This is a genomic window from Maribacter sp. 1_MG-2023, from assembly GCF_030547005.1.
In the GTDB taxonomy this organism is placed as follows: domain Bacteria; phylum Bacteroidota; class Bacteroidia; order Flavobacteriales; family Flavobacteriaceae; genus Maribacter.
This window is the reverse complement of the sequence record NZ_JAUOPN010000011.1, coordinates 57,672-146,746: the sequence shown is the minus strand read 5'-3', so window position 1 is coordinate 146,746 and position 89,075 is coordinate 57,672. Positions and strand designations below refer to the sequence as shown.

Annotated in this window: 74 protein-coding genes, 2 tRNA genes, 1 other RNA gene and 1 pseudogene (1 of these 78 only partly in view); 39 read left to right on the top strand and 39 right to left on the bottom strand. The window is 34.9% G+C overall.

Going from position 1 to position 89,075, the window contains the following annotated elements:
• Positions 1-558: YqhA family protein (locus Q4500_RS13400; protein ID WP_303600152.1), on the top strand; the 558-nt coding region annotated here is incomplete at its 5' end.
• Positions 559-642: 84 nt separating this feature from the next.
• Here the strand turns inward: Q4500_RS13400 and Q4500_RS13395 are convergent.
• Positions 643-1,416, bottom strand: coding sequence for a hypothetical protein (locus Q4500_RS13395; protein WP_303600151.1), 774 nt, complete (start codon positions 1,414-1,416; stop codon positions 643-645).
• 140 nt (positions 1,417-1,556) lie between these two features.
• Positions 1,557-2,636 (bottom strand): metallophosphoesterase, encoded by a 1,080-nt coding sequence (locus Q4500_RS13390; RefSeq protein WP_303600150.1) that lies wholly within the window; start codon positions 2,634-2,636, stop codon positions 1,557-1,559.
• Between the two features lie 821 nt (positions 2,637-3,457).
• Between Q4500_RS13390 and Q4500_RS13385 the strand changes: the two genes are divergently transcribed.
• From Q4500_RS13385 to Q4500_RS13300, 18 genes and pseudogenes are all read left to right on the top strand, one after another.
• On the top strand, positions 3,458-4,351 hold the full coding sequence (locus Q4500_RS13385) for a bestrophin family protein (RefSeq protein WP_303600149.1): 894 nt from the start codon (positions 3,458-3,460) through the stop codon (positions 4,349-4,351).
• A gap of 1,529 nt (positions 4,352-5,880) precedes the next feature.
• Positions 5,881-6,096, top strand: a complete 216-nt coding sequence (locus Q4500_RS13380; RefSeq protein ID WP_303600148.1) for a hypothetical protein — start codon at positions 5,881-5,883, stop codon at positions 6,094-6,096.
• Positions 6,087-6,812, top strand: a complete 726-nt coding sequence (locus tag Q4500_RS13375) for a Dyp-type peroxidase (protein ID WP_303600147.1) — start codon at positions 6,087-6,089, stop codon at positions 6,810-6,812. The genes Q4500_RS13380 and Q4500_RS13375 overlap by 10 nt, the downstream gene beginning before the upstream one ends.
• Before the next feature lie 468 nt (positions 6,813-7,280).
• Entirely contained in the window at positions 7,281-8,192 is a 912-nt protein-coding gene (locus Q4500_RS13370) for a bile acid:sodium symporter family protein (protein ID WP_303600146.1), read from the top strand.
• Positions 8,193-8,324: 132 nt separating this feature from the next.
• The gene (locus Q4500_RS13365; RefSeq protein ID WP_303600145.1) at positions 8,325-11,087 is read left to right on the top strand and encodes a LuxR C-terminal-related transcriptional regulator; all 2,763 of its coding nucleotides are present in this window, start codon (positions 8,325-8,327) and stop codon (positions 11,085-11,087) included.
• Between the two features lie 186 nt (positions 11,088-11,273).
• Complete coding sequence (locus Q4500_RS13360; protein WP_303600144.1) at positions 11,274-12,062, top strand: 2-keto-4-pentenoate hydratase; 789 nt, start codon at positions 11,274-11,276, stop codon at positions 12,060-12,062.
• A gap of 69 nt (positions 12,063-12,131) precedes the next feature.
• Positions 12,132-13,838, top strand: coding sequence for an amidohydrolase family protein (locus Q4500_RS13355; protein ID WP_303600143.1), 1,707 nt, complete (start codon positions 12,132-12,134; stop codon positions 13,836-13,838).
• 46 nt (positions 13,839-13,884) lie between these two features.
• The gene (locus Q4500_RS13350; RefSeq protein ID WP_303600142.1) at positions 13,885-15,462 is read left to right on the top strand and encodes an amidohydrolase family protein; all 1,578 of its coding nucleotides are present in this window, start codon (positions 13,885-13,887) and stop codon (positions 15,460-15,462) included.
• A gap of 23 nt (positions 15,463-15,485) precedes the next feature.
• Positions 15,486-16,400, top strand: coding sequence for a hypothetical protein (locus Q4500_RS13345; protein WP_303600141.1), 915 nt, complete (start codon positions 15,486-15,488; stop codon positions 16,398-16,400).
• A gap of 38 nt (positions 16,401-16,438) precedes the next feature.
• Entirely contained in the window at positions 16,439-17,791 is a 1,353-nt protein-coding gene (locus Q4500_RS13340; RefSeq protein ID WP_303600140.1) for a serine hydrolase, read from the top strand.
• A gap of 40 nt (positions 17,792-17,831) precedes the next feature.
• Positions 17,832-19,100, top strand: coding sequence for a serine hydrolase (locus tag Q4500_RS13335; protein ID WP_303600139.1), 1,269 nt, complete (start codon positions 17,832-17,834; stop codon positions 19,098-19,100).
• Positions 19,101-19,150: 50 nt separating this feature from the next.
• Complete coding sequence (locus tag Q4500_RS13330; RefSeq protein WP_303600138.1) at positions 19,151-20,413, top strand: threonine/serine exporter ThrE family protein; 1,263 nt, start codon at positions 19,151-19,153, stop codon at positions 20,411-20,413.
• Between the two features lie 10 nt (positions 20,414-20,423).
• The gene (locus tag Q4500_RS13325; RefSeq protein WP_303600137.1) at positions 20,424-21,746 is read left to right on the top strand and encodes a DcaP family trimeric outer membrane transporter; all 1,323 of its coding nucleotides are present in this window, start codon (positions 20,424-20,426) and stop codon (positions 21,744-21,746) included.
• An 18-nt stretch (positions 21,747-21,764) separates the two neighbouring features.
• Entirely contained in the window at positions 21,765-23,711 is a 1,947-nt protein-coding gene (locus tag Q4500_RS13320) for a hypothetical protein (RefSeq protein ID WP_303600136.1), read from the top strand.
• A gap of 52 nt (positions 23,712-23,763) precedes the next feature.
• Positions 23,764-24,744, top strand: a complete 981-nt coding sequence (locus Q4500_RS13315) for a hypothetical protein (protein ID WP_303600135.1) — start codon at positions 23,764-23,766, stop codon at positions 24,742-24,744.
• 253 nt (positions 24,745-24,997) lie between these two features.
• Positions 24,998-25,996 (top strand): BamA/TamA family outer membrane protein, encoded by a 999-nt coding sequence (locus tag Q4500_RS13310; protein ID WP_303600134.1) that lies wholly within the window; start codon positions 24,998-25,000, stop codon positions 25,994-25,996.
• Positions 25,997-26,123: 127 nt separating this feature from the next.
• Entirely contained in the window at positions 26,124-27,275 is a 1,152-nt protein-coding gene (locus Q4500_RS13305) for a BamA/TamA family outer membrane protein (protein ID WP_303600133.1), read from the top strand.
• A 100-nt stretch (positions 27,276-27,375) separates the two neighbouring features.
• Positions 27,376-27,585 (top strand): annotated as a pseudogene (locus tag Q4500_RS13300) (patatin-like phospholipase family protein); the annotation flags it as partial.
• Positions 27,586-27,600: 15 nt separating this feature from the next.
• On the opposite strand, the gene Q4500_RS13295 reads toward Q4500_RS13300, so the two are convergent.
• The 4 genes from Q4500_RS13295 to Q4500_RS13280 form a co-directional block, all read right to left on the bottom strand.
• Positions 27,601-28,101 (bottom strand): phage integrase SAM-like domain-containing protein, encoded by a 501-nt coding sequence (locus Q4500_RS13295; protein WP_303600131.1) that lies wholly within the window; start codon positions 28,099-28,101, stop codon positions 27,601-27,603.
• Positions 28,102-28,317: 216 nt separating this feature from the next.
• Positions 28,318-28,392: transfer RNA gene (locus Q4500_RS13290), tRNA-Pro, on the bottom strand.
• 39 nt (positions 28,393-28,431) lie between these two features.
• A tRNA-Ser gene (locus Q4500_RS13285) sits at positions 28,432-28,520 on the bottom strand.
• Between the two features lie 111 nt (positions 28,521-28,631).
• Complete coding sequence (locus Q4500_RS13280) at positions 28,632-30,668, bottom strand: HD family phosphohydrolase (RefSeq protein WP_303600130.1); 2,037 nt, start codon at positions 30,666-30,668, stop codon at positions 28,632-28,634.
• Positions 30,669-30,789: 121 nt separating this feature from the next.
• On the opposite strand from Q4500_RS13280, the gene Q4500_RS13275 reads away from it, so the two are divergent.
• Together Q4500_RS13275 and Q4500_RS13270 are read left to right on the top strand one after the other, a co-directional pair.
• Positions 30,790-31,965 (top strand): acetyl-CoA C-acyltransferase, encoded by a 1,176-nt coding sequence (locus Q4500_RS13275; RefSeq protein WP_303600129.1) that lies wholly within the window; start codon positions 30,790-30,792, stop codon positions 31,963-31,965.
• A gap of 17 nt (positions 31,966-31,982) precedes the next feature.
• Positions 31,983-32,735, top strand: a complete 753-nt coding sequence (locus Q4500_RS13270) for an NlpC/P60 family protein (protein ID WP_303600128.1) — start codon at positions 31,983-31,985, stop codon at positions 32,733-32,735.
• A 47-nt stretch (positions 32,736-32,782) separates the two neighbouring features.
• On the opposite strand, the gene Q4500_RS13265 is transcribed toward Q4500_RS13270, so the two are convergent.
• Positions 32,783-34,045 carry a tetratricopeptide repeat protein gene (locus Q4500_RS13265; protein WP_303600127.1) on the bottom strand — a complete coding sequence of 421 codons (1,263 nt, stop codon included), beginning with the start codon at positions 34,043-34,045 and terminating at the stop codon, positions 32,783-32,785.
• 40 nt (positions 34,046-34,085) lie between these two features.
• Complete coding sequence (gene gyrA / locus Q4500_RS13260) at positions 34,086-36,644, bottom strand: DNA gyrase subunit A (protein ID WP_303600126.1); 2,559 nt, start codon at positions 36,642-36,644, stop codon at positions 34,086-34,088.
• A gap of 259 nt (positions 36,645-36,903) precedes the next feature.
• Here gyrA and Q4500_RS13255 point away from each other — a divergent pair, with 259 nt between their 5' ends.
• Positions 36,904-39,456, top strand: coding sequence for an ATP-dependent Clp protease ATP-binding subunit (locus Q4500_RS13255; protein ID WP_303600125.1), 2,553 nt, complete (start codon positions 36,904-36,906; stop codon positions 39,454-39,456).
• 207 nt (positions 39,457-39,663) lie between these two features.
• Positions 39,664-40,062, top strand: a complete 399-nt coding sequence (locus Q4500_RS13250; RefSeq protein WP_073245582.1) for an STAS/SEC14 domain-containing protein — start codon at positions 39,664-39,666, stop codon at positions 40,060-40,062.
• 7 nt (positions 40,063-40,069) lie between these two features.
• Here Q4500_RS13250 and Q4500_RS13245 read toward each other — a convergent pair whose 3' ends face one another.
• Positions 40,070-41,617: an NAD(P)H-hydrate dehydratase gene (locus Q4500_RS13245; RefSeq protein WP_303600124.1), complete on the bottom strand. Its 1,548-nt coding sequence runs from the start codon at positions 41,615-41,617 to the stop codon at positions 40,070-40,072.
• Between the two features lie 268 nt (positions 41,618-41,885).
• Here Q4500_RS13245 and thrA point away from each other — a divergent pair, with 268 nt between their 5' ends.
• From thrA to Q4500_RS13205, 8 genes are all read left to right on the top strand, one after another.
• Positions 41,886-44,327: a bifunctional aspartate kinase/homoserine dehydrogenase I gene (thrA, locus tag Q4500_RS13240; RefSeq protein ID WP_303600123.1), complete on the top strand. Its 2,442-nt coding sequence runs from the start codon at positions 41,886-41,888 to the stop codon at positions 44,325-44,327.
• Positions 44,328-44,350: 23 nt separating this feature from the next.
• Entirely contained in the window at positions 44,351-45,277 is a 927-nt protein-coding gene (locus Q4500_RS13235; protein ID WP_303600122.1) for a homoserine kinase, read from the top strand.
• Between the two features lie 40 nt (positions 45,278-45,317).
• A complete protein-coding gene (gene thrC, locus Q4500_RS13230; RefSeq protein ID WP_303600121.1) occupies positions 45,318-46,613 on the top strand; it encodes a threonine synthase in 1,296 nt (431 codons plus the stop codon).
• Positions 46,614-46,712: 99 nt separating this feature from the next.
• Positions 46,713-47,798: a glycine cleavage system aminomethyltransferase GcvT gene (gene gcvT / locus Q4500_RS13225; RefSeq protein WP_303600120.1), complete on the top strand. Its 1,086-nt coding sequence runs from the start codon at positions 46,713-46,715 to the stop codon at positions 47,796-47,798.
• Positions 47,799-48,713: a glutaminase gene (locus tag Q4500_RS13220; protein ID WP_299800959.1), complete on the top strand. Its 915-nt coding sequence runs from the start codon at positions 47,799-47,801 to the stop codon at positions 48,711-48,713.
• On the top strand, positions 48,710-49,537 hold the full coding sequence (locus Q4500_RS13215) for a sugar nucleotide-binding protein (RefSeq protein WP_303600119.1): 828 nt from the start codon (positions 48,710-48,712) through the stop codon (positions 49,535-49,537). The genes Q4500_RS13220 and Q4500_RS13215 overlap by 4 nt, the downstream gene beginning before the upstream one ends.
• 17 nt (positions 49,538-49,554) lie before the next feature.
• Positions 49,555-49,845, top strand: a complete 291-nt coding sequence (locus Q4500_RS13210; RefSeq protein ID WP_299801004.1) for a 4a-hydroxytetrahydrobiopterin dehydratase — start codon at positions 49,555-49,557, stop codon at positions 49,843-49,845.
• Between the two features lie 100 nt (positions 49,846-49,945).
• Positions 49,946-50,656, top strand: a complete 711-nt coding sequence (locus Q4500_RS13205) for a YebC/PmpR family DNA-binding transcriptional regulator (RefSeq protein ID WP_303600118.1) — start codon at positions 49,946-49,948, stop codon at positions 50,654-50,656.
• 104 nt (positions 50,657-50,760) lie between these two features.
• On the opposite strand, the gene Q4500_RS13200 is transcribed toward Q4500_RS13205, so the two are convergent.
• The 6 genes from Q4500_RS13200 to Q4500_RS13175 form a co-directional block, all read right to left on the bottom strand.
• Positions 50,761-51,288, bottom strand: coding sequence for a 1-acyl-sn-glycerol-3-phosphate acyltransferase (locus Q4500_RS13200; protein WP_303600117.1), 528 nt, complete (start codon positions 51,286-51,288; stop codon positions 50,761-50,763).
• Positions 51,289-51,346: 58 nt separating this feature from the next.
• A complete protein-coding gene (locus Q4500_RS13195; protein WP_303600116.1) occupies positions 51,347-52,456 on the bottom strand; it encodes an iron-containing alcohol dehydrogenase family protein in 1,110 nt (369 codons plus the stop codon).
• A gap of 23 nt (positions 52,457-52,479) precedes the next feature.
• Positions 52,480-53,178, bottom strand: coding sequence for an HAD family hydrolase (locus Q4500_RS13190; protein WP_303600115.1), 699 nt, complete (start codon positions 53,176-53,178; stop codon positions 52,480-52,482).
• Positions 53,169-53,882 carry a 3-deoxy-manno-octulosonate cytidylyltransferase gene (gene kdsB, locus Q4500_RS13185; protein ID WP_303600154.1) on the bottom strand — a complete coding sequence of 238 codons (714 nt, stop codon included), beginning with the start codon at positions 53,880-53,882 and terminating at the stop codon, positions 53,169-53,171. The genes Q4500_RS13190 and kdsB overlap by 10 nt, the downstream gene beginning before the upstream one ends.
• Before the next feature lie 26 nt (positions 53,883-53,908).
• Positions 53,909-54,478: a DUF4126 domain-containing protein gene (locus tag Q4500_RS13180; RefSeq protein WP_303600114.1), complete on the bottom strand. Its 570-nt coding sequence runs from the start codon at positions 54,476-54,478 to the stop codon at positions 53,909-53,911.
• A 61-nt stretch (positions 54,479-54,539) separates the two neighbouring features.
• Entirely contained in the window at positions 54,540-55,973 is a 1,434-nt protein-coding gene (locus tag Q4500_RS13175) for an ATP-dependent RecD-like DNA helicase (protein WP_303600113.1), read from the bottom strand.
• 100 nt (positions 55,974-56,073) lie between these two features.
• On the opposite strand from Q4500_RS13175, the gene Q4500_RS13170 reads away from it, so the two are divergent.
• From Q4500_RS13170 to Q4500_RS13160, 3 genes are read left to right on the top strand one after another with little or no spacing between them, the layout of a single operon-like run.
• Positions 56,074-56,724 (top strand): hypothetical protein, encoded by a 651-nt coding sequence (locus tag Q4500_RS13170; RefSeq protein WP_303600112.1) that lies wholly within the window; start codon positions 56,074-56,076, stop codon positions 56,722-56,724.
• Positions 56,702-57,538 carry a DUF3822 family protein gene (locus tag Q4500_RS13165; RefSeq protein ID WP_303600111.1) on the top strand — a complete coding sequence of 279 codons (837 nt, stop codon included), beginning with the start codon at positions 56,702-56,704 and terminating at the stop codon, positions 57,536-57,538. The genes Q4500_RS13170 and Q4500_RS13165 overlap by 23 nt, the downstream gene beginning before the upstream one ends.
• Positions 57,538-58,074, top strand: coding sequence for an RsmD family RNA methyltransferase (locus Q4500_RS13160; protein WP_303600110.1), 537 nt, complete (start codon positions 57,538-57,540; stop codon positions 58,072-58,074). The genes Q4500_RS13165 and Q4500_RS13160 overlap by 1 nt, the downstream gene beginning before the upstream one ends.
• 84 nt (positions 58,075-58,158) lie before the next feature.
• Here Q4500_RS13160 and rnpB read toward each other — a convergent pair.
• Positions 58,159-58,468: RNase P RNA component class A (rnpB, locus tag Q4500_RS13155), an RNA gene on the bottom strand.
• Positions 58,469-58,577: 109 nt separating this feature from the next.
• Here rnpB and Q4500_RS13150 point away from each other — a divergent pair.
• The gene (locus tag Q4500_RS13150) at positions 58,578-60,443 is read left to right on the top strand and encodes a DNA polymerase III subunit gamma/tau (RefSeq protein WP_303600109.1); all 1,866 of its coding nucleotides are present in this window, start codon (positions 58,578-58,580) and stop codon (positions 60,441-60,443) included.
• Here the strand turns inward: Q4500_RS13150 and Q4500_RS13145 are convergent.
• Genes Q4500_RS13145 through Q4500_RS13115 form a run of 7 tightly spaced genes read right to left on the bottom strand, consistent with a single transcriptional unit; the run spans position 60,438 to position 67,196 of the window.
• On the bottom strand, positions 60,438-60,785 hold the full coding sequence (locus Q4500_RS13145) for a transmembrane 220 family protein (protein ID WP_303600108.1): 348 nt from the start codon (positions 60,783-60,785) through the stop codon (positions 60,438-60,440). The genes Q4500_RS13150 and Q4500_RS13145 overlap by 6 nt on opposite strands.
• A 6-nt stretch (positions 60,786-60,791) precedes the next feature.
• On the bottom strand, positions 60,792-62,165 hold the full coding sequence (locus tag Q4500_RS13140; protein ID WP_303600107.1) for an alkaline phosphatase family protein: 1,374 nt from the start codon (positions 62,163-62,165) through the stop codon (positions 60,792-60,794).
• Position 62,166: 1 nt separating this feature from the next.
• Positions 62,167-63,360, bottom strand: coding sequence for a metabolite traffic protein EboE (gene eboE / locus Q4500_RS13135; RefSeq protein ID WP_303600106.1), 1,194 nt, complete (start codon positions 63,358-63,360; stop codon positions 62,167-62,169).
• Between the two features lie 5 nt (positions 63,361-63,365).
• A complete protein-coding gene (locus Q4500_RS13130; RefSeq protein WP_303600105.1) occupies positions 63,366-64,526 on the bottom strand; it encodes a 3-dehydroquinate synthase in 1,161 nt (386 codons plus the stop codon).
• Between the two features lie 7 nt (positions 64,527-64,533).
• Positions 64,534-65,433, bottom strand: a complete 900-nt coding sequence (gene eboC, locus Q4500_RS13125) for a UbiA-like protein EboC (RefSeq protein WP_303600104.1) — start codon at positions 65,431-65,433, stop codon at positions 64,534-64,536.
• 1 nt (position 65,434) lies between these two features.
• Positions 65,435-66,343 (bottom strand): TatD family hydrolase, encoded by a 909-nt coding sequence (locus tag Q4500_RS13120; protein WP_303600103.1) that lies wholly within the window; start codon positions 66,341-66,343, stop codon positions 65,435-65,437.
• Between the two features lies 1 nt (position 66,344).
• Positions 66,345-67,196 carry an EboA domain-containing protein gene (locus Q4500_RS13115; RefSeq protein WP_303600102.1) on the bottom strand — a complete coding sequence of 284 codons (852 nt, stop codon included), beginning with the start codon at positions 67,194-67,196 and terminating at the stop codon, positions 66,345-66,347.
• A 119-nt stretch (positions 67,197-67,315) separates the two neighbouring features.
• Between Q4500_RS13115 and Q4500_RS13110 the strand changes: the two genes are divergently transcribed.
• Positions 67,316-67,897: a tRNA-(ms[2]io[6]A)-hydroxylase gene (locus Q4500_RS13110; protein ID WP_303600101.1), complete on the top strand. Its 582-nt coding sequence runs from the start codon at positions 67,316-67,318 to the stop codon at positions 67,895-67,897.
• Positions 67,898-67,905: 8 nt separating this feature from the next.
• On the opposite strand, the gene Q4500_RS13105 is transcribed toward Q4500_RS13110, so the two are convergent.
• From Q4500_RS13105 to Q4500_RS13050, 12 genes are all read right to left on the bottom strand, one after another.
• The gene (locus Q4500_RS13105) at positions 67,906-68,796 is read right to left on the bottom strand and encodes a Ppx/GppA phosphatase family protein (RefSeq protein ID WP_303600100.1); all 891 of its coding nucleotides are present in this window, start codon (positions 68,794-68,796) and stop codon (positions 67,906-67,908) included.
• Between the two features lie 12 nt (positions 68,797-68,808).
• Complete coding sequence (gene ppk1 / locus Q4500_RS13100; RefSeq protein WP_303600099.1) at positions 68,809-70,875, bottom strand: polyphosphate kinase 1; 2,067 nt, start codon at positions 70,873-70,875, stop codon at positions 68,809-68,811.
• Complete coding sequence (locus tag Q4500_RS13095) at positions 70,872-71,360, bottom strand: histidine phosphatase family protein (RefSeq protein ID WP_303600098.1); 489 nt, start codon at positions 71,358-71,360, stop codon at positions 70,872-70,874. The genes ppk1 and Q4500_RS13095 overlap by 4 nt, the downstream gene beginning before the upstream one ends.
• A gap of 15 nt (positions 71,361-71,375) precedes the next feature.
• Positions 71,376-72,023, bottom strand: a complete 648-nt coding sequence (pdxH, locus tag Q4500_RS13090) for a pyridoxamine 5'-phosphate oxidase (protein WP_303600153.1) — start codon at positions 72,021-72,023, stop codon at positions 71,376-71,378.
• A gap of 78 nt (positions 72,024-72,101) precedes the next feature.
• A complete protein-coding gene (locus Q4500_RS13085) occupies positions 72,102-73,007 on the bottom strand; it encodes a ribonuclease Z (protein ID WP_303600097.1) in 906 nt (301 codons plus the stop codon).
• A gap of 35 nt (positions 73,008-73,042) precedes the next feature.
• On the bottom strand, positions 73,043-73,375 hold the full coding sequence (locus Q4500_RS13080) for a ribonuclease Z (RefSeq protein ID WP_303600096.1): 333 nt from the start codon (positions 73,373-73,375) through the stop codon (positions 73,043-73,045).
• Between the two features lies 1 nt (position 73,376).
• Positions 73,377-74,303 (bottom strand): aspartate carbamoyltransferase catalytic subunit, encoded by a 927-nt coding sequence (locus tag Q4500_RS13075; protein ID WP_299324349.1) that lies wholly within the window; start codon positions 74,301-74,303, stop codon positions 73,377-73,379.
• A 3-nt stretch (positions 74,304-74,306) separates the two neighbouring features.
• A complete protein-coding gene (pyrR, locus tag Q4500_RS13070; RefSeq protein WP_303600095.1) occupies positions 74,307-74,846 on the bottom strand; it encodes a bifunctional pyr operon transcriptional regulator/uracil phosphoribosyltransferase PyrR in 540 nt (179 codons plus the stop codon).
• 114 nt (positions 74,847-74,960) lie between these two features.
• On the bottom strand, positions 74,961-75,689 hold the full coding sequence (locus tag Q4500_RS13065; protein ID WP_303600094.1) for a LytTR family DNA-binding domain-containing protein: 729 nt from the start codon (positions 75,687-75,689) through the stop codon (positions 74,961-74,963).
• A 5-nt stretch (positions 75,690-75,694) separates the two neighbouring features.
• Complete coding sequence (locus Q4500_RS13060; protein ID WP_303600093.1) at positions 75,695-76,720, bottom strand: sensor histidine kinase; 1,026 nt, start codon at positions 76,718-76,720, stop codon at positions 75,695-75,697.
• A 7-nt stretch (positions 76,721-76,727) separates the two neighbouring features.
• Positions 76,728-77,069 (bottom strand): DUF4907 domain-containing protein, encoded by a 342-nt coding sequence (locus Q4500_RS13055; protein WP_303600092.1) that lies wholly within the window; start codon positions 77,067-77,069, stop codon positions 76,728-76,730.
• Positions 77,070-77,143: 74 nt separating this feature from the next.
• Complete coding sequence (locus Q4500_RS13050; protein WP_303600091.1) at positions 77,144-78,136, bottom strand: kelch repeat-containing protein; 993 nt, start codon at positions 78,134-78,136, stop codon at positions 77,144-77,146.
• A 239-nt stretch (positions 78,137-78,375) separates the two neighbouring features.
• Between Q4500_RS13050 and Q4500_RS13045 the strand changes: the two genes are divergently transcribed.
• Both Q4500_RS13045 and Q4500_RS13040 read left to right on the top strand, forming a co-directional pair.
• The gene (locus Q4500_RS13045; protein WP_303600090.1) at positions 78,376-79,716 is read left to right on the top strand and encodes a DUF4270 family protein; all 1,341 of its coding nucleotides are present in this window, start codon (positions 78,376-78,378) and stop codon (positions 79,714-79,716) included.
• Complete coding sequence (locus tag Q4500_RS13040) at positions 79,706-80,956, top strand: OmpP1/FadL family transporter (RefSeq protein WP_303600089.1); 1,251 nt, start codon at positions 79,706-79,708, stop codon at positions 80,954-80,956. The genes Q4500_RS13045 and Q4500_RS13040 overlap by 11 nt, the downstream gene beginning before the upstream one ends.
• 563 nt (positions 80,957-81,519) lie before the next feature.
• Here Q4500_RS13040 and rpsA read toward each other — a convergent pair.
• On the bottom strand, positions 81,520-83,355 hold the full coding sequence (gene rpsA / locus Q4500_RS13035; RefSeq protein WP_303600088.1) for a 30S ribosomal protein S1: 1,836 nt from the start codon (positions 83,353-83,355) through the stop codon (positions 81,520-81,522).
• Positions 83,356-83,621: 266 nt separating this feature from the next.
• On the opposite strand from rpsA, the gene Q4500_RS13030 reads away from it, so the two are divergent.
• Positions 83,622-84,002 (top strand): LysM peptidoglycan-binding domain-containing protein, encoded by a 381-nt coding sequence (locus Q4500_RS13030; protein WP_303600087.1) that lies wholly within the window; start codon positions 83,622-83,624, stop codon positions 84,000-84,002.
• A gap of 49 nt (positions 84,003-84,051) precedes the next feature.
• Here the strand turns inward: Q4500_RS13030 and cmk are convergent, their stop codons facing one another.
• The 3 genes from cmk to Q4500_RS13015 all read right to left on the bottom strand — a co-directional run.
• A complete protein-coding gene (gene cmk / locus Q4500_RS13025; RefSeq protein WP_303600086.1) occupies positions 84,052-84,750 on the bottom strand; it encodes a (d)CMP kinase in 699 nt (232 codons plus the stop codon).
• Positions 84,751-84,778: 28 nt separating this feature from the next.
• A complete protein-coding gene (gene lon / locus Q4500_RS13020; RefSeq protein WP_303600085.1) occupies positions 84,779-87,229 on the bottom strand; it encodes an endopeptidase La in 2,451 nt (816 codons plus the stop codon).
• A 213-nt stretch (positions 87,230-87,442) separates the two neighbouring features.
• On the bottom strand, positions 87,443-89,075 hold the final stretch of the coding sequence (locus tag Q4500_RS13015; RefSeq protein WP_303600084.1) for a PQQ-dependent sugar dehydrogenase. It continues 2,678 nt past the right edge of the window; only the last 1,633 of its 4,311 coding nucleotides appear in the window; the start codon falls outside the window, past its right edge; its stop codon occupies positions 87,443-87,445.

The window sequence follows — 89,075 nt, the reverse complement described above, 5'->3', positions numbered from 1 at the left end:
AATATTGAGCCTAAAACAGATGGGGCTAGCCCCATCTGTTTTAAATATTCGTGTTGCACTTATGACTTGAACTTAGACAACATTATGAAAACATTTATAAAAATAATAATTCTAGCACCTATTATAAGTTCATTTCTAATCGCAATAATTTTTATTGGTGTAGGTACTTATGAAATGGTACAAGGAATAGAAGGTATTATAAGAGGGCAAATTCATACACAATCAGCACCTGCCATAAAACTACTTGAAGCCATAGATATATTTCTAATTGCCTTTCTTTTCTTGATTTCTTCTATTGGTTTTGCACAACTTTTTTTACCTAAACCTTCGCGCATTGCTGATGCTTTAGAAAAAATTACACCAGAATGGCTCGTTGTAGAGAATTTTATAGAACTTAAATTAATTCTTTGGGATACTGTACTTACGACATTGGTAGTTATGTTTGTTAATCAAGTATATCACTTAAGCGGCGATTTCAGTTGGAACCTTGTAATATTACCACTTGCAATACTAATTATAGCAAGTAGTAAGTTCGTAATGAAATTTGGTCAAAAATAATTAATAGGTTCATATTTAAAAATATAAATTACCCTTAAATAGTAAAACAAAACTCATAATTGACTATACTTTGGTCAAAATATTCTAAAAAGATTGGATGACCCTTAAAACGGCAGAAGCATTTGTTTTACCATCAGAGAACTTAGGACCAAAACCAAATTGTAATGAAAAGCCGCTATTAAATTCATAATGTGCTTGGGGTAAAATGAGCAATTCCATTTCGTTATTATCTATTTTTTGAAACGTAGGGTCTGAATTATTGATTTCTAACCCAACAACAGTATTTTTATTAAGGTCTGCAAAAACAGAAGCATTCAAAAGTACTGTGCTATTATTATCAGGACTGTCAGAACCAGATTCGACCATTATTCCAAATAAGCCAATTGCACTCCAAATTTCATTAAATCTATATGCTGGTACATAAAGAAGATTAAGTTCAAAAATATCATCATGCACGTACTTTTCACCTATAACCTGAATACCATGAATAAATTTATTGTTATTAGAAGAGCCCATTGTCCATTGAATTGCCATTTTATAAGCTTCCAATTCAAAATTATTTAAAGGCAGTTCAAATTCAATAGCAAAGTTATTGAAGAGCGCATACTCTATTTCAGGCGCCCACTCTACCCCTCTTTCAGAACTATTATTCAAAGGAAAATCTGCTAAGGTATTAATTTCCAACTCCCCTTTTTTAGCTCCTAAACCTCTCACTAAATCGAACATAAGTGGTTCTGGAACTACAACAGTTTCTTTATTTGACTGAACTTGACCAATAACAATAGAAGACGAAAGTAATAGTGTGGCTAAAACTCCGAATAATTGAATATTCTGTATTGAATATTTAAAACTAGTCATGTATATGGCTCTCAATTTAATAGAAAATATTTGTCTCTTATTGTTCATACTTATCGTGAAAAATGTGATTTGATTTTTAAAATATACTCTTTCAGGTATTTTCAATACCGTTAAAAATACAAGGCAAAACTAAAACCCTACTAATTAAACTGTTTTCGATTTCCATTAAGGGTTCCTTTTGAAAAAACCCCATTTTCAATGAAAAGCAACTGCCCTTTTTTACCATTTTTTATACTCGAATCAACTACAAAAATCTTATTACTGAACAATGATTTTACACTATTTTGAGATGTATGACCGACTACTATTTTATTTACGTTCAAACCTAAAAGCAATTCATCAATATCACCCTCGGTTAAACTATCCTTAAAGTATCCCCGGTACCAAACTGGACTATTATCTAAAAAATATTTTTCATATTTATTTTGAAATTTTTTAGAATCAATATCTATATCAATTGATTTTCTCATTTTTGAATTTAAACTGCCCAAGTTTTGAGCCTCATTTACAAATTCAGGGGAAATTCCACCATGAACATATAAAACATCATTAATTTTTACAATGGTTGATTTTGAACGGAGCCACCTTCCTAAAACAGTATTCTTACCAAATAAATCAGTGTAAGTTGTGTTAAGAAGTTTAGAAGTCTTTTTATATTTCTTATTGATATGGCGCAGGTCTTTTTGAAAAATCATATATTCATGATTTCCCAATAGATAATGCACCTTACCATTTTGTTGAAAAGCTTGCTTTTCTAGCTTAAATAAAAACCAAAGTATATCGGTAACTTTATCGCCCCTATCAAAAATATCACCCACGATTACCAAATGTCCGTCACCAAAATTCCAATCGCCTTTTTTGTCGATTATTTTATTTTTCTCCAAAAGCTTTAAACTCAAATCATATTGTCCATGAAGGTCACTAAAAGCAGCAATTTTTGAAACACCTTTATATATTGATGCTTCTGGCTTAAACTTAATATTAATAGCAGTTTTTGGTATTTCTTTTGTAATAACTTCTCCGTCTTTAATTACCGCTACATTTAGATTCTTTTTTAAAATTTCTATATAAGGTCCATCATCAATCTGACCTTCGTACAACACCTTTACATCTGAAGCTAATTTATCATATTGACTGTAAAGAGAATTACTGGTTAAAATGAAAATAAAAATAATAGCTCGAACAAACCAATGCAAAGTTGGATATAGAAAGTTTTTCATCTTGTTAGTTTAATTAGAATTAATTTTGAGCATCAAGATTTGGAATAATACAAGTATTCAACCAAATGACGATTTTACTAAACAGAAGTAAAACATAGCCGTATAATATAGCCTTAAAGCGAAATAGCGCCAGACTATTATAAAAATAGAGATTTAATTGAACCTATAAGTATCTAATGACGAAATACTATTGGATTGGCCCATAATTAAAACCGTAATTATACAAAAAGTTATTTTTAAGTATGTTTTGACAACTTACATAAAAAAAAAGCTAGTGCCCAAATGATCTATTATTGAATTTTTTTTTACTAAAATCTTTACAAAAATAATGAATCGATATTTTTTATAGTTTTTTGCCATATTTAGATTGTTTTCAAAAAACTTTTTAAATAGAGGCAGGTAATATAGTTTTCACTAATATGTCCCTTAATGATAATATAACTAATACAAGCTTAAGTTAGTTTTAAAAATGAACTAGATAAATACTTTGATACCAAATAAATTAAAACTTACTACCTAGAATTAAAAAGGTCTTGGTTGTTCGAAATAAAAAAAAATAAACCACCATAGCGTTAATAAGTTTTGCTATCACCTAATTTTAGAATTGTTCTTTTTAAATTTAAAAATTGGAAAAGTTAATAAGATTACTTAGAAGTAGTATTTTAATTTATACAAACATTATTTAATAGCTAGGTTGCTTAAAAGAGAAATTACCACCTACATTTTGACTAATAATTTATAACTAATCAGCAAATAACAATTGAATAAGATACCATAGAGATTCTTATTTATGTTCAAAGATTATTCGATAGAAAAATAGTATGATAATAGAAACAAGAATTCCAATAAAATACATATTGGGTATCGCAAAAGGAGATTTACTAAGAATTATACCCTTGTCTTTAATTTTAACAACTTATACAGAAGTATATCACTTTACTTTTGATATTCCTTTTAGCATACCAGCAGTATTAGGTACCGCAATATCATTAGTTCTGTCGTTCAAATTGAGCCAGTCATATGATCGCTGGTGGGAAGCCAGAAAAATATGGGGAGCTATCGTAAACGATTCAAGAAATTTAGTGGTGCAGCTTAAAAATTTTTGCAGTCAAGAAGACCACAAATTAATTGCCTTGATTTCCATGAGGCAGATTAGTTGGTGTTATGCACTAGAACAGCACCTCCGCCATACATATAATATTAAAGTACTAGAAGCTTTTTTAAGCCAAGATGACAAAAGAACAGTAAACAAAGGAAAACACAGACCTTTGGTCTTAATCGACCTGATTGGCAAAGACATTAAATCGCTTTACCACAAAGGTCTAATCAATTCTTATCAGCAAATTACATTATTCAACACCTTGGAAAAATTGGTGGATTCAATGGGGCAAGCCGAACGGATAAAGAATACCATTTTTCCAATACTATATAGATTGTTTCTTAAACTATTCATCTATTCTTACATAATTATTTTAGCCATAGCCTTGAGCGAACTTGATTATTATTATGAGTTTCCTTTGCTAATTGTTCTAACTATGCCTTTTGTAATGTTAGAAAAAACAGCATTCTTACTGCAGGATCCTTTTGAAAACCGACCGAACGACACTGCAATGACTACAATTTGCAGAGCAATTGAATCAAACATCAAAGAATTAATAAATGAACCCGAAGATCAGACTGATACAGCAATAAAAGAAGATTTCTATATATTATAACCCCCTCATTTAAAACAGTTACCTTACTATTTACTACTTCTATTAAAACAATTTATGGCTTGACTTTTAGCGGTTAACCTCAAATTTGAAGATTACGCTTAAATAGACCGATGACAAAAACTAAAATTTATTGAAAATATTTTAATTAGCATTCAACAAGTAATTATCTAAATTTCTGATTCTAAAAAATCATATTTACCATTATTATTTGCAGCCAAAATTAATTTAACCTTTTCATTATTTACGATTTTCATGTTTCGAACGTCTCCAGAAAAATAAAAAAAACAGATTCAAAATAAAAAAGGTATTCAAAGTAACCTTTCCCATTTTCTTCGAGCATAGTTACGACACCTGCATCGGTACTAGTCGTTTCTACTTCAGATTGACGGTGATTTCCTGTCAATATAAAATCTTTTGAACCATCACCTTCAAAACAATATATGAGTATACTATTGATTTAAAATTGAAAAACCATATTATCAAAAGGTATGAACGAAAAGTCTGTATTTCCATTATTCATAAAAATGCCTAAACTGAACTCAGTAGCTTAATATTACAATTCAGGTTCAAACCATTTTCCAACAATCTATTCTATGTCTTTGCTAGTAAAATCATGCTAAATAGGTATTTTCTACGCAAGAGGAAGTATTTTTTTGGGTCACACAAAATTTACTACAAACGGGCACTTATTCAACTTTATACTCTTTAGTCAGTTATTAGATTTATTGACCGAATTACATGAAAGAAATATGCTTATTATAATATTTAAAACATACAGTAAAATTAAAAACCCTGCAAATCAAAAGATTTGCAGGGTTTTGTCGGGGTGGCAGAACGAAATAACATTCTATAACACCTTGTATTTCAAGTTTTTAAAACACTTTTAAACGTATGTATTCACCTAATTGTACACTAAAGTCAAAAAGAATTATTTAAAAACAAATTATATTTGTCTATATGGTGGGCAAATATACAATTTCTACTAAAAAGGTATAAATAAAATTTCATTTTTTTTACCATACTGGACTAAGTTAAAAAATATACACTAAACTCAAAAAATTACTTTACCACTTAGCCTGGTCTATTGTCAAAATATTAATATAAAACAATATCAATTTATATAGTCATTTCAAACGAATATGATACAAATAAGGTATAAATTTTATTGAAATTAACTAAGTCACTGTTTTTTTTACTTGCTTATGTCTCTTTAAGATGCAAATATAACAGTTTGAATTTGTACTCCTAAATTAATAATGATATAATTATTTCCAATCGGAAATTTAATATTTTAATTACTGGTTAGTCTAAAACTATTAAATGAAGTGGTCCCACTTGTTCTAGCTTATAGTACAGTAATGTGCAGTGCTGTGGGGTAATACGGGGTTTTTAATCACTTTATTTATTTTGAAAATAGCTATATGGAGTGTTATAGATGTATAAAGGTTTGAGCATCAATGTTCACAGATAAAAGATATATAGTTAATATTAACTATATATCTTTGTTGTAAGTAATTTAAATAAAGACAATGAATTTAGTAAACAAAACTCAAGAAGGATTACTTTCAGATCCAACTCCATTTGTCGAATACTTGACCTTAGAATTAAAAAAGGATAAATTTGAAGCAGAAACAGTTGCCGCCATAATAGATGAATTTTCGAAAATATCGAAATCTATTGGTCAAAAAGACACCACTTCTATAATGACGATAACCATTGGGTTTTCATACAAAGGATGGACTTAGCTTTATTTCCTAATGAGCCAATGCCAAATGAATTACACCCATTTATTGAACTTAGGTCAGCAGATAGGCACTTTCCTTCCACTCCAGGAGATATATTTGTAATGGTAAAATCTATGAGAATGGATTTAAACTACCAAGCATCGAAATATATTCTTTCTATGTTTAAACCAATAGCTAATGGTATTCAAGACATTCAAGGTTATAAATATTTGGACGACAGAGATTTAATTGACTTTGTAGATGGAACAGAAAATCCAAAAAATATTGAGCGAGCTAAGGCCGTAATTATAGACTCCGAGCCTTATATTGGGGGGAGTTACCTTATTGTCCAACAATATATTGACAAACAAGAAAAATGGGATTCATTAACAACCGAATATCAGGAAGGGGTGATAGAAAGAACAAAAATGGATGACATCGAAATTGCAGACGACAAAAAGAAACCTTATGCTCACAACGTAAAATCCAAAGTAGAGATTGATGGTGGAGAAATTAAAATGTTGAGGCAAAATAGACCTTTTGGCAATGCAATGGAGCATGGAACTATGTTTATTGGTTTTGCGAAGACTGCAAACGTAATGGAAACATCACTAAAACAAATGATAGAGCCAGGAGAAAAAGGGCATCACGATAAATTATTGGATTTTGTAACTGCAAAAACAGGAACTCTGTATTTTGTTCCACCACAAAGTTTCTTGGATGAAATGAGTAGTTAATTTGTTTAGGAATGTAAAGCTAAGTTCATGTTTTGTCTGGAAAGAAAACTAAACACCGATTCCAGAACTTTAACACCTGATGAATTGTGCATTCTCGGAGCCAACATCTTGCTCAGAGAATTGAAATAAAAACTGCTTCCTTTATCGGGAGTCAATGCTCCTGGTATTCCAAATGGTTCTTGGCAACTATATAGATAGAGAGGACTCGTTCGTGTAAGGGATCGCTAATCTAAAACACGTTAGAGTTCTCTTCTTTTTCTACATAAAGATATTTATTGTAAACTAAAGGAATACGTTGTGCATCATTTAGGAACTGTAAACTCTATTCAAGAACTAAAATTAACCGACTAGCAAAGTGAAATATTGATAAAAAAAATAAGCACTTATCCTATCCAATAATATGCACGCTTTCAACTAAATTTGTGAACTGTATTTTATCGTTAGAGATACCAACAAATACATCCACTTATGACAGTTACCGAACTTATTAGCAAAGTATTTTTACCAATATCTCTCGCGATAATAATGCTCGGAATGGGGATGGGATTAATGCCTAGTGATTTTACTAGAATAGTGAAATACCCTAAAGCCATTTTGATTGGCCTTACAAATCAATTTATTTTGTTACCCATTATTGGTTTTTCACTAGCTATGAGCTTCGATTTAAACCCAACTACGGCAGTTGGATTAATAATCTTAGCGTCTTGTCCTGGTGGGGTGGTTAGTAATCTAATAACCCAGGTATGTAAAGGAAATATTGCCTTATCAGTTACATTAACAGCTATTGCTAGTGTTTTAAGCATAATCACAATACCTTTTATTTTGTCTTTTGCATTAGAATATTTTGGTAAGGGAACTGACCTTATAATTAACTTGCCCATATTAGATACGATTGTTCAAATCATGATAATTGTTGTTATTCCTATTTCAACAGGAATGCTTATTCTTAGATTAAAACCCCATTTTGCAAAGCGAATGAAAAAACCAATGCATTTCGCTTCAACATTTATTTTTGTTTTAGTCTTCATAGCGGTAATCATCTCCAATTTAAGTTTGATTGGTAACGCTTTAATGGAAGTTGGCTTTGTTACACTGATATTAAATATTATTACAATGGGCGTAAGTTATTTAGTTAGTAAACTTCTTAAATTAAATATTGAGAATACCATTTCAATAACTATCGAGAGTGGTATTCAAAACGGAGCTTTGGCGTTTGTAATTGCTACTTCAATATTAAATAATATAGAAATGGCAATTCCAACGGTAGCTTATACGATATGGATGTTTTTAACTGGAGGTCTTCTAATGTGGCAACTTGGGAAATGCCCAAATACATCACTTAAACAAGTAAATGAAGCAAACCCAAATCATGTTGACTAAAACGTAGAATGTCGATTAGATTTAATGTAATAATGAGTCAAATCACCAAAGTGACTCACGAAAATTTATTTTAAAATATTCAAATCTAATTTCTAAATTATCCATTCCATAATTTTCATAAATTTTGATGTTATGATACATAATCAGATTCTTACAACAAAACTAAATCCTCCGACCTGTTTTCAGGAGTACTTTAAAAGGAATCGCCTAGAAGGACTTTTAGAAAAAAACAGCAATAGAATTGCAACAATCATTTGTGCAGGTGCAGGTTATGGAAAAAGTACTCTGGTAAGCCATTGGGTCGAAAACAAAAAGGCGATTTGGATTAGCTGTGATACTGAAATGAATGATCTGAAGGTATTAATTAGTTATATTACATACGGATTTATTAAAAATGAAATAAATCCCTTCCAGCTCACTTCAAAATTACTGGCTTCGCAATCACCCATAAAGGAAGCATTACTTTTCAATACCTTTTTGTCTGAAATCAATCTTATAAAAGAAAAAATTTATGTTGTTCTAGATGATTTTCATACATTAAAAAACCAACAAACACTTAAGCTATTTGAGATATATTTTAGATTTCCGCCTGTGAATATTCATCTTTTTATACTTACCAGGCAGAATCCAACCATTAATATTGAAAAATATAGCATAAACCAGTTAATCAATGAAGTTGGTGTAAGTGATTTAAACATAACGCCTTCTGAACTTAAAACTTATGCTAAATCATCGTTTAGTTTATCTTTAAACGCAAATCAAATAGACGCTATAAATCGTAGTACAGAAGGATGGTTCTTAGGCGTTAATCAACTTTTAATTTCTTATAAAGACTTAAAAACTCCTTTAGCAAAAAAGCTTCAGATTTTAAACCAACAACAATTCAACACTTATTTTATCGAAGAAGTTATCGACCGTCAATCTAAGGATAATCAAAAAGTATTGTTTGTATGCTCCTTATTTAGCCAGTTCTGTAAAAATCTTATTTCTACTGTTTTGGATGATCTCGAATCAGGATTGTCATCAACTGTAATTTCGCAAACGCTTAAAAACAAGAATAATTTTATTATTAGTTTGGATACTGTTAATAAATGGTTTCGATTTCATCATCAATTTCAGGAGGCTCTTGAAGTGTATTTTAGCAACCATTTATTTGAAGATTTACGTTCTGATTGTCTCATATCAGGTGGAAAATGGTTAATCGCCAATAAGCTCTATGAGGAAGGTATGAGCAAAATGATTGCCTCAGGTAACAAAGAAATGGCTATATATCACCTTCAGAGCTTTCGGTATCAGTTATTAAATACAGACCAACATAACAGATTAGCTGAAATTTACAACCTATTTCCTGTAGCTGATCGTAAAAGTAATATAGAGCTACTCTTAATAAATGCGCATATTAGAGAAAATCAAGGAAAAATAAAACTTTTGCCAGAGATTAAAAAACAATGTGATGAGGCAATAAAAAAGGAGAAATTAAACAATCAGCAGTTGGGTGAATGCAAGTTGTGGAATGCCGTTATATTATACCATTCAGGTAAATACGTGGAGAGTTTAGGGTCTGTAAATCAAGCACTAGCCTTATTGTCGGATAATGCCAAATCAGTTAAAACGTTTTCTTATGCATACAAAGCCTTTGCCTTGAATGCTTTAAATAAAAAAGATGAAGCATTAAATTTTTTAAATAGTAGATTAGACTTTTTGCATAAGTCAGAAACTCATAGCATTGTCCGTATTCTTTTTTGCAAAGTTGCAATATATAGGCTATATAGTGAATTAAAAAATTGCATACCCTTTGTTTCTCAGATTATAGATATAAGTGAAAGGTACGGTCATTATGAAACTTTGGGAATGGGACTTTATTTCCAGTTAGAGTATAATTATAGGACAGCGAATTGTTTAAAGTGTGAAGAATATTTTAAGAAAGCTCATGAATATAGGTATGCAATGCGTCCCTACTGGTATGCCAATATCCTAGGCATCAAAATTTATTGTAGCCTACATCAAAACTATAAAGGTCTTAAAGAGGCCATTCAACAACTAGATGAATTTAGTAAAGATTTAAATGCTGATAACATCTCTCAATTTAGAAATGTTATGCTAACAGAAGTAGCTTTGCGCGAGGGTAACTATGAGCAAGCACTTCAACTTTATAAGAAAAGCAGTTTTCACCTGTATGCACCTTTTCTGTATTACAATTTAACACAAATTACCGAATTAAAGGTATTGTTATATACCAATAAAACTAATGATTTAGAAACGTTTTATAAGGCTTCTAAAAGTTTATGGAAATTTGGTAGAGCCCAGCAACATTCAAATCTTTTATTACAGTTGAATATACTAAACGCTATTGCTTCTCATATGCAAGGTAAGACTAACGATGCTACAAACTATATGAGTGAAGCCCTAAGTATTTCAGAAGAAACAGGAGATCTCTTGGTATATAAAGAATTTTCTTATCATGTACATGAAGTTTTAGTAAATATGGCTCAAAAGGCTGTTTCATCGTCATATTTGCGACGCGTTTTGTCCTTATTTGAAATTTCAGAACAAAATAAAACCGCTAGTAAGGACTCAAGCGTTTATCCACAAAATTTTCATAGTACTGAAAGTACTCAAGATATTATAGTAGAATCTATAGTACATAAAATAGAAATCCTTATCTCTAAACGCGAATTACAAATTTTAGAGCTCGTCGCAAAAGGATTTAAAAATAACGACATCGCTATTACACTTTTTATTTCTGTAGAAACCGTTAAAAAACACCTCTCAAGTGTTTACAAAAAGCTCAAGGTTAAAAACAGAATTGGGGCGGTGATTAAAGCTAATAAGTTCAACTTATTAAAGTCCCAAGCCCCAGGCCCAAAGCCCCAAGCCCAGAGTCCTAAGCCCTAAGTTCTAAAGTGCTAGAATTGAAAGTTATTACATTCTGGTTTTTCTTAAAATTTTATTAAAAATACAACTTTAGTGGTATTGCTTTAGTAGTGGTTTTTCATGAAATTTGAGAAGCTATGAATATTATATTCCAGGCCATGAATTTCCCTCACACTTTAATAGGCGTCATGTCAGAAAATATAATCAATGAAAACTCAAGACAGCATAAAAAAAGCAGCCGATTTATTGATAAAGGCGCGCTTTGAAAATAAGTTGATAACCCTACCCGTTGAACTACGTCCAATAAGTATTGAAGAAGGATACCAAATACAGGATACAATCATTGCGGAAATTGGCCTTCAACAGTGCGGTTGGAAAGTTGCTATTACCAATGATGAATTGATGCTAAAAGCAGGTGTCAACGAACCGATTTCAGGCCCTTTATTCGAAAAATGGATTAGCTCTAGTCCTAAAATAATACAGGATGGTTTGCCTTCGTTATTCGGATTTGAATTTGAGTTTGCCTTTACCATGGGAAAAGACTTATACGACAAAGGGGAGGATTACACCCCAGAGGAGGTTAAAAATGCCGTTGCTACATTACACCCCGCCATCGAAATTATAGGTGCACGTTATAACGATTTTCCTAAAGGGCAAGGAGTACAAGATATCATAGCCGACCATTGCAACAATTACAGTTTTGTCTATGGTAAAGCGGTGCCAGAATGGGAAAAACTCAACTTAGCTGACTGTGAAGTCGTAGCACTATTTGACAACCGAGAAATTAATCGAAAGACAGGAGCAAATGTTTTGGGGACACCACTCAACTCGCTTACCTGGTTAGTCAATCACTTGATCAATCGTGGTCATCACGTCAAAGCTGGAGACTGGATAACCACAGGTGCTGCAATAGGACCATTGCCCAAAAGCCCAAGCGTCAAAGTAACTGCTGATTTTGGCGATTTGGGTAAGGTGTCTGTGGAATATGAAAATTAAAGATAAATAATGAACACAGGCAAGACAAAAAACATATCACGAATCAATAATGATTAAACTTCAAAAAACATGAAAAAATTACTTACGCTACTACTTTTCACATCTAGTCTCATCAGTGTATGTGCCCAGGAAAAGATTGACAAATCGACGAATTATAATCAGGAATTTGACATTGTTATTTTAAACGGCCGTGTCATGGATCCTGAAACCATGTTTGACGACATCGCCAATGTCGGAATCAAAAATGATAAAATAGCCATTATAACTAAGCAAAAAATAAAAGGTAAGGAAACAATCGACGCCTCTGGGCATGTTGTATCTCCTGGCTTTATAGACACGCACTACCACGCTGTAGACATTTTTGCAACCAAAATGGCACTCCGTGATGGAGTTACCACTGGAATGGATCTTGAACTCGGTGCCTTTAATGTAAAAGCATGGTATGATAAAAAAGCAGAAACAGGCTGGCAAGTGAACTATGGCACAACAACAGGCTTAAATATAGTACGTATGAAGGTCCACGATCCTGAACTTAATTTATCAGATCCACTAGATTTTTCTGTTGCTGGCCCAGTTATCGCTAAAGCTGCAGAAGACGGTGTTCCTGGCTGGTCGGTAACAAAGTCTTCAATAGATCAAATGAACCAGATTATGGAAATCATGGATGAGGATATGCGGCAAGGCGCCATTGGTGTTGGTGCCGGAGTTGCATATATGGCCAACGGTAATACGAGTTACGAATTGTTTTCAGCGCAAAAAGTAGCCGCAAACTACAACCGTCTCACATCAGTGCACACAAGGTATCACCTCAACCAAGATACACCTACTGAAGCCCCCATTGCTTTTGACGAGATATTTACAAACGCTATGTTGCTAGGTGCGCCACTTTTGATGGCACATAACAATGATTATGGTTGGTGGGAGATTGAGGAAAAATTACAGCTTGCCCGAGAGAGAGGGCTTAACATGTGGTCTGAATACTATCCCTATGCGGCAGGATCAACACCTGTAAGCGCAGCTTTTCTGCGTCCGGAAGTATGGAAAGACAAATATGGTTACAAATATGAAGAAACGCTTTATGATCCGGTAGATGATGCTTACTTAACCGATAAAACGTATGCTGATTTGGTAAAAAACAATGCCGGTCGTGCCGTAGTTGTATTTTTTCCTTACCGAGATAAATGGATGCCCAACTGGTTAACAATGCCTCACATGACTTTAGCCAGTGATGCCATGGCTGGCATAGGTGATGATGGTCAGTTGTTGTCTTGGGATGCCGACTGGAACGAATACCGTGGCCACCCCAGGACATCGGGAACGCGTGGAAAGACTTTCCGTTTGGCAAGAGAACAAGGGGTGCCTTTAATGTTTACGATTTCCCAAGCGAGTTATTGGGTGGCAAAACACTTGGGTGACACAGGACTAGAAGCTATGCAAGAACGTGGAAGACTTCAAATAGGAAAGATTGCTGATATTACCATTTTTGACCCTAAAACTATAACCGATAATTCTGGCTTTAAAGTTGGAGAACATGGTATACCTACTACGGGAATACCTTATGTTTTGGTCAATGGAGTCATTGTTGTCAAAGAAAGTAAGGTGCTTCCTGTGAAGCCAGGTAAGGAGGTGCGTTTTCCTATTGAGCCTAAAGGGAGGTTCGAACCCATTGTTACAGAAAAATGGTTGAATAAGCACACCATTGGAATTAATCCAGAGCTTTTAGAAATTCATTTAGATGATGATTCTGGAGCAGGAAAAATATTAAAAAATGATTAAATAATATCAATTCAATTAAAAACAAATAATTAATCGCTTTAAACAAATGAAAAATATAATTCTAACATTATGTATTGCCGCACTTTCTTTAAGTAGCTGCCAGCAAACTACAGAAAAAAAAGGAGCTGATCCTAGTCAAGAATTTGATATGGTTATTCTCAATGGACGTGTCATAGATCCGGAAACCAATTTTGACGCCGTACAAAATGTGGGCATTAAAGATGGTGAAATAGCCATTATTACTGCAGATGACATTAGCGGTAAAGAAACCATTGATGCCACTAATCAAGTAGTGTCTCCTGGATTTATAGACATTCATGCACATGGTCAAAACATCGGTGATTACCGTATGCAGGCCATGCAAGGTGTGACTACCATGCTGGAGTTAGAGTCAGGAGTTTTGCCAGTTGGCCCATGGTACGAAGGTCAAGCAGCTAAAAAGTTACCTCTAAACTATGGTACTTCATCTGGTTGGACCTATGCAAGAATAGCCACGTTTTCCGATACTGAACCTGAAGCCACGGTCGCTTATTTTCAAAATGCGCAAAAAGATTTGGACTGGAAGATGAATATCGCTACGCCCGCACAAGAAGAGAAAATCTTAGGGTATGTAGAAGAAGGATTAAATGAAGGCGCTTTAGGAATAGGTATTAATGCGGGTTATGCACCTGGTTACGGACAAAAAGAATACTATAAGTTAGCTAAAATGGCAGCCAAATATGATGTAGCCTCTTATACACATGTGCGTTATGCAAGTAACATGGAACCTAAAAGTTCTTATGAAGCGGTTAAGGAACTTATTTCAAACGCAGCCTTAACAGGTGCTCATATGCATTTATGTCATATAAATAGTACGTCTTTAAAGGATATTGAATCTATTATTCCCTTGGTAGATGATGCTTTAGCACAAGATATCAATATCACAGTAGGGGCATATCCCTGGGGAGCTGCAAGTACGGTAGTTGGTGCTGCTATGTTTTCTGGAGAAGGCTGGCGTGAGCGTATGGGGAGTACAGCAAATAATTTTCAGTTGGGCACAGAACGGATGACTGAAGATCAACTGAACGATTACCAAAAAAATAAGCCGGGAACTTTTATTGTTTGGCACTTTTTAGATGAAAGTAATCCTGAAGATCTAGCACTGCTCGATAAGTCGGTGATGCATCCCAATATATTGATTGAATCCGATGAGATGTTCTGGATGTATTTTGATGATCAGGGCCATATTGAAAATTACGATGGCGATGCTTGGCCCTTACCAGAAGGTACTTTCAGCCACCCAAGATCCAATGGAACATTTGCTAAAATACTACGGTCGTATGTACGTGAACGGAAAGTAATGACACTAAACGAAGCCATTCGTAAAATGGCTTTAATGCCTGCCGAAACCATTGAAGATTTTGTGCCTCAAATGAAAAAGAAAGGCAGATTGCAGGTAGGTATGGACGCCGATATTACTGTGTTTGATCCCGAAACTGTAGCCGATGTTGGGACGTATGAAAAACCTAACCAACCCGCCGTTGGCGTGAATCATGTGTTGGTAAACGGCGTAGCCGTAGTCAAAAAAGGTGAATTGGTTACAGAGGCTGCTCCGGGTCAGCCTATACGAAGAACTATAGAATAAGAATAACACTAAAAATTAAACAAATGAAAATATTCAGAACAATTAAGTACACGTTGCTAACCGGAGTATTAGTCTTTAGCGTAAACGTTTTATCAGCACAGGATGAAGGCGAAAAAGAAACCTCTGCAGCAGATATTGCGAAAGAACTGGCAAATCCCAACACCACTTTAGGTAGTATGAACTTCAATTTCGATTATATAAATTATCAGGGAGATTTGCCTGATGCGGGAAGCCAAAATAGCTTTGCCCTAAGTTTTCAACCTGTCCTTCCGGTACCATTAAATAAGACAACGAATCTTTTTGTAAGGCCCAATATCCCCCTTACTTTTACGCAACCAACATTTGGGGCAAATGGGTTTGAGAATCAGGGATTCGGTCTAGGGAATATCAGCGCCGATGTAGCTATCGGAAAAACATTTCCATCAAAAACAATTGGAGTAATTGGTGTATTTGGTAGTTTTCGTACGGCAAGTAATGAGGCCTTACGATCGCCTTATACCTTACTAGGTCCTGAAATTGCCGTTGCACAAATCACTAAATGGGGTGTACTTGGACTATTGGTAACTCACGGATGGAGTGTGAATAATATTGACGCCGCTACTGCTGGTACTGTTTCTATATTGGGTAACGATGTATTTCTTGCTTCAGAAGGAGGCGAATCTGCAAGTATTACTTCCGGGCAATATTTTTATACTGTTAATTTAACAAACGGCTGGCAAATCACAGGCCAACCAACATATTCATATAACCACAAAGCGGCAAAAGGAAATAAATTAACACTACCTATTGGTGGTGGTTTTAATAAGGTGACGAAATTTGGTAAGTTACCTGTAAAAATAGGTTTGCAGTATTGGTATTATGTAGCCTCACCAGAAAATTTTGGTCCACAACATCAAATACGTTTTACAATATCCCCAGTTGTTCCATTACCTTGGTAGAATTGTATCAAATTGAATTATAAATTAAAATTTAAAAAATGAAAAAATTAGTTTTATCGATGCTCGCTTTTATGACTTTAGTATCTGTCTCAGCACAAGAAAATCCGTTAGCCAAATATTTAGAAGTTCCTGGCGCAACAACAACCCTACCGGTTAGCGTAGCTAAAAAGCCGTTCTCTTTGGAATTTGCACAAGATGCACAAGCCAAGTTTGGGAATTTTCACTACCAATTAGGCGGTGACCATGCCTTGTACTATAATCTTCACCTCAGTGAAGTATTGCACACGGCAACATCTAAACCCAATGAAAATTATGTGCCGTTAGAGAAAGCCATTAACAAAAAACTTGGAGATGAAGTAAAATTTACCCCAAAGGAAGGGGAAATGTCTATGAATGAATATTCGGTCCATCCCAATCATCGCATACAAGGCATTATGATGATTCACAAAGGCAAAATCGTTTATGAAACTTACCCTGGCATGAATCCTACCGATGTACATGCCTGGATGTCACCAGGTAAAGCAACTGTTGGTTTGGTTATTGCTCAATTGGAAGCCGAAGGTAAGATTGACATGGAAAAAGAAGTTGTGCATTACCTTCCAGAATTTAAAGGCTCAAATTGGGATGGCATTAAAATGATTGATGCCGCGAACATGGCTACCGCGTTGCAATTGGAAGAAACAATGGATGCCATTATTGACCCAGAGTCCATTATTGTGAAATTTTTCAGTGCTGAATTTGGCTCTCCAAATCCTGCAACCGGTCAAGTTGATGACTGGCTGGCTATTTTAAAAGAAGCTGAGAAAGTGGATGACGAAAAACCGGGGGAACGTTTCCGGTATTCTTCTGCCGTTACGCAAATATTTGTGGTAATCGCAGAGCGAATTGAGAATAAAACCTGGGCAAAACTTTTTGAAGATCGAGTTTGGGGAAAAATGACTGCCCGTTTACCCATGCAACATCACCTTACACCTGATGGCACCTCGGTAGCTCATGGTCTGTTATCCACCACCTTGGAAGATTTTGCGCGATTTGGAATGCTGTTTACCCCAAGTTGGGACAAAGCGGCAGTAGCGCCTGTGGTTAGCGCAGAAGTATTAAAAAGATTGCAAACGGCTGGTAAACGAGATGCCTTTGTTGCTGGAGCTAAATACAAAGGAGAGATTGAGGATTTTGGAGAAGAACCATGGATGAACTCCTACCAATTTGATGCTGTGTTTAAGGATGGCGCTTTATGGAAACACGGGAATATAGGCCAGGGGATATACATAGATCCAGCCCGTGATTTTGTTGGTGTTTACTTTTCAACGAATGGATATATTCCACCTTACGGTGAAGACAAAATGCCGGGCTACTTAAGACGTGCGGCCAAATATTTAGCTGGAGAATAAAATTTATAGAAAATATTTTTAATATTAAAGTCACAATAAAATGACTAAAGAAGAAAGAATTAACGATATGCTCAACTTGGAGTCGCGCATGTCAAAATGGAAACAACCACAGCCGCTCGATTTTGTAAATAAAGCTACACAGAATTACAACTTTCCCAACTGGCAAACAGGGAATGATGAGTCGGTGTATTACAACTTAAATATTGCATCGTTTTTCAAAACGCGCATAGTGATGCCCCCAGCTGTAACTAGTATTCTCGAAAGGGATCTGCAACCAGAGTTATTAGACATAAGTTTTAATAACGTTGATGGCAGTGCCAACCCAACGCTTGAGGAGTACCTAAAAGGACCAAAGCAAGTGCAGGCCATGATGATGGCGCACAAAGGTAAAGTGGTTTTCGAAACCTATCCAGGCATGAATCCTTCTGACTTGCACGTTTGGATGTCGGCTTCCAAAACAACCGCCAGTTTAATGCTCACCTTTCTCTGGGAAGAAGGAAAACTTGATTTTGATAAAATGGTATCTGCGTATGTACCCGATTTAAAAGGGAGCGCATGGGATCATATCACTGTAAAGAATGCGATGAACATGGCGGCCGGTCTCGACATGGAAGAAACATTTGAAAACTTGGTGAATCCAGAAACTGTGATTTCGCACTTTTTTAGTGCGATATTTGATGCAAAAGGGGATTGGCAACAATTACTTAAAGAAGCTAAACCACTGGAAGGTGAAAAGCCCGGTGATCGTTTTAGGTATTCATCAGCCATTACTATGGCACTTGTGCTGATTGCGCAAAACATCACACAAAAGCCATGGGAAGCATTATGGAAAGAACGCGTTTGGTCAAAAGTGGGTGCGCGTAACCCATTTGTTCTAGGTTTAGCGCCAGATGGAACACCCATTCCAGCAGGGATGATTAACACCACACCAGAAGATATGTTGCGTTACGCTTTGCTTTATACCCCAAGCTGGAATAAAGTGGCGAAGGAAAAAGTAATTTCAGATAAAGTAATAAAACGTACCCAAACCCTTGGTGATCCTGAGGCCTATCATAAATCTACCGAAGAAGCTTACGGCACACGTTGGTTTGGTGAGGTACCTTATATGAATACCGCTCAATGGGATCATTCATTCGAGGATGGTGCCATGTTCAAACACGGTAATATGGGGCAAGGTATTTATGTAGATCCTGCTCGTGATTTCTGTGGGTGTTATTTCGGATTGGCAACCAATGATGAATCGGTATCTGGTACAGATCATTCTCCTGGTTATTTGCGTACAGCAGCAAAATTGCTGGCTGGCAAATAATTGATTAGAACTAATCGAAATTCAATAATAAGGAAGTTGTTATAAGTGAGATGAAGAATCTAGTAAAAGATTTTAATGTGTGTGCTACCTCGTTAAAGGTCCCCTTTGACGAGGCGTGGCACCTTATTTTAAAGGTTGGTGTAGCAGCACATAAATATGGTTCAACGTCTAACCGACTCGAGTCTTTCTTAACCAGTCTTGCAAATAGAATGAGTTATGAAGGCGTATTTAAAGCAACTCCAGTGACTATTACCTTTGCCTTGCGTGAAACCCCTGATGCGCAGCAGCGCTTAGAGATTATTACAACAGCACCTTCAAATATTGATTTGGACAAGTTGGCAAGGCTTGGTGATTTGCTAAAGGAGATAGAAACAGGGAAACTGTCTATGACTGATGCTTATACCCGTATTGATGCCATCGATAAGGCTCCGCCACCATGGGGAAAGTTTGCGAGTATGCTTGGTTACGCCTTAACTGGGCTAGGCCTGGCACCGCTTTTAGGGGCCGGTTGGACCGATACTCTGGTTGCTACTTTATTTAGTATTCTGGTTTATGGTTTGGTACTATTATCGGCACGTATAGGTCGTACCGCTATGATGTGGATGCCATTGACCACTGCATTGATTATTGGTTTTTTAGCTACCCTCCTTAAATATTGGGTACCCGACCTTAACCTTGTTTTGGTGATACTATCTGCTGTTGCGATTATCCTTCCAGGGTATTCTATTAGTCTTGGTGCAGGGGAATTAGTTGCACAGCACGTCTTATCGGGCATGTCAAATTTGATAAATGGCTTGATAACACTTTTTAAGCAAATTGCAGGCGCTGCCATAGGGGTTGGAATTGCAAGTCTATTAGTTTCTATTGTAAATACAGAACCTGCCACACCTGTCAACCCATTGTGGTTGCTTTTACTTTTTCCGTTACTTCTTATCGGCTTAAGTTTGGCATTTCAAACATCTCGTCGAGATTTACCGTGGGCTGTACTTGTTTCCGGCTTGGCGTATTTAGGAGTCCTTGCAGGAAGTACACTTTTGGATACTAATCTTGGTAATTTATTGGGAACCATTATTGCTGTGATAGTTGCTAACATCTGGGCCCGAAAAACAGGTCGACCAACCTCAATTGTGCTTATTCCTGCTATTGTGATGTTGGTAAGTGGTACGATAGGCTTTCGCGGAATAGCTGCTATGGCGCAAGGCGACATAAATGTAGGTATGCAGCAGTTTTTTCAGATGTTCGTAGTGGCTATGACTATTCTTGCAGGAATATTAATAGGCTACACTTTCGTTCGTCCAACACAAAGTTTATAAATATATTAGAATGAAACATATCAACATAGAAGATTATTATTTTACCATTAAAATATTCGACTCTCAAAAAAATAGAAAAGGCATGAAATACATTTTAGGTATATTTTTAATTATTTCACAATTGGTCATTGCTCAAGACACCAAGGTTAAAGATAGTATAGCTGAAGACAGAATAGATGACTTTAGAGATAATATGATGAACTATATGGGCCAAGATTTGATAGATGCTGATTTCCCTCAATCTATGCCACTGTTTGGTTCAAAGTCGCGCATTGCTTTTGGTGGGTATGTGAAGTTAGATTACCTACAAGACTTTGATGGTGGCTACGACCGGTTTCAATATGAGATTCAAAATGTGCCTGTTGAAGGTGATGGCAGACCAGATCAAAGTGGTTATATGAACATGCATGCCCGGGAATCGCGATTTAATGTTGATTTTAGAAGTCTTACAGAATCCGGTATGCCTTTACGTCTATTTGTTGAGGTTGATTTTTATAATTTAGACAGAGGCGCTTTTAATCAAAGTCCGCGGTTACGACATTTTTATGGTGTCTTAGGACGTCTATTAATAGGGAGGACATGGGGCACACAATCCGATTTATTTGCGATACCTATGACAATAGATTTTGCAGCTGGTGATGCACTTACCGGCACGCGCCGAGCACAAGTTAGATTTGAAGATAAGTTAGGAGAAAAATTTAAATATGGTTTGGCTCTAGAAATGTTAGAATTCCCAGGTGTTGATGGCCGTGATTTTGAGGGGCAAGCGAGTCAGGCTCTACCACTTTTAGCAGGTAAAATAACGAAATCAACGAAATCAGGTGGTCGCTTATTTCTTGGGGCATCTTTGTTTCAACTGCGCTGGGATGGCGAGGGAGATATCTCAAATTCCACAGCTGTTGGTTGGGGATTTAGCTTTAGTGGGCGTGAATATTTTGGGTCCAAGAAACATTGGTTTAGATGGATGGCGTCTTATGGCCAAGGGTGGGGTAGTCAGATTGTGTCTACTATAGGTACCCAATCCTCAGCCGTACTTAATAACGAGGGTAAACTTGAAACCATGCCAGCATGGAATCTAGGGACAGGGATTGCACTAAATATCTCACCAAAACTCGTTAGTAATTTCAATATAAATTATTATTCCCTAGACTCCTCTCAATTTAGAGATGAGACTAAAATAGAAAGTGGTTCCTCCGGGCATATCAATTTGATTTGGTCACCTTATAAAAAGGTAAATGTCGGCATTGAGTATATGAGGCTAGAACGTGTCAATGGAGATGCAAGCTCTGGTATTGGAAACCGATTACAGTTTATGATTAAATATTTGTTTTAATAATGTATTAAAAGAAGAATGAAAAATACAAATATATGTTTAGGACTCATAGCGCTAGGGATATTGTTTTCTTGCGAAAAACCCGAAGATAGCGTTATAAAAGCGGTCGATGACACCAACGAGATATTGACGACAAACACATGGAATCTTGAACAACTTAAAATCGAGGTAAAGAATGAAGATATTCCTCCACCCCTATTTTTCAATGCAACGAATACCATGTTGGGTGCAGGTATTTACGATCTAGATGATATGGTCTTAGATGCTTCGGACATGCGGGAATACGAAGTAGAATTTAAGGACGATAGAACTATTATAACTAGAAATGGCCAAATTGATCTTTTATTAGAGGAACAAATAGGCACTTACTTTGTGTTTAATGAAAGAACAATTAGGATCTCCTCAGAACAGAGTTTGAATTATAATTATATTTATGATAATAATACTAAAGAGTTGTCTTTAATTGCAACTGCGGAAACGGCTGAAAGTGTTATTAGAAAAATAAATGAGAAACTTCTTGATCAAGTTGCTAACCAAAAACCTAATAAAATTGGGGATCTAATTGCAGGTCTACTATTCAACAATGAAGCGCTACAAAATTTGATTAACGATGTTGTTGTGGATGCCATATCGGGGCAATTAGAGTTTATAAATGACATTGATCCTGATCAACTAGCTGCTTTGTTGGCTGCCGATATTAGAGAAGCACTAGAGCAAGTTGATTGGCAACAAGAATTAACTATTTTAATTCTGAATCAACTCGAAGGGATCACCAATATAGATATTCAGGCAGTATCTGAAGCTATTGCAACAGCCGTTGTAGATAGTATAAATGAACAACTTTCTGAAGAGCAGATCAACAATCTAATATTACCGTACATTGAGCAAATTGCAACAAATTCTGACCAAGTTTCCGAAGCAATAGCCACCTTGGTGGTAGATTTGTTTTTTGACGTATTTAATGAGGATAATATACAACCCATATTAGTAAATGCGTGGACACAATTTACAGAATTAGATGAGGCACAAATAGCTGAGATAGCAGGTGTCCTGACCACAGTGATAGAAGACTTATTTGTCAATGAAGAGAGTATTTCCAACTTAATTTTGCCATTTACAGAGCTCATAGATGACACGTCTATTTTGCAAATGGGAGCACTGGCAACCCAGACGACAGATGCTATAGAAAACTTGGTAAATACTCTTAATGCAGAATTTCCAGATCTCAATATAGAACCAGACTATGTTAGTATGCAAAATACCATTAGGTTGGCCTATATTGCAATTAAACCTGTTATAGCCATTACCGGTCCAGATCAAGCGGCAGACGATGTTGCCAATCTAATTATAAGTCAATTTTTAAACACGCAGAATCTTAATAACACATTTATTGCAGCACTTCAATTTTTACAGACTATAAACCCTGAAACAGCTGGTACTACCCTCACCCAATGGCTTTTAAGTCTTGAAGGTGATATTTCGCAAGTGCTTTATGAGCAAATTAGAGATCTATTAAGTCCAATTCTAGATAATTTAGACCCCGAGGCTACGGCATTAAGTATTGCTATAGCGTTAAATAATTTTATTTCTGATAATGTCACTCCGGAAGCAATTCAGAATCTAATTACTCCTTTGTTAGAAGAAATCATTCTTAACAATGCAGAGGTAGTTGCTAGTTATTTGGCAGAGCTAATTGTTAATCTAGATATCATTAAAGAAAATGTTACTGAAGAAGCTATTGCGCAAGCTATTTTACCCATACTCCAATCTATTCAGGATACTAATGTTGAAGAAGTAGCGCAAAATCTTATCAATGCCATAGTTGACGCTGGTGTCTTTGAGGATGTAATTACCGAAGAACGGGTATCAGCCATCATCTCCTTTTTGATTTATAAGTCTTCTTGGGATAATGTATTAATTGCGAACAATTTTGAAGAAATATCAATAATATTGAGCCATGACTAAAAACATTCATAAATTTATAATCAGTTCTCTATTTCTACTAGTGTCCACAACGATGCTTTACGGGCAGGTGACTAATCTCTCTATTTCTGATAGGATGGAAGCCTATACAGATAGTTTAAAGCGAACACCCTATGAATGGCATTTGCCCATCATGGGCAAAAAAATAAGAGAATTGGGCTTTGATATTCCTTATCCTAACGGGATTTCATTTAACTATGCCTTTTCTAAACAAGATCTCCTATTAAGTGATGCCTTTGTTGGTTTTGAAGAAGATGGGCTTATTCCCATTGATGGTATTGCACGTTTTAGAAGTATTAGTTCAGACGTAAACGCTTATACGGCACGTTACGATTTTTGGTTATTACCTTTTTTAAATGTGTATGGCATAGCAGGAAGCGTAAACGCAAAAACTACTGTAAAACTGGGCCTTCCTTTAGAATTGGAATTCAACACCAAAAGAAATACTGGTCAGGCCTATGGTTGGGGGACCGTTTTGGCAGGTGCCGTTGGTCCAATGATAGTATCAACCGATTTTACCATGGTATGGACTAAAATGAAAAACTTGGATCAGGCCAACAGATCACTTGTTTTTAATGCTAGAACAGGATATTTGTTCCATTTTAGAAAACCCGAAAGAAACTTGGCACTGCTAGTAGGAGCACAATATTTAGGCATTAATAGCGAGGGCAGTGGTAAATTAGAATTGATCAGTTCTTCCGATAAGGAAAAGGCTCTTGGCCAATTAAATGGCTGGTATGATGATCTGACCGATAGGGAACAAGAAGTTTTGGATCCCCTATACAGCGGGCTTTCCGATTATCTCTCTAGCGGAGAGTCAACGAATCTTTATTATAAGTTTAATAAAAGATTTATATCGCCTTGGAGTATGAATGTTGGTATTAATTTTCAATATAACAAACGTTATACGTTAACCAGTATTTACAGTTTTGGAAGTAGAAGTCAATTAGTTTTTGGTCTAGGCTATCGTTTTGGATTTAAAGGAAAAAATTGGCTTAGTGGATTGACATTATAAAAACAAACTATATCTGCCTGTAATAGGAATTACGACCATTCTTTTTTTTAATTAGCTTCTACCCGTAGAACATTAAAAACGAAGTGCAATATTTGGGGGTTTTATAAATTTTTAAGCAGATGTATAGTTCACAACTATATAGGCTTGGGCTATAGTCGCAAGACAATCCTTAAATTTAAGTTATGGTGTTAGCATTGATAAAACCAATACGACATAAAAGATTTAATTTTTTTAAAACATTTTAAGATATCAAATGTTGAAACAGCACTTGCATTCCATTTATAATATTTTTGTCCTGCTTTTTCTAGGTTTGATTGGTTCCTTCAGCAATGCCCAGGAAGAATCAAAACCCCAGAAAAAAGTAAATTTTGCGGGTGTTCCTGTGGTTAATTATAGTAATGCTACCGGATTTAGTCTAGGAGCAATGGGACAGGCTTTTTATAAAATAAGTAAAAAAGACAGCATATCGCCAGTATCTTCTTCTGGTATTTTTGCCATGTATACAACTAATGGCAACTGGTTTGGGACGTTATTTCAGCGCTTATATATCAATAAAGACCGTTGGAGAATTCTTGCAGCAGTAGGATCTGGCAATATCAATTACCAATACTTTCAAGAAATCCCAGTTTTTGGAACTGGTGGTTTTATTGGCTACAACACCCAAGCTAATTTTGCTATGCTTAAAGTAGAGCGCAAAATAATAGGGAAACTCTATTTTGGGTTATTAGGTATTTATTCTAATTCTAAAACCGTTTTTGACCTTCCTGAATTTATTCCACCCAGTTTATTAACAAACCAGAGAAGTATGAACTCTGCTGGATATACTCTTAATTATGGTAAGCGCGATAATCAAATAAATCCCTATAGCGGATATAATATAACTTTTAGAAATAATTTTTATCGCGATTGGATTGGCAGTGATGACAAATTTGAATCTTATAATTTCACTTATAATCACTTTATTCCTATTAAATCATCTAGAGATATTATTGCCACCAGATTTCATACCGCAATAGCAACAGGAGATGTGCCTTTTCAAGGACAGAATGTAGTAGGCCAGGATGACATTAGAGGCTATACAGAAGGGCGTTACCGAGACAATCAAGTCTATGCGTTGCAAGCAGAATATCGCCATCGTTTTAAAAATAAATTTGGTATGGTAGGATTTTTTGGTATGGCTACTGCTGTTGAGACACTTTCGGATCTTAACAGAGCTCCATTTTTACCAGGTGGAGGTCTTGGAATAAGATAAATGGCTATAGAAAAAATGCGCATTAATATTGGACTAGATGCCGCCCTTGGAAAAGACGATTGGGGAGTCTATTTTAGAATTGGTGAATCTTTTGGAAGGTAATTGTAACAATAAATAGAATTGAGGTATGAAACTTAGTATAATTTTAATGTGGAATTGTTTGTTGTTCTGCTCTCATATAATTAGCGGGCAACAGGACACCATACCAACCAAAAAAAAAATAAGCTTCCGTGACCCAGTGGATGGAGCTTTTGACGTGAGTTCTTTTCTTTTAGAGCATAATGGGGTTCTACCGATAATTATTCCTATTACCGAACCTGCTGTGGGGTATGGTGCAGGTTTAGCTGTACTGTATTTTCATAAACGCAAAAAAAAATATAAAACCTATGTGGCACCCGATGTTTCAGGAGTGGTTGGACTATATACGGAGAATAAAACATGGGGGGCCGGTGCCTTTCATGCACATACCTTTGGAGAAAATAGGGTCCGCACTTTAACAGCAGTTATAAAACCAAATCTTAAAATCAATTACTACGGGAATAATAGTGAAATTTTAGCCAAAAACCCTATCGGTATTAATTTAGACTCCTGGCTTTTTTATCAAAAAGCCCAAGTGAGAATTGGCAACTCGAAATTATATGTAGGAGGTGCCTATACCTATTTAAATTCGGCGGTTTCGTTTGAAGAGATACCAAATAGACCATTGCTAAATTTAATTTTAGAAAGACTAAACACTAACTCTATAATTAGCTCCATAAAGCCTATAGCTACCTATGATAGTCGTAATAATACTTTTACCCCAACAAAAGGAATTATGGCAGAAATAGGTCTAAATTATAGTGCTACATGGTTAGGTTCAGATGATAATTTCAGTACTATGACTACTGATTTTTTCTGGTATTTACCCTTAACGGATAAATTACATTCCAAATATCGTTTTCAGGGTAGTTTTTTGTTTGGTGATGCGCCTTTCTACGCTTACCCATTTATAGATTTGCGAGGAATAGCCTCCATGAGATATCAAAATGACACCACTTTAGTAACAGAAACAGAATGGAGTTACAATATATACAACAGATGGTGGCTTACCGCTTTTGGTGGGACAGGTAAGGCTTTTTCGGATTTTAACGCCTTTGGTTCTGAAGACTGGGTTTACAATATAGGAACAGGATTTCGCTATAGATTAGCAAGACAATTAGGTGTCAATATGGGAACTGACTTTGCATGGGGGAATGGTAAAGATTTTGCCTTCTATATTGTCTTTGGGACATCTTGGTAAGTTAGGATAGGGAATTTAACTATGTGAAAAAAAAGTCATTTTTATGCTTTTGAATACAATCTAGGCTAATTCTCACGCAATTCAAAGTTATTAAGCGTGTATGAAAAAAATTATCACTTTAATTTTATTAGTAATAAATCTTGGTGTGACCTCAATTTTAATCGCACAAAACAAGAAGCCTAAAATAGCACTCGTTTTAAGTGGAGGTGGGGCAAAGGGAGTGGCACATATTCCTGTTCTGCAGGCTTTGGATTCTCTACATATTGTTCCAGACATTATAGTTGGAACAAGTATGGGAAGTGTGGTTGGCGTTATACCTACATAGCTACAAAGCTGTGATAAAACGATAATTCAATTGTTTGAGGTAAATATCATTGGTCTTTAATTTTTCTGATAAAAACCTATTCAAATACTTTTCGGTGGTATAGTAATTTTTCATTGTACCTGGTTTCAATACAGAATCCATATTGGTATTATGATAGGCTATTAACTCTTTCAATGTTTTCTGATGGTCATCTTCGCCTAAGTAACGTGCTTTAATAGAGTGGCTTGATACTATTTTAAACTCTTCTAACAATTGTTTATGACAATCTAGTAGTTTGCCATATACATAGTCTAAATATCTATTTAAAATTTGAATTTTTGAAGAGCTTCCTCTTCCCCTATTCTTGAAAGAATTCCATTCCTGAACATTTACACACCTTTTTAGGCTGATTTCTGTGCGATTGCCATTAACTGTGATGCGTGCGTAAATTAATAACTTACTTGGGTTAGTGCGAGATTTTCTGGTGAAGAAAATAATAGAAAATGTGCTGTTTGTCTGCATTTTTATTGACTTTAGTTAAACAAATGTTTTGCAAAGACAAAAGTCAAATTGTTCTTAAAAGCTCTTTAAAATTACGACATTTCTTTAGAACACCTGTTCACCGAATTGCACACCTTTTATTTGATTTTATTTGAATTCAAATGATATCATATAAAATGAAAAACACTGAAAATCATGCGATTAACAGTGTTTTGTATAAACCTGAAACTAGGTTTGTCGGGGTGGCAGGATTCGAACCTGCGACCTCCTCGTCCCAAACGAGGCGCGATAACCGGGCTACGCTACACCCCGAATTGGTTATCAAAAAATATGTCTCTCAACACATTGTTGCGGAGAGACAGGGATTCGAACCCTGGGTAAGTGTTTCCACCTACGACGATTTAGCAAACCGTTCCTTTCGGCCACTCAGGCACCTCTCCAGTAATTCTTCAATGAACTGTTGCTCTAAATAGCGGATGCAAATGTATAAGTATAACTCGTTTTACGCAACTATTTTTGATGTTTTTTTTCAACAAAAAATTACCTACCTGTTACTCAGGATATTCCACACGCAAATGATAAATATTTATTAGCTTTTGTTTGAAGATTTTCTTGATTTTTTCAATTTCTTTGAATGTAATATCTGCATTCAAAAATTGATTTGCCTTCATTTGACCCGATATTATCTTATCAACAAACTCATCGATAATTAAAAAAGTTGGATTTTTTAAACTTTTTGATGCCGCTTCTACAGAATCTGCCATCATTAAAATTGCTGTTTCTTTAGAAAATGGCAACGGACCTGGATATCTAAAATCTTCTTCATTTACATCTTCTTCTAATTCTTTTTGCTTTTTGTAAAAATAAAATACCAAAGTTGTACCATGATGCGAACGTATAAAATCTATAATGCGGTCAGGTAAATTATTCTTTCTCGCTATCTCAATCCCCTTAATTACATGATCAATAATAATACGTGCACTGTCTTTAGGACTCAGCTCGTCATGCGGATTTACATTGGTGACCTGATTTTCGGTAAAATAAGTCGGTTCGTTCATTTTACCAATATCATGATACAAAGCCCCTACTCTAACCAACATGGCATTCGCCCCAATTTCATTAGCAGCTGCTTCAGCCAAATTGGCGACTTGTAACGAATGATGAAAAGTTCCCGGAGCCTTATTAGATAATTCTTTTAAAAGCTTAGAATTGGTATCTGACAACTCCAATAGCGACACATCTGACACTAGACCAAAGAGTTTTTCATAAATATAGATTAGCGGCTGCACAAAAAGAGTAATCATTCCGTTCAAAAGAAAAAGCCCTAAAGTATACCACTCAATATCACTTAAATCGCCTTCATGTATCGTATGAAAAGCTAAATACCCAATAATATAAATAAGTGTTATCTGACCTACACTCACAAAAAGATTTGCTCTTTTATACAGCTCAGATACAGTAAGTATGGTTACTATACCTGTAATTATCTGCAAGAATATATATTCAAAACTGTTGGGCACTACAAAACCCAAAATTAAAATAGTCAGTACATGCACGAATAAGCCCAGTCTAGCATCAAAAAACGTTTTCAGAATTAATGGAAGAATACACAACGGAACCACAAATACTAATTGGTCATTATATTTTATAACCATGGTGGTTATAAAAACCATCAACAGAATATTGAAAAAGATAAAGGTTACTTTGACATTGTTATCATATACCGTTCTTCTGTATTTTTTCAAAAACAAGAACAGCATAATAAGTACCAAAGCAACAAGAACGGTGTAACCTATTAATATGTAGTAATAGTTACTAGCCGTCCATAATTCAGACTCATATTCAGACTTTAACGACTCTAATACCTTTAAATTTTCAGCTTCGACAACTTCACCTTTAGCGATTATTAATCGCCCTTGATCAACCGTGCCTCTTGTATATGATAATTTGGATAACGCCTCATTTCTAGCTTTTTGAGTGAGATTATTGTCAAAACTTACATTAGGAGCTATAATATCGAAAAACAATGCTTGCGTATCTTTCTCAAATGCCGATAAGTTATTATCAGCGAGTACTTTACGTGCCAATTTATTAATCTCATTTACCCTAAAAAAATCTGAAACCCTTACTTTTCTTGCCTCATTATCCTTTACTAAATAAATAAAACTGCGTTGAACCTGCTTACCATTGTTTTGCAAAATTCCCTTAGCATAAACGGAGTCTAATACTACTTTTGAAAAATATTTTAATCTTGCTTTCTGATTTTCTCCAAGTGCGGTTCCTCCCCATTTATCTTCGAACTTTTGCTCAAATTCTGCTGAAACTTTAGCTACCTCAGCCTGATCATATCTGTAATATGGTAATTGATTACTTTCAATTACTTGTTTTTCTTTTGCTATTTCAGCATCAGTTTTCTGAATAGAAAAATCAAAAGGGGCATATAGATTTTCAAATTGCCAAGGCTTCCCTTTCTGAAATTCATATTTAAATTTCCCACCCTTTGGCAAGAAAAACACAATAAATGCAACTGCCACAACATAGAGTATATATTTGAAAATGAGCGATTGCTGTTTGTAAAGATTATCCAAAAGAAAATTGTATTAGGTTCTTCAAAAATAGAAAATTATAAACTGATAACTAGTAATTGAAACGATATCCCGTGGGTTGCTACAGAATTTAGTAATTTCGTGTAATCAAATAACAAAAAACATGAAAGAAGTCGTTATCGTATCAGCCGTAAGAACTCCAATAGGAAGTTTCATGGGCGGATTATCAACAGTTCCAGCTCCAAAATTAGGAGCAATTGCTATTGAAGGCGCATTAAAAAAAATCAATCTTTCATCTACATTAGTAGATGAAGTTATAATGGGTAATGTAGTGCAAGCTGGCACAGGTCAAGCACCTGCGCGACAAGCTGCTATATTTGCAGGTATACCAAACACCGTACCCTGTACAACCATAAATAAAGTTTGTGCCTCAGGTATGAAAGCGGTAATGCAAGGTGCGCAAGCAATTGCGTTAGGTGATGCAGATGTTGTTGTTGCAGGCGGCATGGAAAATATGAGCTTAATACCTCATTATGTGCATCTGAGAACAGGTACTAAGTTTGGACCTACTACTTTCGTGGATGGAATGCAAAAAGATGGTTTAGTCGATGCATATGATGAAAACGCCATGGGTGTTTGTGCTGATGCATGTGCTACTGAATATGAATTTAGCAGAGAAGATCAAGATGCCTATGCTATTCAGTCTTACAAGAGATCTGCCGATGCTTGGGAAAATGGAAAATTTGACAACGAAATTATTCCTGTGGCAGTACCACAAAGACGTGGAGAACCTAAAATGGTTACCAAAGATGAAGAATTCAGTAATGTCTTTATTGATAAGATTCCAAATTTAAGACCTGCATTTTCAAAAGAGGGAACAGTTACTGCTGCAAATGCCTCAACCATTAACGACGGTGCCGCGGCATTAGTTTTAATGAGTAGAGAAAAGGCCGAAGAGCTAAACCTAAAACCATTAGCAGTTATAAAAAGCTATGCTGATGCAGCTCATGAACCTGAATGGTTTACTACAGCCCCAGCAAAAGCATTACCGAAGGCTCTATCAAAAGCTAATTTAAAATTGGAAGAAATTGATTTCTTCGAATTTAACGAGGCATTTTCTGTAGTTGGTCTTGCCAATATGAAGATATTAGGCTTAGATGACAAAAATGTCAATGTAAATGGTGGAGCTGTTTCTTTAGGACACCCTTTAGGATGTTCTGGCGCACGTATTTTAATAACATTACTAAACGTATTGGAGCAAAATGATGCTAAACTTGGCGCAGCTGCAATTTGTAATGGTGGCGGTGGTGCTTCAGCAATAATTATTGAAAAGGTTTAAGCGGATAAAAAAATTGCATGCAATACGGTATTTGTCAGTTAAGCATTATTCCTGTTAGAAGTACGCCAGATGAAGTAGCTGAATTAGTTACACAACTTCTATTTGGGGAGCACTTTAAAATTTTGGAATGCCGAAAAAATTGGTCTAGAATAAAAACCATTTTTGATAAGTGTGAAGGCTGGATAATGAATAGCCAACTGTTTTTTATACCTGAGGATGAGTTTAATGACATTCAGGCACATAAAAATAAGAGCTATGTTACTGAGTTAATATCATATGTTGAAGATGCCAATCAATTACTTACCCCTATTCTTATAGGATCTTGTATTGCCAACACTCCGTCGCTGTCTGTTAATTTTGAAGGCAAACTTTTAAGTGAACCACAACCTAAAGAGAATTTAGTTAAAACTTCATTACTCTATTTAAATTCTCCCGAATTGAGAGGAGGAAAATCACCTTTTGGCATCGATAGTGCCGGATTCGCTCAAATGGTCTATAAAATTAATGGATATAACATTTTACGAACTGCACAAGAACAATCTACACAGGGTATAGCCCTAAGTTTTGTAGAAGAAAGTGAGGCTGGTGATTTAGCCTTTTTTGACAATGCCAATGGCGAAATTAATCATGTTGGCATTATTATGGAAAACAACTATGTTATTCATGTAAACGGAAAAGTTAGGGTTGACCGCTTAGACCACACAGGAATTTTCAATAATGACCTTAGAACATACACACATCAACTACGAGTTATTAAAAAAGTAGTATAAAAAAAGGCCCTTAATAAGGGCCTTTTAATTTATTGTTGGGTTTGTAATTACTCACCTAACATCTTCTTCATTTTCGTGAAGTTTTCAGTATCACCCATTGCTCCATAGATATTCTTAAGCTGAGTCATGATATTTTCACTTTCAGGATTGTTTTTCAACGCATCTTCTAAAACATCAGCACCTTGCTTAAACAAACCATCTTTCTTCTCTTTAAGCTCATCATATTTTGCAATATCAGCTCTAGAGTTACCTAATGAATTCATTTCATCGATTAATGCATTACCTTCATTAACATATGTCGTAGAAAGATTTAAATATGCATTAGTATACTTAGGATCAATTTCAATAGCTTTTTTATAAGATACTCGTGCATCTGCATAATTATCTTGCTCCATGCTTATTACACCAACATTATAATGTAAATCTGGATTATCTGGAGCCAAAGCGATCGCTTGAGCCATTAATTCTTTAAACTTATCCTTATTTCCTTGCTTGAAATATAAGTTTGCTTCATTTAGAATAAGATTTACATCTTCTGGATCATTTTCTCTAGCTGCTTGGTAAGCCTCTAAAGCTTTTTCATCTTGACCTAACTGTGTATAGATTAACGCAGTATTCTTAACAATCTCAGCTTTTTTAGATGGCGTTTTCTCATCTACTGGGTTTGAATACGTACCTGATTTCACCATAAGATCACGTTGAACCTTATCCATTTCTTCAACCTCACCAGAAGCTGCATTAGTAGCTTTGTACACTACAGCACTACCATCATAACCTACCTCTTGTAGTTTATCATAGTAATCTAAAGCCATTTCATAATGACCACCGTTTACAGCACTACCTGCTGCGTAGTATAAATAAGAAGTATCTTTTGGACTAAGTGTGTAGCTCATATACAACTTTTCAGCAGCTTCTTTAAACTTACTATTACTATTATCACTAACAGCAGAGTTCACAAGGTCAGCCGTTAAAGATGCCATGTATTGGTTTGTTTCAGCAGTATATTTTTGCTTACCAGAAGCTTCTTCTAATTCTATAACCTTTTTGAAAGAAGTTGCAGATTTTTCAAATGCATCATTATTTCCTTTTTTAGCCAAATCACTATAAATTTTACCTCTAGTGAAATAATATTGTGCTTGCGTCTTCTCATCTGCAGCAGCAATAGTTCCAGATGCAGCCTCAAGAGCAGTTTGCGCCGTTGCGGCATCACCTGACTTTAAAGCCTTTTCAGCAGCTTTTATTTCATTTTTTTGAGCAAAACCAATCATTGTAAATGATAGGGCCGCTACAAGTAATAATCTATTTTTCATCTTTAATATATTAATTATTAGTGTTTAAATTTTTTGATACTTAATCTTCAGTTTCAGAATTATCAGTCTCTGTACCTTCTTCGGGTTCAGAATTATCAATCTCCGTGCCATTATCGGCATCTACCTCTATATCAAGTATTTCCGCTTCTTCTAAATCATCTTCATCCTTCATCACTTTTGCAACTGCTGCAATAGAGTCATTACCTTTAATATTTATCAATCTAACACCTTGTGTTGCTCTACCCATTACACGTAAATCTTCTACGCTCATTCGTATTGCAATTCCAGATTTATTGATAATCATTAAATCATCAGAATCAGTAACGTTTTTAATAGCTACAAGCCCACCAGTTTTATCTGTTACACTAATAGTCTTAACTCCTTTACCACCTCTATTGGTAACTCTATAATCTTCAATGCTTGAACGTTTTCCATAACCCTTTTCAGAAACAACCAATATTTCATCTTCAAAATTATGTACCGACACCATTCCAATCACCTCATCGTCATCATTAGCCAAAGTAATACCACGCACACCAGAGGCATTTCTACCCATTGGTCTCGTCTTACTCTCTTCAAAACGAATGGCCTTACCAGATTTAAGTCCTAAGAAAATCTCACTTGAACCAGTAGTTAATTTAGCTTCTAACAATTCATCACCATCACGAACGGTAATGGCATTTATACCATTTTGACGTGGTCTAGAGTATTGCTCTAAAGATGTTTTCTTAACAACACCTTTCTTAGTTGCCATAATAACATAATGCGCATTGATATACTCTTCATCTTTTAAATCTTGCGTACAAATGAATGCTTTTACACTATCACCTTGTTCAATATTTATAAGATTCTGTATTGCCCTACCTTTAGATGTTCTACTTCCTTCCGGTATTTCAAATACACGCATCCAGAAACATTTTCCTTTTTGTGTAAAGAACAACATATATTGATGGTTGGTACCAACGAACAAATGTTCTAAGAAATCTTCATTTCTTGTGGATGATGCTTTTTGACCAACACCACCTCTATTTTGTGTTTTGTATTCTGTCAACGGAGTTCTTTTGATATAACCGGCATGCGAAATTGTAATAACAACTTGCTCATCTGGTATCATATCTTCCATACTAAGATCACCACCTGCAATATTTATAACAGATCTTCTCTCGTCACCATATTTATCTTTAATCTCAAGAAGCTCATCTTTTATGATTTGCATTCTTCGCTCCTTTTTCTCAAGAATATCTTTTAAATCAGCAATAAGAAGCATTATCTCATCATACTCGGTTCTAAGCTTATCTTGCTCTAAACCGGTAAGTTGACGCAATCGCATTTCTACAATTGCCTTAGCTTGAATTTCACTTAATTTAAAGCGCTCAATTAAGTTTGCTCTGGCCTCATCAGCATTATTCGAAGCTCTTATTATCACAATTACCTCATCAATATTATCAGAAGCAATAATTAAACCTTCTAATATATGTGCTCGATCTTCAGCTTTCTTTAATTCAAACTGTGTACGCCTAACTACAACTTCATGTCTATGCTCAACGAAATAATGAATCATTTCCTTCACATTCAATAACTGAGGCCTTCCTTTCACCAAGGCAATGTTATTAACACTAAATGAAGTTTGTAATGCCGTATACTTGAACAGCATATTTAAAACGATATTAGGTATAGCATCTCTTTTTAAGATGTAGACTATACGCATACCGTTACGGTCAGATTCATCTCTAATATTGGATATACCCTCCAATTTTTTGTCGTTAACAAGATCCGCAGTTTTCTTGATCATGTCGGCCTTGTTGACCTGATAAGGTATTTCCGTAACAACGATACATTCACGACCCTGAACTTCTTCAAAAGTTGCTTTAGCACGCATTTTTACACGCCCTCTTCCTGTATGAAAAGCTTCTTTTACACCATCATAGCCATAAATAATACCTCCCGTCGGAAAATCTGGCGCTTTAATATGCGTAATCAACTCATCTATCTCAATGTCGTTATTATCAATATAAGCAACAGTACCATCTATAACTTCCGCTAAATTATGTGGAGGCATATTGGTAGCCATACCTACAGCAATACCAGATGCTCCATTAACCAATAAAGCAGGAACTCTAGTAGGTAGAACAGTAGGCTCTTTCAAAGAATCATCAAAATTCAATTGATAATCTACAGTTTCCTTTTCAATATCGATAAGCATATCATCTGCAATCTTACGCATACGGGCTTCCGTATAACGCATCGCTGCAGGACTATCACCATCAACAGAACCAAAGTTACCTTGACCATCTACAAGCATATATCGTAGACTCCATTCTTGCGCCATACGAACCATGGCATCATATACAGAAGTATCACCATGCGGGTGATACTTACCAAGAACCTCACCCACAATACGGGCAGATTTTTTATGCGAGCTATTACTTCTAACCCCTAATTCATGCATTCCAAAAAGAACTCTTCTGTGCACGGGTTTTAATCCATCCCTGACATCTGGCAGGGCTCGTGACACAATGACCGACATTGAGTAATCAATGTAAGCAGATTTCATTTCGTCTTCAATGTTAATGGGAATCAATTTTTCACCGTCAGCCATCTTAAAATCTTATGTTTTTTAATTAGTAAAAAAGCATGCCAATATACTTAAATCCTAAGCGTTTAAAGACTAAGTCGTTTTAATTATATCAAATTTTATTAACACTTGGCATAGTTATGTTAATTTTTAGTTTAAATCAGTATTTAAGCACTATTAAAGCCGCATTTAATGGGTTTTACAATAACTTTAACGATTATAGGTACGGTATTTGCCATTGATTGAATCATATTTAGTAATTTTATAGTAGATAATATAGTATATGGATGATAATTTTTCCCCAAGAGTAAAGGATGTAATTGCTTATAGCAAGGAGGAAGCATTACGACTTGGTCACGATTTTATCGGTACCGAGCACCTCATGCTAGGGCTTCTTAGAGATGGAAACGGGAAGGCTATAAGCATTTTAGATGCTTTAGAAGTTGACCTGGAACACCTACGTAGAAAAGTAGAAATTCTTAGCCCTTCTAACCCTAACGCTAGTGGAGTACAAAAAGATAAAAAAAACTTGCACTTAACAAGACAAGCAGAGCGTGCATTGAAAACAACATTTTTAGAAGCTAAACTTTTTCAAAGTTCTTCTATTAATACCGCTCACCTTCTACTTTGTATTCTTAGAAATGAAAACGACCCTACTACGAAGCTTTTACATAAACTAAAAGTTGATTATGATGGCGTCAAGGAACAGTTTAAATTTATGATTACAAGCGACGACGATATAGTAGATGGCCCAACAGCCGAATCTTTTCCTAGTGATTCTGAAGACACAAACGAAGGTAAAGAAAGTACTTTTGGTGCTGCTTCTAGTCAGAAAGGTGCAAAAAAATCTAAAACTCCGGTATTAGATAATTTCGGTAGAGACCTTACTCAAATGGCAGAAGAAAATAAACTAGACCCTGTTGTTGGTAGAGAAAAAGAAATAGAAAGGGTTTCTCAAATTCTTAGTAGAAGAAAAAAGAACAACCCATTACTTATAGGTGAGCCAGGTGTTGGTAAAAGTGCCATTGCAGAGGGTCTTGCCTTACGTATAATTGACAAAAAAGTTTCTAGAATTCTTTACAACAAAAGAGTTGTTACCCTTGATCTTGCTTCTTTAGTTGCCGGCACAAAATACCGTGGACAGTTCGAAGAGCGAATGAAGGCAGTAATGAACGAGCTTGAAAAGAATGATGATGTCATTTTATTCATTGATGAAATTCACACTATTGTAGGTGCAGGTGGAGCTACCGGAAGTTTAGATGCTTCTAACATGTTCAAACCAGCATTGGCAAGAGGTGAAATTCAATGTATTGGTGCCACTACCCTTGATGAGTACAGACAGTATATCGAAAAAGATGGTGCTTTAGAAAGACGTTTTCAAAAAGTAATTGTTGAACCAACTACCATTGACGAAACAATTGAAATTTTACATAACATTAAAGGTAAATACGAAGATCACCATAATGTAACCTACACTGACGAGGCTATTGAAGCTTGTGTTAAATTAACAAGTAGGTACATGACTGATCGTTTTTTACCAGACAAGGCTATTGATGCTCTTGACGAAGCTGGTTCTCGTGTGCACATCGTAAATATGGACGTTCCAAAACAAATTCTTGAGTTGGAAAAGAAATTAGAAGATGTACGCGAACTTAAGAACAGCGTTGTTAAAAAGCAGAAATATGAAGAAGCTGCTAAACTACGTGATGACGAGAAAAGTATAGAAAAAGAACTTGCTATTGCTCAAGAGCGCTGGGAAGATGACAGCAAACTTAACAAAGAAACGGTTAGCGAAGATAATGTTGCCGATGTAGTTTCTATGATGAGTGGAATTCCTGTAAATAGAATTGCACAAACGGAAAGCAATAAATTAGCTGGATTACCAGATCTTATTAAATCGAATGTAATTGGACAAGACGAAGCTGTAGCTAAAGTTTCTAAAGCAATTCAACGTAATAGAGCTGGACTAAAAGATCCAAACAAGCCGATTGGTTCGTTTATATTTTTAGGACAAACAGGAGTCGGTAAAACACAATTAGCAAAAGTATTAGCGAAAGAACTTTTTGATTCTGAAGACGCACTTATTCGTATAGATATGAGTGAGTATATGGAGAAGTTTGCCATCTCTAGATTAGTTGGTGCACCTCCAGGATACGTTGGTTACGAAGAAGGCGGTCAATTAACTGAGAAAGTTAGAAGAAAACCTTACTCTGTAATTCTGCTTGATGAAGTTGAGAAAGCACATCCAGATGTATTCAATATGCTTTTACAAGTATTGGACGATGGATTCTTAACTGATAGTCTTGGTCGTAAAATTGACTTTAGAAATACCATTATCATAATGACTTCTAATATTGGTGCACGACAATTAAAAGACTTTGGTCAAGGTGTCGGTTTTGGTACTTCTGCCAAAAAGTCACAAGAAGACTCTCATCAAAAAGGTGTTATCGAAAATGCTTTAAAGAAAGCCTTTGCTCCTGAATTCTTAAATAGAATTGATGATGTAATCGTATTCAATGCTTTAGAGAGAGAAGACATACATAAGATTATAGATATTGAATTAGCTAAGTTGTTCAAGAGAATCAAAGATATTGGTTACCACTTGAATCTTACAGATGAAGCTAAAGATTATATCGCAGAGAAAGGCTTTGACAAACAGTACGGAGCTAGACCGCTTAAAAGAGCAATTCAGAAATACATTGAAGATGCCCTTGCGGAAGAAATAGTAAATTCTAAACTTAAAGAGGGAGATAGCATTTATATCGATCTTGATAAGAAAAGTGAAGAATTGACCATTAAAATTGAAAAAGCAGAGGAAGAATCGCCTAAAACATAGGTATTTATACTCTATTAGAATATATTAAAGGAGCCCTTTGTAGGGCTCCTTTTTCGTACAAATCAATTTCAATTGTAAGAATACAAATACACAGAATAGTAGGTATAAGCAGTATGAACGATATTTTCGCGTTTAAACTAAAAATTTACCCAGAGAAAGTAGTTCCTTATATTTTCGCTTCAGACACACTATATTAATACGAATAGAATGAAGATTGGATCTACCAAAAAGAAGGTAATTGTAAGGGAATACGAATTAGAAACAGGAAAAATTCAAGTATATGATAACTACATGGTATCCATCTTTGATGAAGGGGCCACATTAACTCTAGAAAGAGCATATCAAATTATTGGTATATCTGAAATTCACTTTAGAGACAAAAACTTTGGTTTTATAAGTCTGCGCAAAAATTCTTTTGCCATTGACCCTACCATTTACAACTATCTAAAACAACTAGACAACCTTAAAGCTTTTGCTATTGTTTCTGTAAAAGAAATTGACATGCACAACTTTAAGATTGAAAAACTGTTTTACAAAAAGCCAATGAAGTTTTTCATTGAATTTGATAACGCCTTAAAATGGGTAAAAAGAAGAGTTAACTCTTAAAAGAAAATCAACTTGGTTGATTTTCTTCTTCTACTATAGGCTGTTCTGGTATTTTGAACAGATCTAAGTAAGCACCAGCTAAATTATCTATTAGATGTGATGCGGTTAAAGATTGAAAACCTGTAGACTCCACTGCAATATCACCGGCTTTACCATGCAAATAAACTCCGAAAATCACAGCATCTAAAGCAGCATAGCCCTGTGCTCGGAGGCCTGTAATCACACCTGTCAATACATCGCCACTTCCTGCAGTAGCCATACCTGGGTTACCAGTTGTGTTTACATAACCTTTTCCATTTTGCACTATAATAGTGTGCGCACCTTTAACAACTACAATACATTTATACTTCTTCGAAAATTTCTTCACCTTAGAAAGTTTATCGAAATCGTCTTTCCATTTTCCTATCAAACGCTCTAGTTCTTTTGGATGCGGAGTCAAAATAGAATCTTCTGGCAATTCTTTCAGTAAATCTTTATTCTTAGAAAGAATATTAAGCGCATCAGCATCAAGTACCAATGGCAGCTTATTACTTTTCAGAAAACTAGATAAAGCTTTAACGGTTGCCTCACTTGTTCCTATCCCAATACCTACTCCTATAACCGTTGGTTCTATTTCTATCTTTATATCTGTAAGTTCATTTTCATTGGCATCGGTTAAAACCATAATTTCAGGTAATGAGGTCTGCAAAATGTTATAGCCTATTCTTGGAACATAAGACGTTACTAAACCGCTACCTGAATACAGTGCAGCTTTAGACGACAGACATACTGAGCCCATTTTACCATAACTACCTCCAATAATTAAAGAATGTCCGTAAGTTCCCTTATGTCCATATTTCTCACGCGGCTTGTACATTGTAAGTACTTCATTCTTTCCAATTAATTCATAATCGGTTTCCGTCACCCTTAAATATTCTGGATCTAACCCTATATCTAAAACTTCCCACTGTTCTATGTACTTTCCTGTTTCTGGTAAGAAAAATACCAGTTTAGGAGTTTGAAAACTCAACACAAAATTAGATTTGATAATAGCTTCAATATCTTCCGGACCTTGATCGGTGAATAATCCCGAAGGAATATCAATAGAAAGAATAAATGCCTGAGAATTATTTAAATGCCGAATAACCTTAACCACCCATGCATCTGGTGTTCTATTTAATCCTATTCCAAAAATTCCGTCTACAATAATATCATCCCTTCCAATTTCTGGCAGTTCATCATCAGAATTCATAAAGTGTGGCCAAACCTTGCGATCTTTCAATCTATCTAAATTTATCAGAAAATCTTTTGAGCGCTTCTCACTATAATTAATAACATACACTTCAACATTATAACCATGATCCACTAGGTGTCTGGCAAGGGCAATACCATCCCCCCCATTATTACCAATACCGCAGAATAAATGAATTTTTACTGGGGCGCCTTGCATACGCAAATGCATCCAATTGAAGAGCTGTAAGGCTGCACGTTCCATTAATTCATTGCTGCCTATTTCTTCTTTTTTTATAGAAATCTGATCTGCTTTATAAATCTGTTTTGCACTGTATAATTTCATTCTTTATCTTTTTTACATCTAAAAAGTAACGATTCCGTAAAAAATTGTGGAATCATTTGATTAAGATACCAAATGTACTACATTTGATTTTCAACTATTAGTATTTATGGACTGCTATAAAACAGACATAACATTCGATTTCACTTCAGCTACTATTACTTATGGTACAGCTACGGCATGTTTCACCCTTTGGGGTTAAAAACTAAATTTCTCCGTACCCGTGTTTAATTACACCATATCTTAAATTACAAAGTCAATATTTCACAACATGAAAGTTCTAAAATTCGGTGGCTCATCTGTAGCCAAACCTGAAAATATTATTAAAATTAAAAATATAATCTCTAAGTACAACGACCCTATTATTCTGGTTGTTTCAGCTTTAGGTGGTGTAACAGATCTTTTATTAGAAGCTGGATCATTAGCTTCTACTCAAGATCAATCTTACAAAGAAATTCTTAGCACATTAGAAGAAAGACATCTTTCTACCATTAAAGAGTTAATACCTGTAACGGCACAAAGTAAAGTACTTAGCAAAGTTAAAAGCGAGTTCAACGTATTGGAAACTCTTTTGGAAGGTGCTTTTTTTATTGGAGAAATCACTCCGAAATTATCTGATAAAATAGTTAGCTACGGAGAACTTCTTTCTTCTTATATTATTAGCGAATACCTTGTTAGCGAAAAATTAGACGCTGAATTTAAAGACAGTAGAGAGCTGATAATTACACATAAGCTTAACGGCAAGAATGTCGTCAATTTCGCAAAAACCAATGCTAACTGTCTAGATTATTTCAAAGCTTCAAATAAGAAAGTAACCGTTTGCCCAGGATTTATAGCTACTTCTGAAGAAGGAGTATCTACTACTTTAGGCAGAGGTGGCTCTGATTATACGGCAGCAATATATGCTGCCGCTATTGATGCAGATGTTTTAGAGATTTGGACAGATGTTAGTGGTATGTATACTGCGAATCCAAAAATGGTAAAGCAAGCAAAAGCTATTCCGCATATTTCATATGAGGAAGCTATGGAGCTGTCTCATTTTGGTGCCAAAGTGCTTTATCCGCCTACTATTCAACCAGTATTATCTAAAGGAATATCTATTGTTATTAAGAATACTTTTAGTCCTGATAAAGCTGGAACATTAATTACAAAATCTAAAAACGAAAAAGGAAAGACAGTTCGTGGAATAAGCCATATTGGCAATATTGCTTTGCTTTCTTTAGAAGGACCGGGAATGGTAGGTATACCAGGTATTTCAAAGCGCTTTTTTGAAGTTCTTTCTCAAGCAGATATTAGCGTAGTTCTTATAACACAAGCGTCTTCTGAGCATTCTATCTGTGTTGGTATTTCTGCAGATGATGTTGAAAAGGCAGTAAATATTGTGAATGAAGCCTTTGAATATGAAATTGAAAGAGGTCGCATAAAAGAAGTAATACCTGAAAAAGATTTAGCAATTGTTGCCCTAGTTGGTGACAATATGAAAAGCCATCAAGGATTGAGTGGTAAAATGTTCAGCACTCTTGGTAAAAACAATGTCAATATTAGAGTGATTGCCCAAGGTGCGTCTGAAAGAAACATTTCTTGTATTATAGATGAAAAGGATGTCAAAAAAGCACTGAATGCATTGCACGAAGAGTTTTTTGAAGAAAACATTAAGCAATTAAACCTATTTGTAATGGGTGTTGGTAATGTTGGGGCTAAATTTCTAGAGCAAATTAAAGAGCAACGTAAATTCTTGAAAGAGAATTTAAAATTGAACATTCGAGTAATAGGAATGTCCAACTCAAGAACTATGCTTTTTGATGAAAAAGGGATAGACCTAAATGATTGGTCAGCCAAACTTGCGGCAGGTGAAAAAGCCGACAAGGTTAAATTTTTAGAATTGGTAAATAGCCTAAACTATAGAAATAGCATCTTTGTTGATAACACAGCAAGTGAAGAGGTTTCTAAAACGTACAGCGAATATTTAGGTAATAGTATTTCTGTAGTTACTTGTAATAAAATTGCTTGTTCTTCTGCCTTTGAGAACTATTCTCATTTAAAATCTTTAGCAAGAACATATAACGCTCCTTTCTTATTCGAAACTAACGTTGGCGCTGGGCTACCCATAATTGACACCTTAAAACACCTAATTGCATCCGGAGATAAAATCCTTAAAATTCAGGCTGTTCTTTCAGGAAGTTTAAACTTTGTTTTCAATAACTTCAATGATAAAACCACCTTTCATGATGTGGTAAAACAAGCTCAGGAAGAGGGATATACAGAACCTGATCCAAAAATTGATTTAAGTGGAGTTGACGTAATGCGTAAAATATTAATTTTAGCTCGTGAGAGTGGAAATCAATTAGAAATCAGCGATATTACCAACAATCCATTCTTACCTGAAGAAAGTTTAAACACAGCTAATAATGATGATTTCTTTGCTTCTTTAATACAAAATGAAGCTCATTTTCAATCCCTATTTACTAGCGCAAAAAATGCGGATAGCAAATTGAAATATGTTGCTCAGTTTGACAATGGTAAGGCTAGTGTTGGTTTACAAGAAATACCTAAGGGTCACGATTTTTACAATCTAGAGGGTAGTGATAACATCGTTCTTTTTTACACTGAAAGATACCCAGACCAGCCGATGATTATTAAAGGTGCCGGTGCTGGCGCAGCGGTAACTGCTTCTGGTATATTCGCGGATATTATACGAATAGGTAATTTCTAATTTTCATAACAAGAGTATTCATTATGAGCCAAAACGAAATTAAAGTTTTTTGCCCTGCTACAGTAGCAAATGTTTCATGCGGATTTGATGTTCTAGGCGTTGCCCTAGACTCGGTCGGTGATGACATGGTCGTTAGAAAGGTATCGAAAAAAGGTATTAGAATCACCAAACTAACAGGACAAGACCTACCAAAAGAAACCTTAAACAATGTTGCAGGTGTAGCAGGTAATGCATTCTTATTAGCATCTGATTATGATGGCGGATTCGAAATTGAAATCAATAAAAAAATAAAACCTGGTAGTGGTATTGGTAGTAGTGCCGCAAGTTCTGCAGGTGCTGTCTGGGCAATGAACCATTTATTGGGTAACCCGTTCAGTAAGACCGAACTGGTAAAATTCGCCATGGAAGGCGAACGCTTGGCTAGTGATGTTGCCCACGCAGACAATGTAGCCCCTGCCCTATTTGGTGGGTTTACATTGGTGCGCAGCTATAGTCCGCTAGATGTAATTACTATCCCAGCTCCTTCAGAATTATATGTTACTATTATACATCCGCAGATAGAAATAAAAACATCAGATTCTAGAAAAATTCTAAAGACCACTATTTCTATGGAAACCGGTATTAAACAATGGGGCAATGTAGGAGGCTTAGTTGCCGGATTATTCAAAGAAGACTTTGACTTAATTGGTCGCTCTTTAGAAGACCATATTGTTGAGCCTATTCGTTCTATATTAATTCCTGGTTTTGATGAAGTTAAAAAGGTATCTCTAGAAGCTGGTGCGTTAGGTTCTGGCATCTCAGGATCCGGACCGTCAATTTTTGCATTTAGTAAAGGGAACGAAACAGCAACAAAGGTCGGTAATGCGATGAAAACGGTTTATGATAAAATCGGTATAGCTTACGAAATACATGTTTCAAAAATTAATATGGAAGGCGTTAAACTTTTATAAGTTCAGCACATTTTCATTATAACATTTAAAAATATTCAGCTTGAAATTCTATAGTTTAAATCATACAGCACCCGAAGTTTCTTTTGATACTGCCGTAGTCAATGGTATTGCACCAGATAAAGGTTTGTATTTTCCGGAAGAAATTAATCCGTTACCAAATTCTTTTTTCGAGAAAATAGAAACTTTTTCTAACGAAGAAATTGCTTTTAAAGCAATACAGCAATTTGTATCGGGTATTGTTCCTGACGATGTATTGAAGGATATCTTAAAAGAGGTATTAGATTTTGATTTTCCTGTAGTTGAAATCACTCCCAATATTGCAACATTAGAACTTTTTCATGGTCCGACGATGGCATTTAAAGATGTTGGCGCTCGTTTTATGGCACAATGTTTAGGCTATTTTTCAAGGTCTACAAAAAATGAAGTAACCGTACTTGTAGCTACGTCTGGTGATACTGGTGGTGCCGTTGCAAATGGCTTTTTAGGTGTTGCAGGAGTGAACGTAGTTATACTCTACCCTAGCGGAAAAGTGAGCGATATTCAAGAAAGACAGTTAACCACTTTAGGTAAAAATATTACCGCTTTAGAAGTTGATGGTACTTTTGATGATTGCCAAGCTATGGTAAAGAATGCCTTTTTAGATAAAGAGCTTCTTGACCATATGAAACTGACTTCAGCAAATTCTATTAATGTTGCTCGTTGGTTACCACAGTTATTTTATTTCTTATTTGCTTACAGGCAAGCAAAATCAAAAGGGAAAGAGATTGTATTCTCTGTTCCTTCCGGTAATTTCGGTAATATATGTGCAGGTTTAGTTGCGCAGCGATTAGGCATGCCAGTAAAGCACTTTATAGCTTCTACAAACGTGAACGATACTGTACCGCAGTTTATGCTTACAAAAGAGTATACGCCTAAACCTTCTACAGCAACTATTTCTAATGCAATGGATGTTGGTGATCCAAGTAATTTTATTAGAATAAGACATTTATTTCAAGATAATTTTGAAGCGCTAAAAGAGAACCTTTTCTCCTATCCTTTTGATGATAATCAAACAAAGGATGCCTTAAAGGAAATATACAATATCAACGGGTATATTGCTGATCCACATGGTGCGGTCGGGTACTTGGGCTTGAAAAAATATCAAGAACAAAATCCTGATTCTTACGGTATTTTCTTAGAAACTGCGCACCCCGTAAAATTCTTGGATATTGTTGAAGAAACGCTTGATGTAAAATTAGAAATACCTGCACAGATTGAAAAAGTAATGGGAAAAACTAAAAAATCTATCAAGATTTCAACCTATGGCGGACTGAAAGATTTTCTTTTAAAATCTTAGTCTTGTATTAAAGGTTACAATATTTTCCTAATTCGAGGTTTAGCCACATTTGCTTCTATTTATTTTCGATAAATTTGTATTGCCAATAAATAGAAAAAGATGAAAAATACTGCGCTTACAACAACTCACGAATCTCTTGGTGCCAAAATGGTTCCATTTGCTGGTTATAATATGCCCGTTTCATACGAAGGTGTTAATGCCGAACATGAAACCGTTCGTAAAAGTGTGGGAGTTTTTGATGTATCGCATATGGGCGAGTTTTTAATCTCTGGACCTACTGCATTAAATTTAATTCAAAAAGTATCGTCTAACGATGCGACGAAACTGACTATTGGCAGAGCACAATACAGTTGTCTACCTAATGAAACTGGTGGCATTGTAGATGACCTTATCATTTATAAAATTAAAGAAGAGCAATATTTATTAGTGGTGAACGCTTCAAATATTGAAAAAGATTGGAATCACATTTCATCTTACAACGATGAATTTAAAGCAGATATGAAAAACATATCTGAAGGATATTCGCTTTTAGCGATTCAAGGTCCTAAGGCTGTTGAAGCTATGCAATCTTTAACATCTGTTAATTTAGCTGATATAAAATTTTATCATTTTGAAGTTGCTGATTTTGCAGGTATAGATAATGTAATTATTTCTGCAACAGGATATACCGGTTCTGGTGGATTTGAAATTTACTGTAAGAATGACGAGGTAAAACAAATATGGGACAAGGTTTTTGAAGCCGGAACAGATTTCGGAATTAAACCAATCGGATTGGCAGCTAGAGATACCCTTCGTTTAGAAATGGGATACTGCCTTTATGGTAATGACATTGACGATAATACCTCTCCGCTTGAAGCTGGTTTAGGATGGGTTACAAAATTCAATAAAGATTTTGTCAACTCTGCAGCTTTAGAAAAAGAAAAACAACATGGACCAAAACGTAAATTAGTTGCTTTTGAACTAGACGAACGTGGTATACCTAGACATGGTTATGATATTGTTGATGGTAATGGCAAAACAATAGGTGTGGTAACTTCTGGTACTATGTCGCCTTCAATGGGTACTGGTATCGGCTTAGGTTATGTTCCTCCGATTTTTTCAGATGTAGGCAGTAAAATTAGCATTCAAATTCGAAAAAATGCAGTACCTGCAAGTGTAGTTAAATTACCATTTTACAAAAAGTAAATGATAGATTTTCAACGTATTCTTACCTCAATTAATGAAGCTGCATCTAATGAAAAAGATAAAGGTAAGATTGCAGATTATATACCTGAATTAGCAAAGGTCAATGTTGACAATTTCGGTATTCACCTGATAGATATTCAACAAAATAATTTTTCTGCCGGAAAATCTGACGAACAATTTTCGATTCAAAGTATCTCGAAGGTTTTAAGCCTTTCAATGGCTTTAGGACTAATTGGAGAAAAAGTTTGGAAACGTGTAGATGTTGAACCATCTGGAGATCCTTTCAACCATTTGTCGCTTTTAGAATTAGAAAACGGAATACCTAGAAATCCGCTAATTAACCCTGGTGCAATTGTAATTGCAGATATTTTGGTTTCACAGTTAAAGAACCCGAAAGAAGATTTTTTAAACTACGTAAGAAATATTGCAAATGATGACACTATAGATTATGATATAGATGTGGCACAGTCTGAAAAACGAACAGGATTTCGAAATTTTGCAGCAGCCAACCTTTTAAAATCGTATGGTAATCTAAAAAATGATGTAGACGTTGTTCTAGATTTTTATTTTCATCAATGTTCACTTGCTATGAACTGTGTTCAATTAACGAATACTTTTTTCATGTTCATGAACAATGGAAAGTGTAGAAGAAATAATACGTTCTTAACAGTATCACAAGTGAAACGTATTAATGCCATAATGTTGACGTGCGGCTTTTACGATGAAGCAGGTGAATTTGCTTTTGAAGTTGGACTGCCTGGTAAAAGTGGTGTAGGCGGCGGTATCGTTGCATTTCTACCTAATAAATTTTGCGTTTCCACTTGGTCTCCCGGACTTAACCCTAAAGGGAATTCTAAACTAGGAATGCTTGCCTTAGAAAAATTAACTACAGAAACTGAACTTTCCATTTTTTGAAATTAGAAACTAAAAAAATATTAATTCTTGGCGGAAGTGGATTCATAGGCAATTCGATTTACAAAGAGCTTTGTAATTATTTCGATACCTATGGCACCTATTGCCATGCCGCAAACTCATTCTCATCTAATAAACAATTTATACATTATAATTTAGAGGAAGATGATATTGTCGAGGTATTAGAAGCTGTTAAGCCACAGGTAATAGTTTCAGCATTAAGAGGAAATTTTGCTGCCTTGGTCATTGCCCACGACCATATTGCAGAATATATTTTAAAAGAAGAATGTAAGATTTATTTTATATCATCTGCCAATGTTTTTGATACCTATAGTAAATACCCATCTTATGAAATGGACAAGACTTTATCTGAAAGTGTATATGGCAGATTAAAAATAAAGATTGAAAATATGTTGCTAAGGTTACCAAAAGACAAAATGGCAATCTTAAGAGTGCCTATGGTATTTGGCAATAGTTCCCCTAGAGTTAAGGATATGAAAAAGGCTATTTTAGCAAATGAACCTGTTGAAGTCTTCCCAAACCTAATATTAAATGTCACTAATGATGATAAGCTAACGCAACAAATTCATTACCTTATCAATAGAGATAAAACGGGTATTTACCATTTAGGAAGCAATGATCTAACACATCATGAAGATTTTATTAAAGAAGTTTTAGAACGTGTAGGTAATTTTAATCCTATTATAAAAAGAGTTTATACCACTAATGAAGATAGGTATTTGGCTGTTTTACCAAAGACCAATAAATTGCCAAAAAATTTACAGTTTACTTTTCAAGATATTATTGACCATCATGTTTTAAATTAGTAGTAATTATGAAAGAAATGGAAAAATTTACTGACCAGCAAATAGCGGACTATTTGGGTCAACTTGACGGATGGGAACATGTGGATGGAGCCATAGAAACCACCTTTGAATTTAAAAATTTTAAAGAAGCCTTTTCTGTAATGACACGTATTGCCTTTGAATGTGAAGCACAAGGTCATCACCCCGATTGGAGTAATGTTTACAATACCGTAAATATTCGTCTAAATACGCATGATGCTAATGGTGTTACCGAAAAAGATTTTGTTCTAGCAAGAACAATAGAAGATATTATAGAAAGTGAATTTTAATAATCGATACTCATTATAGATACAAAGGTGATTAAGGAAATTCGATATAATGATTTCTGAACAATGCCTGTTTTTGTACATTTGTTTAAAATAATTTACCATGGGAAGAGCTTTTGAATTTAGAAAAGCACGTAAAATGAAAAGATGGTCAGCAATGTCCAAAGCCTTTACTCGTATAGGCAAAGATATTGTGATGGCCGTTAAAGAAGGCGGACCAGACCCTGATTCCAATTCGCGATTGAGAGCCGTAATACAAAATGCCAAGTCGGTCAACATGCCGAAAGACAATGTAGAACGTGCTATTAAAAGAGCAAGTGACAAAAGTCTTGGCGATTATAAAGAAGTCCTTTTTGAAGGTTATGCGCCACATGGTATTGCTATTTTAGTTGAAACTGCAACTGACAACAATACTAGAACGGTTGCGAATGTTAGAAGTTATTTTAATAAATGTAATGGCAATATGGGTACATCAGGATCCGTTGAATTTATGTTTGATCATACTTGTAATTTTAGAATTCCGGCTGAAGGCTTAGACCCTGAAGAAATAGAATTAGAGTTAATTGATTTTGGAGCTGAAGAGGTTTTCATTGATGATGACGGAATATTAATTTACGGACCTTTTGAAAGTTTTGGTGCGTTACAAAAAGAATTAGAGAACCGTGAAGTTGAAATATTATCATCAGGTTTTGAAAGAATACCTCAAGTAACGAAAGCGCTTACCGAAGAAGAAGCCGCAGATGTTGAAAAGCTTCTAGAAAAATTAGAAGAAGATGATGATGTACAGAATGTATATCATTCTATGGAGGAATAAACTTCAATATAATTTTATAAAAAAAAAGGAGACCAAATTGGTCTCCTTTTTTGTTTTAGGCTGGTTAATAAAACCTATTGTCGCTGAATTAACATTTCACTCAATCAATGCTTCCCCTCCACTCCTTCAAAGAAAGCATGATACTTTTTAAAATCAGCGTCTTTATCTTCTGTGGGCATTAATGGTTCTGAGACTTTTATTTCTTTTTTCCCGTAGTCAAAAGCTACCAATACTATGGGTACATTAGCTGTTTTGGCTATAAAATAGAAACCTGTTTTCCATTTCTCCACTTTTTTACGTGTCCCTTCGGGTGATAATGCCAGTCTGAACTTTTTTCGTTCACTGAATATGGCTGCCGTTGCTTTTACAGTATCATTAGTTTTTGTACGATCTATAGGTGCACCACCTGTCCAACGAAAAAACCAACCAAAAGGAGCTTTAAATAAACTCTTTTTGCCTACAAAGTTTATTTCTTCTTGCCAAACAGCACGAATTAACAACCCCAAGAGAAAATCCCACCAACTGGTATGCGGCACTACAATAGCCACAAATTTATCTAAGTGAGAAGGAAAGGCTCCATTGAGTTTCCATCCTAGAATTTTAAAATATATAAATTTTGCTATTTGCTGCATAAGACAAAGATGTAGGTTGTGATATTAACTAACCTACTGATTAAATAAATGAAATAAACTATATTTTTTGATAAATAGCCTTAAGCTTTACCGGAGTAATTATTGATTTCCATTGTTCACCTAATGCATTTTCCCACAAAGGTTCCATACCCATAGCAACAGTAATCATAGTATCCATTTCTGCTGTTGTCAATTTAGAGCATACCTGTTTTGGTAATACTATATTATGTTTCTCAAGCATTTTTTTGAACACCGCTACTCCTTCCGGATAAAACTCTTCTAAATATTGAAAAACAAGACAATTGCCTATTCCGTGCTTTACACCAAGAACATATCCTAAACCATAACTCATAGCATGTGCAACACCAACTTGTGAATATGCAATACTCATACCACCATGCCAAGATGCCATCATCAACTTCTCTCTACTTTCTGATTCTTCTATATCTTCTAAAAAAACCTCTTTGCAAAGTTCTAGCGATTTCTCGCCATAACTCTGACTGAACGCATTTAAGAAAGTTCCATTTAGAGATTCTATACAATGTATATAGCAATCCATACCTGTATAGAACCATTGTTCTTTTAGCACTCCCAATGTTAATTCTGGATCTAATAATACCTGATCGAAAGTGGTATAATCTGAATTTATACCTAATTTTTTTTCTGGCCCCATTAATACCGTAGTTCTAGAAACCTCTGCCCCGGTACCACTAATCGTTGGTATACCAACGTGATATATTGATTGTTTATTGACCAAGTCCCAACCTTGATATTCTGATGCGCTACCTTTATTGGTCAGCATTATTGCAACTGCTTTTGCCAAATCTAATAAAGTGCCACCACCAATACCGATAATACCAGATGGCAATTCAGTAAATTTTTCTTGAATCATTTTCACAAGAGCATCCACTTGTTCGGTTTTTGGCTCTTCTTCGGCTGAAATCAAGATAATTTGATCACAAAAAATACTCGGAATTCTATTGATGAGCTCCGTATTTTCAAAAACATCATCTACCAAATAAATCATTGGTGCTTCTGAATGTTTTCTTTTTGGCATTAAAATATCGCCTAGAGTATTAAAACTTCCTTTACCATAGACTACTCTTGGTACCATTGGAAAATTTCTAAACTCTTCTGAAGCTTTTGTTGGTATTTTCTTCAATGTCATTTGTTTATTCACGTCCATTTGCATTAAACATATTCCAAGATATCCGTCAGTGTAGATATCGTCATGTATCCCTTATTCCCTACCGGTCCTTTCACTTCTTCATGTTCCCACGTGGTATGAAATGGTACGTGTATTGCCCTCGCTCCTATTTCAACTAGCGGCAAAACGTCTGATTTTAAAGAATTACCTATCATTAAAAACTCACTTGGTTCTATTTGCAAATGCTCTAGAAGATCGCTATAATTCTTTTCCTTTTTATCACTCAACACCTCTACATGATGAAAATATTCTGACAATCCCGATCGTTCCAACTTTCGCTCTTGATCTAAAAGATCTCCTTTAGTCAAGACAATTAATCGGTATTTATCCTTCAAACTCTTTAAAACATCTTCTACTCCGTCCAATAATTCTACAGGCTTGGTGATCATTTCCTTTCCTAAATCTAAAAGTGCTCCCAATGTTTTTGTTGACACTTCATTATTTGAAAGTTCTAGAGCACATTCAATCATAGAAAGCATAAAGCCTTTTATACCATAACCATATAAATCTAAATTCTTTATTTCTGTTCTAAAGAGTTCTTGATCTATTTTATTTTTTGTTTCATACTTGTCTAAAAGATCTGCAAATTTATCTTCGGTATCTCTAAAATAGGTTTCGTTTACCCATAATGTATCGTCTGCATCAAAGCCAATTACATTAATTTCGTCAAAATTTATTTCCATGCTGCTTGGGCTTTCTTTAAATCTTCTGGAGTATCTATTTCTATACCCTGAACATTAGTTTCTACCATTTTTATCTTCTTACCATATTCTAAATAACGTATGGCTTCAATTTTCTCTGTCGCTTCTAATTGTAACATTGGTAAACGTTGAAAATCCATCAAAGCACTTTTTCTAAAGGCATAAATACCTTTATGCTTATAATATATGGTTTGCTCACTTTTTGCTCTTGGATAAGGAATCGGTGATCTAGAAAAATACAAAGCAAAATCTCTGTTATCTACTATTACCTTTACAGTATTAGGATTATTTATTTCTTCTTCATCAGTAATTTTAACCATTAAAGAGGCAAGATCAATTTCTTTGTGAATATCATCTTCAAAAACCTTCATCACCCCTTCTAAGCTTTCTCTATCTGTAAAAGGCTCATCACCTTGTACGTTTACGATTATGTCAACATCCATCTGCATTACGGCCTCTGCAATACGATCACTACCACAATCATGTTCTTTTTGGCTCAAAATAGCCAAACCACCTTCTTTAATAATGGTATTATAAATAACTTCGCTATCCGTAACTACATATACTTCATCAAATAACTTGGTATGTACCGCAGCTTGATACGTTCTTAAAATGACCGGTTTACCAGCTAAATCTTGCATTAATTTTGCAGGAAATCTCGATGCCGCATAACGGGCAGGAATCATTGCTATTTTCTTCAACTACTTTTATTTTATGTTTTTGCCTTTGGTCGTAAGCTTCTATATATCCTAAAGATTATCACTAAAATTATAATAACCAAAACTGCTGCTAAGATAGGCGCAAATATTGAAGCTATTGATACTACTGCCGCTGTACCTGTTTCTACAGTGGTTATCAATGGGTTCGCCAAACCACCGGTTGTCGCAGTAGATGCCAAACGACCTGTGGCCCCTGCTCCTTTAATTGCAGTGGCAGTACCGCCACCGGCTATTATTGCCAACGACCAAGTTATTACCGGGTCTAAATCTGCTACTGTTGAGACCATTACCGCAGTACCTGCTATTGCCGCTAAAGGCACTGCTATACTATCTAATAAATTATCGAACCATGGTATGAAATAGGCAAATATTTCTAATAAAGTTGCAACACCTAGTGTTAGAACAGCTACTAAACTTCCAATCCATTGCCAATTATCATTAAGTTCCCATACTCCGAAATATGATGCCAGACTTAGGGCAAACAAGGGCAGAAAAACTCTAAATCCTACAGATGCTGCTAATCCTATTCCTAAAAATATACTTAATACTGTATCTGTTGTCATATGCTATTTAAAATTAGAAAACATTCTTTCCTACATCAATAATTACTAAAATAACCTTTTCTTATTCAAGAAAAAAATCATCTTTAAAACCTATAAGATACAACTTGCTCTTTGCTCTGGTAACTGCAGTATATAGCCATCTTAGGTATTCTTTATCTATACCATTGGGCAAATAGGGCTGCTCTATGAAAACCGTATTCCATTGTCCCCCTTGAGATTTATGACAGGTTATTGCGTATGAGAATTTGACCTGTAAACCGTTGAAATATTTATTATTCTTTACACCTAAAAACTTCTTGTACTTAGAACTTTCGTGTGCGAAGTCTTTCATGACTTCTTGATATAACCTATTACCATCTTCATAAGATAAGGATGGAGATTCTGCGGTAATGGTATCTAACAATAAGACGGTTTCAAAAGGTGGCATATTGGGGTAATCGACCATTTTCACCTTAACCTCGGCAAATTTAAAAGTAAAAATTTCCTTGATATCAAATATTTCTAAAATCTCTATAATATCTCCGTTTGCAATAAAACCGGCCTCTGTGCTTGGCTTTAACCAATAGTAGTTATTCTTCACCACCATCATAAAATCACCTACAGCAATATCATTCTCTAAAAATAAAATTCGCTCTCTAATATTTTGATTGTAAAGATTTGCACGTTTATTGGAGCGGACTATAAATGCAGTTTCTTCTTTGCCATTTTCTGAATATGAACTATCGATTGCTTCTTGAATTTCGTTACCATCTATTAGTCGTACTATATCAGTGAACGGATCTACATCAAATTTAAAATCTTCAAAAAAATCGCTTTGTAATTGCTCTCTTAATAAAGTTGCATTTGCTAATATTCCTGAATCACCTGCTTGCCTTACTACTTCATTCAACTCTAAATGAACCACTTCTTTATTATAGTTCAAAGAAAGTTTATCCCCATCTAAAGCGGGACTCAAAACTAAATGCACCGGTGGCAATTGCGCTGTATCCCCTATTAATAACAACTTACATTTGTGCCCAGAGTATACGAACATCATTAAATCATCCAATAAAGAACCATTTTCGAATAATTTAGAATCTGCAGCAGTATCTGGTATCATAGACGCTTCATCGACTATAAATAAAGTATCTCTATGTTTATTTGGCGCTAAAACAAACTGCACTCCCCCACCACTTTGCTTCTTCGGAAAATATATTTTTCTGTGTATGGTAAACGCCTGTGTTTTTGAATAATTCGACATCACTTTTGCCGCTCTACCGGTCGGTGCCATTAGCACTGCTTTCTTCTGAACCTTCCATAAACTGTTGACTAAAGTGCCTATTAAAGTAGTTTTACCCGTACCAGCGTAACCTTTTAACAAAAAAACTTCATCCTTGACCGTAGAAAGGGTAAACTCAGCTAATTTATGCAAAGCCACTGATTGTGTGGCAGTTGGTGTATGTGGAAATTTAGATTCTAGTATGCTATAGAATGATGCGGGTGTTGTTGGTTTCATGTGCCATCAAAGATAAAGATGATTTTTAGCCTAAAAACTTTTACGATTAAAAAAAAATTGTAGATTTGTGAAGACCACTAAATAAAATAACACATACGAAATGAAGACCATTATACAAATTGTACTTTGGATTGGGTGTATCGCTTTAGGATACTTTATCTACAACTCCATAACTGGACCAATTAAATTTAAAGAGGTAAAAGAGGAACGTTTTTCTCAGGTTGTTGCCAAATTAAAAGATATTAAAAATTCTCAAGACGCTTACAAAACCATTAACGGTAAATATGCGAATGACTTTAATAGTCTTATTCGTTTTATTGACACTGGCAACTATGTTATTACGCAACAAAGAGATTCTTCTTTCTTAGAGATGAATGATGCATACGGAATTGAAATGCTTAAAGAGGTTAAAATAATTGATACTTTAGGTTTCGTTTCAGTAAAAGATTCACTTTTCAAAACTGATAATAGATATAAAAGCTTAATGGATGTACCTACAGCGGCAAATGGTGAAAAATTCACAATGAAAGCTGGGTTTGTAGAAAAGAGTGGTTATAAAGCTCCTGTTTTCGAAGCCAAAGTTGATAAGGAAGTTGTTCTTTATGATCAACCAAAAGATTTATTAGCTCGTGAGAAAGCATCGTTAAGTGTAGAAGAAGTAAATGGACCTACCATATATGTTGGTTCTATGGATGAAGTTAGCACAAGCGGCAACTGGCCTGCTATATATGACAGAAAAGAAAAAAAATAGTAGCTTTAATATAGCGGATAAAAATTTTAAGAAATTGTCCATTCAGGTTAGCTTGAATGGACTTTCTTTTTGTGTAGCAGATACTGTTTCACAAAAATTATTGATTTCTGACAAAGTGGATTTTTCCGATGAAAAAAATCCGATGACCGCTAAAGATGAATTGGAAAAACTTTTTCAAAAGCATGATATAGAAAATATGCAATTTGATGAAGTTGTTGCTATTCATAGAAACACCCTTTTTGGACTTGTACCTAAATCTTTATTCAACCCCAATAACTTAAATGAATACCTTAAATTAAATACTAAGGTTCTGGCGAATGATATTTTAGCTTATGACGAGGTAGAGAATCATGAATTAGTCAATGTTTATGTTCCTTATGTAAACATTAACAATTACATATACGATCTTTTTGGTGAGTTCGATTTTATGCACAATGGCACGGTATTACTGCAATCTTTACTAAATAACCAAACACAAAATCAAGAGATAACTTGTTTTGTACATGCCAACAAAGAACAATTAGATATTACTGTTCTAAACCAACGTAAACTACTTCTCTATAATAGTTTTAAATACCAAACAAAAGAAGACTTTGTCTATTATCTTCTATTTGTAATTGAGCAATTAGAATTAGACCCTAAAACTGTTACCGTAAAATTATTTGGAAGTATAGAAGAAGATGACGAAATTTTTCAACTTTGCTATAATTATATTCAGAATATTAGCATTTTTGAACCATCGACCGCTCAATTATTAAAACTTGGAGAGACCTCAACAGGCTCTATAGACTTCACCCTTATTAATACTATATAATGCGCATCATATCAGGAAAACATAAAGGACGTCACTTAATGGCCCCTAAAAAACTACCTGTAAGGCCTACAAAAGATATGGCCAAAGAGAGCTTGTTCAATATTTTGAACAATAGTTACTATTTTCCAGACTTAAAAGTTCTTGATCTTTTTGCAGGTACTGGCAATATTAGCTACGAATTCTCTTCAAGAGGTGTTGATGATGTACTTGCAATTGACGCCAACTCTGGCTGCATAGAATTCATAGACAAAACAGTTGAAATGCTAGACATGAATATTCGCACTTTAAAAAGTGATGTATTTAGCTTTCTACAAAGAAATACCGAAAAATTCGATATCATATTTGCAGATCCTTTCTATGACATGGACCTTACTGATTTTGAGAAATTACCAGAATTAGTTTTTGAAAATGACCTTCTGCTAGAAGACGGAGTATTAATTATTGAACATTCTAACCGTACCAGCCTAGCTGAATTTCCACATTATAAAAACTCTAGAAAATACGGAGGAAGTGTTTTTAGTTTCTTTGAGAAGTAAACTCAACACATCAAAAAGCAAAAAGACTCTTCGACCACGCTTAGGGTTAATTCGATGATTCTAACCTTAGTTTTGTAATATTATTAAAAAAGCAGGCCATAAGCCGGATTCTGTATACTGAAAAAATTCAGAATTCCTTATCATTTATCTAGGCAAAGGGTTACCCCAGAGCTCGAACCGCCTACCCTTCGGCTTGGGCGTGCAGCCCTCAAACACCGATTTACATGACGTTTCACCGTATAGAGTTTACCTGTTTTCACTACAGCCGAACTGTACTTGCTTTCTGTTGCACTTGTCCTCACTTCTCAGCGGACGGGCGTTACCCGCTATACTGCACTATGGTGTCCGGACTTTCCTCTCCCAATTGCTTGGCAGCGATAAGGTGGCCTGCTGAGCGCAAATGTACTGCAATTGTTGATAACTAAGGATGATCTCTTTTCTTAATTCTCGTTAGAATTAAAGGCTATAATTATATTTGTATAAGAATAAACAGAAGTAGCAATTTGGAACCATTTATTGTATCGGCTAGAAAGTATAGACCCCAGACATTTAAAGATGTTGTGGGTCAACAATCTATTACCAATACATTACAAAATGCGATAGACCAAAATCACCTTGCGCAAGCATTATTATTCTGCGGACCAAGAGGTGTTGGTAAAACTACCTGCGCCCGTATTTTAGCAAAACAGATAAATTCTGATGGCACCGAACAAGAAGATGAAGATTTTGCTTTCAATATTTTTGAGCTTGATGCCGCTTCTAACAACTCGGTCGATGATATTCGTAACCTTATTGACCAAGTTCGTATACCACCGCAGGTAGGTAAATACAAAGTATATATCATTGATGAGGTGCACATGTTGTCTCAGTCTGCTTTCAACGCATTTCTAAAAACGTTAGAAGAGCCACCAAAGCATGCGATTTTCATATTAGCGACTACTGAAAAGCATAAAATTATACCAACAATTCTGTCTAGATGTCAAATTTTTGATTTCAAGAGAATTACAGTTAAAGATGCTGCTGAATATTTAAAATATATTGCTGAAAACCAAGGTATAAATGCCGAAGAAGATGCATTGCACATTATTGCCCAAAAAGCTGATGGTGCCATGCGTGATGCTTTATCGATTTTTGATAGAGTAGTTAGTTTTTCTGGTTCAGAGCTTACACGTAAGGCAGTTACCGAAAATTTAAATGTACTAGATTACGATACTTATTTTGAGGCTACAGATTTAATCTTAGAACATAATATACCAGGGTTATTATTACTATTCAACAAGACCTTATCTCTTGGTTTTGACGGACACCACTTTATATCTGGACTAGCGTCTCATTTTAGAGATTTAATGGTATGCCAGCATCCTGATACTATTACCCTATTGGAAGTTGGTGAAGCCGCACAGCAATTATACCGAGACCAGAGCAAAAAGACCTCCCCCTCCTTTCTTCTTAAAGGTTTGGATATTTCAAATGACTGCGACTTAAAGTACAAAACAAGTAAGAATCAACGCTTACTTGTTGAGCTTACACTTATGAAACTTGCCTCTATCAATTTTGATGGAGAAAAAAAAAATCCTGAATCCGTAGCTCTTAATAACAAGACTATTGATTTTATTGCTCCTTCCGCATTTTACAATCAAGTACCCAAAGCACCAATTAAAGAATCTGAGGTAAAACCAGTAACAGGAAATCAACCAGCTGCTACAAAATCTGAAGTTGAAGTTTCAAAAGAAATAATTACTACCAACAAGGGAGTAGATACTCCAGCAGTATCAAAACCAGCTTCAATAACTGCTGAAGCACAAGAATCTCCAGAAAAACCTAAATATCCACAACGAGAAACTAGTGAAGCACCAACAGTAGAAACAGCTACTGATGGTAAAAAACCGATTATAAATCGCCCTACCAAAAGAGTTTCAGGTCTTTCAATTTCGAGCTTAAATGCCAAAAAGCAACATGAGCTTAATAAAATTGAAGTTGTAATTGATGAAAACAACTTACCAAAAGATAATTTTACCGAAGAAGAGCTGCGTAAGCATTGGGCAGATTTTATAGAAATTATTGATAAAAAAGGTCAAAAAATTCTAGCTTCTAACCTTCATTCAGATATTCCCAAATTAAAAGAAGGCTTTGCTATTCATTTAGAGCTTCCTAACGGAACCATGAAGAAAGAAATTGAGCGAGAGCAGTTCGAATTAATGGAATATCTACGTGCAAAACTGAACAACCATTTCGTTCATTTAGCTATTACCGTAAATGAAACTACTGCAACGAAATTTGCATTTACACCCGAAGAGAAATACGAAAAATTGCGAGAGAAGAATCCGGTTATCGACTTGTTAAGAACAGAGTTCGACCTGTATTTATAACCTTCTTTTACTTCGAAAAGCAAATACCAATAACACTATTGAAATTATTAAAAGTCCGAAGGCTTCCCTTCCTAACTCTACGGTAACTATATCACCATCATTTAAATCGAATCCTTGAAAATCTGAAGGATATAAATATATAAAGCCAATAAAAGCAAGTACTCCAAATATCATCGGTATTACAAACCCAATTTTATTTAATGCGAACAATAAAGACATTAAAGCCGCAACGCCATAGATGATAATCCAATTTAACGAATCTGGATCATTGTATTGCAAAACAGCACCTACCGTAAATAAGACTGCAAAAACATACCCTAATATCTTAAATAATAGATTCATTTAAATTTAGTTTAATAGGTGATCTTCAATAAGATCACGTACTTGTATTGCACTAATCTTCTGATCGTTATCACCCATTACGCGATTGCTTATGAAGACGGGAAAATCTTCAACATCTTCAGTCAACCGACCGTGTGATCCTTTTATCAAAGTAGCATCAATTGGTATAATATTCATCACCGTTCTAAAGCCCATTTTTTTCTTAAGTAGCTTGCCCACTACTTTTGCCATCACTAATTTATCTTTTGGATCCGTCAACATTTCTACTGGATCGTAACCTGGCTTTTTATGAATATCTACCATTCTTGCATAGTCTGGTGCCTTTGTATCATCTAGCCAGAAATAATAGGTAAACCAAGAATCTTTATCTGCAACAACCACAATATCACCACAACGTTCATGTTCTATGTGATAGGTCTTTAAATCTTCTCCGTAAAGAACTTTCTCTACACCGTCAATTGACTTCATCAATTTGGCAACACGCTCAATATCTTTAGAATTCTTACAATACACATGTGCAATTTGATGATCAGCCACTGCAAACACATCACTTGCCCCTGCATCTAAAAGCTCCAAACCTCGTTCTTCACGAATAGCAAGCATTCCCTCTTTTCTTAATACACGATTAAGATGAATTGGTCTGTTTACATTTGTAATTCCGTATTCTGAAAGTAGAATCACTCTGGCATCTAATGCTTCATAATGTTGCACCAATTGTTTTACTACAGTATCAATTTCGTTCAAATCTTTTGATATAACCTTGAAATCAAGACCGTACCGTTGTAAATTATAATCTAAATGCGGAAGGTAAATAAAGGTTAAATCTGGATTGTGCTTTTTATCTGTCAACAAAGCGGCATCAGCTATCCATTTAGAAGAATTGATAGTTGTCTTAGGTCCCCAAAATTCGAAGAGAGGAAAAGTACCTAATGCTTTTTGCATATCGTCTCGTAACTCAGCCGGATACGAATACACATCTGGAATTTTTCTGCCGTCTGCTAAATAATTAGGTCTTGGTGTAAGGCTAAAATCTACATTACTGTACATATTATACCACCAAAAATGATTGGCACAAGTAAAATTAGGATACTTATCTTTTAAATCGTCCCATATTTTTGGCTGCTCCACCAATTTGTTCGATTGTCTCCAGAACTTGACTTCGCATTCATCTTTAAAATACCAGCCATTACCAACAATGCCATGCTCTGATGGCCATTTGCCTGTTACATAGGTAGATTGCACGGCACAGGTTACACCTGGCAATACTGGTTCTATGTATGACGACTGACCTTTTTCTAAAAATAATTTTATAAACGGAGTGTGCTCACCTATCAATCTCTTTGTTAACCCAACTACATTTATGACTACCGTTTTTTTCATATTACATGTGTGATTTAAACCACTCTATTTCTCTAATTATAGACACTGATAAATCTTGTTTTAATTCTGACGGAAGCACATCCCAAGTATAGGTTTCTATTTCTAAATGTTCTGATACTGGATTAGATTTAATATACTCCATGGTTTTTAAAATATGGTCTTGTGTTGAAAATAACTCACCATATTTTTCTAAGAAAATGGGAACGTGATAGTGTGCCCTAAGCTCTGTGTGCTTTCTTTCTCCCTCTAAAATCAGAGGTAAATCGCTATACGTTTTTACTTCGCCATCGATTTTCTCTGTTACCTGATGTAAATAGGTTGGTTCATTAAAATGAGACAATTGTTCCCAAATAACCTCATCCTTATCGCCACCAAAAAGAATTTTCAATGCTGCACTTACTTGAATTTTACCTACTCGTATATTTTCTTTTTCAAACTTAGCAAAGGTATCTTTAGGTTCTTCATATGCCAAAGAGAAATGGCAAACATCATAACAAATGGTGATGTATTTTTTAATTAACTCTTCAGATTCCTTTTGCCCTAACCCTAATTCCTGTTTAAAAAATACTGCCCCTATTGGTAATAAGTAGTCAGAATAAAAGGATAGTACTTCATGACTATTTTCTAACAACCCGTCTGGTTCTGGTTCTATATCTAAATGCAAATAGGTTCCTGTGGCTTGCTCAATTTCGAACAACTGTTTGGCAACCTCTAGCATATTTTCGGCACCTACGTGAAATGCAGTTTTAGTTTCGCTTTCTGTTTTATGCCAGTATTTATAGGTGATTGGTGATGTAGAAATTCCGCCATTCATTCCCTCAGGGATTAATTCCGACAATTGACGAAACAATCGTTTTGTATACTGTAATCGATCATCAGTGGTCCAATCTGGAGCGTGCACCATATCTTTTACACGTTCATCATGAAAATTACTATAAGGGAATCCGTTCATGGTGAAAACATATAGATTGTTAGCATCTAACCACTTTTTGAAATCGGACATGTTATTATCCAAATCAAGTTCTTCACTTGCTTTATTAGATAATCGAAGCCCTAGACCAAATGGCTGTTCTTTTGAAACTTCTTGTTTTATGCCTGGAACATGTTTTTTAATACTCTCAAAAGTACTTTTCCAATCTTGACCAGGATGAATATTTGTGCAATAGGTTAAATGAAGATTTTCTTTTAGTTGCATTGAACTTAATTTAATGCGAATTGATGATTCAATTTTGAAACTGCCTGTGCCATTAACTCCATATCGATAGTATGAACGTCATGTTTAACACCTAAATCAGAAATTAGGGTAATTGTTAACTGACCACCCAAATGCTCTCTAAACTCTTCTATGCCATCTAACAAAGATTTAATCTCAACCGGACTTTCAACCGGAAGTGAAAGGTCAAAACCTATAGCAATCATTACATCTAAAATATGTTTTAAATCTGCCTCTGAAATTAAACCGATTAATTGTGCATAGGTTACATCTAGTGCAATGCCTTTTGCTACTGCCTCACCATGTCGCAATTCATAATTGGTCATAAATTCCATTTTGTGGGCTGCCCAATGCCCGAAATCTAAAGGTCTTGAAGAACCTGATTCAAATGGATCACCACCTTGCGCTATATGATGCATGTGCATTTCTGCACACTTATAAATGACATATTGCATGGGTTCCATTTCTCTATTTTTCAATGCTGTTGCATTATCCGCTATGTACTTAAAGAAAGTTGTATCCTTAATCAAGGCAACTTTAATCGCTTCTGAAATTCCGGAAATCCAATCACGTTGCTCTAGAGTTTCTAGAAAATTACTGTCATTGATAATTGCGAAAGGCGGAGCGAACGTTCCTAAAAAATTTTTCTTTTTAAAAGCGTTTACACTATTCTTTACCCCTACTGCAGAATCGTTCTGAGATAATACTGTTGTGGGTATTCGTATCAACTTAACCCCTCTATGCGCAATTGCCGCTGCATAACCGACCATATCGATTACTGCACCACCACCTATGACAACTACAAATGAATGACGACATATTTTATTTTCATTGACTCCTTTCAAAACAGACTCTATAACTGTATCGCTATTTTTAACTTGCTCGCCACCCGGCAATACCAAAGTATTCGTATACTTTATAGTTTCCTGATTTTTTTTACAATAGGCTTCAATCTGATTTACTAACGCAGGATGCTGATTTTTCACTCCGTCATCCAATACGAACAGAAGTTTTACGGGTTCAAAATCTTTATAGTCTGCAATTAAGTTTGCGAACAAAAGATTATCTAAAGCAAAGAGTCCCGAAGTAAAATACAATTGATAATCGTACTGAACTTGAAAAGACTGTTTTATAGGTTGTAATTGCATACGTATTTTATGTTACCGCAAATAGTTTAGACAAAAGTATTGATACTGGCAATAATAATAAAACTGCTAGTGCCAAATACCAGTTAGAAAAACCTGCTACCCAGCAAGCGTTCATTACAACAAGCGATAATACACCACCCATTACCGCCTTCTTTATATTTTCGGGTGAATTCTCTTTGTACGCTTTCAAAAGTGGTTTGAAAATTAAAAATGCGAACAATATTAAAAACGGTAAAAGAATTAATGAATTGTCTTTCTGTTGGATAACAACTAATGATATAGCTACTATAACTATTGCATATAATATACCCGCCCAAACAATATGTTTTTTATTATCGCCATGTACTTCACCTCTACTTATTAAAGTAATGGCAAAAATGTAAACTACGGGCACTAACGCTATATACCAATGAGAAAGCATCCCCAAAATAGACATTCCCATTAATAAGTTTAATCCTCGGCAAACACCCATGTTCAAAGGACCCACAAAACCAAATTGCTTGAAATATCCATCATACATTAAAATAGCAATAGTCAAGACTATGGATATTATCCCTGCAAGCATATTACATTTGAATGCTAAAGTAACGCCTATCAACATTAAAATTGTTCCAAAATACATAGCCTCACGCTTAGACACCAATCCGCTTGGTATGGCTCTTTCCGGTCTTTCAATCGCATCTAATTCCGCATCGAATACATCATTAAAAACAACTCCGCCAGCATATAATGCAACCGACGAGAATATTAAAAGAAGTACATCACCGCTTTGTTCTGTTAAAAAATTTAGCGCCTCTATATTTTTTAGATATAATGCTATAGCTATACCTGCCAAAATATCTGCTGCTGCAGTCGGCAAATTTGCGGGTCTTGCCAAATGAGCAAAACCCATTAATTTCTTTTTCATTTTAGGTAATTTGGTCTTCGTCTATTCTTGGCTTCTGACCTCTTAAAACACTATTATCATTAAATAGTTGCGATTGATTAATGCTATCTGGTTGTAACCAATCTGCTTCTTTCATTTTTCCGTTTTTACCAAAAGCATCTAAAGCATTTTGATAACAGGTCTTTCTAACATCTTCCATAGAAATACCTCTTTTCAACATTAAAGAAGCAGTTTTCGGCACTGCCAGTGGATCACTTACACCCCAGTCTGCCGAGCTATCTACGATAATATTAGAACTACCAAATTTCTTAACGACCTCTACCATACGCTCATTACCCATTTTTGTTTTTGGGTAAATAGTAAATGCAGCTATGAATCCGCGATCAAGAACCTCTTTAACCGTTTCTTCATTATTATGGTCAATAATTACATTGGCAGGATCTAAACCGTGTTCCAAACAAACTTCCATACTTTTAATGGTACCGGCTTTTTTATCGCGATGTGGTGTATGTACCTGTACAGTCATATCCAACTCTTTAGCCATCTCTAATTGCATTCTAAAAAACTTGTCTTCTGCTGGTGTCTGGTCATCATAGCCAATCTCACCGATGGCAACTACATTCTCTTTATGTAAGTACAAAGGCAACAATTCTATAACTTGTTCAGCTAAAGCCTCATTATTAGCCTCTTTAGAATTTAAGCCAATTGTACAGTAATGTTTTATACCGAATTGGCTTGCTCTAAAAGGTTCCCAACCAACAAGACTGCTAAAGTAATCTTGAAAAGAACCAACTTGGGTTCTAGGTTGACCTAACCAAAATGAAGGTTCTATTATTGCCACAACTCCCGCTGCTGCCATTGCTTCATAATCATCTGTTGTTCTTGACGTCATGTGAACATGCGGGTCAATAATCATCATTCTATCTTCCATTCTATTGTTGTTTAATCGTATTCCACGTTATCTCTTCGTCTGCTATTTTATGTTTTATCTCTGGTTTACTATTTAAAAGCGCCAATGCCTTCTCATTAACTGAATGATAACAACAAAGGGCTCCTGAATTATTTTCTAATACATCATCACTATCAAGAAGTGTCTTCATATCAATCAAAAGTTCCTCATTCAAAAATTTCGAAACAGGTCTCCAAAACAATGGATCAATTTTTCTGCCTGCAGCCCACCTTTCATGTGCATAATCAGATATTATTCTAGCTAAATCAGCATTCGCCCTATCATCAACAGATTCTATTTGCGAAAGATCTCGCTCCATAAATGCAGCTTTTAAAAACATCTGATTCCATTGTTGAACATTGAAATATTTTGCCGGATATGGGTTATTCAATGTAATTGCGTCAAAAATTGTAGCAATGTTCGTTCTTAAAGCTTCTACCGCTGTTTGTTTGTACGCTTCAGGATTTGGTAATAAAATCAAGTATTTTAGAAAGGTTTCCAACTCACTTGTATCTGCCACCTGTATAATATTTGCGACTTTGGGTGTATAATACTCTTCATTGTGACCCAGAACTTCTGACAACAAATAAATACGTGCTACTTGTAGAATATTTGCTTTATGTTCCCTGAAATAGCTCGCACTTTCAGAATCTAATTGTTTAAATGAAATTGGTTTTGCTACATCAAACTTTACATTTAAAAGGCTGTAGGTCATGAACAAATCTTTTGAAGACTTATCGCCAGCCAATTTCTCAATTTTACTCTCTAACCAACTAACACTTTCTGGTGTTCCAAATTGTATTAAAATATTTTGAATATCTTTTTGATTGTGCATTATGTAATGAGATTGATGGTATCTCAAAAATAATTATTATTCAGCAGTAAGTTGTCTAGGTTCTTGATTATAATTGGCTAGGTCTCGAAATCTTTTCTAATTTTGAAAAAAAGTAAACTATGCTAGGCTTAAAATTACCAACTGACCCAAGATGGGTAAATATTGTAGAGAAAAATATTGACGAAATACTTACCGACCATGCGTATTGCGAGCAAAAAGCTGCTAGTACTGCTATATCGCTAATTGTATCTTTCCCTGAATATACCGAACTTGTTGAAGAAATGGTTGCTTTATCTAGAGAAGAAATGGGTCATTTTAAAATGGTGCATGACCTTATATTAAAACGTGGTAACACTTTAGGTAGAGATCGTAAAGATGATTATGTAATTCAGTTGATTAAATTCTTTCCAAAAGGAGGAAGCAGAACCACACAGCTGGTTCATAGATTATTATATGCCGGACTAATTGAAGCGCGTAGCTGTGAGCGTTTTAGATTATTATCAGAAGAGTTAGAAGACAAAAAATTAGCAGAATTCTATCATAAATTAATGATAAGCGAAGCTGGTCATTATACTATGTTCTTAAAATTTGCCCGTAAATATGGGGAATTAGAAGAGGTGAATAAAAAATGGGAGAGCCTTTTGGAATATGAAGCTCAAATCATGAAAGATTTAAGCAAAAAAGATTCTATTCACGGATAAGACTTAAATCATTTTGTTTCCGAATTATACAAATCCTTTATAATTCCATCTGAAAGTCCGATTTTAGGAACATGAATTTTCTTCGCCCCACTCCATTTGGCAGCTGAGAGAAAAATTTTGGTTGCCGGAATAATAACGTCTGCCCTATCTGGATTTAACCCTAGTTCTGATATTCGATCATCATAACTTAGACTATCTAAAAAATGATATTGAGCATTCAACCAAATATAGGATAAAGGTTCGCCTTCTTTTCTTCCCGATAGTTTATGCAACTTATTGATATTACCGCCAGAACCTATAATGGATAACTTAGGCTTATCCTTTAAATTCACCTTTATCCATTCTTCTAATTTTTTCCATGCTTCAGGTTTGACCATATCATTCAAAAGTCTAACCGTACCTAATTTAAACGACTTGGAAACTTGAATTTCACCATTTGAAAATAATGTGAATTCTGTACTTCCGCCACCTACATCAATGTATAAATAAGATTGGTCCTCTTTAATTAGACGCTTTAAATCTGTAGCGGCTATTATAGCTGCTTCTTGCTTACCATCTATTAAATCTATTTGAATACCTGACTCTTGAGCTACTTTTTTTATAATCTCATTTCCATTATTGGCTTCTCTCATTGCAGAAGTGGCACAAGCTCTATATTTTTCAACTCCCGCAACTTCCATCAACAGCTTAAAAGCCTTCATGGTACTTATTAATCGTGTTTCATTTACCTCAGAAATTTCACCTACTGTAAATGAGTCTTCACCTAAACGTACAGGTACCCTTACCAAAGAACTTTTTCTAAATTGAGTTCTTTTACCCTTATCCTCAATCACATTATGCGTTAGCAACCTAATCGCATTAGATCCTATATCAATCGCTGCAAATTTTCTTACCTTCAAAAGACTTCTTTTTTAAGATTCATGTTTATTCGCATAATACTCATAAGTAGCAAATTGTGATCTAATTCTGGGTAACGTAGTCTTTCTGTACGCATTATCTTGAGCTGCGTTGAATACACGTGCCTTCATATTATCTTTCCAACAGATATCAAATGTATCCATCAATTCTTTTTTAATATCCTCATCATAAATTGGGCAACCAACTTCAACTCTGTAATCAAGGTTTCTAGTCATCCAATCTGCAGAAGAAATATATATTTTAGTATCACCACCATTAGCAAATGCAAAAATACGTGTATGTTCTAAAAATTTATCTATTACACTTATAGCTTCTATGTTTTCACTCATACCCTCAACACCTGGTATTAAGCAACATATACCTCTTATGATCAACTGGATCTTTACCCCTGCTCTACTTGCTTCATACAGTTTATCAACCATCTTGTATGATGTAAAACTGTTCATTTTTATTTTAATAAAAGCTACTTTACCTAGCTTGGCATTTGCTATCTCATTATCAATTAATTTCATGAACGCATTTTTAGTATAATGCGGCGAAACTATAAGGTGTTTGTACTTATTGATTTTATACGTAGTCTCAAAGAAGTCGAAAACTTTATTCAACTCTTTTAGTATAGAATCATCTGCTGTAAAGAGTGTAAAATCAGTATAAATTCTTGCTGTAGATTCATTGAAATTTCCTGTACTTACGAAGCCATATCGCTTTATTGAACCATATTCTTCTCGCTCAATTAAACATATTTTACTATGTACTTTTAAACCTGGCACACCGAAAATTAGCTTTACGCCTTCTGCTTGTAACTGCTCTGCATATTCAATATTAGCTTGCTCATCAAAACGTGCCTGAAGCTCAATTTGTACGGTAACTTGTTTACCGTTTTTAACGGCATTAATTAAAGAAGCGGCAATTTGAGAGTTTCTTGCCAGCCTATATACCGTAATCTTAATAGTACGAACTTTAGGATCTAAAGCCGCTTCACGCAAAAACTTTAAAATATATGTAAAGGTATGATATGGTGTGTATTGCAGATAATCTTTTTTAGCGATACTTTCTAAAATACTACCCTCTACACTTAAGCCTTTTACCGGTAGCGGAATAATTTTATCGTACAGTAAATCTTTTCTACCCAAGCTTGGAAAGCCCATATAATCTCTACGGTTATGATATCTACCGCCAGGTATTACACTATCAGTATCTTCAATATTCATCTTCTCCTTCAGAAAAGTCAAGGTATCTCTACCTATACTTTTATCATATACAAAACGAACCGGATCACCTATTTTTCTATGTTCTACACTAGATGATATTTTCTCAATAAAACTCTTACTTAAGTCATTATCAATATCTAGCTCGGCATCTCTGGTAATCTTTATCATGTGAGCAGAAATAGACTCATACTCAAACATGGTAAAAATATTATCCAAACAGTATCTAATTAAATCATCTAGTAAAATGATAAAACTCTTCTCCCCTTCATCTGGCAATACAACAAAACGGTCTATCCCCTTCGGAATTTCAATTAATGCGTAGCGCTTCTCTTTCTTACTTTCTTCACTCTTAATAACCATCTTCACTGCTAAATAGGCTGCAGTATCTTTTAAGGTAGGAAAACGAGTAAGATCATTTAGAATAATGGTCATTAACTGCGGACTTACCTCTTTCAAGAAATAGGCTTTCACAAACTCCTTTTGGTTTTCGTTTAATTCCGTTTCCTGAATGATAAAGATATTCTTACCCTCCAACTCATGTTCAATTCTTCTTAGAATCGTTAAACTTTTAGTTTGCTGCTCAATTACAATATTTGTAATCTCTTCTAAGAGATCTTTAGCCTTTTCACCACCTAATACACTTTTACCTGTTTTACCTGCTTCAACTATACGCTTAACCGTTGCATATCTAACTTTAAAAAACTCATCTAGGTTATTAGAGAAAATACCTAAAAAACGAAGTCTTTCAATTAATGGAACGTTCTTATCTGCGCTTTCTTGTAATACACGCTCGTTGAACCATAACCAACTTATTTCTCTATTTACGTACTGGTTGTTATTTTTTATCATGCTTTTAGTTGCTTCGGAAAAATGGTTTGTATTGTTGAGCCTTTTGAAATATTAGCCCAGGTATTTTCATTAAATTGTATATGAACAAATCCGCTAGTAGGCACATTAATAATATGCTTATCTCCTAATAAATTTGCCAAATGGGTAAAGGTATGGTTGTGCCCAAAAAGAAGGACATTGTCTAAATTATCATCTAAATTCTTTATAAATTGTAGCACTTGATCTCCTGAAAAATCATACAACTCTGAATTTATATTACAGTTCTCAAGTGGATATTCAAGTGCTCGTAAGCAAATCATACAGGTATGAAACGCCCTGTTTGCAGGACTCGTATAAACGTGGTCTATTTTTAAATTCTTTTTTGCTATTTCTTCCCCTACCAAATGCGCATCAAAAATACCTCTTTGCAATAATGACCTATCTTGATCACTAACATTTAGTTCCCAAGAAGACTTACCGTGTCGCATTAAATATAAATTCTTCATATAGCTTAATAAAATTTAAGGAGCCAATCGTTCCATTTTCCAATCAAAATCATCTGTGAGCGTATATCGAATACGATCATGCAATCTATTTGGTCTACCCTGCCAAAACTCCATTGACACTGGTCTCACCAAATATCCGCCCCAATGCTCTGGTCTTTCAATTTCCTTACCGTCATACTCTTTCTCTAACTCGTTTAGTTTATTTTCTAACGCAGATCTAGAATCTATAACTGTGCTTTGATCAGAAACTAAAGCTCCTAATTTACTTCCGTCAGGTCTTGATTCAAAATAACCATCAGAGAGATTTTTTGCCAATTTCTCGGCAGTACCTTTTATAATTATTTGGCGTTCTAAATTTGCCCAAAAAAAAGAAATACAAATTTTAGGGTTTTCACTAATCGCTCTTCCTTTCTCACTATTATAGTTGGTGTAAAAAATAAAACCTTCGTGTGTATACTTTTTAAGAAGAACAACCCTGCTTTTTGGAAAACCATCTAAACCTACCGTAGAAACCGTCATGGCGTTAGGCTCATCGACTCCGTCTGATTTTTCAACTTCGTAAAACCAGGTTTGAAACAGCTGAATAGGGTTGTCAGATATACTATCTTCCATCAACGCACTTTTCTCGTATGATTTTCTATAATCTCCTAAATCTTTTTGCATCATTTTCGTGTTAAAAACAAGATAAACAAAGTTCTAAAAAGAAAGGAAAATAAATGCGATAAAAATGTATTAAAACATTTAAAAATCGAAAGTCTTACCATCATCGGCAAGTAGCACATTCTTAAATATAGTTGAAGCTTCGTCTTTAAAAAGCTCGATAGATTTATAACGCGTAGAATAATGACCTAATATTAAGGTTTTTACGTTAGCATCTCTTGCTACTTTTGCAGCTTGCATAGCAGTTGCATGCTTTGTTTTCGTTGCCAATTCGGCTTCTGACTCTAAAAAAGTAGATTCATGATACAAAACATCAACATCTTTAATTTTTGCAGCTAAGCTTTCATCATAAATAGTATCACTACAAAAAGCATAAGATTTTGGCTTAGGCGGATCAAATGTCAATTCACTATTCTCAATTACCTCTCCATTGTCTAGGCTAACATCTTTACCATTTTTTATATTCTGATAATAGGCTTTATCAATCCCATATTCCTCGACAGCTTCTATATTCAGCTTTCTCTTTCCTACTCTCTCCCTAAATAAATAGCCGTTTGTGTAGATTCTATGATCTAATGGTATTGTAGTAACACTGATTTTAGTATCCTCAAAAATAAGCTCAGACTCTTTACTTGTAAGTTCATGAAACAATAAAGGATAGTTTGTCCATGAATCGCCCAATTTCAATAGCAATGTAATAGCCTCTTTTATACCCTTTGGTCCGTATACATGAAGTTCCTTCACTCTACCTAGTAATCTCATCGTAGAAATGAAACCCGGCAATCCAAAAAAATGGTCTCCATGTAGGTGCGAGATGAAAATATGATTAATTCTTGAAAACTTTATTTTATGCCTTCTGAGTTCCACTTGTGTACCCTCTCCACAATCAATTAACACAATATGGTTATTGATTTCTAAAACTTGAGAAGTTGGGTTTGTAAATGTTCTTGGTGTTGCCGCATAACAGCCCAATACAGTAAGATGCATATTAATTTTATTCTATATTTTCTTGATATGGCTTGTTACAGCCCTAAATCGCGTTCAATTTCTTCCATTTCAATAACATCACGTGCTTCTTGAAGTGAAGGAACTAAATTTATTTCTTCTGGTACATCGTCATATGACACCTTATCAGATACCAATACGAATGACTTACCATTTTTTTTATGCTTTCTCGCTATTTCTAAAAATGAAATAACATTGTAAGGCGTCAATTCTGAGAAACTCAATAAATCTAATACGAGATTATCATTCTTAAACTTGGCATATTCCTTCTCTAAATTTTCAAGAAATTGTTCAATAGAAATTTTTTCTTGAGAGACGATAATCAACGATCCTTCTTTAGTAAAAATCATATCATTTAATTTTAGATGCTAACAAATATATCACTGCCATACGTATGGCTACTCCGTTTTCAACTTGATTCAAAATTATAGATTGTTTTGAATCGGCAACATCACTTGTAATTTCAACCCCCCTATTTATTGGTCCGGGGTGCATAATTACAATTTCTTTATCTAGACTATCAAGCAACTTTTTATTGACTCCAAATTGCTGAGTGTATTCTCTTGTTGTCGGAAAATAAGATATATCTAATCTTTCATTTTGTATACGTAGCATATTTGCCACATCGCACCATTCTAATGCCTTTCTAAGATTAGTCTCTACACCTACCCCCAAAGACTCTATATGTTTAGGCAACAAAGTTTTAGGTCCACAAACCTTAACATTTGCTCCTTGTAATTTTAATGCAAAAATATTTGACAGCGCAACCCTTGAGTGAAGAATATCACCTACAATTAACACATTTTTACCAGCAACATCACCAAGTTTTTCACGGATGGAGTAAGAATCTAATAATGCCTGGGTAGGGTGTTCATGTGCCCCATCGCCCGCATTTACAATTGAGGCATTTACATGCTTTGACAAGAATATACCCGCCCCAGGATTTGGATGCCGCATGACCACCATATCTACTTTCATAGATAAAATGTTATTTACGGTATCTATTAAGGTTTCTCCTTTTTTTACTGATGATTGACTGGCAGAAAAATTAAGCACATCTGCAGATAGTCGTTTTTCAGCAAGCTCAAATGATAATTTAGTTCTGGTACTATTCTCAAAAAATATATTGGCAATAGTAATATCTCGAAGTGAAGGAACTTTTTTAATGGAGCGATTGATCACTTCCTTAAAATGATCTGCAGTTTCAAAAATAAGCTGAATATCGGTTTCCTTTAGGTATTTAATTCCCAGTAAGTGTTTAACACTCAGTTCGCTCATTTTTTATCTATTTACTAAATATATAATATCCTCCCCGTCATTTTCTTCCCACATCACCTTTACTTTTTCATCATTAATAGCATCTACTTGACGACCTCTATAATTAGGCTGTATAGGCAAATGTCTACTAAATCTACGGTCAATTAAACACAACAGTTCTACATCTTTTGGTCTACCAAAAGACTGCAGAGCAGTCAAAGCTGCATTTATACTTCTACCGGTATATAGAACATCATCGATTAAGACCACGTTCTTATCTTCTATCAAAAAATCGATTTTTGTTTTTGTAGCTTCTAAGGTCTTATCTCCTCTTCTAAAATCATCACGATAAAAAGTGATATCTAAAAAACCAAGCTCAATATGCTTTACTTTATATTCTTCCTTTAGAATTTTGGTCAAGCGCTGAGCAAGAAACTTACCTCTTGGTTGAATACCTATTAAAACAGTATTTTCAAAGCTTAAATGATTTTCAAGAAGCTGACAAGCCAATCTATGCAGGATGATATTTATTTCTTTGGAAGAGAGTAAAACTTTTTGACTCATAATATGCACCCGTGCTTTTAGCTAAACAAAAATAGAGAATTCTATCTAAACTTTGATAGCTTAAATTAGGAAGTAAAAAAGGAAAGAATAAATTTAGGTGCCGACCAAGTAAATCTACAAACCTAATATAGAGAAAAAAGCCTCTTTATGACTTTCACCAATAGGAATTCGCATATCATTTATAACTATTCTATTACGCTGAACAGTTTTAATATAATTTACGTTTACTAGGTAAGATTTATGCACTCTAAGAAACTGATTAGAAGGCAATTTACTCATAATCTCTTTAAAACTCATGAGTGTAAGAATGGTCTTGTTCGTATTTACAATATGTATCTTCAAATAATCTTTTAAACCTTGTACATATTCGATTTGATCTAAATCGATTTTTATACTTTCATATTCTGCCTTTACAAAAATGAATTTTTTGTCTACTGAATTATCGCCGGCCGATGAGAATACATTTGCTTCCATAATAGGTTTTTGTTTTTTAGATATTAAATCTTGAACTCGTGATACTGATTTTATAAAACGATGATAGGGTATCGGTTTTACCAAATAATCAACTGCATTCAACTCAAACCCTTCAACGGCATATTGAGAATAGGCCGTGGTAAATATGAAAAATGGCTTATTATCTAAAATGCCCATAAAATCAATCCCGTTAATTTGAGGCATTTCGATATCACAAAAAATCAAATCGATTTTCTTCTCTTTTATATCACTAATAGCATCTAAAGGATTGGTGTACGTTTTTACTAAATCGATAAAATCTAACTTTTCACAATAACCTGAAAGTATTTCTATCGCTAATGGCTCATCATCTATAATTATACATTTCATAGGCTTTATTGTTTTTGGTAAATAGTTAATGACACTTCGTAATCTTTTCCATCATTGTCAACTTCAAGATTATGCAACCCTGGATAAATTAGCTTTAATTGGTTTCTAATATTCTCTAAACCAATACCAGAATTCTTTGTTGGCTCTTTAAACACTCCTATTTTATTCTTAACATTTAAATAAACAGAGGCATCTGTAATGATCAAAGCAATTTTTACATAGGTCTTACCTTTATAGTCGGTACCATATTTAAAGGCATTTTCAATAAAAGAAATAAACAGTAAAGGTGGTACCGCTCTTCCCCTATCTTCTCCTGTTATTTTTAAAGAAACATTTTCACTATCAGATAGTCGTAATCGTTGTAATTGAATGTAACTTTTTATATAATCTATTTCTTTGTTCAACGGCACCAAATCTTTGTCGGCCTCATAAATCATATATCGCATTAACTCAGACAAATCAACTATAGCCTCAGAAGTATCTGGTGATTTTTTTACCGAAAGCGCATAAATTGTATTTAGTGTATTGAATAAAAAATGGGGATTCAACTGCGCTTTTAAAAATTGCAGCTCAGACTTAATGTTTTCTTTTTCTACCGATAAACGTAAATTTTCATTACGCTTCCACTCTACATATATTCTTAAAATAGCACTAATTACATAGGGTATACCAAGATTTACGAACGATCTATAAATAGGCATATAACCAAAACCTCTTGGCCGTTGGATATCCATTATAAAATTTTCTGGAAACTTTGGTTCGTAAAAATGATTTAGAAGCATCACAGAAGCTATCAACAAACCCAATGAAACCATCAGGTAAAACAGCACACTTTTTTTTAGCAGATACTCTGGCACTAAATAGAAGTAATTGAAATAAAAAAGAATGATTATAACTATTAGCTTCGGAAAAACATCTAAAGGAATTGGTCTCGCATCGTTTAAAATAGGATAAAAAGTGAGTCCGTATAACAATATCCATATACTAATATGAACAACTATTTGAACCCTATTTTTTATAATCGATTTCATAAAGAAATTAGCGACTTGTCGCAATAGCAATATTTAATTCTGCTAAATCTGTTGGTAATAAAATTGGCGATTTACCTTCTTCTAATTTTGTTATTACAAGATTTGCAGTTTTTAAGGCCTGAGCCTCGGTAGCAAACTTTTGCTTGCCCGGAAAACCTGGTATATATTCTTGTAGAATCACTATTTTTTCTCCTCTCATAATCTGATATCCATATCCATTGTTAAGATCTACCACCTGACTATGAAAAGTTTGGTTTTCACTAGCGAAAGTTTGATTATAAATTGAATAGCCCAACACGAGTGCCAAAAATAACACAAGTAAGACCCAATATTTTGCAGTCGAAATCATAAATAAATGTTTAAAAATGGGCCAATCCACACAGATTGACCCAAAAAATTAACAATTGCACTCACTATGAAAAATTAATCTTCCTCTTCGTACTCATCTTGAGGAAAGAATTCATCTAAATCATCTAGGTATAAAGTACCTGTTCTACCCATTCCTATAAATACACGACTTCCATTTGAAAATGCAATAGCATCTTGTCTTGTCGCACCTTCAAAAGACGTTTTTTGCTCCCACTCATCTGATGTCGGATCATATTCCCAAACTGTATTGGTTGCGCCACTTAATTCACCACATGCTATATAGCCATAACCATTTAATGTAAAACCAACGGCATTACTTCTTTGCACAGCGTAATCATCTTCTTCATCCAAATCTAATTTCTTTGTCCAGCTTTCTGTAGTTGGATCAAATACCCAAAAATCATCTAGATATACTCCATTAGAAACTCCAGTTCCTAAATAGGTCAATCCATCAATGGTAAACGTTGTTGCCGACCTTCTTTTGTTACCTCCAAAACCAACTAACTCTGTCCAAGTATCATTGCCAGGATTATATCTCCAGAAATCTTTTCTATCGTTTTCGCCATCATAACCCGTACCTACATAACCAAAGCCATTAGTACCAAAGCCAACCGCACTTCTTCTTGCCGTAGTTAATGACGCAATTTCTGTCCACGTATTAGATACTGTGTTATAACTATAAAAATCTGTTAATTCATCGACCCCATCATACCCAGAACCGATATAACCAGTACCATCTATTTCAAAACCTACTGCGGCGTTTCTAGCCACCCCAGGAAAATCTGCCTTTTGAGACCAATAATCACCTTCTATATCATATGCCCAAAATGAAGACAAATAATCATCTCCATCATAACCAACGCCCATATAACCAACATTGCCAATTGTAAAGCCCGATATACTACTTCTTGGGCTACCATCAAATACAGATTTGTCTACCCAGTTTCCTAAATCGTCATCGTCATCATCACTTGAACAACTTGTAATTACCATGGCCAGTAGTGCCAAACCAGTAATTTTGTACACATACGATTTTCTTTTATTCATTATTTTTTGTTTTAAGGTTCTTTCTTTTCAAGATCAAATCTACTAGAGACCCTACTGTTCAAAAAACACAATAGATTAAAATTGGTTTTTAACATACCAAACCCTTGTTTTCATCTACCAACACAAATTTTTCATTAATAGCTTAAATAACAAAGTTCATCCCTTAACATTCACGATTCGTCTATTCAGGTTTTTACAACCAAGCTTGGTATTTAGTTTTGATAAAAATTAAATACTAAATGAAGGTGTTCTTAAACAAAGTACGTGCGCTCTACATGTTTATGCTAGGCGGTTTCCTATCAATTGCAATCATATCGTGTAGCGATGATATTTATAATGACTCAGAATTTGTTGCGGGCGAAACTTTTACCGATAGCAATGTTCGCCTTATACTAATTGACACCTTAACTGTCAGTACATCTACAATGAAGTTTGATAGTATTATCACCTCTGAATCTACGAGAATCCTATTAGGAAAATATACCGACACCGTTTTCGGTACTGTTACAACATCTAGCTATATGCAACTTTTACCCGAAACATATACCATAGACGCTGAAGCTGAGTATGACAGTATTGTTATGGTAATGGGTTATGACAACTACTATTATAATGATACACTGCAGAAAAACACTATACACATTAAAAAAATTAATGAAAATTTCAACCCAGAAGGTGATGATTTCTTTTATAATACAAGTAGCATAGGTTATGACGAAACCGACCTTGGTTTTTCTGAATATTACCCACGACCATTATCTGGTGATTCAATAACCATTAAGCTTGTAGATGATTTTGGTACAGATGTATTTTCTCAACTTCAAGAAAAAAATATTGTAAACGCTAATGAGTATCGAGATTACTTTAAAGGTATTGGACTAGTACCAGATGACACAGATAACGGAGCTATAATAGGTTTTTCAAAATCTTCTGAAAACACTTATATGCGTTTATATTATAGCACCGATACCGAGTACGAATCTGAGCAAGAATATCTTGATATACAAATAGATGGTACTACTACTCCTGTTCCATTTTTTAATAGAATTACAGCAGATGATCCTATTACACCTCTGCAAACCTTGACCAATAGTCAGACAATTTTAGAAAGTTCAGATTCTAACAACCAAAGTTATATTCAGTCTGGTGTTGGTATTGCTATGCGTGTACAATTTCCCAGTATTACCAGTCTTTATGACATTCCTGGTAGTGGAACTATTTTAGACGGAATCTTAAAAATTAAACCAACAGCTCAATCTTATGATGACCATCTAAAACTTAGAGATACACTTGCCGTTTACGTGGTTGACCAAAACAATGATTTAATTGAGACACTGACATCCACTTCATATGCTATTCTGAATAGAGACAATCAAGAATTTAATGACATCTATTATGAAATACCAATAGCCTATTATTTAGAAGAATTACAATTAAAAGATAGAGATATTGACGATGCACTGATTCTGCTTCCTGCAGATTACAATTCTACGGTTGATAGATTTATTTTAAACGGGAACGGTAATGGCGAAAACGAAACAATTTTAGAATTAACATACGGTATATACGATGAAGATTAACCAAATAATATTTTTTACCATAGCAGCACTGTTAGCTTTTTATCAGTCTTCGGCACAGTCTGAAGCTTTAACTAGCTCGCCATATTCGCTTTACGGATTAGGAGTCATTAACCAGACAAGTATCGGAAAATTTAATAGTTTAGGTTACAGTGGTATCGGCATTAAATCTCCGTACGAGCTAAACAATTTAAACCCCGCAAACTATGCCTTAATACCTCAAAATTCATTCCTATATGATATAGGTGTCACCGGTGAATTTAACAGTTACAGCAACACTTCTTCTTCTGAAGAAAAGTCGAATATAAACTTTTCTAATTTAGCCTTCGGATTTAGAATTATGGAAAACTTAGGTGCTGGTATTACTATGACACCCTATAGCGATGTTGGTTATTCATTACTTGGCGTTAGTAGTAACATTGAGGGATCTACAGAATCTTTTGAAAGTAACATTACCGGATTGGGTGGACTAAATGATATTAAGCTAAATGTTGGTTATGCACTAATGCCAAAATTGAGATTAGGTTTAAGTGCATCGTTTTTATTCGGAAACATTGAAGAAACGGAATCTTTCATTTATAGTACTTCTACATTCGAATCTGTAGAAAAAACTAATTATAGCGGTGCAAGGTTAGGTTTCGGACTTCAATACGATGTCAATGACAAGATAACTATTGGTAGTACCGTTCAACTACCAACAAGTTTAAACGGAAACCTAAAAAGATCTGTCGATAAATCAATATCAGGAATTGCAATTTCTGTAGAAGATGAAAGCTCTAGTAATGTTTCTGACTTTAAACTTCCTTTAGAGTTCGGTTTTGGTATGAGTATAAAACCAATTGAAGAACTGACATTTAGTGCAGATTACAAGAAAAACTTCTGGTCAGACACCAATCAATCAGAAAATATTGGCAGTTATGAAGATCAAGATATTTATGCCTTTGGACTAGAATTTATTCAAGACCCTACCAGTTATAAATACGGTCAAAGACTTGCTTATAGATTGGGTTACAATTATGATAATGGCTACCTCGCCATAGGTGACAAAAAAGTGGAAGGCTACAATTTTACGGCAAGTATCGGCATACCAACAAGCAGAGGCACACACTCTATGATCAATCTTTCTTATAGTTATGGTTCTAAGGGACTTTTACAAAACGTATTGGTGAAAGAGAATTTTCATTTAGTTACTTTAAACTTGAGTTTAGAAGACATCTGGTTCGTAAAGAAAAAGGTCTATTAAAAATTATAGCTAGGGAATACTATACAACGAATACTAACCCTTGTATTAGAAGAAATTCAACTTCTAATATTAAAATCTCCATTAGTAATTCATTTTTTATGGAACCCTAATAGGAACTGAGAATTGTGGATATTAAAAAAAGCCCAGATTAATTTCCGGGCTTTTACTTTTGCTACTTTCCTAAGATACATCTTGATAAATTAAGGCAAGAAAATACCAAAACTTAGGATCTATCTAACTTTAAAATAATATAACTTCTAAATCCACATCGCCATTAACAAATCACTCTGTCAGTACCTTAAAAAAAATCAAAAAGAATAGACACAAAAAAGCTCGGACTAATAACCGGGCTTTTACTTTTGATACTTGCCTAAGATATATCCTATCAAACCAAGGCAAGAAAACACTAAAACTAACTATCTACCACTGAAGTAATTTATGAACATCTTCATTAGCAATTCATTTTATCAGCACTTAAAAGTGAAAACAATAGACACAAAAAAAGCCCGGATACATATCCGGGCTTTTACTTTTGACCCTTATAAAGGATCTATACTATGAAATTACTTCTTCTTAGAATCAGCTTCCATTTTGTCTTTCAACGCTTGTAGTGCATCGTTAGCATCACCTAAAGTAGGCTTAGCTTCATCTGCGCTAGCTGCTTGTCTTTTGACAGCTGCTTTTACATTACGTTGCTCTTCTTCACGGAAAATAGCAGTATGACTAGCTACTACACGTTTGAAGTCTTTATTGAACTCAATAATCTTGAATTCAGCTTCATCGCCTTTACCTAGTTTCTTACCATCTTCTTTCTCTAAATGACGTTGAGGAATAAATGCAGTAATATCTTCGTTAAATTCAATTGTTGCACCTTTATCAACTACATCAGAAATGGTTGCTGTATGAACTGTACCTAATGCGAATTCAGTTTCATATTTATCCCAAGGGTTTTCAGTAGTTTGTTTATGACCTAAGCTTAACTTACGACCATCAACATCTAATTCTAACACCTCTACCTCTAAAGTATCACCAACATTGGTAAACTCAGATGGATGCTTGATTTTCTTAGTCCAAGAAAGATCAGAGATATAAATTAAACCATCAATACCTTCTTCTAGCTCAACAAAAACACCAAAGTTTGTAAAGTTTCTTACAATACCTTTATGCTTAGAACCTACAGGGTATTTAGTAGTAATATCAGTCCAAGGATCTGGAGTCAATTGCTTGATACCAAGAGACATTTTACGATCTTCACGATCTAATGTCAATACAACTGCTTCAACCTCATCACCAACTTTTACGAAATCTTGTGCAGAACGCAAGTGCGTAGACCAAGACATTTCAGAAACATGGATAAGACCTTCAACACCTTCAACAACTTCTATGAATGCGCCGTAATCAGCTATAACAACTACTTTACCTTTTACTTTATCACCAATCTTAATTTCATCAGATAAAGCTTCCCAAGGATGCTTCTCTAATTGCTTAAGACCTAATTGAATTCTAGATTTGTTTTCATCAAAATCAAGAATTACAACATTTAATTTCTGGTCCAGTTCAACAACCTCGTTCGGGTGGTTGATTCTGCTCCAAGAAAGGTCAGTAATATGAACTAAACCATCAACACCACCTAGATCAATAAACACACCATAAGAAGTAATGTTTTTAACAACACCTTCTAATACTTGTCCTTTTTCTAATTGGCTAATGATTTCTTTCTTCTGTTCTTCAATATCAGCTTCAATAAGAGCTTTATGAGAAACAACAACGTTTTTAAATTCGTGGTTGATTTTTACAACCTTAAATTCCATTGTTTTGTTAACATACTGATCGTAATCACGAATAGGCTTAACATCGATTTGAGAACCTGGTAAGAAAGCTTCAATACCAAATACGTCAACGATCATACCACCTTTAGTTCTGCACTTAACAAAACCACTAACGATTTCTTCTTTGTCATGAGCCGCGTTAACACGATCCCAAGCCATAATAGTTCTCGCCTTTCTGTGAGATAATACTAGTTGACCACTTTTATCTTCACGAATATCGATCAATACCTCTACTTTGTCACCAACTTTTAAACCTGGATTGTAACGAAATTCGTTTAACGAGATTACACCTTCAGATTTTGCGTTGATATCAATAATAGCTTCTCTATCTGTGATATAAACTACAGTACCTTCTACAACTTCCTCATCGGCAGTATCTACAAAGTTTTCGGCAACTAATTTTTCAAATTCCTTCAATTTAGAATCATCAACACGCTCAATTCCTTGCTCGTATTTTTCCCAATTGAAACTTTCTAAAAATTCTTGTGGATCTTGCTGTGGAGTTTCAACAGCTTGTTGTGTTGCTTCAGTAGTAACTTCTACCTCTGCGTTTGTTTTTTCTTCAGCCATTTGCTGATTAATAATTTGTATTCCATAACCTTATCAAGACTTAGGCAACGACTATGAAAGTAGTTATATTTATTTGTTTATCTAATCCCTTTTTTCTCTTGACTTCCTTGCAAAAAAGGTGTGCAAAAATAATCATTTTATTTAAATTAGGCAACACAACAAGATATTACACGTTCATTTAATGAATTTGGCATGATTTTAGAATTAAATATCCTAAATATGCTTATCTTAGAAGTATTATAATAACCATTAAAAAAAGTAAAATTATGAGTGTTAAGGCAAAATATCAAGGTGTATTAGATCTTGGTGAGCAATTAGGTATAAAAGACGGTAATGTAACTGTTGAAGGTGATGTTCTTAAAGTAAAAGGGCAAGCAAAAACGCCTTATGAAAAAGACCTAATGTGGGATAAAATTAAGCAATTAGGTGGCGAAAGTCCTTCTGACATTAAAGCTAATATCTCTGTTGAAGACGATTCTGTATATCACAGACACGTTGTTAAAGGTGGTGAGTCTTTAAGTAAAATAGCGAAGCACTACTACGGTGATGCTATGCAATACAAAGCTATTTTTGAAGCGAACACTGGTATCTTGAAAAGTCCAGATGTTATTCATCCTGATCAAGTATTGGTTATTCCAAATAAATAGTATCGATACTATATAAATAAAAAGAGGTCAGCAATGCTAACCTCTTTTTTTATGCTTGATGTTTTTCAATAACCCGAAGCGAATGTTCATAGATTCTTTGAAACTGATCCTCTAGTCCTAAATCACTATTATCAAACTCAATAGCATCTTCTGCCCTTTTTAAAGGTGAAATTGCACGGTTACTATCTATATAATCTCGCTTTTCAACATTTTCTAGAATATCTGCATAAACAACATTCTCTCCCCTATCCAACAATTCTTTGTATCTTCTAACCGCACGTTTTTCTGGCGAAGCCGTCATGAAAATTTTAAGTTCAGCATCAGGGAATACTACAGTACCGATATCTCTACCGTCCATAACAAGACCTTTATCAACACCCATTGCTTGCTGCATGGCTACCAATTTTTCTCGCACAGCTGCTATAACAGAAACCTGACTCACATTTTTTGACACAGGCATAGTTCTTATTTCCTTCTCTACATTTTCACCATTCAAATACATTTCGGCATATCCTAATTCTGAATTAAATATAAAATTCAATTCGATATCACCTAATGATTTCACCAATGCATCTTCATCAACTTCACCCGCTTCTACAAAACCGGACTTCATTGCAAATAATGTAACTGCGCGGTACATTGCACCAGTATCTACATATACATATTCTAGTTTTTTAGCTAATTGCTTAGCCAAAGTACTCTTTCCCGTAGAAGAGAATCCGTCGATTGCAATAGTGATTTTTTTCATTGTTCCAAAAATATAAAGAAAAGCTATACTATAGCTCCTTTGCGTTTTTTACTTTGACATCTGTAATGGCAATATCAATTACTTCAGACATTTCTTTTACATAGTGAAAGGTCAATCCTTTTAAGTAAGATTCTTTGATTTCCTTAATATCACGCTCATTATCTGCACAAAGAATTATCTCTTTAATTTTCGCTCTTTTTGCTGCAAGAATCTTCTCTTTTATGCCACCTACAGGTAATACTTTACCACGTAAGGTAATTTCACCTGTCATTGCCAAGCTCTTTTTAATACGTTTTTGAGTAAACAACGAAACTAAAGAAGTCAACATAGTTATACCTGCACTTGGTCCATCTTTAGGGGTTGCACCCTCTGGCACGTGAATATGCACGTTGTACTTTTCAAAGACCGTTGGATCAATTCCAAATCGTTCAGCGTTAGATTTTATGTATTCCATTGCAATGGTAGCAGATTCTTTCATCACCTTACCAAGGTTACCGGTAATTGTCATATTACCTTTACCTTTTGAAAGTATAGATTCAATAAACAATATATCACCACCAACACTAGTCCAAGCAAGACCTGTTACTACACCTGCAACTTCATTATTTTCATATTTGTCACGCTCCATTTTTGGTGCGCCCAATACTTCTATAATAACTTCATTACTGACTTTTATCTCATATTCCTCTTCAGTAGCGATAGATTTAGCCGCATAACGTACCATTTTGGCAATTTGCTTCTCTAAAGAACGTACACCAGATTCGCGGGTATAACCTTCAACAATTTTCTCTAATTGTGGCTTTCCGATTTTTAAATGACTAGAATCTAAACCATGCTCAGTTAATTGCTTTGGCAGTAAATGCTTTTTGGCAATCTCTACTTTTTCTTCAATGGTATAACCACTTACATGAATAATCTCCATACGATCCCTAAGTGCCGGCTGAATACTACCTAAATTATTTGCGGTAGCAACGAACATCACTTTAGAAAGGTCATAACCTAACTCTAAAAAGTTATCGTGAAAATCACTATTCTGCTCAGGATCTAACACCTCTAACATTGCTGAAGATGGATCACCTTGATTACTATTAGACAACTTATCTATCTCATCTAGTATAAAAACAGGATTTGAAGTACCTGCCTTCTTAAGACTTTGAATAATTCTGCCTGGCATAGCACCAATGTAGGTTTTACGATGCCCTCTAATTTCAGCTTCATCACGTAAACCACCCAAAGACATTCTTACGTATTCTCTTCCTAATGCTTCTGCAACTGATTTGCCTAAAGAAGTTTTACCAACTCCTGGAGGTCCGTACAGACATAAGATCGGAGATTTCATATCATTACGCAGTTTTAATACCGCTAGATACTCTATGATTCTTTTCTTGACATCTTCTAAACCATAATGATCACGGTCTAATATTCTTTGTGCTCTTTTTAAATCGAATTTATCTTTCGAAAACTCTTTCCAAGGTAGATCTAGCATAAGATCTAAATAATTTCTTTGAATAGAATATTCTGCTACCTGCGGATTCATCCGCTTCATTTTTGCTAATTCTTTATCAAAATGCTCTTTAACTTTCTTGCCCCATTTTTTCTTTTTAGACTTGATTTTCATCTCCTCTAACTCCTCATCATACGAAACACCACCCAATTCTTCTTGAATGGTTTTCATTTGCTGGTGTAAGAAATACTCTCTCTGCTGTTGATCCAAGTCATTTCTAACTTTAGACTGTATATCGTTTTTAAGCTCCAACTTTTGCATTTCAACATTCATATATTTCAATGTTGCCAATGCTCTTTCTTGTAAGCTGCCTATCTCTAATAATTCTTGCTTTGCCTTAACATCTAAATTAAGATTAGACGATACAAAGTTGATCAAGAAAGAATCGCTTTGAATATTCTTAATAGCAAAAGAAGCCTCACTAGGAATGTTCGGATTGTCTCTAATTATTTTTAGTGCCAATTCTTTAATCGACTCAATAATAGCTAAAAACTCCTTGTCATTCTTTTTTGGCCTAACTTCTTCAGTCTCTCTAACTGTAGCTGTTAAATATGGCTTTTTAGTCAAAATTTCGGCAACCTCAAAACGTTTTTTACCTTGAATGATGACCGTCGTATTACCATCGGGCATTTGAAGCACACGTAATATTTTAGCAACGGTACCCAAGGTGTTGATATCCTGCACATCAGGATTTTCAGTTTCCTCGTCTTTCTGAGAAACCACACCAATGACCTTCGAACCATTATTAGCATCTTTTATTAAGCGAATACTTTTATCTCTACCCGCAGTAATAGGAATTACCACGCCAGGAAAAAGCACTGTATTTCTTAAAGGCAATATTGGCAAGGTTTCTGGCAATGTCTCACTATTCATCTGCTCCTCATCTTCGGGGGTCAATAGTGGTATAAGCTCAGAATCTTGATCTATTCCCTGTAAAGACATATTGTCAAAATTTGAAAATTTAGAATCTCCCATACTCATATATCGGTCATTCTGTCATTAAACTAACAGAATTTTATTTTTATAAATTATACATAAATGCTGTAATAGCAATGAAAACTAAGCGAATACAGCTTTTGCACCTTCATTTGCATAAAGGTATTTCAATTCCTGTGCCAAGTGAAAATAAAACTGGCCGGAATAATATAATATTATTCCGGCCAGTTAGCCTTTATACTCCCTTTTTAATTACTTCTTAATAATCTTCTTGACAAAACTTTCCCCATTATCCATACTCAAAGTCAATATATATACTCCTTCTGGATACTGTGAAAAATCTAAGCTAATTAAATCATCATGACCTTTATCAATATTTTTTATCATAATTGCGGTATTATTTGAAGAAACAACTGCTAATGTAAATGCTTGGTTTTTAAACTTAGAAACATCTACCAAAACCATATCTGCCGTAGGGTTTGGAAAAATAATAATATCAGTCTCTAAAAAGCCTGTTTCAGTTTCTGCAGAATTATATTTTAAAGTAGTTAACTGCTGACCAGATGCCTTTTCAACACGTAGGTTCGCAAATTGCGCTATACCATTACTTGATGTTTTATTATAATTTGTAAATAACCAAATGTCTAGTGTTTCAGTATTTACAGGAATAATTATATTTTTTGAATAGGAAGACCACTCCTTTGTAAAAGAATGTCCTAAATCCCAACTATTTGGTTTATCATTATAAACAACCTCAATTCTTGCATTACCCGTAATGGTTTTACCATCTAAACTTATGGTTATCACATCACCTGATTTAAATCCATTTTCTAATAGATTAATAGGAATGCTATATCTAGACCAAGGCTGATCTTGGTCTTTATTCGTAAGTTCTATTGCGCAATCAATTCCTGCAATTCCACTATCAAAACCTTCAATCGAATCTAAACCCGCTTGAAAAATTGCTTCTTTGAAAATAATATCTTCACTAGGGAAGTAATCCTTACACTCCAACTCTACTTCATCTATAATTTTTTCAACGATAAGATTATCATAAAGTGCTGTACCGGCATCTATTTTCCCATAATTAGAAAATAACCAAATATTTAATTTACTAACATTATCCGGTACGGTAATTATTTGAGAATAGGTTGTCCATTCTTTTGTAAAAGTGTGTCCTATCTTCCAAGTATTTGGCACATTATTTTCAACAACCTCTATCCTAGCATTCCCATTTATACTTTTCGCATCAATACTAAAATTTAATTCATCTCCAGGTTTTAGTCCTAATTCATTTAAATTAAGTGCTATGGTATATTTATCCCAAAGACCACCGTTATCGGTAGAAGTAATTTTCATGGCACAAGCCGAATTGTTGGTATCATCATCTATACCTTCAACATTTAATAAAAGTCTGTCATACTCACCATTGGGTAAAACTAGCAACTGATTTTCGTTAGTGATTGTTGCAGGACATATGCCCGAAGAAAATGATATAACTTTCAATTCAAAAGTTGCAGCGCAGCCCATAGCATTCTTAAAAACATACAGACCTTCATCTTCTTGGGTGATTTCCTCTAAATTAAGTGCACCAATATTGACTTCTTGGTTAGGACGAATAATAGAATAATTAGTATCTTCTAAAGCAGACAAGCCCAAAATAATAGACGACCCTTCATCAACAATTAAGCTCGTTTCGCCTTTAACCCAATCTCCTTCACCTATTTTAAATTCTGGTATTACAGTGGCAGTTGTACAGCCTTGTAAAACAATAGTTTTAGAGCACCCTTCTGTACTACTAAAGGTATAATTTCCTACTGTTACGTTCTGTAAAACTATAGGACCAGAATTGATTGCCCCCGAAGGTGATTCGATTGAATATGTA

Coding starts and splice junctions, on each gene's coding strand:
- gyrA (WP_303600126.1), bottom strand. CDS start 36,644: ATGGCTGACGGTGAAAAATTGATTCCCATTAACATTGAAGACGAAATG.
- Q4500_RS13310 (WP_303600134.1), top strand. CDS start 24,998: ATGTTGAAACAGCACTTGCATTCCATTTATAATATTTTTGTCCTGCTT.
- pdxH (WP_303600153.1), bottom strand. CDS start 72,023: ATGCAAAAAGATTTAGGAGATTATAGAAAATCATACGAGAAAAGTGCG.
- gcvT (WP_303600120.1), top strand. CDS start 46,713: ATGAAAAATACTGCGCTTACAACAACTCACGAATCTCTTGGTGCCAAA.
- kdsB (WP_303600154.1), bottom strand. CDS start 53,882: ATGATTCCTGCCCGTTATGCGGCATCGAGATTTCCTGCAAAATTAATG.
- Q4500_RS13030 (WP_303600087.1), top strand. CDS start 83,622: ATGAGTGTTAAGGCAAAATATCAAGGTGTATTAGATCTTGGTGAGCAA.
- Q4500_RS13305 (WP_303600133.1), top strand. CDS start 26,124: ATGAAACTTAGTATAATTTTAATGTGGAATTGTTTGTTGTTCTGCTCT.
- ppk1 (WP_303600099.1), bottom strand. CDS start 70,875: ATGATAAAAAATAACAACCAGTACGTAAATAGAGAAATAAGTTGGTTA.
- lon (WP_303600085.1), bottom strand. CDS start 87,229: ATGGGAGATTCTAAATTTTCAAATTTTGACAATATGTCTTTACAGGGA.
- Q4500_RS13080 (WP_303600096.1), bottom strand. CDS start 73,375: ATGATTTTTACTAAAGAAGGATCGTTGATTATCGTCTCTCAAGAAAAA.
- Q4500_RS13350 (WP_303600142.1), top strand. CDS start 13,885: ATGAAAAATATAATTCTAACATTATGTATTGCCGCACTTTCTTTAAGT.
- Q4500_RS13275 (WP_303600129.1), top strand. CDS start 30,790: ATGAAAGAAGTCGTTATCGTATCAGCCGTAAGAACTCCAATAGGAAGT.
- Q4500_RS13390 (WP_303600150.1), bottom strand. CDS start 2,636: ATGAAAAACTTTCTATATCCAACTTTGCATTGGTTTGTTCGAGCTATT.
- Q4500_RS13335 (WP_303600139.1), top strand. CDS start 17,832: ATGACTAAAGAAGAAAGAATTAACGATATGCTCAACTTGGAGTCGCGC.
- Q4500_RS13165 (WP_303600111.1), top strand. CDS start 56,702: ATGACAGAAAAGAAAAAAAATAGTAGCTTTAATATAGCGGATAAAAAT.
- Q4500_RS13170 (WP_303600112.1), top strand. CDS start 56,074: ATGAAGACCATTATACAAATTGTACTTTGGATTGGGTGTATCGCTTTA.
- Q4500_RS13110 (WP_303600101.1), top strand. CDS start 67,316: ATGCTAGGCTTAAAATTACCAACTGACCCAAGATGGGTAAATATTGTA.
- Q4500_RS13385 (WP_303600149.1), top strand. CDS start 3,458: ATGATAATAGAAACAAGAATTCCAATAAAATACATATTGGGTATCGCA.
- Q4500_RS13200 (WP_303600117.1), bottom strand. CDS start 51,288: ATGCAGCAAATAGCAAAATTTATATATTTTAAAATTCTAGGATGGAAA.
- Q4500_RS13095 (WP_303600098.1), bottom strand. CDS start 71,360: ATGAAGAATTTATATTTAATGCGACACGGTAAGTCTTCTTGGGAACTA.
- Q4500_RS13210 (WP_299801004.1), top strand. CDS start 49,555: ATGGAAAAATTTACTGACCAGCAAATAGCGGACTATTTGGGTCAACTT.
- Q4500_RS13370 (WP_303600146.1), top strand. CDS start 7,281: ATGACAGTTACCGAACTTATTAGCAAAGTATTTTTACCAATATCTCTC.
- Q4500_RS13060 (WP_303600093.1), bottom strand. CDS start 76,720: ATGAAATCGATTATAAAAAATAGGGTTCAAATAGTTGTTCATATTAGT.
- Q4500_RS13055 (WP_303600092.1), bottom strand. CDS start 77,069: ATGATTTCGACTGCAAAATATTGGGTCTTACTTGTGTTATTTTTGGCA.
- Q4500_RS13325 (WP_303600137.1), top strand. CDS start 20,424: ATGAAACATATCAACATAGAAGATTATTATTTTACCATTAAAATATTC.
- Q4500_RS13245 (WP_303600124.1), bottom strand. CDS start 41,617: ATGAAATTATACAGTGCAAAACAGATTTATAAAGCAGATCAGATTTCT.
- Q4500_RS13330 (WP_303600138.1), top strand. CDS start 19,151: ATGAAGAATCTAGTAAAAGATTTTAATGTGTGTGCTACCTCGTTAAAG.
- Q4500_RS13220 (WP_299800959.1), top strand. CDS start 47,799: ATGATAGATTTTCAACGTATTCTTACCTCAATTAATGAAGCTGCATCT.
- pyrR (WP_303600095.1), bottom strand. CDS start 74,846: ATGAGTCAAAAAGTTTTACTCTCTTCCAAAGAAATAAATATCATCCTG.
- Q4500_RS13365 (WP_303600145.1), top strand. CDS start 8,325: ATGATACATAATCAGATTCTTACAACAAAACTAAATCCTCCGACCTGT.
- Q4500_RS13255 (WP_303600125.1), top strand. CDS start 36,904: ATGGATGATAATTTTTCCCCAAGAGTAAAGGATGTAATTGCTTATAGC.
- Q4500_RS13120 (WP_303600103.1), bottom strand. CDS start 66,343: ATGGAAGATAGAATGATGATTATTGACCCGCATGTTCACATGACGTCA.
- Q4500_RS13050 (WP_303600091.1), bottom strand. CDS start 78,136: ATGAATAAAAGAAAATCGTATGTGTACAAAATTACTGGTTTGGCACTA.
- Q4500_RS13145 (WP_303600108.1), bottom strand. CDS start 60,785: ATGAATCTATTATTTAAGATATTAGGGTATGTTTTTGCAGTCTTATTT.
- Q4500_RS13175 (WP_303600113.1), bottom strand. CDS start 55,973: ATGAAACCAACAACACCCGCATCATTCTATAGCATACTAGAATCTAAA.
- Q4500_RS13085 (WP_303600097.1), bottom strand. CDS start 73,007: ATGCATCTTACTGTATTGGGCTGTTATGCGGCAACACCAAGAACATTT.
- Q4500_RS13140 (WP_303600107.1), bottom strand. CDS start 62,165: ATGAAAAAAACGGTAGTCATAAATGTAGTTGGGTTAACAAAGAGATTG.
- Q4500_RS13045 (WP_303600090.1), top strand. CDS start 78,376: ATGAAGGTGTTCTTAAACAAAGTACGTGCGCTCTACATGTTTATGCTA.
- Q4500_RS13345 (WP_303600141.1), top strand. CDS start 15,486: ATGAAAATATTCAGAACAATTAAGTACACGTTGCTAACCGGAGTATTA.
- Q4500_RS13315 (WP_303600135.1), top strand. CDS start 23,764: ATGCTTTACGGGCAGGTGACTAATCTCTCTATTTCTGATAGGATGGAA.
- cmk (WP_303600086.1), bottom strand. CDS start 84,750: ATGAAAAAAATCACTATTGCAATCGACGGATTCTCTTCTACGGGAAAG.
- Q4500_RS13355 (WP_303600143.1), top strand. CDS start 12,132: ATGAAAAAATTACTTACGCTACTACTTTTCACATCTAGTCTCATCAGT.
- eboC (WP_303600104.1), bottom strand. CDS start 65,433: ATGAAAAAGAAATTAATGGGTTTTGCTCATTTGGCAAGACCCGCAAAT.
- Q4500_RS13190 (WP_303600115.1), bottom strand. CDS start 53,178: ATGGAAATAAATTTTGACGAAATTAATGTAATTGGCTTTGATGCAGAC.
- Q4500_RS13360 (WP_303600144.1), top strand. CDS start 11,274: ATGAAAACTCAAGACAGCATAAAAAAAGCAGCCGATTTATTGATAAAG.
- Q4500_RS13270 (WP_303600128.1), top strand. CDS start 31,983: ATGCAATACGGTATTTGTCAGTTAAGCATTATTCCTGTTAGAAGTACG.
- Q4500_RS13375 (WP_303600147.1), top strand. CDS start 6,087: ATGGACTTAGCTTTATTTCCTAATGAGCCAATGCCAAATGAATTACAC.
- Q4500_RS13160 (WP_303600110.1), top strand. CDS start 57,538: ATGCGCATCATATCAGGAAAACATAAAGGACGTCACTTAATGGCCCCT.
- Q4500_RS13265 (WP_303600127.1), bottom strand. CDS start 34,045: ATGAAAAATAGATTATTACTTGTAGCGGCCCTATCATTTACAATGATT.
- thrA (WP_303600123.1), top strand. CDS start 41,886: ATGAAAGTTCTAAAATTCGGTGGCTCATCTGTAGCCAAACCTGAAAAT.
- Q4500_RS13065 (WP_303600094.1), bottom strand. CDS start 75,689: ATGAAATGTATAATTATAGATGATGAGCCATTAGCGATAGAAATACTT.
- Q4500_RS13250 (WP_073245582.1), top strand. CDS start 39,664: ATGAAGATTGGATCTACCAAAAAGAAGGTAATTGTAAGGGAATACGAA.
- Q4500_RS13195 (WP_303600116.1), bottom strand. CDS start 52,456: ATGACATTGAAGAAAATACCAACAAAAGCTTCAGAAGAGTTTAGAAAT.
- Q4500_RS13320 (WP_303600136.1), top strand. CDS start 21,765: ATGAAAAATACAAATATATGTTTAGGACTCATAGCGCTAGGGATATTG.
- Q4500_RS13295 (WP_303600131.1), bottom strand. CDS start 28,101: ATGCAGACAAACAGCACATTTTCTATTATTTTCTTCACCAGAAAATCT.
- Q4500_RS13040 (WP_303600089.1), top strand. CDS start 79,706: ATGAAGATTAACCAAATAATATTTTTTACCATAGCAGCACTGTTAGCT.
- Q4500_RS13075 (WP_299324349.1), bottom strand. CDS start 74,303: ATGAGCGAACTGAGTGTTAAACACTTACTGGGAATTAAATACCTAAAG.
- Q4500_RS13115 (WP_303600102.1), bottom strand. CDS start 67,196: ATGCACAATCAAAAAGATATTCAAAATATTTTAATACAATTTGGAACA.
- Q4500_RS13205 (WP_303600118.1), top strand. CDS start 49,946: ATGGGAAGAGCTTTTGAATTTAGAAAAGCACGTAAAATGAAAAGATGG.
- rpsA (WP_303600088.1), bottom strand. CDS start 83,355: ATGGCTGAAGAAAAAACAAACGCAGAGGTAGAAGTTACTACTGAAGCA.
- Q4500_RS13380 (WP_303600148.1), top strand. CDS start 5,881: ATGAATTTAGTAAACAAAACTCAAGAAGGATTACTTTCAGATCCAACT.
- eboE (WP_303600106.1), bottom strand. CDS start 63,360: ATGCAACTAAAAGAAAATCTTCATTTAACCTATTGCACAAATATTCAT.
- Q4500_RS13235 (WP_303600122.1), top strand. CDS start 44,351: ATGAGCCAAAACGAAATTAAAGTTTTTTGCCCTGCTACAGTAGCAAAT.
- Q4500_RS13180 (WP_303600114.1), bottom strand. CDS start 54,478: ATGACAACAGATACAGTATTAAGTATATTTTTAGGAATAGGATTAGCA.
- Q4500_RS13395 (WP_303600151.1), bottom strand. CDS start 1,416: ATGACTAGTTTTAAATATTCAATACAGAATATTCAATTATTCGGAGTT.
- Q4500_RS13340 (WP_303600140.1), top strand. CDS start 16,439: ATGAAAAAATTAGTTTTATCGATGCTCGCTTTTATGACTTTAGTATCT.
- Q4500_RS13130 (WP_303600105.1), bottom strand. CDS start 64,526: ATGCAATTACAACCTATAAAACAGTCTTTTCAAGTTCAGTACGATTAT.